The sequence below is a fragment of the Pseudomonas sp. p1(2021b) genome, from assembly GCF_020151015.1.
Lineage (GTDB): Bacteria > Pseudomonadota > Gammaproteobacteria > Pseudomonadales > Pseudomonadaceae > Aquipseudomonas > Aquipseudomonas putida_K.
Genome location: NZ_CP083746.1, coordinates 1,832,262 through 1,944,156 on the forward strand (window position 1 = coordinate 1,832,262; position 111,895 = coordinate 1,944,156).

General features: G+C 63.0%; 101 protein-coding genes, 1 tRNA gene and 8 pseudogenes (2 of these 110 only partly in view). 43 read left to right on the top strand and 67 right to left on the bottom strand.

Annotated features, from left to right (window positions below):
* The 4 genes and pseudogenes from K8374_RS08405 to K8374_RS08420 all read right to left on the bottom strand — a co-directional run.
* On the bottom strand, nt 1–109 hold the beginning of the coding sequence (locus K8374_RS08405; protein WP_224458638.1) for an NAD(P)-dependent alcohol dehydrogenase. The gene continues 941 nt to the left of window position 1, outside the view; only the first 109 of its 1,050 coding nucleotides appear in the window; the start codon lies at nt 107–109; its stop codon lies beyond the left edge, outside the window.
* Nucleotides 110–251: 142 nt separating this feature from the next.
* A pseudogene (locus K8374_RS26420) lies at nt 252–381 on the bottom strand (winged helix-turn-helix transcriptional regulator); the annotation flags it as partial.
* 230 nt (nt 382–611) lie between these two features.
* A complete protein-coding gene (locus tag K8374_RS08415) occupies nt 612–1,073 on the bottom strand; it encodes a GNAT family N-acetyltransferase (RefSeq protein WP_224458639.1) in 462 nt (153 codons plus the stop codon).
* Nucleotides 1,074–1,477: 404 nt separating this feature from the next.
* Complete coding sequence (locus K8374_RS08420; protein ID WP_224458640.1) at nt 1,478–2,692, bottom strand: aldose 1-epimerase family protein; 1,215 nt, start codon at nt 2,690–2,692, stop codon at nt 1,478–1,480.
* A 200-nt stretch (nt 2,693–2,892) separates the two neighbouring features.
* On the opposite strand from K8374_RS08420, the gene K8374_RS08425 reads away from it, so the two are divergent.
* Nucleotides 2,893–4,218, top strand: coding sequence for a hypothetical protein (locus tag K8374_RS08425; RefSeq protein ID WP_224458641.1), 1,326 nt, complete (start codon nt 2,893–2,895; stop codon nt 4,216–4,218).
* A 108-nt stretch (nt 4,219–4,326) separates the two neighbouring features.
* Here the strand turns inward: K8374_RS08425 and K8374_RS08430 are convergent.
* A pseudogene (locus tag K8374_RS08430) lies at nt 4,327–5,235 on the bottom strand (aldehyde dehydrogenase family protein); the annotation flags it as partial.
* Between the two features lie 291 nt (nt 5,236–5,526).
* On the opposite strand from K8374_RS08430, the gene K8374_RS08435 reads away from it, so the two are divergent.
* Nucleotides 5,527–7,110 carry a methyl-accepting chemotaxis protein gene (locus K8374_RS08435; protein WP_224458642.1) on the top strand — a complete coding sequence of 528 codons (1,584 nt, stop codon included), beginning with the start codon at nt 5,527–5,529 and terminating at the stop codon, nt 7,108–7,110.
* Nucleotides 7,111–7,183: 73 nt separating this feature from the next.
* Here the strand turns inward: K8374_RS08435 and K8374_RS08440 are convergent, their stop codons facing one another.
* From K8374_RS08440 to K8374_RS08485, 10 genes are all read right to left on the bottom strand, one after another.
* Nucleotides 7,184–8,356, bottom strand: coding sequence for an MFS transporter (locus K8374_RS08440; protein WP_224458643.1), 1,173 nt, complete (start codon nt 8,354–8,356; stop codon nt 7,184–7,186).
* Between the two features lie 232 nt (nt 8,357–8,588).
* Nucleotides 8,589–9,020: a glycine zipper domain-containing protein gene (locus tag K8374_RS08445; RefSeq protein WP_224458644.1), complete on the bottom strand. Its 432-nt coding sequence runs from the start codon at nt 9,018–9,020 to the stop codon at nt 8,589–8,591.
* A 6-nt stretch (nt 9,021–9,026) separates the two neighbouring features.
* Nucleotides 9,027–10,043 carry a ribonuclease Z gene (locus K8374_RS08450; RefSeq protein WP_224458645.1) on the bottom strand — a complete coding sequence of 339 codons (1,017 nt, stop codon included), beginning with the start codon at nt 10,041–10,043 and terminating at the stop codon, nt 9,027–9,029.
* A 163-nt stretch (nt 10,044–10,206) separates the two neighbouring features.
* Nucleotides 10,207–11,592: an aspartate aminotransferase family protein gene (locus K8374_RS08455; protein WP_224458646.1), complete on the bottom strand. Its 1,386-nt coding sequence runs from the start codon at nt 11,590–11,592 to the stop codon at nt 10,207–10,209.
* A gap of 12 nt (nt 11,593–11,604) precedes the next feature.
* Nucleotides 11,605–13,071: an NAD-dependent succinate-semialdehyde dehydrogenase gene (locus K8374_RS08460; RefSeq protein WP_224458647.1), complete on the bottom strand. Its 1,467-nt coding sequence runs from the start codon at nt 13,069–13,071 to the stop codon at nt 11,605–11,607.
* Nucleotides 13,072–13,115: 44 nt separating this feature from the next.
* The gene (doeB, locus tag K8374_RS08465) at nt 13,116–14,135 is read right to left on the bottom strand and encodes a N(2)-acetyl-L-2,4-diaminobutanoate deacetylase DoeB (protein ID WP_224458648.1); all 1,020 of its coding nucleotides are present in this window, start codon (nt 14,133–14,135) and stop codon (nt 13,116–13,118) included.
* Between the two features lie 4 nt (nt 14,136–14,139).
* Nucleotides 14,140–15,330 carry an ectoine hydrolase DoeA gene (gene doeA / locus K8374_RS08470; protein WP_224458649.1) on the bottom strand — a complete coding sequence of 397 codons (1,191 nt, stop codon included), beginning with the start codon at nt 15,328–15,330 and terminating at the stop codon, nt 14,140–14,142.
* 34 nt (nt 15,331–15,364) lie between these two features.
* Nucleotides 15,365–16,357, bottom strand: coding sequence for an ectoine utilization protein EutC (eutC, locus tag K8374_RS08475; protein WP_224458650.1), 993 nt, complete (start codon nt 16,355–16,357; stop codon nt 15,365–15,367).
* Nucleotides 16,358–16,390: 33 nt separating this feature from the next.
* Nucleotides 16,391–17,362 carry a hydroxyectoine utilization dehydratase EutB gene (gene eutB, locus K8374_RS08480; protein ID WP_224458651.1) on the bottom strand — a complete coding sequence of 324 codons (972 nt, stop codon included), beginning with the start codon at nt 17,360–17,362 and terminating at the stop codon, nt 16,391–16,393.
* A gap of 246 nt (nt 17,363–17,608) precedes the next feature.
* Complete coding sequence (locus K8374_RS08485) at nt 17,609–19,003, bottom strand: PLP-dependent aminotransferase family protein (RefSeq protein WP_084855741.1); 1,395 nt, start codon at nt 19,001–19,003, stop codon at nt 17,609–17,611.
* Nucleotides 19,004–19,275: 272 nt separating this feature from the next.
* Between K8374_RS08485 and ehuB the strand changes: the two genes are divergently transcribed.
* The 4 genes from ehuB (at nt 19,276) to ehuA (ending at nt 22,368) form a co-directional block, all read left to right on the top strand.
* A complete protein-coding gene (gene ehuB, locus K8374_RS08490) occupies nt 19,276–20,136 on the top strand; it encodes an ectoine/hydroxyectoine ABC transporter substrate-binding protein EhuB (RefSeq protein ID WP_084855740.1) in 861 nt (286 codons plus the stop codon).
* A gap of 62 nt (nt 20,137–20,198) precedes the next feature.
* Entirely contained in the window at nt 20,199–20,858 is a 660-nt protein-coding gene (ehuC, locus tag K8374_RS08495; RefSeq protein WP_224458652.1) for an ectoine/hydroxyectoine ABC transporter permease subunit EhuC, read from the top strand.
* Complete coding sequence (gene ehuD / locus K8374_RS08500; protein ID WP_084855738.1) at nt 20,855–21,511, top strand: ectoine/hydroxyectoine ABC transporter permease subunit EhuD; 657 nt, start codon at nt 20,855–20,857, stop codon at nt 21,509–21,511. Before ehuC ends, ehuD begins: the two co-directional genes overlap by 4 nt.
* Entirely contained in the window at nt 21,511–22,368 is an 858-nt protein-coding gene (gene ehuA / locus K8374_RS08505) for an ectoine/hydroxyectoine ABC transporter ATP-binding protein EhuA (RefSeq protein ID WP_084855737.1), read from the top strand. The genes ehuD and ehuA overlap by 1 nt, the downstream gene beginning before the upstream one ends.
* A 123-nt stretch (nt 22,369–22,491) precedes the next feature.
* Here the strand turns inward: ehuA and K8374_RS08510 are convergent, their stop codons facing one another.
* A complete protein-coding gene (locus tag K8374_RS08510) occupies nt 22,492–24,240 on the bottom strand; it encodes a BCCT family transporter (RefSeq protein WP_224458653.1) in 1,749 nt (582 codons plus the stop codon).
* A gap of 263 nt (nt 24,241–24,503) precedes the next feature.
* On the opposite strand from K8374_RS08510, the gene K8374_RS08515 reads away from it, so the two are divergent.
* On the top strand, nt 24,504–25,121 hold the full coding sequence (locus K8374_RS08515; protein WP_224458654.1) for a dihydrofolate reductase family protein: 618 nt from the start codon (nt 24,504–24,506) through the stop codon (nt 25,119–25,121).
* A gap of 284 nt (nt 25,122–25,405) precedes the next feature.
* On the opposite strand, the pseudogene K8374_RS26425 reads toward K8374_RS08515, so the two are convergent.
* The 8 genes and pseudogenes from K8374_RS26425 to K8374_RS08555 all read right to left on the bottom strand — a co-directional run.
* Nucleotides 25,406–25,567 (bottom strand): annotated as a pseudogene (locus tag K8374_RS26425) (hypothetical protein); the annotation flags it as partial.
* A 342-nt stretch (nt 25,568–25,909) separates the two neighbouring features.
* Nucleotides 25,910–27,094, bottom strand: coding sequence for a type III PLP-dependent enzyme (locus tag K8374_RS08525; protein ID WP_224458656.1), 1,185 nt, complete (start codon nt 27,092–27,094; stop codon nt 25,910–25,912).
* On the bottom strand, nt 27,091–28,845 hold the full coding sequence (locus tag K8374_RS08530; RefSeq protein ID WP_224458657.1) for an IucA/IucC family protein: 1,755 nt from the start codon (nt 28,843–28,845) through the stop codon (nt 27,091–27,093). The genes K8374_RS08525 and K8374_RS08530 overlap by 4 nt, the downstream gene beginning before the upstream one ends.
* Nucleotides 28,842–29,984, bottom strand: a complete 1,143-nt coding sequence (locus tag K8374_RS08535) for an MFS transporter (RefSeq protein WP_224458658.1) — start codon at nt 29,982–29,984, stop codon at nt 28,842–28,844. Before K8374_RS08535 ends, K8374_RS08530 begins: the two co-directional genes overlap by 4 nt.
* Nucleotides 29,969–31,744 (bottom strand): IucA/IucC family protein, encoded by a 1,776-nt coding sequence (locus K8374_RS08540; RefSeq protein ID WP_224458659.1) that lies wholly within the window; start codon nt 31,742–31,744, stop codon nt 29,969–29,971. The genes K8374_RS08535 and K8374_RS08540 overlap by 16 nt, the downstream gene beginning before the upstream one ends.
* The gene (locus K8374_RS08545) at nt 31,741–32,940 is read right to left on the bottom strand and encodes an acetyl-CoA carboxylase biotin carboxylase subunit family protein (RefSeq protein WP_224458660.1); all 1,200 of its coding nucleotides are present in this window, start codon (nt 32,938–32,940) and stop codon (nt 31,741–31,743) included. Before K8374_RS08545 ends, K8374_RS08540 begins: the two co-directional genes overlap by 4 nt.
* 77 nt (nt 32,941–33,017) lie before the next feature.
* Nucleotides 33,018–35,093 (bottom strand): TonB-dependent receptor family protein, encoded by a 2,076-nt coding sequence (locus K8374_RS08550; protein ID WP_224458661.1) that lies wholly within the window; start codon nt 35,091–35,093, stop codon nt 33,018–33,020.
* Between the two features lie 32 nt (nt 35,094–35,125).
* Nucleotides 35,126–35,803: an HpcH/HpaI aldolase family protein gene (locus tag K8374_RS08555; protein ID WP_263498525.1), complete on the bottom strand. Its 678-nt coding sequence runs from the start codon at nt 35,801–35,803 to the stop codon at nt 35,126–35,128.
* A gap of 302 nt (nt 35,804–36,105) precedes the next feature.
* Here K8374_RS08555 and K8374_RS08560 point away from each other — a divergent pair, with 302 nt between their 5' ends.
* The gene (locus K8374_RS08560; RefSeq protein WP_224458663.1) at nt 36,106–36,498 is read left to right on the top strand and encodes a GFA family protein; all 393 of its coding nucleotides are present in this window, start codon (nt 36,106–36,108) and stop codon (nt 36,496–36,498) included.
* A 188-nt stretch (nt 36,499–36,686) separates the two neighbouring features.
* Here the strand turns inward: K8374_RS08560 and nhaB are convergent, their stop codons facing one another.
* The gene (nhaB, locus tag K8374_RS08565) at nt 36,687–38,189 is read right to left on the bottom strand and encodes a sodium/proton antiporter NhaB (RefSeq protein ID WP_224458664.1); all 1,503 of its coding nucleotides are present in this window, start codon (nt 38,187–38,189) and stop codon (nt 36,687–36,689) included.
* 150 nt (nt 38,190–38,339) lie between these two features.
* Between nhaB and K8374_RS08570 the strand changes: the two genes are divergently transcribed.
* Together K8374_RS08570 and nudC are read left to right on the top strand one after the other, a co-directional pair.
* Nucleotides 38,340–39,152, top strand: coding sequence for a crotonase/enoyl-CoA hydratase family protein (locus K8374_RS08570; protein WP_224458665.1), 813 nt, complete (start codon nt 38,340–38,342; stop codon nt 39,150–39,152).
* Between the two features lie 36 nt (nt 39,153–39,188).
* Nucleotides 39,189–40,019: an NAD(+) diphosphatase gene (gene nudC / locus K8374_RS08575; protein ID WP_224458666.1), complete on the top strand. Its 831-nt coding sequence runs from the start codon at nt 39,189–39,191 to the stop codon at nt 40,017–40,019.
* Here the strand turns inward: nudC and K8374_RS08580 are convergent.
* The 4 genes from K8374_RS08580 to K8374_RS08595 all read right to left on the bottom strand — a co-directional run bounded on the left by K8374_RS08580 (nt 39,987) and on the right by K8374_RS08595 (nt 44,179).
* Nucleotides 39,987–40,766, bottom strand: a complete 780-nt coding sequence (locus K8374_RS08580; RefSeq protein ID WP_196143268.1) for a TSUP family transporter — start codon at nt 40,764–40,766, stop codon at nt 39,987–39,989. The two genes, nudC and K8374_RS08580, sit on opposite strands and share 33 nt — an antisense overlap.
* Before the next feature lie 187 nt (nt 40,767–40,953).
* A complete protein-coding gene (locus K8374_RS08585) occupies nt 40,954–42,309 on the bottom strand; it encodes a glutamine synthetase family protein (protein ID WP_224458667.1) in 1,356 nt (451 codons plus the stop codon).
* A 9-nt stretch (nt 42,310–42,318) separates the two neighbouring features.
* Nucleotides 42,319–42,897 carry a helix-turn-helix domain-containing protein gene (locus K8374_RS08590; RefSeq protein WP_224458668.1) on the bottom strand — a complete coding sequence of 193 codons (579 nt, stop codon included), beginning with the start codon at nt 42,895–42,897 and terminating at the stop codon, nt 42,319–42,321.
* Nucleotides 42,890–44,179: an NAD(P)/FAD-dependent oxidoreductase gene (locus K8374_RS08595; protein WP_224458669.1), complete on the bottom strand. Its 1,290-nt coding sequence runs from the start codon at nt 44,177–44,179 to the stop codon at nt 42,890–42,892. The genes K8374_RS08590 and K8374_RS08595 overlap by 8 nt, the downstream gene beginning before the upstream one ends.
* A 166-nt stretch (nt 44,180–44,345) precedes the next feature.
* On the opposite strand from K8374_RS08595, the gene K8374_RS08600 reads away from it, so the two are divergent.
* From K8374_RS08600 to K8374_RS08615, 4 genes are all read left to right on the top strand, one after another.
* The gene (locus K8374_RS08600) at nt 44,346–49,058 is read left to right on the top strand and encodes an NEL-type E3 ubiquitin ligase domain-containing protein (RefSeq protein ID WP_224458670.1); all 4,713 of its coding nucleotides are present in this window, start codon (nt 44,346–44,348) and stop codon (nt 49,056–49,058) included.
* Between the two features lie 84 nt (nt 49,059–49,142).
* Complete coding sequence (locus K8374_RS08605; protein WP_224458671.1) at nt 49,143–50,030, top strand: LysR substrate-binding domain-containing protein; 888 nt, start codon at nt 49,143–49,145, stop codon at nt 50,028–50,030.
* A 95-nt stretch (nt 50,031–50,125) separates the two neighbouring features.
* Nucleotides 50,126–51,238: an agmatine deiminase gene (gene aguA, locus K8374_RS08610; protein ID WP_224458672.1), complete on the top strand. Its 1,113-nt coding sequence runs from the start codon at nt 50,126–50,128 to the stop codon at nt 51,236–51,238.
* Nucleotides 51,235–52,332, top strand: coding sequence for an extracellular solute-binding protein (locus K8374_RS08615; RefSeq protein ID WP_224458673.1), 1,098 nt, complete (start codon nt 51,235–51,237; stop codon nt 52,330–52,332). The genes aguA and K8374_RS08615 overlap by 4 nt, the downstream gene beginning before the upstream one ends.
* Before the next feature lie 112 nt (nt 52,333–52,444).
* Here K8374_RS08615 and K8374_RS08620 read toward each other — a convergent pair whose 3' ends face one another.
* The 8 genes from K8374_RS08620 to K8374_RS08655 form a co-directional block, all read right to left on the bottom strand.
* The gene (locus tag K8374_RS08620) at nt 52,445–54,418 is read right to left on the bottom strand and encodes a DNA topoisomerase III (protein WP_224458674.1); all 1,974 of its coding nucleotides are present in this window, start codon (nt 54,416–54,418) and stop codon (nt 52,445–52,447) included.
* Between the two features lie 235 nt (nt 54,419–54,653).
* Nucleotides 54,654–55,088: a GNAT family N-acetyltransferase gene (locus K8374_RS08625; RefSeq protein WP_196164039.1), complete on the bottom strand. Its 435-nt coding sequence runs from the start codon at nt 55,086–55,088 to the stop codon at nt 54,654–54,656.
* The gene (locus K8374_RS08630) at nt 55,081–56,247 is read right to left on the bottom strand and encodes a cupin domain-containing protein (protein ID WP_224458675.1); all 1,167 of its coding nucleotides are present in this window, start codon (nt 56,245–56,247) and stop codon (nt 55,081–55,083) included. Before K8374_RS08630 ends, K8374_RS08625 begins: the two co-directional genes overlap by 8 nt.
* 81 nt (nt 56,248–56,328) lie before the next feature.
* The gene (gene purB / locus K8374_RS08635) at nt 56,329–57,699 is read right to left on the bottom strand and encodes an adenylosuccinate lyase (protein WP_224458676.1); all 1,371 of its coding nucleotides are present in this window, start codon (nt 57,697–57,699) and stop codon (nt 56,329–56,331) included.
* A gap of 244 nt (nt 57,700–57,943) precedes the next feature.
* Nucleotides 57,944–58,570, bottom strand: a complete 627-nt coding sequence (gene hflD / locus K8374_RS08640; RefSeq protein ID WP_224458677.1) for a high frequency lysogenization protein HflD — start codon at nt 58,568–58,570, stop codon at nt 57,944–57,946.
* A complete protein-coding gene (mnmA, locus tag K8374_RS08645; protein ID WP_224458678.1) occupies nt 58,567–59,691 on the bottom strand; it encodes a tRNA 2-thiouridine(34) synthase MnmA in 1,125 nt (374 codons plus the stop codon). The genes hflD and mnmA overlap by 4 nt, the downstream gene beginning before the upstream one ends.
* Before the next feature lie 58 nt (nt 59,692–59,749).
* A complete protein-coding gene (locus K8374_RS08650; RefSeq protein ID WP_224458679.1) occupies nt 59,750–60,190 on the bottom strand; it encodes an NUDIX hydrolase in 441 nt (146 codons plus the stop codon).
* Between the two features lie 190 nt (nt 60,191–60,380).
* Entirely contained in the window at nt 60,381–62,606 is a 2,226-nt protein-coding gene (locus tag K8374_RS08655; RefSeq protein WP_224458680.1) for an NADP-dependent isocitrate dehydrogenase, read from the bottom strand.
* Between the two features lie 429 nt (nt 62,607–63,035).
* On the opposite strand from K8374_RS08655, the gene icd reads away from it, so the two are divergent.
* Nucleotides 63,036–64,292: an NADP-dependent isocitrate dehydrogenase gene (gene icd, locus K8374_RS08660; protein ID WP_196143252.1), complete on the top strand. Its 1,257-nt coding sequence runs from the start codon at nt 63,036–63,038 to the stop codon at nt 64,290–64,292.
* 71 nt (nt 64,293–64,363) lie between these two features.
* Here the strand turns inward: icd and cspD are convergent, their stop codons facing one another.
* On the bottom strand, nt 64,364–64,621 hold the full coding sequence (gene cspD, locus K8374_RS08665) for a cold shock domain-containing protein CspD (protein ID WP_084855708.1): 258 nt from the start codon (nt 64,619–64,621) through the stop codon (nt 64,364–64,366).
* A 229-nt stretch (nt 64,622–64,850) separates the two neighbouring features.
* Between cspD and clpS the strand changes: the two genes are divergently transcribed.
* Nucleotides 64,851–65,213, top strand: coding sequence for an ATP-dependent Clp protease adapter ClpS (gene clpS / locus K8374_RS08670; RefSeq protein WP_043212233.1), 363 nt, complete (start codon nt 64,851–64,853; stop codon nt 65,211–65,213).
* 30 nt (nt 65,214–65,243) lie between these two features.
* Nucleotides 65,244–67,514, top strand: a complete 2,271-nt coding sequence (gene clpA / locus K8374_RS08675; protein WP_084855707.1) for an ATP-dependent Clp protease ATP-binding subunit ClpA — start codon at nt 65,244–65,246, stop codon at nt 67,512–67,514.
* Nucleotides 67,515–67,685: 171 nt separating this feature from the next.
* Here clpA and infA read toward each other — a convergent pair whose 3' ends face one another.
* The 3 genes from infA to aat all read right to left on the bottom strand — a co-directional run bounded on the left by infA (nt 67,686) and on the right by aat (nt 69,450).
* On the bottom strand, nt 67,686–67,904 hold the full coding sequence (gene infA / locus K8374_RS08680; protein ID WP_002553999.1) for a translation initiation factor IF-1: 219 nt from the start codon (nt 67,902–67,904) through the stop codon (nt 67,686–67,688).
* A gap of 102 nt (nt 67,905–68,006) precedes the next feature.
* Nucleotides 68,007–68,714: an arginyltransferase gene (locus K8374_RS08685; protein WP_224458681.1), complete on the bottom strand. Its 708-nt coding sequence runs from the start codon at nt 68,712–68,714 to the stop codon at nt 68,007–68,009.
* 55 nt (nt 68,715–68,769) lie between these two features.
* The gene (gene aat, locus K8374_RS08690; RefSeq protein ID WP_224458682.1) at nt 68,770–69,450 is read right to left on the bottom strand and encodes a leucyl/phenylalanyl-tRNA--protein transferase; all 681 of its coding nucleotides are present in this window, start codon (nt 69,448–69,450) and stop codon (nt 68,770–68,772) included.
* Nucleotides 69,451–70,119: 669 nt separating this feature from the next.
* Between aat and K8374_RS08695 the strand changes: the two genes are divergently transcribed.
* The 6 genes from K8374_RS08695 to cysG all read left to right on the top strand — a co-directional run bounded on the left by K8374_RS08695 (nt 70,120) and on the right by cysG (nt 77,654).
* Complete coding sequence (locus K8374_RS08695) at nt 70,120–72,558, top strand: DNA translocase FtsK (RefSeq protein ID WP_224458683.1); 2,439 nt, start codon at nt 70,120–70,122, stop codon at nt 72,556–72,558.
* A 62-nt stretch (nt 72,559–72,620) separates the two neighbouring features.
* On the top strand, nt 72,621–73,244 hold the full coding sequence (gene lolA / locus K8374_RS08700) for an outer membrane lipoprotein chaperone LolA (RefSeq protein ID WP_084855703.1): 624 nt from the start codon (nt 72,621–72,623) through the stop codon (nt 73,242–73,244).
* An 11-nt stretch (nt 73,245–73,255) separates the two neighbouring features.
* Nucleotides 73,256–74,581 carry a replication-associated recombination protein A gene (locus K8374_RS08705; RefSeq protein WP_224458684.1) on the top strand — a complete coding sequence of 442 codons (1,326 nt, stop codon included), beginning with the start codon at nt 73,256–73,258 and terminating at the stop codon, nt 74,579–74,581.
* The gene (gene crcB, locus K8374_RS08710; RefSeq protein WP_084855701.1) at nt 74,578–74,952 is read left to right on the top strand and encodes a fluoride efflux transporter CrcB; all 375 of its coding nucleotides are present in this window, start codon (nt 74,578–74,580) and stop codon (nt 74,950–74,952) included. The genes K8374_RS08705 and crcB overlap by 4 nt, the downstream gene beginning before the upstream one ends.
* 26 nt (nt 74,953–74,978) lie before the next feature.
* On the top strand, nt 74,979–76,259 hold the full coding sequence (serS, locus tag K8374_RS08715; protein WP_224458685.1) for a serine--tRNA ligase: 1,281 nt from the start codon (nt 74,979–74,981) through the stop codon (nt 76,257–76,259).
* A complete protein-coding gene (gene cysG, locus K8374_RS08720; protein WP_224458686.1) occupies nt 76,260–77,654 on the top strand; it encodes a siroheme synthase CysG in 1,395 nt (464 codons plus the stop codon).
* Nucleotides 77,655–77,757: 103 nt separating this feature from the next.
* On the opposite strand, the gene K8374_RS08725 is transcribed toward cysG, so the two are convergent.
* The 8 genes from K8374_RS08725 to K8374_RS08760 form a co-directional block, all read right to left on the bottom strand.
* Nucleotides 77,758–78,717 (bottom strand): glutathione S-transferase family protein, encoded by a 960-nt coding sequence (locus K8374_RS08725; RefSeq protein WP_224458687.1) that lies wholly within the window; start codon nt 78,715–78,717, stop codon nt 77,758–77,760.
* A gap of 96 nt (nt 78,718–78,813) precedes the next feature.
* A complete protein-coding gene (locus tag K8374_RS08730; protein ID WP_224458688.1) occupies nt 78,814–79,827 on the bottom strand; it encodes a glycosyl transferase family protein in 1,014 nt (337 codons plus the stop codon).
* Nucleotides 79,824–80,159: a TusE/DsrC/DsvC family sulfur relay protein gene (locus K8374_RS08735; protein WP_084855696.1), complete on the bottom strand. Its 336-nt coding sequence runs from the start codon at nt 80,157–80,159 to the stop codon at nt 79,824–79,826. Before K8374_RS08735 ends, K8374_RS08730 begins: the two co-directional genes overlap by 4 nt.
* On the bottom strand, nt 80,156–80,452 hold the full coding sequence (gene tusB, locus K8374_RS08740) for a sulfurtransferase complex subunit TusB (RefSeq protein WP_224458689.1): 297 nt from the start codon (nt 80,450–80,452) through the stop codon (nt 80,156–80,158). Before tusB ends, K8374_RS08735 begins: the two co-directional genes overlap by 4 nt.
* A complete protein-coding gene (tusC, locus tag K8374_RS08745) occupies nt 80,452–80,811 on the bottom strand; it encodes a sulfurtransferase complex subunit TusC (RefSeq protein ID WP_224458690.1) in 360 nt (119 codons plus the stop codon). Before tusC ends, tusB begins: the two co-directional genes overlap by 1 nt.
* Before the next feature lies 1 nt (nt 80,812).
* Nucleotides 80,813–81,205 carry a sulfurtransferase complex subunit TusD gene (tusD, locus tag K8374_RS08750; RefSeq protein ID WP_224458691.1) on the bottom strand — a complete coding sequence of 131 codons (393 nt, stop codon included), beginning with the start codon at nt 81,203–81,205 and terminating at the stop codon, nt 80,813–80,815.
* A gap of 87 nt (nt 81,206–81,292) precedes the next feature.
* Nucleotides 81,293–82,672 carry a nucleobase:cation symporter-2 family protein gene (locus K8374_RS08755; protein WP_084855692.1) on the bottom strand — a complete coding sequence of 460 codons (1,380 nt, stop codon included), beginning with the start codon at nt 82,670–82,672 and terminating at the stop codon, nt 81,293–81,295.
* Nucleotides 82,673–82,819: 147 nt separating this feature from the next.
* Complete coding sequence (locus K8374_RS08760) at nt 82,820–83,491, bottom strand: Bax inhibitor-1/YccA family protein (protein WP_084855691.1); 672 nt, start codon at nt 83,489–83,491, stop codon at nt 82,820–82,822.
* Nucleotides 83,492–83,626: 135 nt separating this feature from the next.
* Between K8374_RS08760 and K8374_RS08765 the strand changes: the two genes are divergently transcribed.
* Nucleotides 83,627–83,714, top strand: a tRNA-Ser gene (locus K8374_RS08765).
* Nucleotides 83,715–83,824: 110 nt separating this feature from the next.
* On the opposite strand, the gene K8374_RS08770 is transcribed toward K8374_RS08765, so the two are convergent.
* The 3 genes from K8374_RS08770 to K8374_RS08780 are packed head-to-tail and all read right to left on the bottom strand — an operon-like array spanning nt 83,825 to nt 85,466.
* On the bottom strand, nt 83,825–84,886 hold the full coding sequence (locus K8374_RS08770; protein WP_224458692.1) for a tyrosine-type recombinase/integrase: 1,062 nt from the start codon (nt 84,884–84,886) through the stop codon (nt 83,825–83,827).
* Nucleotide 84,887: 1 nt separating this feature from the next.
* Nucleotides 84,888–85,130 carry a DUF4224 domain-containing protein gene (locus K8374_RS08775; protein WP_070572529.1) on the bottom strand — a complete coding sequence of 81 codons (243 nt, stop codon included), beginning with the start codon at nt 85,128–85,130 and terminating at the stop codon, nt 84,888–84,890.
* Nucleotides 85,131–85,169: 39 nt separating this feature from the next.
* Entirely contained in the window at nt 85,170–85,466 is a 297-nt protein-coding gene (locus K8374_RS08780; protein ID WP_224458693.1) for a hypothetical protein, read from the bottom strand.
* Between the two features lie 152 nt (nt 85,467–85,618).
* Between K8374_RS08780 and K8374_RS08785 the strand changes: the two genes are divergently transcribed.
* Nucleotides 85,619–86,032 carry an Imm50 family immunity protein gene (locus K8374_RS08785; protein WP_224458694.1) on the top strand — a complete coding sequence of 138 codons (414 nt, stop codon included), beginning with the start codon at nt 85,619–85,621 and terminating at the stop codon, nt 86,030–86,032.
* Between the two features lie 7 nt (nt 86,033–86,039).
* On the opposite strand, the gene K8374_RS08790 is transcribed toward K8374_RS08785, so the two are convergent.
* The 3 genes from K8374_RS08790 to K8374_RS08800 are packed head-to-tail and all read right to left on the bottom strand — an operon-like array spanning nt 86,040 to nt 87,236.
* A complete protein-coding gene (locus K8374_RS08790) occupies nt 86,040–86,324 on the bottom strand; it encodes a hypothetical protein (RefSeq protein WP_224458695.1) in 285 nt (94 codons plus the stop codon).
* Entirely contained in the window at nt 86,314–86,580 is a 267-nt protein-coding gene (locus K8374_RS08795; protein ID WP_224458696.1) for a hypothetical protein, read from the bottom strand. The genes K8374_RS08790 and K8374_RS08795 overlap by 11 nt, the downstream gene beginning before the upstream one ends.
* Complete coding sequence (locus tag K8374_RS08800; protein ID WP_224458697.1) at nt 86,577–87,236, bottom strand: hypothetical protein; 660 nt, start codon at nt 87,234–87,236, stop codon at nt 86,577–86,579. Before K8374_RS08800 ends, K8374_RS08795 begins: the two co-directional genes overlap by 4 nt.
* Nucleotides 87,237–87,369: 133 nt before the next feature.
* Between K8374_RS08800 and K8374_RS08805 the strand changes: the two genes are divergently transcribed.
* On the top strand, nt 87,370–88,134 hold the full coding sequence (locus K8374_RS08805) for a hypothetical protein (RefSeq protein WP_224458698.1): 765 nt from the start codon (nt 87,370–87,372) through the stop codon (nt 88,132–88,134).
* A 6-nt stretch (nt 88,135–88,140) separates the two neighbouring features.
* On the opposite strand, the gene K8374_RS08810 is transcribed toward K8374_RS08805, so the two are convergent.
* Nucleotides 88,141–89,064, bottom strand: a complete 924-nt coding sequence (locus tag K8374_RS08810) for a DNA cytosine methyltransferase (RefSeq protein ID WP_224458699.1) — start codon at nt 89,062–89,064, stop codon at nt 88,141–88,143.
* A 258-nt stretch (nt 89,065–89,322) separates the two neighbouring features.
* The gene (locus K8374_RS08815; RefSeq protein ID WP_224458700.1) at nt 89,323–90,123 is read right to left on the bottom strand and encodes a hypothetical protein; all 801 of its coding nucleotides are present in this window, start codon (nt 90,121–90,123) and stop codon (nt 89,323–89,325) included.
* A gap of 27 nt (nt 90,124–90,150) precedes the next feature.
* Between K8374_RS08815 and K8374_RS08820 the strand changes: the two genes are divergently transcribed.
* Entirely contained in the window at nt 90,151–90,891 is a 741-nt protein-coding gene (locus K8374_RS08820) for a hypothetical protein (RefSeq protein WP_224458701.1), read from the top strand.
* 68 nt (nt 90,892–90,959) lie between these two features.
* On the opposite strand, the gene K8374_RS08825 is transcribed toward K8374_RS08820, so the two are convergent.
* The 5 genes and pseudogenes from K8374_RS08825 to K8374_RS08845 all read right to left on the bottom strand — a co-directional run.
* Complete coding sequence (locus tag K8374_RS08825) at nt 90,960–91,598, bottom strand: hypothetical protein (protein WP_224458702.1); 639 nt, start codon at nt 91,596–91,598, stop codon at nt 90,960–90,962.
* Between the two features lie 360 nt (nt 91,599–91,958).
* The gene (locus K8374_RS08830) at nt 91,959–92,528 is read right to left on the bottom strand and encodes a hypothetical protein (protein ID WP_224458703.1); all 570 of its coding nucleotides are present in this window, start codon (nt 92,526–92,528) and stop codon (nt 91,959–91,961) included.
* Nucleotides 92,503–92,868: a hypothetical protein gene (locus K8374_RS08835; RefSeq protein ID WP_224458704.1), complete on the bottom strand. Its 366-nt coding sequence runs from the start codon at nt 92,866–92,868 to the stop codon at nt 92,503–92,505. The genes K8374_RS08830 and K8374_RS08835 overlap by 26 nt, the downstream gene beginning before the upstream one ends.
* A 72-nt stretch (nt 92,869–92,940) precedes the next feature.
* Nucleotides 92,941–93,459 (bottom strand): hypothetical protein, encoded by a 519-nt coding sequence (locus tag K8374_RS08840; protein ID WP_224458705.1) that lies wholly within the window; start codon nt 93,457–93,459, stop codon nt 92,941–92,943.
* Between the two features lie 7 nt (nt 93,460–93,466).
* Nucleotides 93,467–93,733: pseudogene (locus K8374_RS08845) on the bottom strand (siphovirus Gp157 family protein); the annotation flags it as partial.
* Nucleotides 93,734–93,743: 10 nt separating this feature from the next.
* On the opposite strand from K8374_RS08845, the gene K8374_RS08850 reads away from it, so the two are divergent.
* From K8374_RS08850 to K8374_RS08895, 10 genes and pseudogenes are all read left to right on the top strand, one after another.
* Nucleotides 93,744–94,163, top strand: a complete 420-nt coding sequence (locus K8374_RS08850) for a hypothetical protein (protein WP_224458707.1) — start codon at nt 93,744–93,746, stop codon at nt 94,161–94,163.
* 1,108 nt (nt 94,164–95,271) lie between these two features.
* Nucleotides 95,272–95,598 (top strand): MFS transporter, encoded by a 327-nt coding sequence (locus K8374_RS08855; RefSeq protein WP_224459294.1) that lies wholly within the window; start codon nt 95,272–95,274, stop codon nt 95,596–95,598.
* Nucleotides 95,595–95,891, top strand: a complete 297-nt coding sequence (locus K8374_RS08860; RefSeq protein WP_224458708.1) for a hypothetical protein — start codon at nt 95,595–95,597, stop codon at nt 95,889–95,891. The genes K8374_RS08855 and K8374_RS08860 overlap by 4 nt, the downstream gene beginning before the upstream one ends.
* Nucleotides 95,892–96,651: 760 nt before the next feature.
* On the top strand, nt 96,652–97,092 hold the full coding sequence (locus tag K8374_RS08865; RefSeq protein ID WP_224458709.1) for an HK97 gp10 family phage protein: 441 nt from the start codon (nt 96,652–96,654) through the stop codon (nt 97,090–97,092).
* A complete protein-coding gene (locus K8374_RS08870) occupies nt 97,089–97,517 on the top strand; it encodes a phage tail terminator-like protein (protein ID WP_224458710.1) in 429 nt (142 codons plus the stop codon). Before K8374_RS08865 ends, K8374_RS08870 begins: the two co-directional genes overlap by 4 nt.
* A gap of 38 nt (nt 97,518–97,555) precedes the next feature.
* Entirely contained in the window at nt 97,556–98,209 is a 654-nt protein-coding gene (locus K8374_RS08875) for a phage tail protein (protein WP_224455876.1), read from the top strand.
* A 9-nt stretch (nt 98,210–98,218) separates the two neighbouring features.
* Nucleotides 98,219–98,602 carry a phage tail assembly chaperone gene (locus K8374_RS08880; protein WP_224455875.1) on the top strand — a complete coding sequence of 128 codons (384 nt, stop codon included), beginning with the start codon at nt 98,219–98,221 and terminating at the stop codon, nt 98,600–98,602.
* 62 nt (nt 98,603–98,664) lie between these two features.
* A complete protein-coding gene (locus K8374_RS08885) occupies nt 98,665–98,916 on the top strand; it encodes a DUF1799 domain-containing protein (protein ID WP_224459295.1) in 252 nt (83 codons plus the stop codon).
* Nucleotides 98,917–99,756: 840 nt separating this feature from the next.
* A pseudogene (locus K8374_RS26220) lies at nt 99,757–99,930 on the top strand (phage tail length tape measure family protein); the annotation flags it as partial.
* Nucleotides 99,931–100,147: 217 nt separating this feature from the next.
* Nucleotides 100,148–100,345, top strand: a pseudogene (locus K8374_RS08895) (hypothetical protein); the annotation flags it as partial.
* Nucleotides 100,346–100,622: 277 nt separating this feature from the next.
* On the opposite strand, the gene K8374_RS08900 reads toward K8374_RS08895, so the two are convergent.
* Nucleotides 100,623–101,909 (bottom strand): hypothetical protein, encoded by a 1,287-nt coding sequence (locus K8374_RS08900; RefSeq protein WP_224458711.1) that lies wholly within the window; start codon nt 101,907–101,909, stop codon nt 100,623–100,625.
* A 608-nt stretch (nt 101,910–102,517) separates the two neighbouring features.
* Between K8374_RS08900 and K8374_RS08905 the strand changes: the two are divergent.
* Nucleotides 102,518–103,085 (top strand): annotated as a pseudogene (locus tag K8374_RS08905) (IS5 family transposase); the annotation flags it as partial.
* A pseudogene (locus K8374_RS08910) lies at nt 103,084–103,425 on the top strand (inovirus-type Gp2 protein); the annotation flags it as partial. The pseudogenes K8374_RS08905 and K8374_RS08910, both read left to right, overlap by 2 nt.
* 135 nt (nt 103,426–103,560) lie before the next feature.
* On the opposite strand, the gene K8374_RS08915 reads toward K8374_RS08910, so the two are convergent.
* On the bottom strand, nt 103,561–104,391 hold the full coding sequence (locus K8374_RS08915) for an alpha/beta fold hydrolase (protein WP_224458713.1): 831 nt from the start codon (nt 104,389–104,391) through the stop codon (nt 103,561–103,563).
* Between the two features lie 606 nt (nt 104,392–104,997).
* Between K8374_RS08915 and K8374_RS08920 the strand changes: the two genes are divergently transcribed.
* A complete protein-coding gene (locus tag K8374_RS08920) occupies nt 104,998–106,101 on the top strand; it encodes a saccharopine dehydrogenase family protein (protein ID WP_224458714.1) in 1,104 nt (367 codons plus the stop codon).
* 38 nt (nt 106,102–106,139) lie between these two features.
* On the opposite strand, the gene K8374_RS08925 is transcribed toward K8374_RS08920, so the two are convergent.
* Nucleotides 106,140–107,072, bottom strand: a complete 933-nt coding sequence (locus K8374_RS08925) for an NAD-dependent epimerase/dehydratase family protein (RefSeq protein ID WP_224458715.1) — start codon at nt 107,070–107,072, stop codon at nt 106,140–106,142.
* Between the two features lie 326 nt (nt 107,073–107,398).
* Here K8374_RS08925 and K8374_RS08930 point away from each other — a divergent pair, with 326 nt between their 5' ends.
* Nucleotides 107,399–107,839, top strand: a complete 441-nt coding sequence (locus K8374_RS08930) for a MerR family transcriptional regulator (protein ID WP_224458716.1) — start codon at nt 107,399–107,401, stop codon at nt 107,837–107,839.
* 61 nt (nt 107,840–107,900) lie between these two features.
* Here K8374_RS08930 and K8374_RS08935 read toward each other — a convergent pair whose 3' ends face one another.
* Nucleotides 107,901–108,908: an acetoacetate decarboxylase (ADC) gene (locus tag K8374_RS08935; protein ID WP_411969614.1), complete on the bottom strand. Its 1,008-nt coding sequence runs from the start codon at nt 108,906–108,908 to the stop codon at nt 107,901–107,903.
* 161 nt (nt 108,909–109,069) lie between these two features.
* Nucleotides 109,070–110,506: a coniferyl aldehyde dehydrogenase gene (locus tag K8374_RS08940; protein ID WP_224458717.1), complete on the bottom strand. Its 1,437-nt coding sequence runs from the start codon at nt 110,504–110,506 to the stop codon at nt 109,070–109,072.
* A gap of 102 nt (nt 110,507–110,608) precedes the next feature.
* On the opposite strand from K8374_RS08940, the gene K8374_RS08945 reads away from it, so the two are divergent.
* Both K8374_RS08945 and K8374_RS08950 read left to right on the top strand, forming a co-directional pair.
* Nucleotides 110,609–111,229 carry a TetR/AcrR family transcriptional regulator gene (locus K8374_RS08945; protein WP_224458718.1) on the top strand — a complete coding sequence of 207 codons (621 nt, stop codon included), beginning with the start codon at nt 110,609–110,611 and terminating at the stop codon, nt 111,227–111,229.
* 94 nt (nt 111,230–111,323) lie between these two features.
* Nucleotides 111,324–111,895, top strand: partial view of a type 1 glutamine amidotransferase domain-containing protein gene (locus K8374_RS08950; protein ID WP_224458719.1) — the 5' portion only. Its footprint extends 127 nt past the window's final position; only the first 572 of its 699 coding nucleotides appear in the window; it begins with the start codon at nt 111,324–111,326; its stop codon lies off the right edge, out of view.

The following is a 111,895-nucleotide window of genomic DNA, read 5'->3' on the forward strand; positions in this document are numbered from 1 at the left end:
AGAAGGCGATCTGGATCTGGACATCGTGGGCACCGGGGGCGCGCCGGGTGATGCGCAGCGGCTCCAGGGGTTGGTTGCCGGCATGGGCGCCGTAGGCATTGACTTGCATGGTATGACCCTCGTGAAGTTCGTGAGGGGCATTGTCCAGGTGGCAAGGCGCTGACCAGTAGCGTGATCCGCTGGATTGCTTGCCTGATCCTGTTGAGCATGCCGGTGTTTGGCGCCATGGGAGCAATCGTTGAAATCAAGCCGAGTTCACTATCGCGAAGGCGACTGCCTATCCAACGCGCGCCCCAATGGCCCAGCGCCATTATTATCGGGCGTAGTTCCTCGCCTGCCTCGGTCAGGTTGTACTCCCAGTACTTTGCCCGTGGCTGTGCGAGTGTAGAGGAATAGCGTTCAGCAGGATAGCAGAGAGGAATTAGCATCATTAGCTTGGCTACTGATTGCTTCGGGTCCAGGCTGTGTGAAAACCTCCGGCGCGATTCGACTGGTTAAAAAACAACCCAGAATTCGCGCTTCTACATGAACTACAGCTTAGTTGACCATGGCATTCATATGGGTTTGCCTGGCCTGTGCGATCTAGGGCAAGAGCTGGGGGGCGTCAAATATTAATCATGATCTAACTGGATTTCGAGAATGTCGTCTTCGAATTCGTCCTTTTCCCCTGTCGGCCTCCATCCCAGGTGTCGATAGAAGCCATAGGAACGAACGCTCGGATCGCTGGAACAAGCTAAGAAGAGGCGATGAAACCCTTGATTCTTGAGTGTGTCGACCATCATCGCAAGAAGCATTTTGCCGACTCCCTGGCCTTCGTACGCAGGCAGAAGCGCCAGGACAACAATCTCGCCGGTATTCCGATCGCCAAAGCAATAGCCAATCATTTGACCCTTCACACAGGCGATGAAGCCAGGGCAACTGCCGTTTCGGATGCCCGTGTTCCAAGATTCGATAGTGATGCCAAGTGCACGCAGCTCTTCTTCTGAAAATGCATTTTCCCGAGTCATACCTCGGATCCTGATACACATGGCAGCGTCATCGGGCGTGGCAGGGCGATAGGTCAGGTCGGTCATGAGAGTTATCACTGGGTGGGGCTGGGCGATGATGATTCAAAAAAAGTAGGAAATATTCGTAATGGCAGGCATCCAAACCAATGTCCACACTCGTCAAATTTTTTCGCAATGTCAAACGAGCCAATGTTTTTAAGTGTAATTCGCTCGCTGCCTTGTCATGGGCGCTGGAAGCGAAAGCAGCCATTGAGTGGCGTATGGCTGCATTAAAAAGAAGCGCTGCGCGCGGTCACCGAGTGGGAGGGTGACGCCATGGATGATATGAATATCGCTATCTACCAATTTTCTCAGTTCGTCGAAGAACTGCCCGACATCCAACGATGGATCCCGAAGGGTCGCGAGTAGGCGCTGCCGCTCAGCTTCTGTTTGACATCCCCCGTAGAGGTTATTCCCGCTCCTGACAGGAATTACCCCTTGGTCAGATCAACCAACGGCGTCTGCCGCACCTGGGTTTCGCGCCCACCCTGTATCTCGCTCACCCGTTTCAAGGCCTGGTCCACAGCCGCCTTGTCCGCCAATAGGCTGTAGCTGATGTGGAACTGCCGGCGTTGCTTCGGTCCGATTGTCGGCACCAGGTTCAGTGGCCGCTGGTAACGGCGGTTATAGGAAAAACTCGTTCCTGGCTCCAATCCCGTGACATAGCCCTGGCCTTGGGTATCGGTATTCTTCCACAAGGAAAACACAGGCAGTGTCCGAGTGTTGAAACCGACCGAAACGCCCAGGGTGCCGGCCTTGTTATGCAACACGGTCACTGTATCGCCCTTGGCATCGGCATAGGGCACCACGTTGTAGACCGTTTCGTCATAGTCCTTGGTGGGAGCGCGGTAGGTTTGCCAATCGGGCAGGTCGCCCTTGGCCTTGTCGTTGAACGGCGACACCTGTTTCACCGGGGCGGCGAAACGAGCGCCCTGCTCCAGGAATGGGGTGCTGAAGTTACTGTGATACAGCGCCTGGTATTCCTTCGGATAGTCGCCGTTGTTGGTGAGGGTGTCGTTGAGCGTGAACGCCACGCTGCCGGGTTGAGTAACCAATTCGGTCGCGATGGAGAAGTCGACCTTCTTGAATGCCTGCTCTTTCAGTTCGCCACGCAAGGTAATGGCGTACGGTGGTTTCTCATCGATGTGCAGGGTGACATTGCTCGCAGGAATGTTGGCGGCCCGACCGTGCAGGGTCAGCAGCTCGCCGTTGTCGATGCCGGGGTGGCCGACCCATTCGTAACCGCAGCGGGTGACCAGCTCGTTGAAACCTTCCAGCCAGCCTAGGCCATTGCGCCCATTGAGTTCGATGAAGGAGGGGTTGACCACTTCCTTGACTGGCGAATCCCAGCCCATGCGCACATCACCGACCGAGGCCTGCAAGACGTTCATTCCGCGAGTCGGCACCACCGAAAGTTTCATCGTGCCGTTATCGATGTCGACGATGCTGACACCCTCCTGCCGACCGCCGTGCAAGGTACGCATCGTGACGCTGAAGGGCTTGTCGGTCTTTATGCCCAGCTCCTGGCTGGTGATCTGCCAGCTCTGGGCGGGTTTGTCGGTGTCGAGCAGGACATAGTCCCAAGCCATCGCCTGGGTGGTCGCGAACAGGGCGGTGAGTGCAAGGAAGTGTTTGGGGGAGCGCATGGCGGCAGCCTTTCTTGGAGTTGTGCCTTTTTATAGCCTTGGAGAAACGTTTCAGCAAGCTAGGTCAATGAGGCTTCCGGCGAATGTAAGAAAACATTTGATATCCGTGGGCGCCAACCCTTTAATTCGCTTGCTGGTTATTGGCCATGTGCCACTATTTTCCCAATCCGCCCTCGTCGCCACCGCCAAAGGATTGAGTCATGGATTCGTTTGCAAGATCCTGCCTGTATGCCGCACTTCTTGCCGGTACCGTTGTTCTCCACGGCTGTTCCAGCTGGCAGCCTGCCGGGGCCTACGGTATCGAATCCGCTGTCCGGGATTCCGAGGTCAGCGCCCTGCCCAAGTCCCAGGCACAAGCTGTGGTATTCATCGACCCCTCCCAGCTGGGCACTGCCATCGACAAGTCGGCTGAAGGATTTGCCGGAAGCGCCTGTGAAGTGTCCTTCCGCCTCTATCCAGAACTGTATGCGCAGTCATTCCAGAAGCTTTCCATGGTTTATCGGCGTGTAGATCTGAAGCCATTGGGCAGTTCTGCGGCTGGGTACGATCTGGCGGTATTGCCGCAACTCGATGATGTTCAATGGAGCGCTGACGGGCCCAGTGCCAATATGGCGGCCGTAAAAGTGCTGTTCACGTTGATGGCGGGCGGCGCATCGAAGAACAGCTTCGAAGCCTTCCAGATGGCCCGTGGCGACCTGGGGCGCTGGCACCAGGGCTGCCCGGACGCAACGAAGTCCTCCTCAAAGGCGGCGCAAGAGGCTGTCGGACTGGCGGTGAACCGGATCGTCCGAGAGATGGCGGCCCAGCCCATTCGTGCAGGCGGGGCCTCGATTCCCCTGCCCGGTGAGCAACAAAGCCTGCTGCTGATGCAGATCCAGGGCCTGCGAGGCAATGCTGGGGCGCTCAATCACGAAACGGACTATACCCCAGTCATTGCGGCCGGCCTGGACGTCACGGCGGCGGCCTACAACCTGAAGGGCAGAAGCGCCGAAGCAACGACGGCGCAGAGCCTGGCAAATCAGCTCAGAGCAGGAAGAGGGACCACCGATGCGGTGGGCGAGGGCGCTGCCATGGCTGCTGTCGCAGCAAGCGACGGCATCCCGGTGCCTGCCGCGGCTTCATCAGCCAGTTGCAGCGGCGACTACAGCTTCCTGGCGCCACAGCTGCGAGCCTATCAGGACCCTTCATTGTCCGTGGTTCGCTCCAACTACCTGACGCAGCCCATCTCCAACGACATCGCGTTCCTGCGCAGTAAAGGGCTCGACAAGCAGGGTGCGATCAACGCCATGCTGCAGAATGCCGCGTTATACGACCAGACCGCTCGTGAAGCCGCACAGCAGGCGCGCGACTCCGATGGGCATGGCGATGTCAGCATTCCACAGGCGCAAAGCGATCAACTGCGCCTGGATTTCCCGTGCGATCAGACCAGCATTCATGCGACGGGCGTTTGCACGTACATTCAGCATAGGTGGACCAGTCTCTATGAGCGCACTACAGCTGAGCTGATAGAACGGTGCTGGAACTAAGCCCTCACTGCCCCTTGGAGGCAGCCGGCTTTCCCCCTGCCCAGAAGCGGTTTATCCGCCAAGCGTGCGACGGGCAGGGGAAGCCGGCAGGGGCCTGAAAGGCGCCGGCTAGCGAGCCAAGGCTTCTCGGCTGTATTCCCCATCGACCAAGCGCAAGAGGCCTAGTGGGTTGGCATCTTGCAGCGCGGGTGGAAGGAGTTCGTCGGGGTAGTTCTGGAAGCACACCGGCCGCAGGAATCGGTCGATGGCCAAGGTGCCCACGGAGGTACCGCGGGCATCGGAAGTGGCCGGGTAGGGGCCGCCGTGTACCATGGCGTCGCAGACTTCCACACCGGTCGGGTAGCCGTTGAGCAGCAGACGACCGACCTTGTCCTGCAACAGGTCGCTCAACCAGCCGTGGGCCAGCAGTTCGGCGGGTTCGCCGATGAGGGTGGCGGTCAGTTGGCCGCGCAGGGCCTTGACCGCATCGGCCAGCTGGGCCTGGTCTTGGACCTCGACCACCAGGGTCGCGGGGCCGAAAACCTCTTCCTGCAACAGTTCATCGCCTTCGAGCAGCAGGCTGACGTCGGCTTGGAACAGCTGTGGCTCGGCGTGTTGCGCCCCCTGCGCCGCCCCTGCCAGGTGGCGGATGCCTGGGTGGGCATGCAGGTGCTCCAGCGCTTGGCGGTAACTGGCCAGGGTGCCGACATTGAGCATGGTCTGGGCCGGTTTGTCGGCCATCTGGGCTTCGAGCTGCTCGATGAAGGCGCTGAACGCAGGCGAGCGCAGGCCCAGGACCAAGCCTGGATTGGTGCAGAATTGCCCACAGCCGAGGGTGACCGAGGCGCTCAGTTCCCGGGCGATCGCTTCGCCGCGAACCTTCAGCGCATCTGGCAGGACGATCACCGGGTTGATACTGGACATCTCGGCGAACACCGGAATCGGCTGTGGGCGCTCGGCGGCCATGCGGCACAAGGCGTTGCCACCCTTGAGCGAGCCGGTGAAGCCGACCGCCTGGATCGCCGGATGCTTGACCAACTCGAGGGGAAACGTCGATGACATTCAGTCTCGACGTCGGAGCCCCTGCAGTCGAAAATTGTTCACATGCAGGGGCAAAAAATGGTCACAAAATAGCGGACAATCTATTGTTGCGAGTTTCTCCCAAAGGTATATTTCGCGCCGATTGATGGCTCAATGCCATATTGCGTATCCACAGCGAAATACCCTCCCAAGGGCACCGCCTAGGTGCATCGATTGTGCAGTGAGTCCGCTCTCTAATTTCGCCGTCCTGGACGGCATCACCGGTCATGGTTATTCGAGGCTCCGTAGATGTTCGACCCCGTTGTGAAGGTACTGGCTGATATGAGTGTGCGGTCGAAACTGGCCTTGGGCTTTGCACTGGTATTGCTGTTGACCTTGGTGATCGCCGGGATTGGCTGGGGAACGCTGAGTAGTCTGGGCGAGCGCAGTGCCAAGCTCAGCAGTGTCGCGAAAATCAATGAAGAGACGCGTGACGTACGCATCGCGCGGTTGAACTACACCGTCTCCCCTGGGGCTGGCCAGGCCGCGCTGATGGTCAAGGCGACAGATGAACTGAGCCTGCGGATTGGGGCGCTTTCCAAGCATTTCACCGACTCCAACGATTTGCGTTGGGTTGGGCAAGCAGAAAATGCGGTCAAGGCCTACCGTACACATTTCCAGGACTACGCCCGTGCTATCGAGGCGCATGACCAGGCCCAGGCCACGCAGGCCCTGGCGGTCCTGGAGGCAGATCTCGAACGCTTGCTCGAGGCCGCCGGGCAGTTGTCCGACAGCCAATCGCAAAAGCGCGATCGTGAGGTGCAGTCGTCGCAGCAGCGCTTGATCTTCGCTGCGTTGCTGGCGCTATCGTTCGGGGTCCTGGCCGCCTGGGGGATCACCCGTCTGATCGTGATGCCGTTGAAGCAAGCTCTGCAGGCTGCCGAACGCGTGGCCAGTGGCGACTTGAGTCAGGATGTCGTGGTGTCGCGGCGCGATGAGCTGGGCGAGCTGCAAGCCAGCATGCAACGCATGACACTGAATCTGCGGGATTTGATCGGTGGCTTGCGCGATGGCGTGGTGCAGATCGCGAGCGCCGCCGAAGAACTGTCTGCCGTCACCGAGCAAACCAGTGCAGGGGTGAGCAGCCAGAAGGTCGAGACGGACCAGGTCGCTACCGCAATGAACCAGATGGCCTCGACCGTGCAGGACGTGGCACGCAGTGCCGAACAGGCCTCGAGCGCGGCGGTCAACGCAGGACAAGAGGCGCGGGAAAGTGACACGGTCGTCACCCAGGCCATCGATCAGATCACGCACCTGGATATCGAGGTCGGGCACTCGACGCAAGCCATGGCCGAGCTCAAGCGCGAAAGCGACAAGATCGGCACGGTGCTGGATGTGATCAAGTCCGTCGCCCAGCAGACCAATCTACTGGCCTTGAACGCGGCCATCGAGGCGGCGCGAGCCGGTGAAGCCGGCCGTGGTTTTGCAGTGGTTGCCGATGAGGTTCGCAGCCTGGCGCAACGTACCCAGGTCTCCACCGAGGAGATCGAAGGGCTGATCAGCGGCTTGCACCGTGGTACGCAGCAGGTCGCCGATATCCTGGAGCGCAGCCGTGCGCTCACGAGCAACAGCGTCGAACTGACTCGTCGCGCTGGCACATCGCTGATGAATATCAGCCGGTCGGTGGCTACCATCGAGTCGATGAACCTGCAGATCGCCACGGCATCGGAGCAGCAGAGCGCGGTGGCGGAGGAAATCAATCGCAGCGTGCTCAATGTGCGCGAAGTGTCCGAGCAGACTGCGGCGGCCAGCGAGGAAACAGCCGCTTCGAGTGTCAAGCTGGCGCAGCTGGGGGCCGAGCTGCAGATGCTGATGGGCAAGTTCAAGCTTTGACGTGTCAGCTCGCTGCGCGGGCCGTGCCTGAAAACGCACGATGGCGAGCGAGTCTCGCCATCGTGCAGTCCTTTCAGAGCGTCTCGCCCACGGCGCCGGCCGCGATCTTGTTGCGCCCGCCAAGCCATACCAACAGCAGGCCACCGGCTGCCAGTAAACCGCCGGCGACCGGTACCGCGGCGTAGCCAAGGTTCAGGCTGATGACGCCGCCACCCAGTGCCGCGCCCACGGCGTTGCCGAGGTTGAAGGCACCCACGTTGATCGAGGAGGCCAGCCCCGGGGCTTCGGCAGCAGCGATCATCACGCGCATCTGCAGGGGCGGTACCACGGCGAAGGTGAATACGCCCCATACCAGCAGGGCCAGGGCGGCGCCGACGTGGGTGCCGAGCACCAGCGGCATCAGGACCATGATCAGGGCCAGCACGCCGAGGAAGATGCGCGCCGAGCCGTCCAGCGACCAGTCGGCCAGGCGCCCGCCCAGGCTGTTGCCCAGGGTGAAGCCGACGCCGATCAGCACCAGGCCCAGGGTGACGAAGCTGTCCGAAGCACCGGTCAGTTCGGCAAGCACCGGGGCCACGTAGGTATACAGGGTGAACATGGCGCCGGCACCGAGCACGGTGGTGGCCATGGCCAGCAGGACGTTCGGCCGGGCGATCACGGCCAGTTCCCGGCGTACATGGGGCACGCTGCCGCGTTCACCCTTGGGCAGGGCATACCACAGCGCGGCCATGGCCAGGATGCCGAGCACTGCGGTACCGGCGAAGGCCAGGCGCCAGCCGACTTGCTGGCCGATCCAGGTGGCGGCGGGCACGCCGCCGATATTGGCGATGGTCAGGCCCATGAACATGGTGGCGATGGCGCTGGCCTGTTTCTCGCGAGGCACCACGCTTGCGGCCACCACCGCACCCAGGCCGAAGAAGGCGCCGTGGTTGAGGCTGGTGATCAGGCGCGAGGCGAGCAGGGTGCCGTAGCCTGGCGAGAGGGCCGAGAGCAGGTTGCCCAGGGTGAAGATGGCCATCAGCGCGATCAACGCGCCGCGCTTGCCGAAGCGGCTGAACAGCAAGGTCATGATCGGTGCACCGACCATCACGCCGACGGCGTAGGCGGTGACCAGCATGCCGGCGCTGGGGATGCTGACATCCACCCCTTCGGCGATGACGGGCAGCAGGCCCATGGGGGTGAATTCGGTGGTGCCGATGCCGAAGGCGCCGATGGCCAAGGCTAGCAGGACGTGTCCGGGTTTCATTGCATAGGCTCCTTCGAGCGTTGCGAATCAGGTAGGTGCGCAGTATGGCTGGGGCAGGGGGTAGGATTAAGTCACGATTGCGCTAATGACCTTTGATCTGGAGTCATTAATAGAGAGAAGGGGGCGGAGGGGGACTGGAGCTTGTGTAGATCGGGGCTGCGTTGCAGCCCATCGCGGGACAAGCCCGCTCCTACAGAAGGGCGTGTTCAGCCTGCTGGAGCGGTTGGAGCGGTCAGTCGTGGTGCTTGTGCTTATGCTTGTGCTTGTGTTTCTTGCCGGAGTTGTGGCTGCCGTGGTGGTGGTCGTCATCGGCCATGCTATTGCCGATGGCGCTGCCTGCTGCACCGCCGAGGCCAGCACCGATGGCGCCGCCGGTGGAGCCACCGACCTGGTTGCCGATCACCTGGCCGCCGGCCGCGCCGAGGCCGCCACCAATCGCTGCCTCGGTCTTCTTGCCGTGCTTGGCCGACACCGCGCCGCCTGCCGCACCGCCCACACCGGCACCGATCGCGGCACCTGTGCTGCCGCCGATCGCCTGGCCGACCACGCTACCCAGGGCACCGCCGACACCGCCGCCGACAGCGGTATTGGTGGTTTCACCGGCGAGGGCGTAGGGGGCCGACATCAAGGTGAACAGTGCAATTACAGGAAAGGACTTACGCATTTTCTATCAATCTCTGGATGGAACGAAGGTGCGAAGTCTGCTGGGTGCTGGGGTTTCGGTCAATGCAGGGCTGGGTACGAGCCGCCCATCGCGCCCCATGTGGTAACGCTGCAGGTCCTTGGCCAGGATCAGGTTGCCGCTGTAGTGCGCCATCGCTTCGGCGCGCACATCCTCGATGGACGGGCTGCGCTGCGGGTTGGGCTGGTAGCGCGCACTGAAGTGCGTGAGCACCAGGTTGCCGATGCCGGCCGCCTCTGCGAACTGCGCCACGGCCGCAGCGGTGCTGTGGCCGAAGGTCACCTGGGTGCGTTCGACGATCGGCTGGGTGAAGGTCGCTTCGTGCACCAGCACATCCACGTCCTGGGCGACGTCTGCGAGCAATTGTGGGCTGTCGTTGTCGCCACAGACGATGATCCGCCGTGGCGGGCGCGACGGGCGCAGGTAGTCCAGGGCGTTCAGTACGCGGCCTTCATGCTGCACCGGGTTGCCGTGGGCCAGCTCGCCCCACAATGGGCCGCGGGGGATGCCGTCGGCCTCCAGGCGCGGGATGTCCAGGCGTGGTTCGGGGTTGATCTCGGTGAACACGAAACCATGGCTGGGCACCCGGTGCGACAGCGGTACGGTGCTGACCTGGATATCGTCGTTGCGCCAGGTGCCGAGGTCTTCGAGGGCCAGCAGGCGCAGTTCGAATGGCAGGTAGGTGTGGCTGACGGCCAGGCCCAGGCGCAGCCAGTCGTGCAGTGCGGCAGGCAGGATCAGGTCCAGTGGCTGGGTGCGCCCGGACATGCCGGCACTGGCCAGTAGCCCCGGCAGGCCGAAGCAATGGTCGCCATGCACGTGGGTAATGAACACGCCGCGCAGGTCGCGGATCGACAGGGAGGTATGCAGCAGCTGGTGCTGGGTGGCCTCGCCGCAATCCACCAGGTACCAGTGGCTGCCCGTGGCTTCGATGACGGCGGTGCCGGTGACATTGCGGGCCTTGGTGGGCATGCCGGCGGAAGTGCCCAGAAACTGCAGGTCCATTGGCTGGCTCCTTTGCGGGTCGCAGGTCGGGTTATTGTACGACCATGCGCACGGGCAGGAAGTCAGTCCAGTGGCGAACGTCTTCAGAGGGTGGTGTTTGGACGATCGCGCGCCGCGCGGGTGGCGCGCGATCTCAAAAACACCGAGGCGGCTGCGGCGAACCTCAACCCAACACTTTCCCCGCCACTTCATCCACCGCTGCCTTGGTGATGGCCACGATGCGCTCGGCATCCTGCTTGTCCAGCACCAGCGGTGGGGCAAAACCGAGGATGTCGCCGTGGGGCATGGCACGGGCGATCATGCCGCGTTCCAGGCACGCTGCCGACACCTGCGGGCCGACCTTCAGTGCCGGGTCGAACGCAGTGCGAGCCTCGCGGTCGGCCATGAATTCCACCGCGCAGAGCATGCCGTCGCCGCGCACCTCGCCCACCAACGGGTGGCCCTCGAAGGTTTCGCGCATGCGTTGGTTGAGGTAGGCACCGACCACCTCGGCGTTGCCGGTCAAGTCCTCGCGCTCGAGAATGTCCAGGTTGGCCAGGGCCGCCGCGGCGCAGATCGGGTGGCCCGAGTAGGTCCAGCCGTGGCCCATGGGGCCGGCCTTTTGCGAGCCTTCCTCGATCACGTTCCATACCTTCTCGCCGACGATCACTGCCGACAGCGGTGCATAGGCGCTGGTCAGCCCCTTGGCGGTGGTGATCAGGTCCGGGCGGATACCGTAGCGCTGGCTGCCCATCTTCGAGCCGAGGCGGCCGAAGGCGCACACCACTTCGTCGGCGATCAGCAGCACGTCATAGCGGTCCAGCACGGCCTGGATCGCCGCCCAGTAGCCCTTGGGCGGGACGATGATGCCACCGGTGCCCATCAACGGTTCACCGATGAAGGCGGCGACCGTGTCGGGGCCTTCGGCGAGGATGAGCTTTTCCAGCTCGTCGGCGCAGTAGCGCACGAAGGCCTGCTCGTCCATGCCGGCGGGGGCCTTGCGGTACCAGTGCGGGCAGACGGTGTGGGTGACGCCCGCCACCGGCAGGTCGAAGTGCTGGTGGAAGCTGGGCAGGCCGGTGAGGCTGCCGGTCATGATGCCCGAGCCATGGTAGCCACGGTCGCGGGAGATGATCTTCTTCTTGTTCGGGCGTCCGAGGATGTTGTTGTAGTAGCGCACCAGCTTGACCTGGGTCTCGTTGGCGTCGGAGCCGGAGAGGCCGTAGTAGACCTTCTTCATGCCCGCAGGCGCCCAGTCGATGATGCGCCTGGAGAGCTCGATGATCGCCTCGGTGGAGTGGCCCACGTAGGTGTGGTAGTACGCCAGCTCCTTGGCCTGGCGATGGATCGCGTCGGCCACTTCGGTGCGGCCGTAGCCGATGTTCACGCAGTACAGGCCGGCGAAGGCGTCGATCAGTTCGCGGCCTTCGTGGTCACGCAGGCGGATGCCCTCGGCACCGGTGATGATCCGCCCCTTGAGCGCGCCGCTGGCATGGTCGTGGGCGTGGGTGGACGGGTGCATGAAGTGGGCACGGTCTTGCTCGAACAGCTGGTTGTATTCGGGGTTCATGGCAAACACTCCTTAGAATTGACCTTGGTGGTGCACGCAGAAATATTTGGTCTCGACGAAGGGCTCGAAGCCCTCGATGCCGCCTTCGCGGCCCAGGCCCGAAGCCTTCATGCCGCCGAACGGGATGGGGTGGCCGGTGAACTTCACGCCGTTGACCGCGACCATGGCGTGGTCCAGGCGGCGGATCAGCGGGTGCACCACGTCCAGGCGGTTGGAGCAGATGTAGGCGGCCAGGCCGTACTCGGTGTCGTTGGCCATCTCGATGGCCTGCTCCAGGGTGTCGAAGGGCATCACCCCGGCGATGGGCGCGAAGTTTTCTTCCTGGTAGATGCGCATGGCCGGCGTCACGTCTGCCAGCACGGTGGGCTGGTAGAACCAGCCGCCCAGGGCATGGGCCTCGCCGCCCACCAGGCGGCGGGCGCCCTTGGCGATGGCGTCCTCGACCCGCGCCACCGTGGCGTCGAAGGCGCCCTGGTGCATCAGCGGGCCGACGTCGGCCGGGGTCTCCTGGCCGTCGACCATCGCCGGCCCCACGCGCAGGGCCCGAACTGCCTCGGCGAAGCGCACCAGGAAGGCCTCGTACAGTGGGCGCTGGACCATGATGCGGTTGGCCGCGCAACAGTCCTGGCCGGAGGTCTGGAACTTGGCGGCCACGGCGACCTTCACCGCCAGGTCCAGGTCGGCGTCGGCACAGACAATGAAGGGGGCATTGCCGCCCAGCTCCAGGGCGACCTTCTTCACATCATGGGCCGCTGCCTGCAGCACCAGCTTGCCGACCCGGGTGGAGCCGGTGAAGCTGACCGAGCGCACCCGCGGGTCGCGCACCAGGGTTTCCATGGCCATCTGCGGCTCGCCGATGACCACGTTGAACACGCCCGGCGGCAGGCCTGCGTCCTCGGCCAGCTGGGCCAGGGCCAGGGCCGAGTAGGGCGTCTCGTGGGCCGGCTTGACCACCACGGTGCAGCCGGCGGCCATGGCCGCGGCGGCTTTGCGGGTGATCATGGCGCTGGGGAAGTTCCAGGGCGTGAGCAGCGCGCACACACCTACCGGTTCCTTCACCGTGCCCAGGTCGGCGCCGGGGATATGGCTGGGGATGGTCTGGCCGTACAGGCGACGCGCCTGTTCGGCGAACCAGGGGATGAAGCTGGCGGCGTAGGCGATTTCGCCGCGTGCCTCGGCCAGGGGCTTGCCTTGCTCCTGGCTGAGGATGCGCGCCAGGGCCTCCTGGTGTTCGAGGATCAGTTCACCCCAGCGGCGCAGCGGCGTCACACGTTCCTCCAGGCGCAGGCTGCGCCAGGGTGTGAAGGCGCGCTGGGCGGCGTCCACCGCAGCGACGATCTGCTCGTGGTCGAGCAGCGGCACATGGCCAATGGTCTGGCGGTTGGCCGGGTCGAGGACGGCGATGCTGCTACCGCTGGTGCTGTGCAGCCATTGGCCGTCCACGTGGCACAGTTGCTTGAACGGGTATTCGTCTGACATGAGTTGTTCTCCCATACCTCTTGTTGTCGTTGCGTCCGCTGGGGCTAGGCCAACACGTCGGCAATCACCGCCAAGGTGTCGCCGCACTGCACCAGCCCGGGGAAATGCCGGGCGGCCAGCAGGCCGTCGCGGCGCGCGCGGTATTCCACCGGCGCGCTGCCGGTGCGGCGGATGTCATGGATACGGGCGATCACTTCGCCCTGGTGCACCTGCTCGCCCAGGTCGCGGCACATTTCCAGCAGGCCGTCGTGCTCGCTGGCGATGAAGCAGTCGCCGTCGGGCATGTCGAGCATGATCGACTCGGCGGGCGTCACTTCGCCCTGGAGGATGCCGGCGTGCACCAGCAGGTTGCGCACGCCGCGCTCAGCCAGGGCGATGCTGCGTGCGGTCGAGGTGCCGCCGCCGCCCAGTTCGGTGGTGACGAACACCTTGCCCTGGGCCTCGGCGGCAGTGTCGTACATGGCCTGGGCGTCGAGTTCGAGCATGCGCATGGCATAGGGCGCGGCGAATGCCCGCATGCCCGCTTCGCAGCGTGCCTGCTGGGCCTTGTCGGGCAGCACGTGGCAGGCGGCGAACGGCAGGAAGTCCAGGGTGCGGCCGCCGGAGTGGATGTCCAGCACCACGTCGGCCAGGGGCAGCAGGGTGCGCCGGAAGTAATCGGCGATCTTCTGCGTGACCGTGCCGTCGGGCTTGCCCGGGAAGCTGCGGTTGAGGTTGCCCTGGTCGATCGGCGACGTACGGGTGCCGGCATGGAACGCCGGGGTGTTCATGAACGGCACGATGATCACCCGGCCCGAAACCGCTTCGGCGCGCAGCTGCTGGGCCAGCTTGCACAACGCCACCGGGCCTTCGTACTCATCGCCATGGTTGCCGCCGGTGAGCAGGGCGGTAGGCCCTGCGCCGTGCTTGACCACGGTGATGGGGATCATCACCGCGCCCCAGGCCGAGTCGTCGCGCGAGTAGGGCAGCTTGAGGAAGCCGTGCTGTACGCCGTCGCGGGTGAAGTCCACGGTGCTGCTGATCGGGTTGGCCACCTCGGTGGCGGTGTCCGTGAATGCGTTCATGGCGTTAGTCCTTGACGAACAGCTGGCGCGGCACGTTGCACAGGGTTTCTACCCCGGTCTCGGTGATCAGGATGCTTTCGGTGATCTCCAGGCCCCAGTCGTCCATCCACAGCCCCGGCATGAAGTGGAAGGTCATGCCCGGTTGCAGCACGCTGGTGTCGCTGGGGCGCAGGCTCATGGTGCGCTCGCCCCAATCCGGCGGGTAACTGATGCCGATCGGGTAGCCGCAGCGGCTGTCCTTATGGATGCCGAACGTCTCCAGCACCTTGAAGAAGGCCCGGGCGATGTCGCCGGTGGTATTGCCGGGGCGGGCAGCTTCCAGGCCGGCGGCGATGCCCTCGACCACGGCCTTCTCGCCGTCGAGGAAGTGCTGCGGCGGCTTGCCCAGGTACACCGTGCGCGACAGCGGGCAGTGGTAGCGTTTGTAGCAGCCGGCGATCTCGAAGAAGGTGCCGGCGCCGAGGGTGAAGGGCGAATCGTCCCAGGTCAGGTGCGGGGCGCTGGCGTCGGCGCCGGTCGGCAGCAGGGGCACGATGGCAGGGTAGTCGCCGCCATGGCCGTCCACGCCGAGGATGCCGCTGCTGTAGATCTCTGCCACCAGTTCGTTCTTGCGCATGCCCGGTTCGATACGCTCGAGGATGCGCCCATGCATCTTCTCGACGATACGCGCGGCGATGCGCATGTATTCGATCTCCTGGGGCGACTTCACCGCCCGCTGCCAGTTGACCAGCCCGGCGGCGTCGTTGAAGGTCGCCTGGGGCAGCTGCCGGTTCAGGGCCTGGTAGGCCGCGGCGCTGAAATAGTAGTTGTCCATCTCCACGCCGATGTTGAGCGCGCCCCAGCCCTTGGCCAGGATCACTTCCTGGCACAGGTAGTCCATGGGGTGACGTTCGCGCGATTGCACGTAGATGTCCGGGTAGCCGACGATATTGTCGTGGCTCATGAACACCGTGCGCTTGGCGCCGTTGGCGTCCTGGCCGCGACCGAACCAGATCGGCTCGCCGTCCAGCGCCAGCAGCACGCACTGGTGCACGTAGAACGACCAGCCGTCATAGCCGGTGAGCCAGGCCATGTTCGACGGATCGGTGACCAGCAACAGCTCCAGGCCCTGTGCCTGCATGGCGGCGCGGGTCTTGGCCAGGCGCTGGGCGTACTCTTGCCGACTGAACGGCAGGTTGACCACTGACTGAGACATTGCAATGCCCTCTGATGAGTGGGGGTGGGGAGGTTCAACTGTTGAATGCCAGGCCCTTGCCTGCGGCGCGGGCACGCTCGAAGGCGAGGTTGGCGATGGCGGTGTCCTGGGCGCCGGTGCCGGTCAGGTCGCACAGGGTGATTTGGCTGGCATCGGTGCGGCCGGTTTGCTGGCCGGCGACCACCTGGCCGAGTTCGCACAGGGTGGCCTCGTCGGTGACCGTGCCGGCGCGCAAGGCGTGGTGCAGCTCACCCAGTACGCGGGTCTGGCCGAGGCGGTCGGCGACATAGCGGTCGACCTGGGCCAGCACCTGCGGGGCGATCTCGTTCTTGTGCTCGGCGTCCGACCCCATGGCGGTGATGTGCAGACCCGGTTGCAGGTGACGGGGCTGGATCAGCGGTTCGCGGCTGGGCGTGCAGGTGAGCGCGATGTCCACGCCCTGCATGGCCTGGTCGATGCTGTCGCACAGCGCCAGTTGCAACGTGCCGTCGCGGCCCAGCTCATCGGCCAGCGCCGCGGCCTTGGCCGGGTCGCGGGCCCACAACTGCACTCGCTCGATCGGCCGCACCAGGCGCAGCGCCTGCAGTTGCAGGCGGGCCTGCTCGCCACTGCCGATCAGGGCCACGCAGCGGCTGTCCTCGCGGGCCAGCCAGCGCGCCGCCACCGCACCCGCCGCGGCGGTGCGCACGGCGGTGAGGTAGCCGTTGTCCAGCAGCAGGGCATCGAGCAGGCCGGTGCGTGCCGAGAGCAGCATCATCATGCCGTTGAGGCTGGGCAGGCCAAGGCTGGGGTTGTCGAAGAAGCCCGGGCTGACTTTGATCGCGAAACGCTCGATGCCCGGCAAGTAGGCGGTCTTCACATCCACCTCGCCGTTGTGCTCGGGCACGTCCAGACGCAGGATCGGCGGCATGGCCACGTTGGCCGTGGCCAGCAGGGCGAAGGCCTGCTCGACGGTGTCGACCGCGGCGCGGTCGAGGGTGATGCAGTCTCGCAGGTCGGCTTCGTTGAGCAAGGTGATGGCCGGCATCGGTGAACCTCCAGTGAGCGAAAAGGGAAAACCTCAGGCGTTGTCGCCGTTCATCACCCGCAGGTGCTGGGCGGTGTCGACGTTGCGCCCGCTGACCACCACCACGATCGGCCCGCGCGCCGGCACCAGGCCGTCGAGCAGGGCGGCGATACCCACCGCGCCGGCCCCTTCGAGTACCTGGCGCTCCTGGTGGTAGGCATGGCGCAGGCCCGCTGCGATGGACGCTTCCTCGAGCAGGTGCAGCTGGTCGAGCAGGCGCTGGGTGAGGGCGAAGGTATGGCGGTTGTCCAGGCCAATGCCGCCGCCCAGGGAGTCGGCCAACGTCGGCAGCTCCTGCACCTCGACCGGATGCCCGGCCTGCAGGCTGGCGTGCATGGCGGCACCCCGGCGCATGCTGATGCCATGGGTGGTGATGGCCGGGTTGAGGCCCTTGAGGGCCAGGGCCACGCCGGCGAACAGGCCGCCGCCGGAGAGGGGCACCAGTACCTGGCTGACGTCGGGCAACTGTTCGATGATCTCCAGGCCCAGGGTGCCCTGGCCGGCAATGACGGCAGGATGGTCGAAGGGCGGCACCAGCGCGGCGCCCTGTTCCTCGGCATGACGCTGGGCGGCGTGCTGGGCGTCGTCCTGGGAGAGGCCGACGATGCACACCTCGGCGCCCAGGTCGCGAATCGCCTGGACCTTGTTGGCCGGCACCAGCTGTGACAGATAGATGGTCGCCTGCACGCCCAGTTGCGAGGCCGCGAAGGCCAGCGCCCGGCCATGGTTGCCGGTGGAGGCGGTGACCACGCCGCGTGCCCGTTGCTGTTCACCCAGGCAGGCCACGGCGTTGCTCGCGCCGCGCAGTTTGAAGCTGCCGGTGAGCTGCTGGGATTCGAGTTTCAGGTACACCGGCACGCCGACCAGGCGGCTCAGGCTCGGCGAATGTTCCAGCGGCGTGCGACGCACGAGCCCCTGGATGCGCTGGTGGGCAAGGTGGATATCGTGAAGCGAAAGCTCTGACATGACCGCATCCCAACGAGTGACCGGGTGTTGGGCGGAGTCTAAGAGCGGCAAATTGTCGTGATGAATGTACTAGGTCAATTTGCCGGACATTTTTTTGGACCGCCGTCGGCAGCGATCGCAGCAGCCTGTGGGAGCGGGCAGCATTGGTCGCTTGTTCTCTGCGCGACAGCGCAGCCCCGAAGGGCTGGGTATCTCCCACAGGCCTCTGCTAAATCAATGGGTTATATAGGCCGCAGCGGCCCCTGGTCACAGTTCATGGATCTGCGGGTATTGCCCGAACAGTTCATGCATGTCGGCCAGCGCCTGGCGCATCTTGGCATCCGAGCACTCGGCGCCTACGCACAGTCGCACCGCCCGTGGCCGCGGCGTGCCGCGCACCAGGAACGGCTCCGGCGGGGTCACCGCGATGTGCCGGCGGCGCAATGCCCGCACCAGGCTGTCCACCTCCCAGTGCGCGGGGATCCCCAGCCAGGCCCCCAGCGCCTGGGCCGGGTTGCCCAGCAGGTAGTCGCCCAGGTGCTCGCGCAGCATCGCCTGCCGCCCACTGATCAGCTTGCGCTGCAATTCGGCCAGCTGCGCCGCGCGCCCATCGTTGATCCAGCGTGTGGCGATCTCCGCCACCAGCGGTGTGGCCATCCAGCTGTTGACCCGCAGGATGCTCTCGGTGCGCAGCGCCAGGCGCTTGGGCATGGCCAGGTAACCGACCCGCAGCCCGGTGAGCACCGACTTGGTCATGCTGGTGCAATAGAACGACAGCTCCGGCGCATAGTGGCTGATCGGCCGGGCGCGGCGTTCGCCCAGCAGTGGCCCGTACACATCGTCCTCGATGATGTGCACGCCAAAGCGTCGGGCGATGGCGGCGATCTCCCGGCGGCGGGCGTCGGGCATCAGGCTGGTGGTGGGGTTGTTGAGGTTCGGCGTGCACACCAGTGCGGTGACCCGCTCGTTGCTGCAGATATCCTCGAAATGCTCCGGGTCGATGCCGTCGCGGTCCATCTCCAGGCCCTTTAGAGTGAACCCCAGCACCTGGGAGTTGCCGATCACGCCGTGGTCGGTCAGGCCTTCGCAGAGCACCACGTCATCGGGCCCGGCTAGCGAGGCCAGGGCCAGGAAGATGGCGTGGGCCGCGCCGTTGGTGACCAGCACGTCGTCGCGCTCCACCGTCATGCCCAGGCCCGCCAGCCAGCGCACCGCTGCCTCGCGATGGCTTTCGAAGCCGGCGATGGGGCGGTAGGCGTGGATCCACGGCTGCTCTTCCTCCACGCTGAGCTCGGCGCAGGTCTCGCGCCAGATCCGCTCGTGCACCTGGGTGTGCAGGATGCGCGTGATGGAGAAATCCACCAGGGTGCGCTCGGGCAGGTCGATGATGTCGTCGGCCACCCGGTCGCTCATGCGCCGGCTGACGAAACTGCCGCGGCCGATCTCGCAGCGCACCAGGCCCTGGCGCTCCAGTTCCTTGTAGGCATTGGTCACCGTCTGCACGCTGATCTCCAGGGCATCGGCGACATGCCGCTGGGGTGGCAGGCGCTGGTCGTGCACCAGTTCGCCGCGTTCGATCTCCCCGGTGATGGCCTGCACCAGCAGTTTGTACTTGGACTCGCCGATGCGTGCCGAATCGAGGACTTTCTTCCAGTTTTCCATGGGTAGCGCTTCGCTGGCCGGGACTGCGCACAGCATCGCCTGTGCAGGATCTTCAGGCAATTGTCCTAGTGCAATGCCATCGCTGTTGAGGCTTTTGTATGCTCCGGCCCAAGGTCGACACCCGTTACACGAACAAGAGCCTGTCGGCCCGCCGGAACGCTCGGGCTGTGCACCGATCGAACGACACATCCGGCCTTCGCTGTTTTGCTCCACTGCCTCCTAATACACACAGCCGTCACCGACGGTTTGATAACAAGACAGGAGATTCATTGATGAGCCAGCCTCCTTCCGCCAACGCGGTATCCCCCTTCAAGCGTCTGCTGGTGGCCTGTGCGGCCTTGGGCCTGGTCGCCAGCGCCCAGGCCACCACCCTGGAGACGATCAAGGAAAACAGCCGTATCCGCATCGGCTACGCCAACGAAACGCCGTTCGCCTTCACCGAGACCGACGGTCGGGTCACGGGCGAGTCGCCGGAGATCGCCAAGATCATCTTCCAGAAGATGGGCATCAAGCAGGTCGATGGCGTGCTCACCGAATGGGGGGCGTTGATCCCTGGGTTGCGCGCAGGCCGCTTCGATGTGATCGCCGCCGGCATGTACATCACGCCGGCGCGCTGCAAGCAGGTGATCTTCACCGACCCGCAATACGCCTTGCCCGACACCCTGCTGGTGGCCGCCGGCAACCCGAAGAACCTGCACAGCTACGCCGACATCGCCAAGAACCCCGAGGTGAAGCTGGCGATCATGGCCGGCACGGTCAACCTGGCCTATGCCCGCGATTCTGGCGTCAAGGACGAGCAGATCCTCCAGGTGCCGGACACCACTGCACAGTTGCAGGCCGTGCGCGCCGGGCGCGCCGATGCCGCGGTGGGCACTCAGCTGACCATGAAGGGCCTGGCGAAGAAAGGCGGCGAGAAGGTCGAGGCGATCGGCGACTTCAAGGACGACCCGGCCCATACCGGCTATGGCGCCTTGGCGTTCCGCCCCGAGGACAAGGACCTGCGCGATGCGGTCAATGCCGAGCTCAAGCGTTGGCTGGGCAGCGAGGAGCACCTCAAGGCCGTGGCCCCGTTCGGCTTCGACCGCTCCAACGTGACCGACAAGACCGCCGCCGAGCTCTGTGCCCAGCAATGAATCGAGGTGGCATGGCATCTGCCATGCCGTTCCCTGCGTAATCCGATTATTCAGGTCGAACCATGGGTGAATTGATACCGCTGTTATTGCAAGGGGCCTGGATCACCATCCAGGTCACATTCTTCGGCTCGTTGCTGGCTATCGTCGCCGCGATCCTCGCCGCCCTGGGTCGGCGCTCTTCGTGGCGGCCCTTGAGCTGGTTCTGCGTGGCCTACATCGAGCTGTTTCGCGGCACGTCGCTGCTGGTGCAGCTGTTCTGGCTGTTCTTCGTGTTGCCGTTGCCGCCGTTCAACCTGGAGCTGAGCGCCTACACCGTGGCCATCGTCGGCCTTGGGCTGCACATCGGGGCCTACGGTGCCGAGGTGATGCGCGGGGCCATAGGCGCGGTGGCCAAGGGCCAATACGAGGCCTGCGTGGCGCTGAACATGCCACCGGCCACGCGCTTTCGCCGCGTCATCCTGCCCCAGGCGCTGCTGGCGGCGATCGCACCGGGCACCAACTTGCTGATCGAGCTGCTCAAGAACACCTCCCTGGTGTCGTTGATCACCTTGTCGGACCTGAGCTTCCGCGCCCGCCAGCTGGACCAGGCGACCTTCCAGACCCTGGAGATCTTCAGCCTGACCCTGCTGCTGTACTTTGTCCTGGCGCAGGTCATCAACTTCGCCATGCGCGGCGTCGAACGACGCCTGGGCCGCGGTCGCCTGCGGGGGAGCCTGTCATGAACGTCTGGGACTGGAACTACGTCGCGCAGATCTTGCCCGACCTGCTGCAGGCCTCGCTCAAGACCCTGGGCATCACCCTGGTGGGCTTCATGATCGCCATCGTCCTGGGCTTGTTCCTGGCCATCGGGCGGCGCAGCCGGCAAGTGGTCATCGCCTGGCCGGTGACCCTGCTGATCGAGTTCATCCGCAGCACGCCGCTGCTGATCCAGGTGTACTTCCTGTACTACGTATTGCCCAACTATGGCGTGAACATGACCGCCATGCAGGCGGGCATCCTCGGTATCGGCCTGCACTACGCCTGCTACATCGCCGAGGTGTACCGCGGTGGGCTGGACGCCGTGCCGCGCAGCCAGTGGGAGGCCGTGGTAGCGCTGAACTTCGCTCCCTGGACCGCCTACCGCACGATCATCCTGCCCCAGGCCGTGCGGCCGATCCTGCCGCCGCTGGGCAACTACCTGATCGCCATGCTCAAGGACACCCCGGTGTTGTCCGCCATCACCGTGGTGGAAATCATGCAGCAGGCCAAGAACGTCGGCTCCGAGAGCTTCCGCTACCTGGAGCCGATCACCCTGGTCGGTCTGTTCTTCCTGGCCTTGAGCGTCGCTCTGGCCTACCTGGTTCGGCGCCTCGAAGTGCGCCTGGAGTTACGCTAATGATCGCGCCTGTCTCGAACCTCGCCACCCTTGCCACCAGCCCCCAGCAGCGGGACCACGCCATGCCGGAACCGACCATCGCCCAGCCGATCGTCGCCTTCCGCGACGTGACCAAGCGCTACGGCAACTTCACCGTGCTCGATGGCCTGAACCTGGAAGTCGCCCCGGGCGAAAAAGTGGCGATCATCGGCCCCAGCGGCTCGGGTAAGTCCACTCTGCTGCGTGTGCTCATGACCCTTGAAGGGATCGACCAGGGCATGATCGAGGTGGATGGCGAGTCGCTGACCCACATGCCCGGGCGCAACGGTGGCCTGGTCAGTGCCAACGAACGCCACGTTCGCCGCGTGCGTGCGAAGATCGGCATGGTGTTCCAGAGCTTCAACCTGTTCCCGCACATGAGTGCCCTGCAGAACGTCATCGAGGCACCGGTCCAGGTGCTCGGCGTCAAGCCTGCCGAGGCCCGTGAGCGTGCCGCCGAGCTGTTGGAGATGGTAGGGCTGGGCACCAAGTTCGATCACTACCCCTCGCAGCTTTCCGGTGGCCAGCAGCAGCGCGTGGCGATCGCCCGGGCCCTGGCCATGCGACCGAAGGTGATGTTGTTCGACGAGGTGACATCGGCGCTGGACCCCGAGCTATGCGGGGAGGTCCTGAATGTGATCCGCCGGCTGGGCAGCGAGCACAACCTGACCATGCTCATGGTCACCCACCAGATGGGCTTCGCCCGTGAGTTCGCCGACCGGGTGTGCTTCTTCTACAAGGGCCAGATCCATGAACAGGGCGCGCCGGCCCAGCTTTACGAGAACCCCCAGCAGGAGCGGACCCGGGCTTTCCTGAGCGCGGTCAGGGAGGCCAACTGACGGGGTAAAGCCATTCGCGGGTAATCCGCTCCTACAGGCTCAGCGCCACCTTGTGGGAGCGGGTTTACCCGCGAAGCAGGCGACGCGATAGCGGCAGGGCAGCCGCTACTGCGCCGTACGACTTCAGAGCTCCGTGGCCTGGGCCTCGGTGTGGGCGCGCTTGGTGGAGGATTTCTTCTCCTGCACGACGATGTAGAACTCCTCGCCATGCTTGACCGCACCGTAGAGCACGGCTTTCTCGATTAGCTCGGTGCCGCGCAGGTGGCGCAGCATCATCGGGTCCTTGCGCAGGTCGCGGTACAGCGCCAGGCACAGCAGCACCATCACGATGACGAAGGGCAGCGACACGACGATGGTCAGGTTCTGCAGGCCCGTCAGGGCCTCGCCCGGGTTGTTCGGGTCGCCGATGGCCAGCATGATCGCCGCCACCGTGCCGGTCAGGGCGCCCCAGAAGATCACCGTGGCACGAGACGGGTCGGTGGTGCCGCGCTCGGACAGCGTGCCCATCACCAGGGAGGCGGCGTCTGCGCCGGAGACGAAGAAAATACCCACCAGGACCATCACCAGTACCGAGGTCACCGAGGCCCACGGGTAGCTTTCCAGCAACTGGTACAGCGCATGGTTGCTGTTCACCGCGCCATTGACCAGCTGGTAGGTGCCTTCCTGCAGGGCGTCGATGCCGGCGCCGCCGAAGACGGTAAACCAGATCAGGCTCACCAGGCTCGGTACCAGCAGCACGCCGGTGACGAACTGGCGGATGGTGCGGCCGCGGCTGATGCGGGCGATGAACATGCCCACGAACGGTGTCCAGGAGATCCACCATGCCCAGTAGAACACGGTCCAGCCGGCCAGCCAGTTGTCCATCTGTTCGCCGCCGCTGGCACTGGTGCGGGCCATCATCTGCGGCAGCATTTCGATGTAGACGCCGATGGAGGTCGGCAGCAGGTTCAACATCAGCAGGGTCGGGCCGACGATGAAGGTGAACAGCGCCAGCGCCAGGGCCAGCACCATGTTGGTGTTGGACAGCCACTGGATGCCCTTGCCGATGCCCGAGACCGCCGAGGCGACGAAAGCCACGGTGAGCAGGGTGATGATCGAGATGTAGAAGATCTTGCCCGGGTGTTCGATCCAGCCGTTGTACTCCAGGCCGCCGGCGATCTGCAGGGCGCCCAGGCCCAGCGAGGCGGCCGAGCCGAACAGGGTGGCGAAGATCGCCATCATGTCGATCAGGCGGCCGATGGGGCCGTTGGCGTGGCGGCCGATCAACGGGCGGAATGCCGTGGAGATCAGTTGCGAACGCCCGCGGCGGAAGGTGCCGTAGGCGATCACCAGGCCGACGATCGCATACATGGCCCAGGGGTGCAGGGTCCAATGGAACAGCGTGGTGGCCATGGCCACCTGCATCGCCTCGCTGCTTTGCGCCGCGGCGGTGCCGGGCGGCGGGGACACATAGTGCGACAGCGGTTCGGCCACGCCGAAGAACATCAGGCCAATGCCCATGCCGGCGCTGAACATCATCGCCACCCACGACACGGTACGAAACTCGGGGCGTTCGCCATCACGCCCCAGCGGCACCTTGCCGTAGCGGCTCGCCGCCAGCCAGAGCACGAACACCACGAACAGCGTGGAAGTGAGGACGAAGAACCAACCGAAGTTGACGATGACCCAGGACTGGGCCGTGGAGGCGCTGGCCGCGAGGCTTGCCTGGCTGACGAAGCCCCATATGACGAATGCGATTGCGAGGATGCTGGTGATGCCGAAGACGATCCAGTCGATCTTGCCTTCCAAGTGACGATCCCGTTTGGCCTCTTCGGTCTGCGAAGGGTCCGTCACGCCAAGCGCGAGGGTTTCAACGTTCTCTTCCGTTGCCATAGTGTAATAACGCCCCTTTGGTGGGTGCCTTGCCGCTGCAGGTTGTAGTTTTTTTAAGCGTGCCGCTGTGCGTCGACAGCCGCCCCGGAACCAGGCCGTGCTGTCGAGGCGGGATTATCCTGCTGAAAAAAGGGGGCTTCCTGTCCCAAGACCGTCCTGACACGTCCTTGTAACGACGCCCTGGCCGGCTGTCGATTTGGCCGTGCGCCGTTCGACCATGAGCAGGGGCGGCCTATCGGCGGCCCAGAACTGGAGATCACACCATGCGCAAGCTCATCGTTGCCGCATTCGTTTCGCTCGATGGCGTCATGCAGGCCCCTGGCGGTCCGAGCGAAGACCTGAGCGGCGGGTTCCGTTTCGGCGGCTGGCTCGTGCCCTATGCCGACCAGGCCTTCGGCCAGGCCATCGATGCGTTGTTCGCCGAGCCGTTCGAGCTGCTGCTGGGGCGGCGCACCTACGACATCTTCGCTGGCTACTGGCCGCGTATCGGCGCCGAGTCGAGCGATCACATGATCGCCGAGGTGTTCAACCGTATCCCCAAGCATGTGGCCACCCACCACCCCGCAACCCTGGAATGGCACAACAGCCATGGGCTGCAGGGCGATGTCCGGGAGGCCATAGGCGCGCTCAAGCGGCAAGCGGGCGACCGTTTGCTGACCCAGGGCAGCAGTGAGCTGGTGCAGCAGCTGCTGGCGGCGGGGCTGGTGGATGAGTTGCTGCTGATGGTTCACCCGGTCCTGCTCGGGGCGGGCAAGCGGCTGTTTGGCGACGATGCCCAGCCGGCAGCCTTTAGCCTGGCGGACTCGACCGCGACGCCGAGCGGCGTGCTCATCAGCCGCTATGTGCGCAGCGGCGAGGTGCGCACTGGGTCGTTCGACTAGCGCCGGTGAGGAAGCAGGGCGGCTGCAGGACAGCCCATCGCAGGCTGTCGCCAGCTCTCATAGAACAACGTATAACTCATTGATTTGACAAGGCCTGTAGGAGCGGGCTTGTCCCGCGATCAAGGGCGAAGCCCTTGCCATACAGCCGCGGCGGCTGGGCCGGCCCAATCGCGGGACAAGTCGGACCGCCGCACCGCCACTCCGGCGATCGGGCCCGGTGGCCCAGTGCAAAAAAAAAAAGCCGCACCTTGTCAGATGCGGCTTTGTCGAGCAGGCCTCTGGCCTTAGCGGTCGTTCTTGGTGGAGGAGTCCACCGCGTTCGACAGCCCTTTGCTGTTGTGCGTACCCGGCGTGGTGCCGGAGATCGCAGTGGCTTTGGTCAGGCCGCGGGTGTCTTTCGACTGGGCGATGCCGGAGGTGGCAGTGCCGTGGCCTTTGCTGTCGTTACGGTCCTGACCATAATGGTTGCCGCTCAGGCCGTGGTCACGGGACGCCTTGCCGGCATGCCCGTCGGATTTGCCCAGGCCCAGGCCACCGTCACCATGCCCAGCCCCCAGGCCGCCGCCGTGTCCACCACCGCCGCCACCGCCTTTGGCATAAGCCGACGCGATCGGGGACATCTCAGCAGGCAGGAAGGCTGTGGTGCCCAATACCAGTGCAAAAGCAGCCACGGCAGCCAGGGTTTTCTTCATGATTTAAACGCCTCCAGGGGCGAGTGTTGTGATGTGCCCTATGGACAGGTCGCGGCGACTTTCGTTCAAAGCCGCCCGACGAAATAAGCAGCCTGGTCAATCCTCCAGGAAGACCATGCGCGGCGGTGCGTGCATGAGGAAATCGCGGTGGGAGATATTCCAGGCATAGGCACCGGCCAGGGTGAACACCAGCAGGTCGCCGACCGCCAGTGCCGGGATCGGCTGGCGACGGGCCAGCACGTCCTTGGGCGTGCACAACTGGCCGACCAGAGTGACGGTCTGTTCCTCTATTTCCGCGCGCTGCTCGCCCCGCACCACCACGAACGGGTGGTCGTGCCCCTGGGCTGCCGGGGTGCGGAAATGGTGGGTACCGCCGCGGGCGATGGCGAAGTACTCGCCGTGGTTGCGCTTGATGTCCAGCACTTCCATCGCGTAGTAGCCACAGGGCGCGGCGATGTAGCGGCCGATTTCGAAGCGCAGGCGCACATCCGCCATGCCTTCCTCGGCCACCAACTGGTGCAGGGCATCGCAGAAGCCTGGCCAGTCGAAGGCGCCGTGCGGGTCCCGGTAGTCGATGCCCATGCCGCCCCCGACGTTCAGCAGTGTGAGCGGCAACTGAGCGTCCTGGGCGATGCGGCGGAAGGTGCGGCAGTAGGCGCGGATCAACTGCAGGTGGGCCGCCACGTCGAGCTGGTGGGAGAGCAGGTGGAAGTGCAGGCCCTTGAGGGTGAGCAACGGTTCCTCGCGCAGCACGGCCAGGGCCTGGTCGAGCGCTTCTTCATCGAGCCCGAAGGGGGTCGGCTTGCCGCCCATCACCAGGCGGCTGTCAGGGGCTTCGTCGAGTTTCAGGTTCAGGCGCAGCAGCAACGGGATAGCTTGACCGGTTCGCCGGGCCAGGGCTGCCAGGCGGCGTAACTCATGCAGGCTTTCCACATGGAAGGCGTCGAGGTCGCCGGCCAGGGCGGCTTCCAGCTCGCTTTCCAGCTTGCCGGGGCCGCCGAAGATCAACGGGTGCCCGGGGCAGTGTTGGCGCAGCCAGGCCAGCTCGCCGCCGGACGCCGCCTCGAAGCCATCGACCAGTGGCGCCAAGGTGCGTAGCACCGCAGCCTCCGGGTTGGCCTTGGCGGCATAGAACAGTTCGCAGTTGGCTGGCAGCGCGGCGCGCATGTCGCGTACCCGCTCGCGTAGGGCCGGCAGGTCGTAGAGATAGGCGCAGACCGGTTCCTGCTGCTCGCGGCGCAGGTCGGCGAGGGCATGGCTGATACGCGGTGGCAGGGTCATGCGCGGGCTCCGTGGAACAGGGGGTTGGGCAGGGCGGTGTAACCGGCTTCGCGGTCGGCGCGCTGCAGCAGGCGGGTCATGAAGTTCTCCTTGCTGGGCAGGGTGGCGCCGGCACACAGTTCGCTGAGTTCGGCCGGGTTGCCCAAGTGTTCGCACTGCGCTTGCAGTTGCTGGCCGAGCTGGGTCCATAGGCGTTTCTCCAGCGCCGCGTCGCCGTCGGCGAGGTGGAACAGGGCCTCGCCCAGGTTGTTGACCAGCGAGCAGTAGGCAACACGTTTCCAGGCTTTTTCCGGGCTGTAGTACAGCGAGGCGCGGGTGCGCTCGTCGAGGTCGGCCAGGCGCTGCTCGGGCCAGTGCCCGGCCACCAGCTTGGTGCCTTCCAGGTCGCGTACCCACACCCGGCAGGGCAGGCCGTCCTCGTCGAAGCCCAGCAAGGTGTTCTGCAGGTGCGGCTCGAGCACCACGCCTTGGCGGTACAGGCAATGCAATACGCCGCCGAGCAACAGCCCGGCATAACGCTCCAGCCACAGGGCGGCGGCTTCCTCGCGGCTCAGGCCCAGGCGGGCGGCGCACTGGCGCAGGCGCGACGCGCACATGCCGTGGCCATCCAGGCCCCAGGTGAACAGGGCCATGGCCACTTGCGGCTGGAAGGCCTCGCGGCTGGCGGCATCGAAGTTGCTGCGATAGAGAATGCCGAAGCATTCGGTCACCTCGCGGGCCTCTTCGGCGCTGCCCAGGGCGCTCAGGTCAAGGGTGCTGGCCGCCGGTTCCGGCATCAGGGCGAAGCCGGGCTGGTGGACGGCCAGGTCGGCCATGGCCGGTTGCAGCAGGTGGGTCAGGGCGACGGCGCTGTCGAGCTCGTACCAGGCATTCTTGCGGATGCAGTTGGTCAGGCGCACATGCACCGAGAACTTGAGGAAGTAGGCCAGCTCCGGGTGGTAGAGGGTGCGCACCGAGGAGGTCGGGTACAGCGGTACGCCGCGCGCGCCCTTGTAGGTCATCAGGCCCTGGGCCATGGCCCGCTGCACCAGCGGGTTGGCCAGGATGCGCTCCACCTCCCACGGGTGGCAGGGGTAGAGGTTGTCCTCGCCGCAGAGCTGGCGCAGGGTCGGGCGTGGGTCTTCGCCCAGGTGGCGCACCAGGGAGGGGGCCACTTCGAACCAGTGCAGCGAGAACTGTGCGCCCACTTCCGGCGAGCAGGCCAGCAGGTCGTCCAGGCTTACGCCTTCGCGGCTCTTGGGGGTGGGGTGCAGGGCATGGCCCCATACCTGGTGCTGCTCGGAGCGCAGCAGGCTGTCGGCGGGTTGGTGGTGGGCCGGGACCGCGTGGCGCAAGAAGGTCTGGGTGATGCTCAGGCTGTTGTTGATCTGCTGCATCAGCTCGCCGTGACGCTCGGCGCAGGTCAAAGGCGCCAGCAGCAATTGGGCCAGCTCCAGGGCACCCAGGGGGCGCCAGCCATGGCCGTTGCCCTTGAAATAGGGCGCGCTGGTGAAGCGGCAGCGCCCCAGCACACTGGTGCGGTCGGCGGCCAGGGCCAGGCGCCCGCCAGGCAGGGTGATGCAGATGCGCTGGCCGGCGAGCTGGCGCAGGCTCATGGGCAGGTCGTGGCCCTGAGCGTCGAGGCAGGCCTCGCCACGGGGCAGGGCGTATTCGCGCAGGTAGCAGTTGAGCAGGCACTCGATGGCGTGCCGCTGGGCGTCACCGGCCAGGGCGTGTTCCTGCAGGGATGGGTAATCGATGGCCAGGGTCATGCGGTGATCTCCCGTTGAGCGACAAGTAGAGGGCGGGCCAGCAGCAGCGCGGCGAATGCGGCGAGGCTGGCGACCAGGAACGGTGAAGCGATGCCAAGGCGTTGGCTGACCAGCCCCGCCACCACGCCGGCGGCGGCGCCGGCCCATTTGCCGCTGGAGTCGAACCAGGCGAACAGGCGCCCGGCACTGCCCTGGTTGCGCCGCTGGCTGAGGCAGCGGTGCAGGCCGATGAAGGCGAGCAACATGCCCAGCCCGCCGAGCAGGCGCCAGGCGAACAGCAGCCACGGGTCGCTGGCGCCGAACTGCAGCATGTTGCCCAGGGCGAACAGCGCGAGCCCCGGCAGCAGCAGGTTGCTTTCATGGCGCTGGAACCACGGCAGGGCGACCAGGTAGACCAGGTGCGGCAGGGCGTAGAGCAGGCCGATCAGGGCATCGTTGCGCACCCCCAGGGCTTCGCCGTAGGGCACGAAGTAGGGGAAGGTGACGACCATGGCGAAGCAGAACAGGAACTGCACCAGCAGCAGGCGTGGCAGGTCCTGGGGCAGCTCGCTGCCTGTGTCGCCGGTTTTCTTGCGCGCCTTGGCCTGGCCGCGGTCGTCGGGCAGCGGCAGGATCAACACGAACGCCAGCAGCGGCAGCCAAGCCAATACGCGATACAGTTCCTGGCCCATGCCGCTGGCGGTGAGCAGGCCGAGCAGGATCGGCCCGCTGATCATCGCCAGGCGGGCCGAGTATTGGGTCCAGTTCAGGGCGCGCGACAGGTTGCCGTCGTTGAGCTGGGTGGCCAGGTAGGCATTGGAGGCCGCCATGGCACCGCCGAAGGTGCCCTGGATCACCAGGGCCAGGGCGAACAGCGCAAGGTTCGGGCTCAGGCCCGCGAGCAGGAAGCCTGCGGCCAAACCGGCATGGGCGCGCAGCAGCGACAGCCGGCAACCGTGGCGATCCGCCAAGCGGCCCCAGATCGGCGCCGCCAGGGCGGTGCACAGGGTGGGCAGGACGAACAGCACGCCGATGCTCCAGCCCGGTGCGTCCGGCGCCAGGTCGGCGAGGATGCGTGGCAGGTACAGGGGCACGCCCAGGGCGGTGAACGCCGACAGGTAGTGCCCCAGCAGCACGCTGAACATCAGGCGTCGGGACATGCCGGGCCCTCCAGCAGGAAGTTCCGGGCGCTGTAGCCATAGAACTTGTTGATGTCCTGGGCCCCGGACCAGGCCTTGCTGAACAGGCTGCCGGCACTGAGCAGGTACTTGACCGGCAGGTAGGGGCTGTCGAGCAGGAAGCGGCGTGCCTCGCCGCAGTCCAGGCCCTCGCCTTCGAGCTGTTCCAGGCAGGCGTGCAGGCGCTCGCGCAGGCGCTGGTACAGCGCCTGGCGCGGGGCCAGCCCGGCTTCGGCGATGGCCTCAAGGGGCGCGACGATGTTCAGTTGCAGGGTGATGGTGGTGAACATCTCCGCCAGCGGCTCGAAACGCTCCACACGGATGCGTTCGTCGCGCAGGCCCTGGCAGCGTTCGGCCAGGTCCGGGCAGGCGGCCAGGAAACGGTGCGGCCACAGGCGTGCGGCGTCGTTGTCCTTCATCAGCAGGCGCAGGGGCCGGCCCGCCTGGAACATCAGCACGGCGTTCTGCTGGTTGGCTTCCAGGGCGATGCCGTAGCGCAGCCACAGGCGCAGGTGCACCTGCAGCAGCAGGTCCAGGTACTGGTCCAGCCAGGCCAGCAGGTCGCCGCCATGGAAGCGCTCGGCCAGGGCCTGGACGAACAGCCGACCATCCTCCAGCGAGCTGGCCAGGGCCGCCACCGGCACCAGAGTGGTCTGCTCCAGCCCTTCTGGGTAGTGGCGCACGATATAGGCCAGGTGCTTGTGCTCGCCGACGTGGCCGCCATGCAGCTCGTCGACGTGCCGGTAGCGACCGGCCAGGGCCGGGTCGCGCTCGGCCAGGGCCTGCAGGATGCATTGGAAGGCATGGCCGTCATACAGGGTGCTGGGCTTGATCAAGCGCAGGTTGCGGGCCCCCAGGGTGCGGACCAGCAGCGGCAGCTTGATGTGCCAGCGCGGCTGGTCGACACAGGCGACGGTACGCACCGAGAGGGTCGGCTGCACCCACAGCGCAGGAGCTGGGGCGCGCACGGCGCCGGCCGGCAGGCCATGGCGCTCGAGCTCCGGCCAGGTCATCGGATGCACTGGCAGCAGCGCGTGGGTATGGGCCAGGGCCGGGTTCAGGCCCACCTCGGCGAAGCTTGGCCAATGCGCGGGCGGGGCGCAGGTCAACGCCAGGTCGCCCTGAGGCACGGCCAGCCAGTTCAATTGCAGGCGTGGGGCGAACTCGGGCGCGTAGCGTTGCAGGGCGTCCTGGTCGAAGCCGCTCTTGGCGCGGGCGGTGGGGTAGAAGGGGTGGTCGAGGTAGCTGGCCAGGCGGTCGATTTGCAGCAGGCGTGCGTCCCAGGTCGGGGCGTCGAGCAGGGCGGCCGGGTGGGTACCTTGCTCGACGCGGGCCTGCTGGCAGAGGACACGATGCGCCACGGCGCAGTCGGCTTCCTCGCCGTAGGCGCGGAACAGCGCCAGGCTCTCGTCGTCCAGCCCTTGGCTCATCAGCTCCAGCCAGGCTGCATGGCCACGCTCATGCAGAACCTGGCCCGCCTGGGTGCGCAACCAGGCATCGCCCAGGGCGCTCCAGGCTTGCAGCGGCGCCCCCTGGCGTACCGGCAGCCAGAGTTCGCCGATGTCCAGGTGGCTGACTTGTAACCAAGTACGGGAGGTGTGTGCCAGTTCATGGGCGGCGAGCGGCGTGGGCAGCGGGCCCAGGCGGCCCTGGCTGACCAGGCCGCGGATGTCCTCGCGCAGGAAGCAGTCGATGATGCGTTGGCCGATGGCTGCCTCGGCGCAGGCATGGGCGGCAGTCATGCGATCACCCAGCGCAGGTCGGCCAGGGTGGCCTGCAGGCGGGCCTGGAGGCGAGCGTCGTCGCGTTCGATCAGGCGCAGCACGCCGATGTAGTCCTTGTTGGAGTTGCTCAGGCGGATGTCATCGCCGGCCTGGTGCAGGGCGCGATATTCGTGCCAGTGGCCGTCACCTTCGTCCTGGAAGCTGCCGGGCGCCTCGCGCAGGTGCCCGGAGCGTTCAGCTACCAGGTAGTGCACCAGGGCATGGTTGTCGCCAGGTTGGGGTTCGGTGAGGGCCTCGCCCAGGTGCAGGGCCAGGATGCGGTCGAACCAGCCTTGCGGCAGCAGGCGCTCGAGCAGGAATTCGCGGCCGTCGCCAATGCTGCGGTAGTTGATCTCCACCAGCACCGGTCCTTCGGCGGTGAGGATGAATTCGCTGTGGCAGACCCCGAAATTGATGCCGAACGCGGCCACCTGGGCCAGTGCGGCGGCACGGTGGGCCTGGCCCAGCGGGCCGTTCCAGCGGGCGGCGAGCTCGACGAAGTACGGGGGCTCGGACAGGCTCACATCGAAGCCGCCGATCGTCCTCAGGCGCTGGCCATCACCGAGGGTTTCGAGGGTGAACAGCGGGCCCTCCAGGTAGGCTTCCAGCAGCAGGGCGCGGCCCGGGTTGAGCTGCCAGAACCGCGTGCAGTAGGCGCTGAGCTCGTCGGCGTTGCGGCACAACTGTACATCGAGGCTGGCAACGCCCTCCCGTGGTTTGGCCACCAGCGGGTAGCAGGCATCGGTGGGCAGCGCGGCACCTGGAGTCAGGACCTGGAACCACGGGCTGGGCAGCCCGAGCTGCTGCAGGCGTTGGCGCATGGCGGCCTTGTTCTTGGCGGCGTAGCACAGGTGCCAGTCCTTGCCGGGGCAGCCAAAAGCCTCGGCCACCAGGGCAGTGGCGGTCTGCAGGTGGTCGCTGTTGGAGAACACCGCCCGGGGCGCCCAGCCGTAGGCATTGATCAGCTCGATCACCGCGAGCGGGTTGAACACGTCGCACTCATGGATCTGCAGGCGCTCGGCCGGGTAGCCGACGTTGGCCAGCAGGCGGCGGTGCTGCTGGGCGTGGTCGGTGACCAGCACCACCGGCAGGTCCCGGGCCAGGGCCGCGGGCAGGAAACCTTCGGTGATGGCGGGGTGGGCGATGTGGGTGAGGATCACGAGCGGTCGTTGCATGTTGGCCTCCGAATGGGCGGCAGCCGTCCCTCCGCGGGGAGCGGACGGCTGTGGGGTGGTACGGGAAAGGGTGTGGGTTAGAAGCGGTAGTTCACGCCGAGCGTGACCGTGCGGCCTGGGGCCGGCTGGCGTCCCAAGGGACTGGTATCAATGCCACGGAAGTAATACTGACGATCGAACAAGTTACTAATGCCAGCGGAGGTAGTCAGCACGCTATGGTTGGCAAGTTTGAACGTACGCTCGATTGCAGTGTTCCATATCCAATAAGCAGGGAGCGGACCATGTTCACCGTCAGGATCTTCATCATGACTGTTGGCCGCATCACTGTAGCTTTTGCTGATATAGAGGCCATCCAAACTATAAGTCCAGAACTCGGCGAAGTGGTAGCGACCATCGAGGATTAATTGGTGCTTGGAAGCCTTCGGTACATCGTTGCCCTTATATTGACCGCTGCGCTGCTTGGCATCCAGGAATGCATACCCCGCATGCAGTTCGAGACCACGAATAGCTTCAGGTGACCAAAAAATTTCTGTCTCGAATCCTTGGTGACGGGTGCTACCCAAGTTTACAAAACGGTCGATGCTGCCGTCATATTCGATTTGATCGTCGAAATCGATGCGATACAAACCAAAGTCCACACGCAAGTTTTCCTGCGGAGTGTAGCGCACACCTGTTTCGTAGTTCCACGCAATTTCCGAGGCTACAGCACCCTCTTTTACGATTTGACTAACTTGTGGCGGTCTTAGGGAACGTTGGGCATTGGCATATACGAACCATTTATCAGATGCTTGGTAGCCAACGGTTAAGCCGGGCAGCCATTCTTTGGCTTTATTGGTGCGTTTGAAACCGCTCACCCCATCGGAGTAGTCCATAGTTGCGTTTTCGTACCGCACGCCCGGTGTGATAGTAAGGCGATGGTCTAATAAACTGATAGCGTTACTCAAGTATACGGCTTTGGCATCATTGTCGAACTTCCAATCGCGAATTACTCTAGTGTTTCCACTTGCCAGATCCTGTCGATAAACGTCGTAATCAATATCCTCACTGATATAGCGTGCGCCAACGAGCCACGTCTGCCCGACGGTGTCGCCATCAATGCTCATGCTCAAGCGCGGTTCGCTACCCCAAACCTTGAAATCGCGAGGGCTTTCTTGTTTTTCGTTTGCTGGTACATCTGGCGCAAATGGTTGACCGATGACGAAATTTCGATAGCTATCATGAGCAAAATTGGTCCAACTGAACTCCACCGAATCGAACGGCCCCATGGCGCCTAAGTATTGGGTATAAGTACCCCAAATGCGGTTGGTATCCCCTTCGAAGCGGTCCAGGGGCCGGGTGGACTGGCGTGGGTCGTCCTTGTAGTCCTTGACGCTGAGCGCACCAGCCAGGTCCATGTCGGCGACATAGCGCTGGATGCCGAAGCTGAACTCGCGGTCGTCATCAATGTTCCACTGCCCGCGCAGGCGGTAGTTCTGCACGTCGGTGTCGGAGTGTTCGCGGCCGTATTCACCGTTGAGGGTGTTCAGGTCCAGCTGCAGCCCGAAGTTATCGGTCAGGTAGCCGCCGGTGCCCAGGTAGCTGTCCCACAGCTGGCGCCCGCCGGGGGCGAAGGTGGTGCGCTCCTGCAGGGTGGTTTCCCATTTGCGCGGGATGGGCTTGCTGATGAAGTTGATCACCCCGCCGACGTTGTTGGGGCCGTACTGTACGGCCGCGCCGCCGCGCACGATGTCGATGCGGTCCACCGTGGCCAGGGTTGCCGGGAACAGCGACATGCCGGTCTGGCCGTAGGGGGCCAGCGCCAGCGGGATGCCGTCAGACAGCGCCTGGATACGGCCGCTGCGGCTCTCGTACAGACCGCGCACGGAAATCTGCGGCAGCGCGCCGGTACCGGTCTCGTCGAAGATCTTCACCCCTGGCACCCGCTGCAGGGCATCGTCCAGGCCGCGCACGCTGCCTTTCTTCAAGTCCTGCTCGTCGACGACGCTGCGGCTGCCGCTGTAGGTGAGCACCTCCGGTGCGCTGGCTTTGCCCAGGACATCGCCTTTGATGACCATCGGTTCGACGACGATCGGATCGTCTTGCTCCGCGGCATGAGCGATACCGACTGTGAGCAGGCTGAGGGGGAGAGCGAGTAGATGGCTTGTTGTTTTCATTCGTACTGGCAACTGCTTGTGGCTGGAAAGGATCAGGTGGTGGGTTGCAGCTCGGCCAGGCGCTTTTTCAAGGCGCCGTGCAGCAGGCCGCGGTCTTCGCCGGCCAGGTAGCTGCGGATGCCCAGGGCTTGCCAATGGCGATGCTGCTCCGGGGTACGCGGGTTGGCGCAGAACGGGACGCCAGCGTGCTGGCAGGCACTGGCCACCTCCTGCAAGGCCTGCCAGACCTGCGGATGCAGAGGGTCGGGGCCCAGCTGCAGGTCCAGGGCGAGGTCCAGTGCGCCTTCCAGGACCATGCCGATGCCGGGCAGTTGGAGGATGTCGGGCAATGCGCGCAGACCAGCGGCGCTTTCGATCATCGGCACGATGGGGCAGGCCTGGTTGGCCTGCTCGATGTAGTGGGGCAGGGGCAGGCGGCCGAAGCCGGTCACCCGGCCACCGGTAATGCCGCGACGCCCCAGGGGCGGGAAGAACGCAGCCTCGACGGCGCGGGCGACCTCGGCCGCGCTTTCTACCCGGGGCAGCACCACCGCCTCGACGCCGGCATCGAGGGCACGGCCGATCAGCTTGGCGTCGACCTCGGGAACGCGCAGCCAGGGCGATACCCCGGCAGACTCGCAGGCCCGCACGCAATGCATCAGTTCATCGCCGGCGCGCAGCAGGTGTTCCATGTCGAGGATGAGGAAGTGATAGCCGGCGAGGGCGATCATTTCGCACAGCCAGGGAGAGGGGACAGAATTGAGCAGGCCGTAGGCGTTTTCGCCATTCCTTAGCCTTGCCAGTACGGGTGAGGGTCGAATCATCCTGAACGAACTCCCTGACGAATTTTTAGCGAATGATAACGACTCGCAAATAAATGTAAATTACATTTTTGTTATTTTTCTCAAATGAGTGATGGCTAAAAGCCGCATGGTACGGGGGTTCCAGCGGATTTCGCGTGTCGCTGGCGGGGATGGCAGGTCGTAGGGCTATCCTTCCATTGACGTCAAGATCACGACGAAGGAGGTCGGATATGCACCTGTTCACAGGCGGTTGCCTTTGCGGCCAAGTCCGCTTCGAGGCTTCGGGGCAGCCATACAGGGTGGGGCTTTGTCACTGCCTCGATTGCCGCAAGCACCATGGGGCGTTGTTTCACGCGTCGGCGATTTTTCCCGAAGAAGCGGTGAAGGTCGAAGGCCAGACGGGCGATTATGCCGGGCGGTTTTTCTGCCCACGCTGCGGGTCGTCGGTGTTTTCGCGAAGCGGGGACGAAGTGGAGGTCCACCTGGGGGCGCTGGATGCGCCGGACCAGTTCACGCCGACCTATGAAAGCTGGACCGTTCGGCGTGAAGGCTGGTTGCCGGCGTTCTCGCTCGCTCGGCATTACGCGGGCGACCGGGAAGGGGCGGGGCGTAGCGAAAACTGATCGAATCGTCCGCACATGCCAAGGCACGCACGGGGCGATGTAGGAGCGGCCTTGTGCCGCGATCGGGCGCGCAGCGGCCGTAAAACCAGCCACCTCGGTAAATCAGTCATACCGAGGTTGCCCCTCTACGGCCGCTGCGCGCCCGATCGCGGCACAAGGCCGCTCCTGCAAGGGTGAAGGTGCGTTCTTCAGAGCCAGTAGGTCACCGCCCACCACCCCAGCCCGCCCATGACCACGGTATAGGGCAACGCCATCCACACCATCCGCCCATAGGACAACCGCACCAGCGGCGCGATCGCCGAGGTCAGCAGGAACAGGAACGCCGCCTGCCCGTTGGGCGTGGCCACGCTGGGCAGGTTGGTGCCGGTGTTGATCGCCACCGCCAGCGTCTCGAAATGCTCGCGGCTCATGGCGCCCTCGAGGAAGGCCTGCTTGACCTCGGTGATATAGATAGTGGCGACGAACACATTGTCGCTGATCGCCGACAGCAGGCCGTTGGCCAGGTACAGCATGCCTGGCTGCTGTTCGGCCGGCAGGGCCAGGACCCAGGCGATCAATGGGCTGAACAACTGCTGTTGGTGGATCACCGCCACCACGGCGAAGAACACCACCAGCAGCGCGGTGAACGGCATGGCGTCCTGGAAGGCGCGGCCCAGGCGGTGTTCATCGGTGATGCCGGTGAAGGCGGTGATCAGCACGATCACCAGTAGGCCGATCAGGCCCACTTCGGCGACGTGCAGGCCCAGGCAGACGATCAGGATCAGCGCGGCGATGCCTTGCACCAGCAGGGCCACGCGCTGGGCCTGGGTACGCGCGGCGTCGTCCTCGGCGGCGTAGCTGGCCAGCACCTGGCGCACGCGTTCGGGCATCAGCGTGCCGTAGCCGAACAGGCGCAGCTTTTCCAGCAGCACGCAGGTCACCAGGCCTGCGGCCAGCACCGGCATCGATACCGGGGCCACCCTGAAGAAGAACTCGCCGAAGTGCCAGCTCATTTCGTGGCCGATCAGCAGGTTCTGCGGCTCGCCCACCAAGGTGCAAACACCGCCCAGGGCCGTACCCACGGCGCCATGCATCAGTAGGCTGCGCAGGAACGCGCGGAACTGGTCCAGGTCGTCCCGGTGCAGTTGCGCCACCTGGCCATCGCTGTCCAGCGCCGACTCCTCCCGAGGGTTGGCCCCCGAGGCGACGCGATGATAGACGGCATAGAAGCCCACTGCGGCGCTGATGATCACCGCTGTCACCGTCAGCGCATCGAGGAACGCCGAGAGAAAGGCCGACAGCACGCAGAACAGCAACGACAGGATCGCCTTGGAGCGCACGCCCAGGAGGATCTTGGAGAACAGGAACAGCAGCAGTTCCTTCATGAAGTGGATGCCGGCCACCATGAACATCAGCAGCAGGATCACCGGGAAGTTGTGCAGCAATTCCTCATAGAGCGCTTCAGGCGTGGTCATCTTCAGCAACAGCGCTTCGATCAGCAGCAGGCCGCCCGGCATCAACGGGTAGCACTTGAGCGCCATCGCCAGGGTGAAGATGAATTCGATCACCAGCACCCAACCGGTGGCCACCGGGCCGAGGGCGGTCAGCAACAGAGGGTTGAGCACCAGGAACAGGCAGATGACCGCCTTGTACCAGAGCGGCGAGTGGCCCAGGAAACCGCGGGCGAAGGCGCCGGTCAGGGAACGGGACATGAATTTGTATCCTTATGATTCAGCAGTGGCGCAAGGTGCCCGATGCGCGCGTCGGGTGCAAGGCGTTCAGTCCCGCTTTTGGCACAAGCGCGGCCTTTGGGGTGCGTTATAGTCCACTGCGTGAATATTTTTATGTAAGGAGTGCCACCTGTGACCGAGTATCGCGCATTCAAGGTTGAACTGACCGATAACATCGCCCATGTGCAGATCAACCGCCCAGAAAAGCTCAATGCGATGAATGCCGACTTCTGGCAGGAGATCCTCGACATCTTCCAATGGGTCGACGATACCGACGCGGTGCGCGTGGTGGTGCTCAGCGCCGCCGGCAAGCATTTCTCCGCCGGTATCGACTTGGCCTTGCTGGCCCAGCTGGCCGGGCAGATGGGCAAGGATGTAGGCCGCAACGCACGCCTGCTGCGGCGTACCATTCTCGGCCTGCAGGCGTCGTTCAATGCCGTGGACAACTGCCGCAAGCCGGTGCTGGCGGCGATCCAGGGGTATTGCCTGGGCGGGGCGATCGACCTGGTCTCTGCCTGTGACATGCGCTATTGCAGCGCGGATGCGCAGTTTTCGATCAAGGAGATCGACATGGGCATGGCGGCCGATGTCGGCACCTTGCAACGTTTGCCGCGTATCATCGGCGATGGTGTGATGCGCGAGATGGCCTATACCGGGCGCAACGTAGCGGCGGCCGAGGCCCAGAGGATCGGGCTGGTCAACCAGGTGTTCGACGACCAGGCGGCGCTGCTCGACGGAGTCTTTGCCTTGGCGGCGCAAATTGCGCAAAAATCGCCGATTGCCGTGGGTGGCACCAAGCAGATGCTCAACTACATGCGCGACCATCGCATCGACGATGGTCTGGAGTACATCGCCACCTGGAACGCCGCCATGTTGCAGTCCGAAGACCTGCGGGTCGCCATCGCGGCCCACATGAGCAAACAGAAACCGACGTTCGCCGACTGACCGGGCCGGGGGACGCGCTTCAAGGAACCCCCGAACATGTCAGCACGCTGGACTACCGCAGTACTCGACCCGCAGATCACCGGCGGCCTGGCCGTCGCCCGCGGCCCGGAAGGGTTCCTGGTGGACGATAACGGCGCGCTGTTCCCCCGCCAGTGGCTCAAGAGCCAGGACCTGGACGTGCTGTGCGAGCACGGTATCGGCCACCTGGACGGCCAGCCGGTGTTCCTGCTCGAGCTGCGCGCCACTGCCCAGGTGCCGGGCTGCACCTGGCGCGGCCTGCGCCAGTTCATGCTCGAAGGCGACATGCAGACCTACACGGTGCTGGGCTATGCCGCACAGATCGGCACCTGGGCCCGCGAGCACCGTTTCTGCGGCAGCTGTGGCCAGCCCATGGCCCAGATCCGCTGGGAGCGGGCGATGTACTGCCAGCCGTGCGACCTGCGCAGCTACCCGCGCATCTCGCCGAGCATGATCGTATTGATCACCCGCGGCGACGAGGTATTGCTGGCGCGCTCGCCGCGCTTCGTCACCGGCGTGTACAGCACCCTGGCCGGCTTCGCCGAGCCTGGCGAGTCGGCCGAGGACTGCCTGGTGCGCGAGGTGCGTGAGGAAGTGGCGGTGGAGGTCAGGAACATCCAGTACATCGGCAGCCAGTGCTGGCCGTTCCCTCATTCGATGATGCTGGGCTTCCACGCCGAGTATGCCGGCGGCGAGATCGTCATGCAGCCGGACGAGATCGAGGACGCTCAGTGGTTCAATGTGCACGACCTGCCGCCGCTGCCGGCCGGGCGCTCCATCGCCCGCTACCTGATCGACCTCTACGTGGCCCGCCGCCTAGGCCTGCCCGAACCAGTGCTGCCACACTAGGCGCACGGTCAGGGCCAGCACCACGGCGATGAACACCGGGCGGATGAATTTGCTGCCGCCGCTGATCGCCGTGCGCGCGCCGAAGAAGGCGCCGACCATCACCGACAGGCCCATGGCCAAGCCGACGATGTAGTCCACCTGCCCGGAAACGATGAACACCGTCAGCGCAGCGATGTTGCTGACGAAGTTCATGCTGCGCGCCACACCGCTGGCACGGACCAGGTCGATGGGGTAGAGCAGCAACGTGCTCACCGTCCAGAACGCCCCGGTGCCCGGGCCTGCCACGCCGTCATAGAAGCCCAGGCCGAAACCCTGCGGGAACTGCCATCGCTTCTTGATCGGCACGTCGGCGTCCAGCGGTGCCTTGGGCGTGCCGCCGAACAGCAGGTAGACGCCGCAGGCGAAGACGATCACCGGCAACATCTTGTTCAGCCAGTCGGCGGGCATGAAGTGCGCCGCCACCGCGCCGAGCAATGCACCGACCAGGGTGCCCAGCAACGCCGGGCGCCACTGCGCCGGGTGGAACAGCTTGCGGCGGTAGTAGGTGAAGCCGGCGGTGGCCGAGCCGAAGGTGGAGCTGAGCTTGTTGGTGCCCAGCACCAGGTGCGGCGGCATGCCGGCGGTCAACAGTGCCGGCGTGGTCAGCAGCCCGCCGCCGCCGGCGATGGCGTCGATGAACCCGGCGACGAAGGCGACCAGGGCAAGGATCAGCAGGGTGAGCGGTTCTACGGTGAGTTCGAAGGGCATGGGGGCTTTGGCAGGCTGGGGAGGCGGCGAGGGCCGCACTAGAGGGTGTACATGGTAATCGGCACATGAAGCGGTTGCCAATCGCCCATTTGGGGCTGCCTTGCAGCCCTTTCGCGGCACAAGGCCGCTCCTACACGGTACTGCAGTGTGCCTGTAGGAGCTGCCCCGTACCCCAAGCCCACACTGGTCAGAGGAACCAGCGGTACTCCCGCGCACTGACCTCATGCATGAATGCCAGATGGTCCTGGCGCTTGTTCTCGCAATAGACCATCACGAACTCCTCGCCCAACCCCTCGTTCACCGCCCGGTCGCTGCGCATCGCCGCCACGGCGCTGAGCATGTCCTTGGGAAAATCGATGCCACTGTCGCGATCATCGTTGAGCGGTGCGATCGGCTCCTGGCCGGCATCGAGCCCATGCTCCATGCCGCACAGGATCGCCGCCAGCACCAGGTACGGGTTGGCATCGGCCCCAGCCAGGCGATGCTCGATGCGCAGGTTGCGGGCATCGGACTCAGGGATGCGAATGCACGCATCGCGGTCCTCGAAGCCCCAGCTGGCGCGGCTGGCAGCATTGACCATGGCGCCATAGCGGCGAAACGCATTGTGGTTGGCAGCGAAGATCGGCATGCAGTGCGGCAGCAGCGCCAGGCAGCCGGCCACAGCGTGGCGCAGCGGGCGCTGGCCGTCGGCCGCCAGCAGGTTGTTGCCGGCCTCGTCGTAGAGGCTCACATGCACATGCATGCCGCTGCCCGGCGCATGCAGGTAGGGCTTGCTCATGAATGAGGCGCGCAGGCCGTGCTTGAGGGCAACGCCTCGGGTGCTGCGGCAGAACATGGCCGCCCAGTCGGCCGCGCGCAGGCCATTGTCGCAGTGGCCGAAGTTGATCTCGAACTGACCAGGGCCGAGCTCGGCGGTGATGACGTTGGCGTCCACACCTTGGGCATTGGCCGTATCGACCATGTCCCGTAGCACGTCGGAGAACCGCGATAGGCGCTCGATGTGCATATTGGGCTGGTCGTCGGCATCGTCGCTGAACGGGTCGTGGGGGAACTGTGGCAGGCCTTCTTTGAGCGCACGGTCGAACAGGTAGAACTCCAACTCGAAGGCCACCACCGGGCGGATGCCCCGACGCTGCAGGCGCTGCAGCACGCGGGCGAGCACTTCGCGGGGCTCGAACTCGATGGGCGCGGCGGTGCCGTCGGAGGTGATGAGCATCTGCCCCAGCGGCTCGCGTTCCCAGCTCACCGGTTTGAGGGTGCCGGGCACCAGGCGGCGTGGCGCGTCCGGGTCGCCGTCGGCGAAACAGTAGTCGCCGATCGGGAACAACCCACCCTGTACGCCCAGCAGCACGCAGTTCTGGGGCAGTTTCAGGGGGCTGCCGGCGGCGACCTTCTCGAGCATGTCCACCGGGTAACGCTTGCCATAGAAATGCCCTGGGATGTCCAGGCTGATCAGGTCCACATAGCGCACCTCGGGGTGCTGGGTGCGGAATGCACGAACTTCACTGAGCAGGTCGGGAACGCTTTTTATTGTGGTTGTCATGTTGTGCTCTCAACGGAATACCCAGAGGACGCGGGTCGTCTGGTCGGTCAGGTTGGCGTAGCGGAACTGGCTGTGCGGCGGCAGCTGGAAACTGTCGTTGGGGCCAAGGGTCACCGGCTCGTCACGGCCTTCCAGCCAGACAGTCAGTTGCCCTTCGAGCACGAACCCGCCCTGTTCGGAGCTGTCGTTCAGGTGCCCCTCGCCACTACTGGCGCCGGGCGCCAGGTGGCTTTCGAGCATGGAGAAGCTGCCGGTGAGGGTGGGCGAGACCAACACATCGGTCACGCCCTCGGCGTAGTAGATCGTGCGCCGCTCGCCGGGGCGGGTGACCCAGCCCAGCGCCCGGGGCTGGCTGGCCTGGTAGAAATAGGTGGTCGGGACGTGCAGGGCTTCGCTGATGGCGGTGAGGTCCGCCACGGTCGGCCGCGACAGGCCGCGTTCGACCTGGGACACAAAGCCCAGCGAGCGGTTGACCCGGCTGGCCAGCTCGCCCAGGGTCAGGCCCCGGTGCTTGCGCAGGTCGCGGATCAGCAGGGCCAGGCCCTGGATGTCTTCGTCGGTGTGCCGTGCGGCGTTGGCTTCAGACATGGTCGCGCAACCTGTACCAGGCCTTGGCGGCGGCCTCCAAGGGCGCGGCCATCAGCTCCCCGCCGGGGAAGCGGCCGTTGTCGATGCCCTGGTACAGGCCCAGCAGGTCGTCATCGCCGAGGATCGCATCGCTGACCGCTCGGGCCCCGGCCAGGGTCGGCAGCACGCCGTGGCCGGAGAAGCCTTGCAGCCAGTAGCGCTGGCCCTGGCGGCCGATGTCTGGGGTGCGCTGGATGCTGCAATCGATATGCCCGCCCCAGGCGTAGTCCAGGGCCACACCGGTGAGCTGGGGGAACACGCGTTCCAGGTACGGGCGGGTGGCGCTGGCGACATCCTTGGGGATACCACCCAGGTAGGTGCAGCCGCCGCCGAACAACAGCCGGTGGTCGGGGGTCAGGCGGAAATAGTCGGGCACGAACTGGTTGTCGATCACGCAGCTGTTACGCGGCAGCAGCGACTGGGCGAAGTCCGGCTCCAAGGGCGCTGTGGCCACCTGGTAGGAGCCCACCGGTAGCAGGCGGCGCGAGAGGTTGCGGTCGAGGCGGTCGATATAGGCATTGCAGGCCAGCACCAGCACCTGGCTACGCACTTCGCCGTGGCGTGTGCGCGCGACGTAGCCTGTGGCGCTTTCGTGGTAGTCGAGCACCTGGCTCTGCTCGAAGATCCTGCCGCCGGCGGCCTCGATGGCCGCGGCCAGGCCCTGGGCCAGTTTGAGTGGGTTGAGGTGGGCGCCGTTGGGGTCGTACAGGGCAGCCTGGTAGCGCGGGCTGTCGATCCATTCGGGCAGCTCGTCGCGGTGGATCAGGCGCAGGCAGTCGTAGCCCCATTTCTGTTCGGCGTCGCGCTGGGCTTCTTCGAGTAGCTTCACCCGGCGAGGCATTACGGCGGTCCACAGGCTGCCGACCCGGTAATCGATGTCGAAACCGTGGCGACCGGGTAGGTCGCGTAGCTCTGCGGCGGCCCAGCACATGCTGTCCCAAAGCCGGCGTGCCCGCTCCACGCCCAGGGCCTTTTCCAGGGGCGGCATGTCGCAGGACCAGCCCAGCAGCGCCTGGCCGCCGTTGCGCCCGGAGGCCGCCCAGGCGACCCGGCTGGCTTCCAGCAGGACCACCCGCTTGCCGGCCAGCGCCAGGCGCAACGCGGTGTGCAGGCCGCTGAAGCCAGCCCCGATGATCAGCACGTCGGTGTCTTCGTTGCCTTGCAGCGTGGGGCGCAAGGGGATGGTGGCGGGGTAGGTCTGGGCGTAGTAACTGGCTACGTGTTGGGCGGATTGCTTGAACATGCCGGGCCTCGTGAAATTTATTGTTGTTTATTTCATGAAAAAATAGCAGATAAATTTCATGGTGCCAGCGGGGACGATCGAAAAAGGCCGGGTATTAGCTATCTATCCGCTGCCAGGCGCTTCCGGTGACTAGCCTGCGGCCTCCATTCATACCGAGAGAGCCCCCATGACCGCCACCGGACGCAGGAAGCCCACGGTCGATACGCTGGCAATCGCCCAGCGCTTTCAGGACCAGCGGATCGCCAAGCGATTGCCGCCCTGGATCAGCGACATCCACGACATGTTCTACCCGGTCTTCGTCGATGCGCTGGTGACCGGCCTGGAGTGCCGCCTGCGCCTGCAGGCGTTATGGTCGGGCGTGGAAAAAATCGACGTGTTCGCCAAGCGCAAGCTGCAGGAGCGGATGCGCGAACGCTATGGCGATGCAGTGGACATCGACCAGTTGTACTTTCGCCAGCAGTATCACTTCATTTCCCCTCGAAGCAGCGTCTGGGCGGGGCGTTTGCCGCTGCAGGACAGCGATGAGCTCGACATCCCCCTGATCACCGCTGCGCTGCACAATTTCCAGGAGAAAGAGGCGCGCCCTGGTGGCCAGCCACAACGCAACACGCTGGTCGATGCACAGGGCAAGGCAGTGGAGCGGCCCAGTGCGGTGGCGTTCGCCAAGCTGTGCCGCGAGCTCGACCACGGCCAACAGTACCAGAAACACCTGAGCGCCATCCTCGATGCCCCCGCTGGCACGGGAAACCAGGATTTCAAGAGCGCCTTGGCCGAACTGCAGCGCTCATCGATGATGGTCGATGCGTTCAAGGCCTACAGCGAAAAGGTATTGTCCTGGTCGGAATTGCAAATGCTGATCCGCCTGTATGAGAGCGGGGAGCCTGGGTCATTGGACGGATTGCCGGTGGTCGCCAAGCAATTGCGTGCATTCGGATGCGACCTGCAACAGATTGTCGTGCTCGATGCCATCAAGGGCGGCCTGGGGGGCTATTCCAGCAAACGGGTATTGGTCTACATCCCCGCAGACCCGGTCGGCCCATGGTGCGCAGCAGACAACCTCGATGCGTTCGCCCGCAAGATCCTGGGCAAGCGTCTGCGAAACACCGAGTACCGGCATTTCTTCAGCCGCTTCGTGCTCTGTCGCGACAGGCAGTCTTTCTTCAGCAGGGTTATCGAGCGCGTGGGTGACGTCGCGGATTGGGCCACCCGTGACCTGGACGAACACATGAAGGCCTACCCGAAGCCGTTGTTCGAACACCTGGCAAGGGCGCGCATCGCCCAGATCAAGGAAGACGCGGCGACGCTGGTGGCGCCTGTCGCCAGGATCGACCGTGCCGTGCAGGAGGCGCACCACGCTTGGCTCGAGACGGCAGGCTGGACGTTGTTGGGAGTGGCGGGGCTGTTCGTGCCCGCCATTGGCACCGCCCTGCTGGCCGTGATGGCCTGGGAGCTTCTGGACCAGGTGTTCCAGTCCACCGAGGACTGGTACGAGGGCGACACCAAGGCAGCCCTCGAACACCTGACCTATGTGATGGAGGAGGTCGCGATCTTTGGCCTGTTGGGCGCAGGCGAGATCGCCCTGCGCTCGTCCTGGCGCCGTGCAGCGGTTGTGGACAGGTTGGTGCCGACCGCCCTCGAAGACGGCGGCGAGAAGCTGTGGAACCAGGACCTTGCACCTTTTCGCAGCGAGCTGCCGCCCGCTCAGGCGCTCGCCGACGAGCGAGGCATCCTGGCATTGGACCAACGACAGTGGATCGAGATGGACGGGCATCACTACGAAGTCGTCCAGCGCAACGAAGACACTTGGCATTTGCGCGCCCAGGAACACGAGGCCCCAGCGGTGATGCGTAACGGTGCGGGCCAGTGGTACTTGCCAAGCGAGCAGGCGAACCTCGTTGCTTACCGCAGCGCGCCACCGCCCAGCGCGGCGACGGTGGACGAGCTGGGCATCCTGGGGCTGGGTGAGCTGCGCTGGATAAACATGGAAGGGCATTATTACCAGGTGCGGCAGGGCACGGCCGAGACCTGGCGCCTGCGTGCCCGTGACCGCCATGCGCCGGAGGTGGTGCACAACGGGGCCGGGGCCTGGCGCCTGTGGAGCGAGCAGCCCGGCGAGTGGAACGACCGCCACAGGATGTTCCGCCGCCTCGGCGGCCTGTTCCGGTTGCTTTCGGCTGAGCAGATCGAGCAAGTCATGGCCCTGCATGGCCTGGGCGCGGACGATTTGCGTGGGCTGCATGTCTATGGCCGAGCGCCGGACGGCGAGCTGGTGGACACGGTACAGCGCGTGGTGCTGGCCAACCGCGTCCGGGACTTGGTGAGCGGCTTGCGACAAGGGTGGCCGGATATCGACCAGGCCCTGCTGGCCCAGGCGCGTGACTATGTGGCGGCCGCACGGGAGGACGAGGGCTTGGCCGATGCGCTATGGGCGCAGCGGCGGGGGTTTCTCCAGCACCTGTACGACCAGCTCAACCCGCTTGACAGCCAAATGCAGGTCTTGCGCCGAAATTTTGCCAGCCTCGATCGCCGGGCAGCGGAGCAGGTGCTGGAGGCGGCGAGCGAAGAGGAGCGCGAAGGCTTGCTCGAAACCGGGCAGGTACCGCAGCGCCTGGCCGAGCTGGCCCGTGCGCGGTCTTTGCGCATCCGGGGGGCTCGGGCTTTCGAGGCGTTGTGTTTCGACACCCCGCAGACCCTGGACCTGGCCCAGGTCGTACTGAGGCTGCTGCCGAACCTGTCGGAGGTGGCGGGTGGACCGCGCTGGGCCCTGTTCGACGGCGATGGGCTGGGGCCGTTGCTGGTCACACCGGGGGACGGGCCGCTCTACCGACTGGTCTACCTGGATGGGCATTTCCTGCTGACCGATGCACAAGGGCACGCCATAGGGGAGGCGGGAGAGCTGTTCCAGACTTTGGCCGGTGCGTTCGACGAGGCCGAGCAGGCCGCCTTTGGCCGCGACCAGCCCTTTGCCCAGACGCTGCGAGCCTCGTTGGTGCACATGGCGGTTTCCAACCGCGAGCACGTGCTCAGCGTGCTGGGTGGTCGCCAGCCTGCCGGCGCCTTCCTGGCGCCCCTGCGGCTGGGCGATGGCCGTATCGGCTACCCGCTCAGTGGAGGCTGGTTCAGGATAGGCGCACGTCGGCCCAGGGGGATCGCCGCACGCGTGCGCCATCTGTATCCGAATTTCGACGATCAGCAGATCGAACGGTGGATCGTGCAGGTACAAGACCAAGGGCGGGACGTAGAAGCCGTATTGGATGAGCTGGACGAGCAGTATCGTGTTTTGCGTAGCACGCTCAGGCGATGGCGATGGGCAACCGTCAGCCCTGCAGAACTCAAGTGCCGAGGGAAGGTACGAAAAGGGTTGATCGACTGTTGGCGGCACCTTGTACCGGAGCAGGCCATTCTGGAGCGCGACAACACCTACATGCTTTGCTATGGCGGCGAAGGCATGAGTGCGTTGAAAAGCCTGCCCAGCCTGCCAGAGCAGATCAAGTTCCCACACGTCAACCACCTGTCGGTCCGTAGCGTGCGCCTGGAACACGTTCCGGATACCTTCCTGCAGGCCTTCTTCAACTTGCGAGGCCTGGAGATCACCAATTGCCGGCTGCGTGCGTTGCCGTTGCACCCGATATTCGCCAGCCAGCTGCAAGTTCTCGACCTTTCAGGCAATCGCATCGTGCTCAATACACTCCAGGCTGAGCGAATCTCCCGGTGCCGTTCATTGGTGTACCTGAATCTGTCGGGCAACCCGTTGTACACGGCGCCCTCCATCGCCGACATGTCCGACCTCAATACATTGCTGCTTCGCGATACCAAGTTGCTCAGTGTGCCGCAGGGGGTCGTGCAGCACCCACGCCTCAGTAACTTCGACATCCGGGACAACGACCTGAGCCGCGTTCCGGCCGACTTCACGCTTTCGCACGTGTGGCGCAACGGGCGGGTGCGTATCGAGCATGAACAGATCGACAACGCGGCCCAACAACGCCAATGGCATGAGCCGCGGGACAGCCTGGTGGTGCAGCGCCTGCGCTGGCAGGACTTCGTCGATCCGCTCGACCGCGACGACATGGCCATGGACTGGGTGCACCTGGAGTCGTTGCCCGAGGGGCGGGATTTCTTTCGCCTGGTCGCACAGTTGACGAGGTCAGAGGGGTTTGCCTGGGATGCCTCGGCCCGGGACCTGGCGAACCGGGTGAGCCAGATGCTCGAAGTGATGCGGGACAACCCCGACATCCGCCAGGAGCTGTTCTCCAATGCCTTGGCGCGGACCTGCCAGGACAATGCCACGCTGTGTTTCCATGACCTGGAAATACGGGTGCGCGTATGGGATGCGTTGTCCAGTAGCGGCGAGCGCGATGCCCAGGCGTTGCTGGCGCTCGCCGGGCAGCTCTGGCGCCTGGAGCGACTGGACCAGTTCGCTTACGAGCATGCGCAGCGACTGCCGAACCGGGGTGAAGAGTCCATCGAGGCACTTCTGGCGTTTCGCCTGGAACTCAATGGCCCGTTGGACTTGCACTTGAACCGCATGACCATGGCGTTCCGCAGAGTAGCGGGCGTGACGGCCGATGATGTGGAGCAGGCACGGTTGCATGTGCAAGCGCACCAGCTGGAAAGTGCCCTGGTTGTGTGGATCGTCGAGCAGCCCTTCTGGAAGAACTACCTGTCCGAGCACTATCCCTCGATGTTCGAAGTGCCGGATGCCTACCATACCGAGCTGGAGCGGCTGATCGACACGCAGGCGCCGCCGGAGACGATCAGTCGACTCCAGGAGCAAATCGACCAGCGTGAACAGCAGCTGCGCATGGACCTGACGCGTAAGGCCTTGCGAAAGCATGCACGTGACTGGCAAGTGCCCATAACGTTCGACCTGGAGCCGTGAGCGCGCATGGGCGGGGCACACGGTGACGGCTGGGGATCCTGCGCTATATGATCCTGCCCTGATCGCCCTCGTGGAAACCTGCCCATGCGTCGCCTGCCTTCCCTGACCGCGCTGCGTACGTTCGAATGTGCCGCGCGCCATGGCCATTTCGGCCGGGCCGCGGCCGAGCTGTGCGTGACCGACAGCGCCGTGAGCCACCAGATCCGCCAGTTGGAGGACCAGCTCGGCGTCGCGTTGTTCGAACGGGTAGGCCGGCAGGTGCGTCCCAGCGCCGAAGCCGAGCGCCTGTTGCGCCATCTGCAGCAGGCGTTCGAGTTGATCGGCAAGGCCTGTGACGAGCTGCGCGACCCCGCCTCCCAGGCGATGCTGAGGGTGGCGGTGACGGCGGAGCTTGCGCAGAAATGGCTGGTGGCAAGGCTCGCCGACTTCAGCAGCCGCTACCCGCACATCACCCTGCACCTGCTCGAACAACCCATCGATGCCGGCGCGCCGGCGCTGGATGTGGATATCGCCATCACCTATGGCACCAGTGCGCTGGATGCCAGCACGCATTTCGTGCGGCCTCTGCCACTGTTGCAGTTCTTTCCGGTGTGCAGCCCGAGCCTGTTCAACCAGGGCGGCCTGAAGCGACCTCGAGACCTGGTGCGCCATTGCCTGTTACATGACGACCAGGACGGGCGTACCTGGACCACGTGGTTGGCGACCCATGCCGAGGATGCCTTGCCCACCCGCCAGTTGTACTTCCCCCATGCGGCGTTAGCCCTGGAGGCGGCCGTGCTGGGGCAGGGCGTGGCCATGGGCGACAACCTGACCTGCCAGGCCGACCTGCAAAGTGGTCGCCTGGTGCGCCCGTTCACGGCCAGCGTGACCGCCCAGGGGCAATACGCGCTGGTGTGCGAACGCCTGCGCCTGGAGCGGAGCGCCGTGGCTGACTTCATCGAATGGTTCATCGAACAGATTACCGAACCCTGAATTGAATTCACCTATCGTGGAATTTTCATCGTTGGAAGGCCGCAGCGGGCCGGCGTAGCGTGCAGTCATCACTCACCGATGACGAGGTTTGCTCCATGGCGCGTACGCTGACCACTACCCCCAAGGCCGATGGTTTCCGCCTGCCTGGCGAGTTCGAACGCAAGACACGTTGCTGGCTCGGTTGGCCGGAGCGCCCGGATGTGTGGCGCAACGGTGGCAAGCCGGCGCAGAAGGTCTGGGTCGATATCGTCAGCGCCATCGCTTCCAGCGAGCCGGTGACCGTGTGTGCCTCTGCCGCGCAATACGCCAACGCCCGCCGTCTGCTACCGGCCCATGTGCGGGTGGTGGAAATGACCTGCAACGATACCTGGTTCCGCGACAGCGGCGCGTGCTTCGTGGTCAACGATGCCAGCGGCGAGGTGCGCGGTGTGGACTTCGAGTTCAACGCCTATGGCGGCCTGGATGGCGGCCTCTACTACCCATGGGACAAGGACGACCAGATTGCCCAGAAGATGCTCGAGATCGAAGGCCTGGACCGCTACCGCGCCCCATTGATCGCCGAACTCGGCGGTATCCAGAGCGATGGCCAGGGCAGCCTGCTGACCACCGAACAATGCTTGCTCAACCGCAACCGCAACGCGCACCTGGGCAAGGACGAAGTGACCCGACGCCTGCAGGATTACCTGGGCGCCGAGCAGGTGATCTGGTTGCCACGCGGGTGCAAGTTCGACGAAACCGACGGCCATGTGGACGATCTGGCGTGCTTCGTGCGCCCGGGCGAGGTCGTGCTGCAATGGACCGATGACCGCAGCGACCCGCAGTGGGAGATCTATCAGGAGGCCTACGACATCCTGCGCAGTACGCGCGACAGCCGGGGCCGTGAACTGAAGGTGCACAAGCTGCCGCAGCCGCAGGTGCTGGAGTGGACCGCCGAAGAAGCCGCAAGCCTCGACCAGATCGACGGTACCCACCTGCGCCAGGCGGGTACGCGCATCTGTGCTTCGTACATCAACTATTACGCGGGTAATTCGGCGATCGTCGTGCCGCTGTTCGGCGACCGCAACGACAGCGTGGCCCAGGCCACATTGGCCGAGCTGTTCCCGCAGCACCGAATCATCGGTATCGAGAATTCCCGTGAAATCCTGCTCGGTGGTGGCAACGTTGCCTGCATCACCATGCCCCAATACGCCGGAGGTAGCCGCGAATGAAACGTGCCCACTTGGCCCTGGCTCTCGCACTGGGTTGTGCCGTGTCGGCGGCCCAGGCAGCCGACGCACAACAGCCGACCGTCAACCTGTACATCTGGGGCGAGTATCTCGCGCCCGATACCTTGAGCAACTTCGAGAAGCAGACCGGCATCCATGTGGTGGCCGACCACTTCGATTCGCTGGAGACGGCCGAGACCAAGCTGCTCACCGGCGGCAGCGGCTACGATGTGGTACTCAGCGCCGGTCAGCACCTGAGCCGGGCGATTGCCAGCGGCGCCCTGCAGCCGCTGGACAAGAGCAAGCTGCCGCACCTGGCCGGCATTGGCGAGGAGTTTCGCCAGCACATGGCGGTGTTCGACCCTGGCAACCGCTATGCCGGTACCTATGCCTGGGGCACCACGGGGGTGGGCTTCCAGCAGCAGGCCGTGGCGGCGCGGCTGGCGGCCGCCCCCCAGGACAGCTGGGCGATGTTGTTCGACCCGCAGGTGGTGGCGAAATTCGCCGATTGCGGCGTGAGCCTGCTCAACGACCCCAACGAGGTATTCGCCGCGGCAATGCGCTACCTGGGGCTGGACATCAATCAACAGCGCATGGAGGACTTGAAGGCCGCCGAGGCGCACTTGCGCAAGATCCGCCCATACATTCGCTACTTCGACAATGACCGCAACATCAACGACCTGGCCAACGGCGAGACCTGCGTGGCGATGTCCTGGAACGGTAACGTGGCCATCGCCGCCGCGCAGGCCCAGGCGGCCGGCAAGGCATTCAACCTGGACTACCGCATTCCCAAGGAAGGCACGCTGATCTGGCTTGACGCGCTGGTGGTGCCCAAGGATGCGCCGCATCCCGAGGCCGCCTGGAAGCTGATGGACTACCTGATGCGGCCCGAGGTGATCGCGCCGATCACCGATACCATCCACTATGCCAATGCGATCACGGCTGCGGACAGCTTGGTGGACCCGCAGATCCGCCAGTCGCCGGGGACCTACCCACCTGCCGAGGTCAGGGCGCGGCTGTATAGCAAGAATGACAATGGCAAGCAGTTCAATCGCGAGCTGACCCGGGCGTTCAGTCGACTCAAGAGCGGGACCTGACAGGGGGAGTCGTTTCCCTGTACGGCCCTTTCGCGGGTAAACCCGCTCCCACAGGTTCTTCGGTGCTTGTGGGAGCGGGTTTACCCGCGAAAGGGCCGAAACTGGTGATACATCAACTCGAGGTTTTGCGCCGTGGTTGTCTCGGCGTGTTCCCCGTTGTTTTTGGGCCGCTACCAGAGGCCTTGCCTTTCCCGGAGCCGCGCCGCTTCTTCTTCCAAGGCGCCCCTTTGCCCCCGGCCGGCACCGGCGGCCCGCTGATGGTCAGGTGCATGCCACTGCAGCGCTCCACCAGCTTGCCCATCCACGCTGATTGCCGGGCGACGAACTCCTCCAGGCTCATTTCGCCGCTCTGCACCATGTCCAGCGCCTGTTCCCAGATGGCCGTGGTGCCCGGGTCGGCGATGGCCCGGGGCACCGCATCGATGAGGCTGAACGCCGCCGGCGTGGCGGACAGGGCCTTGCCGTTCTTGACCAGGTAGCCGCGGTCGAGCAGGCCCTGGATGATGCTGGCGCGCGTGGCTTCGGTGCCGATGCCGGTGGTCTCCTTGAGTTTCTGCTTGAGTCGCGGGTCGTCCACCAGCTTGGCGACGTTCTTCATCGCCTTGATCAGGTCGCCTTCGGTGAAGGGCTTGGGTGGCTGGGTCCACAGGTCCTTGAGCTGCAGGCCATGCACGGCGCAGGCCTGGCCGTGATGCAACGGCGGCAGCACTTGCGCGGGCGGTGCTTCGCGGCCCTTGGCGGGTGTCAGCGCCTCGGGCAGGGCGCGGCGCCAGCCAGGCTCGACGATCTGCTTGCCCACCGCGCGCAAGGCGTGGCCGACGCAGTCGAACTCGGCCTGGGTACGGTCGTATTCATGGTTGGGCAGGAACTGCGCCAGGTAGCGGGCGCGAACGAGGGTATACACCGCCTTGTACTTGGGCGGCAGACGCGAGGGGTCGCTGGCGGCGGCGGTGGGGATGATGCCGTGGTGGGCACTGACCTTGGCGTCGTTCCAGGCCCGGGAGCGGCGTTGCGGTTCCAGGTGCGGCTGCAGTGGCGCGAGGCTGGCGTCGGCGCGTTGCAAGGCCGCCAGGATCGCGGGGGCATCGGCATGCTGGCTGAGCGGCAGGTAGCCGCAATCACTGCGCGGGTAGGTGATCAGCTTGTGGGTTTCGTACAGGGCCTGGGCGATGTCCAGGGTTTCCTGGGCACCAAGGCCGAGCTTCTTCGAGCAGACCTCCTGCAGGGTGCCCAGGTCGAAGGGCAGGGGCGCGGCTTCGCGTACGCGCTCGGTGGCGACTTGGGTCACCTGGGCGCTGCCGGCGGTGCCGATGGCGGCTGCGGCCTGCTGGGCCAGGGCCTGGTTCAGGCAGCGGCCCTGGTCGTCGCAGGCGTCTTCAGGCGCGCGCCACTGGGCAGTGAAGACGCTCCCGGCGCTTTCCAGCTGCACCTCGATGGCCCAGTAGGGCACGGGCACGAAGTCGGCGATGCTGCGGTCGCGGTCCACCACCAGGCGCAGGGTCGGGGTTTGTACCCGGCCCACGGGCAATACGCCTTGGTAGCCAGACTGACGGCCGAGCAGGGTGAACAGGCGGCTCATGTTCATGCCGATCAGCCAGTCGGCGCGGGAGCGGCCCAGGGCCGAATGGTACAGGCTGAAGGTCTCCTGCCCTGGCAGCAGGCGCGCCAGGGCCTTGCGGATCGAGGCGTCGTCCAGGGCCGAAAGCCACAGGCGCTGGATCGGCCCGCGGTAGCGGCAATGTTCCACCAGCTCGCGGGCGATCATTTCGCCTTCGCGGTCGGCATCGGTGGCGATCACCAGCTCCCGGGCCTCGCCCAGCAGCCGCTTGACTGCCTTGAACTGGCTGGCGGTCTTGGGCTTGACCAGCATCTTCCATTTTTCCGGGATGATCGGCAGGTCGGCCAGGTTCCAGCGCTTGTAGCGTTCGTCGTAGCTGTCGGGCGGGGCGGTTTCGAGCAGGTGGCCGATGCACCAGGTCACGCAGACGTCGGGGCCTTGCCAGCAGCCATCGACCTTGCGGTTGGCGCCGAGGACTTTGGCGATATCTTTTGCCTGGGAGGGTTTTTCGCAGAGGAACAGGCGCATGGCCGGGAGTGCTTCATCGGGAAATGATGGGCACTAGGATGCGCAAGCCAAGGCGTCTAGGCAAGCTTTATCTGGATGGATATACAGTTTTCGGTGGCGCAGGCCTGAGCGGCCTTGTGCCGCGAAAGGGCCGCAAGGCGGCCCCTGGTTCGAGCGTCGTCGCACAAGGCGACGGGGCTGCGATGCAGCCCTTTCGCGGCGCAAGGCCGCTACAACGGGTGCTGGGGGCGCAATCTCAGGCCAGCTCGCGAGAGTCGCGCACCATGTCCACATGCGGGATGCCGGCCTCGAGGAATTCCTCGCTGACCACCCGGAAGCCCAGGCGCTCGTAGAACGGCGTGGCATGTACCTGGGCGCTTAGCATCTGCTGCTTGAGGTCGCGGTTCTGCGCTTCGACGATCACCGCGCGCACCAGCGTGTCGCCGACCTTCAGGCCGCGCCAGTCCTTGAGTACCGAGATGCGGCCGATGGTGCCGTCGGGCAGCAGGCGCGCGGTGCCGATCGGGTAGTCACCCTCCAGGGCCAGGAAGTGCAGGGCGTCCTGGTCCTCCGCGTCGAACTCCAGCTCTGGCGGGATGTGCTGCTCGGCAACGAACACCGCTTCGCGGATGCGGCGGATATCGGCGTTGTCTTTGTGCCAGTCGGCGAGGCGAACGCTGATCTTATTCATTGGCAAACCCCAGGCTTCCTTGTTTGACCAGTTGGCAGAGCAGTGTCAGGCCTTCTTCGTCTTCCAGCCACTGTACAAGGTTTTCGATGTGCAGGGCGTCGGCGGCGCACACCAGCTTCAGCAGCTCGCGCAGGTGGCCCGAGAGCAGGCGGCTCTGGCCGCTGGCGAACAGCAGCAGGTTGTCGTCGACCTCCGACCAGGCCAGGCGCGCGCTGGGGTTGCGGATCAGGATGGCGCCCTGTTCCAGGCTGTCGATCAGGTCGTCTTCACTCAGCTCCTCGCCGGACACCAGCTCCGGGTAGCGCGGCTCGGTCATGAACTGGCCGAACCAGGTCAGCAGCAGGCGCTCGTCACCCATGTGCTCGGCCAGCAGGGCCTTGAGGCGGTCCAGGGCGTCATGCTGGATCTGGTGCGGGTCGCTGGCCGGCTGGGCGTCGGCGTCGCTGTAGCGCTCTTCCTCGGGCAGGAACTGGCTGAGGAAGTCGGTGAAATGGGTCAGCACCTCGGCGGCGCTCGGGGCACGGAAGCCGACCGAGTAGGTCAGGCAGTCGTCCTCGGCCACGCCGTAGTGGGCCAGGCGAGGCGGCAGGTAGAGCATGTCGCCGGGCTCCAGGGTCCACTCATTGCTCTGCTCGAAGTCGGCGAGGATGCGCAGGTCGGCGTGCTCGATCAGTGGGCTGTCGCTGTCGCACATCTGGCCGATCTTCCAGTTGCGCTTGCCATGGCCCTGGAGCAGGAACACGTCGTAGTTGTCGAAGTGCGGGCCGACACTGCCGCCGGGCGCGGCGAAGCTGACCATCACGTCGTCGATGCGCCAACTGGGCAGGAAGCGGAAGTGCTCCAGCAATTCGGCCACTTCCGGCACGAACTGGTCCACTGCCTGGACCAGCAGGGTCCAGTCACGCGCCGGCAGGTCGGCGAAGCTGTCCTCGGCGAACGGGCCGCGGCGCAGTTCCCAGGGGCGCTCGCCGTGCTCGAGCACCAGGCGCGACTCGACTTCCTCTTCCAGGGCCAGGCCGGCCAGCTCGTCGGGATCGAGGGGGCTTTCGAAGTCCGGGAAGGCCTGGCGCACCAGCAGGGGCTTCTTCTGCCAGTAGTCACGCAGGAATTCACGGGCTGTCAGGCCGCCGAGCAGCTGCAGTGGAGTATCAGGATTCATGTTCAACCTATTGAAAAAACGTAGTTTTTATCCGGGAATAAAAACGCCCGGCCAAGCCGGGCGTTGAACGCGAGGATCAGCTTAGATGCGCTTGGCCTGCGCTGCGGCGTTACCGATGTAGGTCGCCGGGGTGAGCAGCTTGAGCTCGGCCTTGGCTTCGGCCGGCATGTCCAGGCCGTCGATGAAGGTCAGCAGCGCGTCAGGGGTGATGCCCTTGCCACGGGTCAGCTCCTTGAGCTTCTCGTAGGGGTTCTCGATGTTGAAGCGGCGCATGACGGTCTGGATCGGCTCGGCGAGCACTTCCCAGCAGGCGTCCAGGTCGGCGGCGATGCGCTGGGTGTTGATTTCCAGCTTGCCGATACCCTTGAGGCTGGCTTCGTAGGCGATGACGCTGTGGGCGAAGCCCACGCCCAGGTTGCGCAGCACGGTGGAGTCGGTCAGGTCGCGCTGCCAGCGGGAGATCGGCAGCTTGCTGGCCAGGTGCTGGAACAGCGCGTTGGCGATACCCAGGTTGCCTTCGGAGTTCTCGAAGTCGATCGGGTTGACCTTGTGCGGCATGGTCGAGGAGCCGATTTCGCCGGCGACGGTCTTCTGCTTGAAGTAGCCCAGGGAGATGTAGCCCCACACGTCGCGGTCGAAGTCGATCAGGATGGTGTTGAAGCGGGCGATGGCGTCGAACAGCTCGGCGATGTAGTCGTGCGGCTCGATCTGGGTGGTGTAGGGGTTGAACTGAAGGCCCAGCTCGTCCTCGATGAAGGCGCGGGCGTTGGCTTCCCAGTCGACCTGCGAGTAGGCCGACAGGTGGGCGTTGTAGTTGCCCACGGCACCGTTGATCTTGCCCAGCAGCGGCACGGCGGCGACTTGGGCGATCTGGCGCTCCAGGCGGTAGACCACGTTGGCCAGCTCCTTGCCCAGGGTGGTCGGCGATGCCGGCTGGCCGTGGGTGCGCGACAGCATCGGCACGTCGGCGTACTGGTGGGCCAGGGCGCGGATGGCATCGGCGATCTGACGCATCAGCGGCAGCAGCACGTCATCACGGCCAGCGCGCAGCATCAGGGCGTGGGACAGGTTGTTGATGTCCTCGCTGGTGCACGCGAAGTGGATGAACTCGCTGACCTTGGCCAGCTCCGGCAGGGCGGCGGCCTGCTCCTTGAGCAGGTATTCGATGGCCTTGACGTCGTGGTTGGTGGTGCGCTCGATTTCCTTGACGCGTTCGGCGTGCTCGAGCTTGAAATCGGTGGCCAGGCTGTCCAGCAGGGCGTTGGCTTCGGCGGAGAACGCCGGCACTTCGCCGATCTGCGGGTGGGCGGCCAGGCGCTGGAGCCAGCGCACCTCGACCAGGGCGCGGAAACGGATCAGGCCGAATTCGCTGAAGATGGGGCGCAGGGCCTGGGTTTTGCCGGCGTAGCGGCCGTCTACAGGGGAAACCGCAGTGAGCGAGGAGAGCTGCATGGGGTGTTCTCGGACAGTCAGGCTTTTGGAAGGGCGCATATCATACATGAAAATTGCGCCTCAGTTGGGGGGCTGACCAAAGGTCAGCTCTATGAATCATGTTGCAGTGCCCCTGTAGGAGCGGCCTTGCGCCGCGAAAGGGGCGCGCAGCGGACCCCGGGTCTTGGATCTGGCTTGATCGCCGGGGCCGCTTGGCGGCCCTTTCGCGGCGCAAGGCCGCTCCTACAGGGCTTGCGTCGGTCCTTCAGGAAGGCGCGCGCATCATGTCGTACAGCTGGTTGAGCAACTTGCGCCGGCTGAACACCAGCTGCCAGCGGTGCCCGCCCAGCTGGCGCCACAGGCGCGCGGCGCGGATGCCGGCCAGCAGCAGGGCGCGGATCTTCGAGGCGTTGCCGGCTTGCTGCAGGAAGCGCATGTCGCCGTGCACCTGGATCCGCTGGCGCAAGGTGCTCAGGGTGTCCTGGTACAAGGCTCCACTGGAAGCGATGACGTTATCGTGAACCAGGCCGAAGTGGTCGGCCTGGGCCTGGATCTGCGGCAGGCGCTTGCCGATGGTGTCGAGCATGTCGTCGCGCTTGGCCAGCTGACGCTCCAGGCCCAGCATCGACAGTGCATAGCGCAGGGGCTCGCGCTGCAGGCTGCTGGGGTCGCGTTCCAGGGCGCCGACCAGTGCACGGTAGCCGTCACGCAGGTTCAGGTCGTCGCCGCCGAACACCTCCAGGGTGTCTTTGGGGTCGCGGACCAGCAGGCTGCCGAGCATGCAGCCGATGTTGGCCTCGCTGGCCTGGCCGGTGCGGGCGATGCGGTCGACCAGCACCGCGGCCTGGAACACGCCACCCAGGGCGACCAGTTGTTCCTGGATGTTGTTCATTGACGCGGGCTCCAGGGTTCGGCCGTCTCGATCACGCCGCCGCCCAGGCACACCTCGCCGTCGTAGAACACCACCGATTGGCCTGGCGTGACGGCCCGCTGTGGTTCATCGAACACCGCGCGGTAGCCGCCCTCGGTGCGTTCCAGGGTGCACGCCTGGTCGCCCTGGCGGTAGCGCACCTTGGCGGTGAGCCGGCGCGGGCTGCCCAGGTCGATGGGGTTGACCCAGAAGATCTCCGAGGCCAGCAGGGCGCGGGAGAACAGCCAGGGGTGTTCGTTGCCCTGGCCGACCACCAGCACGTTGCGGGCGAGGTCCTTGTGTAGCACGTACCACGGCTCGTCGCCGGCGTCCTTCAGGCCACCGATGCCCAGGCCCTGGCGTTGGCCGATGGTGTGGTACATCAGGCCATGGTGGCGGCCGATCACTTCGCCGTCGGTGGTCTCGATGTCACCAGGCTGGGCGGGCAGGTACTGCTTGAGGAAGTCGCTGAAGCGACGCTCGCCGATGAAGCAGATGCCGGTGGAGTCCTTCTTCTTGGCCGTGGCCAGGCCGTGCTTCTCGGCGATGGCGCGCACCTCGGGCTTTTCCAGCTCACCCACCGGGAACAGGGTGCGGGCGATCTCCTTGCCGCCGACAGCGTGCAGGAAGTAGCTCTGGTCCTTGTTCGGGTCCAGGCCCTTGAGCAGCTCGGTGAGCTCGCCGGTGTCGCGCCGGCGCACGTAGTGGCCGGTGGCGATCAGGTCGGCGCCCAGGGACAGGGCGTAGTCGAGGAACGCCTTGAACTTGATCTCGCGGTTGCAGAGGATGTCCGGGTTCGGCGTGCGGCCTGCCTTGTATTCCTCGAGGAAGTGCTCGAACACGTTGTCCCAGTACTCGGCGGCGAAGTTGGCGGTGTGCAGCTTGATGCCGATGCGGTCGCACACGGCCTGGGCGTCGGCCAGGTCTTCGCGGGCGGTGCAGTATTCGGTGCCGTCGTCTTCTTCCCAGTTCTTCATGAACAGACCTTCCACCTGGTAGCCCTGCTCCATGAGCAGAAGGGCGGAGACGGAAGAGTCCACGCCGCCGGACATGCCGACGATGACGCGGGTCTTGGCGGGGTCTTTGAGTGCTGGGCTGGTCATGGCTACCGGTGTGTATCTGGGGGAAAAATTCCGATTCTATCAGGCCAAGGCCTTCGCGTCAGTCGCGTAGCAGCGCCAGGCTGTGCAGCGGGCCGGCAAGGTAGTCGTCCAGGCAGCGCGGCACCAGCTCGCTGCGCCAGTGCGCAGGGTCGGCCAGCAGCTCTTCGCGGCTCAGCCAGACGGCGCGCACGATGTCGCTGTCCAGGGCGCGGTCGGGGTGGTGGCGCACGGGGCGGGCGGCGAAGCAGACGCGCTGGTAGGTCACGCCGTTGCTGGGGGCTGTATAGAGGTAGATGCCGACCACGCCGGTGAGTTCGACCTCCCAGGCGGTTTCCTCGAGAGTTTCGCGCAGGGCAGCCTGGGGCAGGGTCTCGTTGGGCTCCAGGTGGCCGGCGGGCTGGTTGAACACGTGCTGGTTGGCCTTGAATTCCTCGACGAATAGGAACTTGCCGTCGTGCTCGACGACGGTGGCGACGGTGATGTGGGGTTGCCAGGTCATGAACAGCTCCTTGGAGGCTTGCGCAGCCCTTGTGGGAGCGGGTTTACCCGCGAATGCGTCAGTGATTCGCCATCGCATTCGCGGGTAAACCCGCTCCCACAGAGTCCGCGCTGGCGGCCAGAAATCGTTTATCCAGAAAGCACAAACCCCGGTGCGTGGCCGGGGTTTGTGGTGTTACTTCAAGCGAACCTTACAGGGCGGCGATGGCGCTGTTGAGGGTCTGGCTTGGGCGCATCACCTTGGCGGTCAGCTCGGCATCCGGGGCGTAGTAGCCACCGATGTCGGCTGGCTTGCCCTGGACAGCGGCCAGTTCGGCGACGATGGTCGCTTCGTTCTCGGCCAGGGTCTTGGCCAGCGGCGCGAAGCGTGCCTGCAGGGCTGCATCGTCGTTCTGAGCGGCCAGGGCCTCGGCCCAGTACAGGGTCAGGTAGAAGTGGCTGCCGCGGTTGTCGATACCGCCGACCTTGCGCGAAGGCGACTTGTTGGTGTCGAGGAACTTGCCGGTGGCCTGGTCCAGGGTGTTGGCCAGGACCTTGGCGCGCGGGTTGTCGTAGGTGTTGCCCAGGTGCTCCAGGGAAGCGGCCAGGGCCAGGAATTCACCCAGCGAGTCCCAACGCAGGAAGTTCTCTTCGACCAGCTGCTGCACGTGCTTGGGTGCCGAACCGCCGGCGCCGGTCTCGAACAGGCCGCCGCCATTCATCAGCGGCACGATCGACAGCATCTTGGCGCTGGTGCCCAGCTCCATGATCGGGAACAGGTCGGTCAGGTAGTCACGCAGTACGTTGCCGGTCACCGAGATGGTGTCCTTGCCTTCGCGGATGCGGGCCAGGGAGAACTTGATCGCCTCTACCGGGGCCAGGATACGGATGTCCAGGCCGCTGGTGTCGTGATCCTTCAGGTACTTCTGCACCTTCTCGATCATGACGCCGTCGTGGGCGCGGGCAGGGTCCAGCCAGAACACCGCCGGGGTATTGCTCAGGCGGGCACGGTTGACGGCCAGCTTGACCCAGTCCTGGATCGGCGCGTCCTTGGTCTGGCACATGCGGAAGATGTCGCCGGCCTCGACGTTCTGCTCCAGCAGCACCTGGCCCTTGCTGTCGACCACGCGCACGACGCCGTCGGCCTTGATCTGGAAGGTCTTGTCGTGGGAGCCGTATTCCTCGGCCTTCTGCGCCATCAGGCCGACGTTCGGCACGCTGCCCATGGTGGTCGGGTCGAAGGCGCCGTTGGCCTTGCAGTCTTCGATGACGGCCTGGTAGATGCCGGCGTAGCAGCGGTCAGGAATGACAGCCTTGGCATCTTGCAGTTCACCGGCGGTGTTCCACATCTTGCCCGAGTCGCGGATCATCGCAGGCATCGAGGCGTCGACGATGACGTCGCTCGGTACGTGCAGGTTGGTGATGCCCTTGTCGGAGTTGACCATGGCCAGCGCCGGGCGAACGGCGTACAGGGCCTGGATGTCGGCTTCGATCTCGGCCTGCTTGTCGGCTGGCAGGTCCTTGATGCGAGCGTACAGGTCGCCGATGCCGTTGTTGGCGTTGAAGCCGACCTGGGCGAGCTCGGCGGCGTGCTTGGCCAGCACGTCGTTGTAGAATTCTTCGACGATGACGCCGAACATGATCGGGTCGGAGACCTTCATCATGGTGGCTTTGAGGTGCACCGACAGCAGCACGCCGGAGGCCTTGGCATCGGCGATCTGCTCGGCGATGAAGGCTTTCAGGGCCTTGCGACTCATGACGGCGCAGTCGATGACTTCAGCGGCCTTGACGGCGGTCTTTTCCTTGAGGACGGTGGTGGAACCGTCCTTGGCGACCAGCTCGATACGCAGGCTGTCATCGCCTACGATCAATGCAGCTTTCTCGCTGCCGTAGAAGTCGCCCTGGGTCATGTGGGCAACGTGCGACTTGGAGTCGGCGGCCCAGGCGCCCATCTTGTGCGGGTGCTTGCGGGCGTAGTTCTTGACCGACAGCGGGGCGCGGCGGTCGGAGTTGCCTTCGCGCAGTACCGGGTTCACGGCGCTGCCTTTGATGCGGTCGTAGCGGGCGCGGGATTCCTTCTCTTGCGCGGTGGCCGGCTCATCGGCGTAGTCCGGGATGTTGAAGCCCTTGGCTTGCAGTTCCTTGATCGCGGCCTTGAGCTGCGGTACCGAGGCGCTGATGTTCGGCAGCTTGATGATGTTGGCTTCAGGGGTGGTAGCCAGCTGGCCCAGTTCCGCCAGGTGATCGCCTACTTGCTTCTCTGCGCCCAGTTGCTCCGGGAAGGCGGCGAGGATGCGGCCAGCCAGGGAGATGTCGCGGGTTTCGACGGCGATGTCAGCCGAAGCGGTGAAGGCTTCGATGATCGGCAGCAGCGAGTAGGTGGCGAGGGCGGGGGCTTCGTCGGTGAAGGTATAGATGATCTTGGAACGGGTGGGCATGCGGGTTAACTCTCTGTGTGCTGAGCGTGCTCGAGTCTCGTGGTGCGCAGGGTAGGCGCATCGCCCTGGCAGCGCCATGAGCGGAAAGTCGAGAGGCTGCGAGCGGTGATGGTGGATGCATCAGTCGAGCGTCAAGTGCTGGGCTGCGGTAACAGCACAGGCTTAGTGGCCAGGCTTGGTATCCATTCACGGCCAAGGGCGGTCCGCATTTTGCCTAGGGATCGCCCCGATGACCCTTCGGTCGCGGCGCAGTATACCAAACCATTCGGGCTAATCAGCAAGGCCAAGTGATATCGGCCCATTTATAAGACCAAAGACGTATCGGCAATGTGGTCGGTTGTCGCATGCCTTGCAGGTCGGCGGATGTGGTTTAGGCTCATTGGATCGCAGGATGTCCAATCACACCTGGAAAACGCGGAGTAGTGCAGCATGGGATACCAGAAAATCAAGGTTCCGGCGGACGGTGCCAAGATCACCGTCAATGCAGACCATTCGCTCAACGTTCCCGACAACCCCATCATCCCGTACATCGAGGGCGACGGTATCGGTGTCGATGTTTCGCCGGTGATGATCAAGGTGGTGGATGCCGCCGTGCAGAAGGCCTACGGCGGCAAGCGCAAGATCGCCTGGATGGAGGTGTATGCCGGCGAGAAGGCCACCCAGGTGTATGACCAGGACACCTGGCTGCCCCAGGAAACCCTCGACGCGGTGCGCGACTATGTGGTGTCGATCAAGGGCCCGTTGACCACGCCGGTCGGTGGCGGCATCCGTTCGCTGAACGTGGCCCTGCGCCAGCAGTTGGACCTGTATGTCTGCCTGCGCCCGGTACTGTGGTTCCAGGGCGTGCCGAGCCCGGTCAAGAAGCCGGGGGACGTCGACATGGTGATCTTCCGCGAGAACTCCGAGGACATCTATGCCGGCATCGAATGGAAGGCCGGCTCCCCGGAGGCGAACAAGGTGATCAAGTTCCTCAAGGAGGAAATGGGCGTCACCAAGATCCGTTTCGACCAGGATTGCGGCATCGGCGTCAAGCCGGTTTCCCGCGAGGGCACCAAGCGCCTGGTGCGCAAGGCCTTGCAATATGTAGTGGATAACGACCGCGAATCGCTGACTTTGGTGCACAAGGGCAACATCATGAAGTTCACCGAGGGGGCCTTCAAGGACTGGGGCTACGAGGTGGCACGGGATGAGTTCGGCGCCGAGCTGCTCGACGGTGGCCCGTGGATGAAGTTCAAGAACCCCAAGAGCGGTCGTGAAGTGATCGTCAAGGATGCCATCGCCGATGCCATGCTCCAGCAGATCCTGCTGCGCCCGGCTGAATACGACGTGATCGCCACCCTCAACCTCAACGGTGACTACCTCTCCGATGCCCTGGCGGCCGAGGTCGGCGGTATCGGCATCGCGCCAGGGGCCAACCTCTCCGACACTGTGGCCATGTTCGAGGCCACCCATGGCACCGCGCCCAAGTATGCCGGGCAGGACAAGGTCAACCCAGGCTCGGTGATCCTCTCGGCCGAGATGATGCTGCGCCACATGGGCTGGACCGAGGCGGCTGATTTGATCATCAAGGGGACCAACGGCGCGATCGCCGCCAAGACCGTCACCTATGACTTCGAGCGCCTGATGGAAGGGGCCACGCTGGTCAGCAGCTCGGGCTTTGGCGACGAGATGATCAAGCACATGTGAGGTCAATGAAAACCGGCCAGCCCTTGTGGGGGCTGGCCGGCTGCCAATGTGCCTGCAGAAGGTGGAGCCGGTCAGGCCTGTACGGTGATGCCTGCCGGCTGGGCCTCGACCTTGGCCTGGGTGGCGCCGGCGTTGGAGATGTTCACGGCGTGTAGCCCCTTCGGGCCCTGGACGATGTCGAAGGTCACGGCCTGGCCAGCCTTGAGCGTCTTGTAGCCGTCCATCTGGATATGCGAATAGTGGGCGAACAGGTCTTCGCTTTTACCCTCCTCGTTGACGAAACCATAGCCCTTGGCATTGTTGAACCACTTGACTTTACCGCTCGCCATCCTCATGTCCCTCTGCAAAGGACTCCATCACTGGAGTATCATCCGGTCATCCGCATACGAACCATGCGAAAAAATCTGGTTGACTGCGCGGATCTTTATCGACCACGGTGGGTTCTTATTGGTTGTAACACCGTTTTGCCGATAGTCAAGGTCAGACGGCGCCCGCGCCGGAAGCGGCCTGCGCGGTCAACCCACTACCTTAACCTGTCGATATGATGAAATTCTTTCCATGCAACCACTCAGCCAGATTCGACTAACATTCAATCAGGATCGCCCGCAATCGAACGAGGACGACGGCTCCGGTCTGGCGGTACAGGAAGCCAAGCCGATCCTGCAGGCGCCACCGATGTACAAGGTGGTTTTGTTCAACGATGACTACACGCCAATGGATTTCGTCGTCGAAGTGCTCGAGACGTTCTTCAATCTGAACCGCGAGCTGGCGACCAAGATCATGCTGACCGTCCACACCGAAGGGCGGGCAGTGTGCGGATTGTTTACCCGTGACATCGCCGAGACAAAGGCCATGCAGGTCAACCAATACGCCAGGGAAAGCCAGCATCCGCTACTCTGTGAAATCGAGAAGGACGGTTAATCGCCGACCACTTGGGTATGAGGTGAAGCTATGTTAAACCGCGAGCTCGAAGTCACCCTCAATCTGGCCTTCAAGGAGGCTCGTTCGAAGCGTCATGAGTTCATGACCGTCGAGCACCTGCTGCTTGCACTCCTTGACAACGAGGCCGCCGCGACCGTTCTTCGCGCCTGTGGTGCCAATCTCGACAAGCTCAAGCACGACCTGCAAGAGTTCATCGATTCCACCACACCGCTGATTCCCGTTCATGACGAGGACCGCGAAACCCAGCCGACCCTGGGCTTCCAGCGTGTCCTGCAGCGTGCCGTGTTCCATGTGCAGAGCTCCGGCAAGCGCGAGGTCACCGGCGCCAACGTGCTGGTGGCGATCTTCAGCGAACAGGAAAGCCAGGCCGTGTTCCTGCTCAAGCAGCAGAGCGTGGCGCGCATCGACGTGGTCAACTACATCGCCCATGGCATCTCCAAGGTGCCGGGCCACGGTTCGCACAGCGAGAGCGACCAGGACATGCAGGACGAGGAGGGTGGCGAGGCCGCATCCTCGAGCAACCCCCTGGACGCCTATGCCAGCAACCTGAACGAACTGGCCCGTCTGGGCCGCATCGACCCGCTGGTGGGGCGCGAGCAGGAAGTCGAGCGGGTCGCTCAAATCCTTGCCCGCCGGCGCAAGAACAACCCGCTGCTGGTCGGCGAGGCCGGCGTGGGCAAGACCGCCATCGCCGAAGGCCTGGCCAAGCGCATCGTCGACGGCCAGGTGCCTGACCTGCTGGCCCAGAGTGTCGTCTACTCCCTCGACCTCGGCGCCCTGCTGGCCGGTACCAAGTACCGTGGTGATTTCGAGAAACGCTTCAAGGCGCTGCTCGGCGAGCTGCGCAAGCGCCCGCAGGCGATCCTGTTCATCGACGAGATCCACACCATCATCGGTGCCGGTGCCGCATCGGGCGGGGTGATGGATGCGTCCAACCTGCTCAAGCCGCTGCTGTCCTCCGGGGACATCCGTTGCATTGGCTCGACCACGTTCCAGGAGTTTCGTGGCATCTTCGAGAAGGACCGGGCCCTGGCGCGACGCTTCCAGAAGGTCGATGTCACCGAGCCGTCGGTGGAAGATACCGTGGGCATCCTGCGTGGCCTGAAGGGCCGCTTCGAGACCCACCACAACATCGAGTACAGCGACGAGGCCCTGCGCGCCGCCGCAGAACTGGCAGCACGCTACATCAATGACCGGCACATGCCGGACAAGGCCATCGACGTGATCGACGAGGCCGGCGCCTATCAGCGCCTGCAGCCGGAAGGTAGCCGGGTCAAGCGGATCGACGTGTCGCAGGTCGAAGACATCGTCGCCAAGATCGCGCGGATCCCGCCCAAGCATGTCACCAGTTCCGACAAGGAGCTGCTGCGCAACCTGGAGCGTGACCTCAAGCTCACCGTGTTCGGCCAGGATGCCGCCATCGACTCGCTGGCGACCGCGATCAAGCTCTCCCGTGCCGGGCTCAAGGCACCGGATAAGCCAGTCGGCTCGTTCCTGTTCGCTGGCCCCACCGGCGTGGGCAAGACCGAGGCCGCACGCCAGCTGGCCAAGGCCCTGGGTGTCGAGCTGGTGCGCTTCGACATGTCCGAGTACATGGAGCGGCACACCGTGTCGCGCCTGATCGGTGCGCCGCCAGGCTATGTCGGGTTCGACCAGGGTGGCCTGTTGACCGAGGCGATCACCAAGCAGCCGCATTGTGTGCTGCTGCTCGACGAAATCGAGAAGGCCCACCCGGAAGTCTTCAACCTGCTGCTGCAGGTGATGGACCACGGGACCCTGACCGACAACAATGGGCGCAAGGCGGACTTCCGCAACGTGATCCTGATCATGACCACCAATGCCGGCGCCGAAACCGCCGCGCGGGCCTCGATCGGCTTCACCCAGCAGGACCACACCTCCGATGCCATGGAAGTGATCCGCAAGAGCTTCACGCCGGAGTTCCGCAACCGCCTGGATACCATCATCCAGTTCGGCCGCCTGAGCCATGAAACCATCAAGAGCATCGTCGACAAGTTCCTCATCGAACTGCAGGCGCAGCTCGAGGACAAGCGTGTGCTGCTGGAAGTCAGTGATGACGCACGCGGCTGGCTGGCTGCCTCCGGCTACGATGTGCAGATGGGGGCACGGCCCATGGCGCGGCTCATCCAGGACAAGATCAAGCGGCCGTTGGCCGAGGAGATCCTGTTCGGCGAGCTGTCCGAGCATGGCGGGGTGGTGCACGTCGACTTGCGCGATGGCGAGCTGGTGTTCGACTTCGAGACCACGGCTGAGGTGGCGTAACAGCGGGGGCCGCGTTGCGGCCCTTTCGCGGCACAAGGCCGCTCCTACAGAGCCTGCACGATCCTTGTAGGAGCGGCCTTGTGCCGCGAAAGGGCTGCAAGGCAGCCCCTGCTGCTAAAAAACACGCACAAAAAAGCCCGGCACATAGCCGGGCTTTTTCATGGCTGGAGCTTAGCGCGCACGGTAGGTGATGCGGCCCTTGCTCAGGTCGTACGGCGTCAGTTCGACGCGGACCTTGTCGCCAGTGAGAATACGAATGTAGTTCTTGCGCATCTTTCCAGAGATGTGCGCGGTTACGACGTGCCCGTTTTCCAACTCCACGCGGAACATGGTGTTGGGCAGGGTGTCGACGACAGTACCTTCCATTTCGAAGCTGTCTTCTTTCGACATGCAGTAAAGCCCTCGGTATCCAGTGATGGCCCGACGCACAACCGCACCGGGCAAAAAAGTGGCGTGGATTATGCCCGAAAACTGTGTTTCAAGCCAATGCTTTCAATTGAGGGTAACCCACCGTTGGTTGATCAGCAGTTCGATAGGCCGGTACTGGGTCTTGTAGTTCATTTTCTTGCAGTTCTTGATCCAGTAGCCCAGGTAGACTGCGTCCAGGTCCTGACGCAAGGCTTCGGTGATCTGCCAGAGGATGGCGTAGCGCCCCAGGCTGCGGCGTTCTTCTTCCGGTTCGTAGAAGGTGTAGACCGCCGACAGGCCGTTGGGCAGCAGGTCGCACACGGCCACGGCCATCAGCCGGCCTTCGAGGCGGAACTCATAGAACCAGCAGAACGGCAGGTCGCGCACCAGGAAGGTGGAGAACTGGTCACGGCTCGGCGGATACATGTCGCCGTCGGCGTGGCGCTGCTCGATGTAGCGCCGGTAGAGGTCGAAATATTCTTCGCGAAAGGCCGGGCGGGCAGCGGTGACGGTCAAGTCGGCGTTGCGCTTGAGGATGCGCCGTTGCTGGCGGTTGGGAATGAAGCGCGCGGCCGGGATGCGTGCAGGCACGCAGGCATTGCAGTGCTGGCAATGGGGGCGGTACAGGTGGTCGCCACTGCGGCGGAAACCCATTTCCGAGAGGTCGGCGTACACATGCACGTCCATCGGTTGGCTGGGGTCCAGGAACAGCGTAGTCGCCTGCTCGTCTGGCAGGTAGCTGCAGGCGTGGGGCTGAGTGGCATAGAACTTCAACCGCGCCAGCTCTGTCATGATCAACCCCTCGGCAATACTTTGATTTAAGTGTAAGCCAGCTGGCAGAACTCGCCTAGCGCGCCCAAGTGGCCGTGTTGAGCTGGTCGAGGTGGCGCGCCAGGTACTCGGCGAAGCTGGCGCGGCTGATGGCGCGGGCGCCAAGGCTGTGCAGGTGATTGGTCGGCATCTGGCAGTCGATCAGCACGAAACCGGCGGCCTTCAGGTGCTCGACCAGGGCGACGAAGCCTACCTTGGAGGCATTGTCGGCGCGGCTGAACATCGATTCGCCGAAGAACAGCTGGCCCATGGCCAGGCCATACAGGCCGCCGACCAGCTCGCTACCCTGGCGTACCTCTACCGAATGGGCGATGCCGCGCCGGTGCAGCTCGCAATAGGCCGCTTGCATGGTGTCAGTGATCCAGGTGCCGTCGGCATAGTCGCGCGGGGCGGCACAGGCGGCGATGACCGCGGCGAAGTCAGTGTCGAAGCTGACCTGGTAGTGGCCCTGGCGGATGAACTTGGCCAGCGAGCGAGATACGTGCAGCTCGTCCGGGAACAGGACGGTGCGAGGGTCGGGTGACCACCAGAGGATCGGCTGGCCGTTTTGGTACCAGGGGAAGCAGCCATGGCGATAGGCCTGCACCAGGCGCTCCGGGGTCAGGTCGCCGCCCGCGGCGAGCAGGCCGTTGGGGTCGTGCAGGGCCTTGTCCAGGGGCGGGAAAGTCAGGGAGTCGCGGGTCAGCCAGGTAAGCATGGTCTTTCGGTGGTGGGGGAGGGGAGAGGGCAGCATGGCGCGCAGGGTCGAAGAGGTCAATCTCTGGCCTTGTGCCGCTGGGCGAGTCGGGCTCCGCTTGCTTCGTAGGAGCCTGCGATGGGCCGCTTGGGGCTGCTTTGCAGCCCATCGCAGGCTGTCGCCAGCTCTCATAGAACAACGCATAACTCATTGATTTGACAAGGCCTGTAGGAGCGGGCTTGTCCCGCGATCAAGGGCGAAGCCCTTGCCATACAGCCGCGGCGGCTGGGCCGGCCCAATCGCGGGACAAGCCCGCTCCTACAGAAGAAGGCGGCGCTAGCCACTTGTTCTCTGCGCGACAGCGCAGCCCAAAGGGCTGGATGATTTCCCACCGAGATTGTGCCGCTCTCAAGACTTGCGAAATCCCTGTGGAGCGGCGCAGGCCGCATGGGACAGTTTCATGCGACCGCCGGCACCATCCGGCGCATTTGCTGTCATACCTGTGCAAAAACACAGCATAAGCCTTTGTCACGAAAGTAAATGCGTGCTCAAATTGCACCCATAGGGAATCCGCCCCGTTCATGCCCGTGGCGTGCTGCCATGGCGACTGGCGGGCAGTAATGTTAAAAGTAGTGGTTCGTTGACCGGACACACTACTGGACGCGCAGCAAGCGCAGGAATAGACGCGTTTTGAAGAAATCCACCGCAACCCCGACCCCCTTGCCCGTGCCCCTGTGGCGCCAGCAGCTGCATTACCGCCTCAAGGAAGGCGCGCTGATCGCTGTCGGCGCCCTGTGCCTGTACCTGTGGATGGCACTGCTGACCTACGACACGGCGGACCCGGGCTTCAGCCACACCAGCAACGTCGACCAGGTGCAGAACGCCGCCGGCCGGGCCGGTGCCTATTTCGCCGATATCCTGTTCATGGTGCTGGGTTACTTCGCCTATATCTTCCCGTTGCTGCTGGCGATCAAGACCTGGCAGATCTTCCGTGAGCGTCACCAGCCCTGGGAATGGAGCGGCTGGCTGTTCTCCTGGCGGCTCATCGGCCTGGTATTCCTGGTGCTGTCGGGCGCGGCCCTGGCCCATATCCATTTCCATCCGCCGGCGAGCATGCCGTTCTCCGCGGGCGGCGCCCTGGGCGAGAGCCTGGGCGACCTGGCGCGCAACCTGCTGAACGTGCAGGGCAGCACCTTGATGTTCATCGCCCTGTTCCTGTTCGGCCTGACGGTGTTCACCGACCTGTCGTGGTTCAAGGTGATGGACATCACCGGCAAGATCACGCTCGATTTGTTCGAGCTGGTGCAGGGCGCGGCCAACCGTTGGTGGGAGGCCCGCAACGAGCGCAAACGCCTGGTGGCGCAGCTGCGCGAGGTGGATGAGCCCGCCTTCGACGTGGCCCCGATGGCCGCCGGGAAGCGCGAGCCAATCAAGCCGCAGCCGCGCGAGCGTATCAACGAGCGTGAGGAAGTGTCCGCCCGCCCGGTGGTACAGCGCGAGCCGGTGGTGCCGCGCGAGCAACCGACGGCACCGGTGATCATGCCGCCCGCCCCGGTCAAGGCGCCGGAGCCGAGCAAACGGGTCATGAAGGAAAAACAAGCGCCGCTGTTCGTCGACAGCGCCGTGGAAGGCACCTTGCCGTCGATTTCCATCCTCGACCCTGCCGAGCAGAAGAAGATCGAGTACTCGCCGGAGTCCCTGGCCGGCGTGGGCAATCTGCTGGAAATCAAGCTCAAGGAGTTTGGTGTCGAAGTTTCGGTGGACTCGATCCACCCGGGCCCGGTGATCACCCGCTACGAGATCCAGCCGGCCGCCGGGGTCAAGGTCAGCCGCATCGCCAACCTGGCCAAGGACCTGGCGCGTTCCCTGGCGGTGACCAGCGTGCGCGTGGTCGAGGTCATCCCTGGCAAGACCACCGTGGGTATCGAGATCCCCAACGAGAACCGGCAGATGGTGCGCTTCTCCGAAGTGCTCTCCACGCCGCAGTACGACGAGCAGAAGTCGCCGGTCACCCTGGCCCTGGGCCATGACATCGGTGGCAAGCCGGTCATCACCGACCTGGCCAAGATGCCGCACCTGTTGGTGGCCGGTACCACCGGTTCCGGTAAGTCGGTGGGTGTGAACGCGATGATCCTGTCGATCCTGTTCAAGTCCAGCCCGGAAGATGCGCGGCTGATCATGATCGACCCGAAGATGCTCGAACTGTCGATCTACGAAGGCATCCCGCACCTGCTGTGTCCGGTGGTCACCGACATGAAGGACGCCGCCAATGCCCTGCGCTGGAGCGTGGCCGAGATGGAGCGGCGCTACAAGCTGATGGCGGCGATGGGCGTGCGTAACCTGGCCGGGTTCAACCGCAAGATCAAGGACGCCCAGGAGGCCGGAGAAGTCATCCACGACCCGCTGTATCGTCGCGAGAGCATGGATGACGAGCCGCCAGCGCTGAAGACGCTGCCGACCATCGTGGTGATCGTCGACGAATTCGCCGACATGATGATGATCGTCGGCAAGAAGGTCGAGGAGCTGATCGCCCGTATCGCCCAGAAGGCCCGTGCCGCCGGTATCCACTTGATCCTCGCCACCCAGCGCCCCTCGGTGGATGTGATCACCGGCCTGATCAAGGCCAACATCCCCACGCGCATGGCGTTCCAGGTGTCGAGCAAGATCGACTCGCGGACCATCATCGACCAGGGCGGTGCCGAGCAACTGCTCGGCCATGGCGACATGCTCTACATGCCGCCGGGCACCAGCCTGCCGATCCGCGTACATGGCGCGTTCGTCTCCGACGACGAGGTCCACCGCGTGGTAGAGGCCTGGAAGATGCGTGGCGCGCCGGACTACAACGACGACATCCTCAATGGCGTCGAGGAGGCCGGCAGCGGCTTCGAGGGCGGCGGTGGCGGTGGTGGCGACGGCGATGACCCGGAGGCCGACGCCCTGTACGACGAAGCCGTGCAGTTCGTGCTGGAAAGCCGCCGGGCGTCGATTTCCGCCGTGCAGCGCAAGCTCAAGATCGGCTACAACCGCGCTGCGCGGATGATCGAGGCGATGGAGATGGCCGGCGTGGTCACCCCCATGAACAGCAACGGCTCGCGGGAAGTGATTGCCCCGGGTGGCCCACGCGATTGATGATCACCTTGCCAGGCGCCAATGGCGGTGCCTGGCCTACCCACTGTTCGACGAGGATTCCCATGCGCGCGATTCGCATGCTGTTGGTTTCTGCCCTGGCCCTAGGCGCAGTGTCGGCCCATGCCGACGAGAAGGATGTTGCGCGCCTGACCCAGTTGCTGGAAAAGTCCCAGACCATTTCCGCCCGTTTCTCCCAGCTGACCCTCGATGCCAGCGGCACCAGCCTGCAGGAGACCAGCGGGCAGATGTCGGTCAAGCGCCCAGGCCTGTTCTACTGGCATACCGATGCGCCCCAGGAGCAGGTGGTGGTGTCCGATGGCCAGAAGGTCACCCTGTGGGACCCGGACCTGGAACAGGCCACGGTCAAGAAGCTCGACGTGCGCCTGAACCAGACCCCGGCGCTGCTGCTGTCCGGCGATGTGTCGAAGATCAGCCAGAGCTTCGACATCACCTCCAAGGAGCAGGGCGAAGTCATGGACTTCACCTTGAAGCCCAAGACCAAGGACACCCTGTTCGACTCGTTGCGCGTGTCGTTCCGCCGTGGGCTGATCAACGACATGCAACTGGTCGACAGCGTGGGCCAGCGCACCAATATCCTGTTCAACGGGGTCAAGGCCAACGAGCCTATCCCGGCGAGCACGTTCCAGTTCAAGATTCCGGAAGGCGCTGACGTCATCCAGGAATAACGAGAGCCATCATGGACCTGTTTCGAAGCGAACCCGTCGCCCAGCCCCTGGCCGCCCGGCTGCGTCCGTCCAACCTGGACGAATACGTCGGCCAGGAGCACCTGTTGGCGCGCGGCAAGCCGCTGCGTGAGGCGCTGGAGCAGGGTGCGCTGCATTCGATGATCTTCTGGGGGCCGCCGGGAGTGGGCAAGACCACCTTGGCGCGGCTTCTGGCGCAGTTCTGCGATGCACACTTCGAAACGGTGTCGGCGGTGTTGGCGGGGGTCAAGGAGATCCGCCAGGCCGTCGAGGTGGCCAAGCAGCAGGCCGGTCAGTATGGTCGCCGGACCATCCTGTTCGTCGACGAAGTGCACCGTTTCAACAAATCCCAGCAGGATGCCTTCCTGCCTTATGTGGAAGACGGCACGCTGATCTTCATCGGCGCCACCACTGAAAACCCGTCCTTCGAGCTGAACAACGCCTTGCTCTCGCGGGCACGGGTGTACGTGCTCAAGAGCCTGGACGAAGCGGCCCTGCGCAAGCTGGTCAACCGCGCCCTGACCGAGGAGCGTGGCCTGGGCGCACGCCAGTTGCGGGTGGGCGACGAAGCCTTCCAGATGCTCATGGCCGCCGCCGACGGCGACGGCCGGCGCATGCTCAACCTGCTGGAGAACGCCTCGGACCTGGCCGACGATGGCGACGAGATCGGCGTCGAGCTGTTGCAAAGCCTGCTGGGCGACAGCCGCCGGCGCTTCGACAAGGGCGGCGAGGCCTTCTACGACCAGATCTCGGCGCTGCACAAGTCGGTGCGTGGCTCCAACCCCGACGCAGCCCTGTACTGGTATGCGCGCATGCTCGACGGTGGCTGTGACCCTTTGTACATCGCCCGCCGCGTGGTACGCATGGCCAGCGAGGACATCGGCAATGCCGACCCGCGGGCCCTGAGCCTTTGCCTGTCGGCCTGGGACGTGCAGGAGCGTCTGGGTAGCCCCGAGGGCGAGCTGGCGGTGGCCCAGGCCATCACCTACATCGCCTGCGCACCCAAGAGCAATGCGGTGTACATGGGCTTCAAGGCGGCCATGCGCGAGGCGGCCGAGCACGGCTCGCTGGAGGTGCCGCTGCACCTGCGCAACGCGCCGACCAAACTGATGAAACAATTGGGCTATGGCGAGGAGTATCGCTATGCCCACGACGAGCCGGACGCCTACGCTGCGGGCGAGGACTACTTCCCCGAGCAGCTCGAGCCGCGCCAGTACTACCAGCCGGTGCCGCGAGGCCTGGAGTTGAAGATCGGCGAGAAGCTGCGCCACCTGGCCGAACTCGACCGCACCAGCCCCCGTCAACGGAGAAAACCATGATTGCCCTGGTCGCCGCGGTCAGTGCTGGCGGTATCGCCGGCACGCTGCTGCGCTTCGCTACCTCCAATTGGGTCGCTGCCCACTGGCCACGCCACTTCTATCTCGGTACGCTGGCGGTCAACCTGGTCGGCTGCCTGCTGATCGGCCTGCTGTACGGCCTGTTCCTGCACAAGCCGCTGGCACCGGTCGAGCTGCGCGCGGGCCTGATCGTGGGCTTTCTGGGCGGCCTGACGACATTTTCCTCTTTTTCGCTGGATACCGTGCGCCTGATGGAAAGCGGGCAAGTACCGCTGGCCTTGGGCTACAGCGCGATCAGCGTAGTGGGCGGGTTGTTGGCCACCTGGGCCGGCCTGTCCTTGACCAAATTCTGAACCAACACACACAACGAGAGAACGATATGCTCGATTCCAAACTGTTACGCGGCCAACTTCAGGAAGTGGCGGATCGCCTGGCCTCCCGTGGCTTCAGCCTGGATGTCGCGCGCATCGAATCACTGGAAGAACGCCGCAAGGCGGTGCAGACCCGCACCGAGCAACTGCAGGCCGAGCGTAACGCCCGTTCCAAGTCCATCGGCCAGGCCAAGGCCAAGGGCGAGGACATCGCACCGCTGATGGCGGATGTCGAGCGCATGGCCAACGAGCTGGCCGCCGGCAAGGCCGAGCTGGACGGCATCCAGGCCGAGCTGGACGCGATCCTGCTGACCATCCCCAACCTGCCGGACGCCAGCGTGCCGGTCGGTGCCAGTGAAGACGACAACGTCGAAGTGCGTCGCTGGGGCACCCCGAGAGCTTTCGATTTCGAGATCAAGGACCATGTGGCCCTGGGCGAGATCAGCGGTGGCCTGGACTTCGAAGCCGCGGCCAAGCTGTCCGGCGCCCGCTTCGCCGTGCTGCGCGGCCCGATCGCCCGCCTGCACCGCGCCCTGGCGCAGTTCATGATCAACCTGCACACCGGCGAGCACGGCTACGAAGAGGCTTACACCCCGTACATGGTGCAGGCACCGGCCCTGCAGGGCACCGGCCAGTTGCCGAAGTTCGAGGAAGACCTGTTCAAGATCAGCCGCGAAGGCGAGGCCGACTTCTACCTGATCCCGACCGCCGAGGTGTCGCTGACCAACCTGGTCGCCGACCAGATCCTCGACGCCAAGCAGCTGCCGATCAAGTACGTTGCCCACACCCCTTGCTTCCGCAGCGAGGCCGGTGCCTCGGGCCGCGATACCCGCGGCATGATCCGCCAGCACCAGTTCGACAAGGTCGAGATGGTCCAGGTGGTCGAGCCGTCCAAGTCCATGGAAGCCCTGGAAGGTCTGACCGCCAACGCCGAGCGCGTGCTCCAGCTGCTGGAGCTGCCATACCGCGTGCTGGCGCTGTGCACCGGCGATATGGGCTTCGGCGCGGTGAAGACCTACGACCTGGAAGTCTGGGTGCCGAGCCAGGACAAATACCGCGAGATCAGCTCCTGCTCCAACTGCGGCGACTTCCAGGCCCGCCGCATGCAGGCCCGCTGGCGCAACCCGGAAACCGGCAAGCCGGAACTGGTGCACACCCTGAACGGTTCCGGCCTGGCCGTGGGCCGTACCCTGGTGGCGGTGCTGGAGAACTACCAGCAGGCCGACGGCTCGATCCGTGTGCCGGACGTACTCAAGCCCTACATGGGCGGTGTCGAGGTCATCCGCTAAATGGACTACCTGCCGCTGTTCCACAAGCTGCAGGGCGGCCGGGTGCTGGTCGTTGGCGGCGGCGAGATCGCCTTGCGCAAGGCGCGCCTGCTGGCCGATGCCGGCGCCGCGCTGCGGGTGGTCGCGCCGGACGTCGACGGCCAGCTGGCCGCGCTGGCCCGAGAGGGCGGCGGTGAAGTCCTGGTGCGCGGTTACCAGGCCGGCGACCTGGACGGTTGCCGCCTGGTGATCGCAGCCACTGATGATTCCGGGCTCAACGCCCAGGTCTCGGCCGATGCCCAGGCGCGCAGCCTGCCGGTGAATGTGGTGGATGCACCGGCCTTGTGCACGGTGATCTTCCCGGCCATCGTCGACCGCTCGCCCCTGGTGGTGGCAGTGTCCAGTGGCGGCGACGCGCCGGTGCTGGCACGGCTGATCCGTGCGCGCCTGGAGGCCTGGATTCCAGCCGCCTACGGCGAGCTGGCCGGGCTGGCGGCGCGGTTTCGCGACAAGGTCAAGGCGTTGTACCCGGACGTCAACCAGCGTCGCGGCTTCTGGGAGGATGTGTTCCAGGGGCCGATCGCCGAACGCCAGCTGGCCGGGCAGGGCAGCGAGGCCGAGCGCCTGCTGCAGGCCAAGGTCGATGGCGCGGCGGTGCAGCAAGGGGGTGAGGTGTATCTGGTCGGTGCGGGCCCGGGTGACCCGGACCTGCTGACCTTCCGTGCCCTGCGCCTGATGCAGCAGGCCGACGTGGTGCTGTACGACCGCCTGGTGGCGCCCGCCATCATCGAGATGTGCCGGCGCGATGCCGAGCGGATCTACGTGGGCAAGCGCCGTGCCGACCATGCAGTGCCCCAGGAGCAGATCAACCGCCTGCTGGTGGACCTGGCGCGCCAGGGCAAACGCGTGCTGCGGCTCAAGGGCGGCGACCCGTTCATCTTCGGCCGTGGTGGCGAGGAGATCGAGGAGCTGGCCGAGGAAGGCATCCCGTTCCAGGTGGTGCCGGGTATCACCGCAGCCAGCGGTTGCTCCGCCTATGGTGGCATTCCGCTGACCCATCGTGACTATGCCCAGTCGGTGCGCTTCATCACCGGCCACCTCAAGGACGGCACCAGCAACCTGCCCTGGCAGGACCTGGTGGCGCCGGCCCAGACGTTGGTGTTCTACATGGGCCTGGTGGGGTTGCCGACCATCTGTGCCGAGCTGATCCGCCATGGGCGCGCGGCCAGTACGCCGGCGGCGCTGGTGCAACAGGGGACCACCCGGCATCAACGGGTGTTCACCGGTACCCTGGCGGACTTGCCCGAGTTGGTGGCGCGGCATGAAGTGCATGCACCGACACTGATCATCGTTGGCGAAGTAGTGCAGTTGCGCGACAAGCTGGCATGGTTCGAAGGGGCGCAGCAAGGCAGTTGAATCGATGGGGCCGCTGTGCGGCCCTTTCGCGGCCCAAGGCCGCTCCTACGACCCCCTGAGCGGCCTTGTGCCGCGAAAGGGCTGCAAAGCAGCCCCGTTTTGATCACCCCTGCCAGATCCCTTTTCCCACCAACCGCTCCCGATCATGGGGCGGGTTGAAGTCCTGCAGCGGCCCCTTGGGCACGATCCCGTTCGGGTTGATGGTCTTGTGGCTCATGTAGTAGTGCTTCTGGATATGCTCCATGTTCACCGTGCCTGCCACGCCCGGCCACTGGTACAGCTCGCGCAGCCAGTTGGACAGGTTGGGGGAGTCGGCCAGGCGACGCAGGTTGCATTTGAAGTGGCCGTGGTATACCGCATCGAAGCGCACCAAGGTGGTGAACAGGCGTACATCGGCCTCGGTCAGGTACTCGCCAGCCAGGTAACGCTGGCGGCCCAGCAGGGCCTCCAGGTGGTCCAGTTCGGCGAATACCTCGTCGAAGGCCGCCTCGTAGGCATCCTGGGTGGTGGCGAAGCCTGCGCGGTATACGCCGTTGTTCACGGCCGGGTAGATGCGCTCGTTCAGCGCATCGATGGTCGCCCGCAGCGGCTCGGGGTAGAGGTCCAGGCGGTTGCCGGTCAGTTCGTCGAAGGCGCTGTTGAAGATGCGGATGATCTCGGCCGACTCGTTGTTGACGATGCGCTGTTCCTGCTTGTCCCACAGTACCGGCACGGTCACGCGCCCAGTGTAGTGCGGGTCGTCCTGGGTGTAGCGCTGGTGCAGGTACTGCAGGGCGTCCAGGTGGTCTCCGGTCGAGCCCGTCTGCTGGTCGAAGGTCCAGCCATGTTCGCCCATCAACCAGCTCACCACCGAGACCTCGATCAGCGGCTCGAGGCCTTTGAGGGCGCGGAAGATCAGGGTGCGGTGGGCCCAAGGGCAGGCCAGCGAGACGTACAGGTGGTAGCGTCCGGCTTCGGCAGCAGGCAACGGATTGCGGCGTTGGGCGTTCTCGCGTCGAAACGCGCCGTCCTTGCTGTTCTGGTACCACTGGTCATGCCAGCGGCCGTCGATCAAAAGGCCCATGGTGAGCTCCTCGGAACAAAGTCGTTTGTCATTGGAGCTCAGTCTAGGCAAAAGCGTTCGAATAAATAGCGCAAAGACCGCGCCATTCAGATCGATTTATTCGATGTGTTTGCGGTTCGCCCAATAGCTGCGCGCCGTCTCGAACGCCGCTTCCCGGGGTTGACCAAGGCCGCGCAGGGCCAGGGACAGGGTGGCGACCACGGCCAGTTCGCCATAGCTGTCCTCGGCTTCGCCACGCCACACCGCGAGCAGGTGCTCCGGTTGCAGGCTGGCCGGCTTGACGTGGCGTTGGGCGCTCAATGCCGGCCACTCTTCGTCCCAGGCTACGCCGGCAGTGGTGCCGTAGAGGTGGCTGATGGCATCGGGATTGACCTCGATCTCGCCGCCGTCACCCTTGATCACCACGGCAGGGTCGCCCAGCAGGCGGCTGGCTTCGCGGTGTACGGCCTGATAGCCGGGGTGGAAGATGCTCTGCAGGCCGCAGCGGGCCCCCAAGGGGTTGAGCACGCGGGCCAGGGAATGGATGGGTGAGCGCAGGCCGAGGGTGTTGCGCAGGTCGATCATCCGCTGCAGCTGGGGCGCCCAGTCCTGCAGGGGCGCGAAGGCCAGGCCGTGGGTGCCCAGGGCCTTGTCCACCGACGGCCAGTCGCGGCACAGGGGGATATCCAGCAGGCCCAGCAGTTGCTCGGTGTACAGGCGCCCGGCGGTATGCGCGCCACCGCCATGCATGAGGATACGCGTGCCGTTGGCGGCCAGGCATTTGGCCGCCAGCAGGTACCACGGCAGGTGGCGCTTCTTGCCGGCGTAGGTGGGCCAGTCCAGGTCCACGGCGATGCTGGGTGCCTGCAGGTGCGCACGCAGGGCTTCGGTGAAGCCGGCCAGCTCCTCGGCGCTTTCCTCCTTGTGCCGCAGCAGCATCAGGAAGGCGCCCAGCTGGGTGTCCTCGACCTTGCCTTCGAGCAACAAGGTCATGGCCGCGCGGGCCTCTTCGCGGGTCAGGCCGCGGGCGCCGCGCTTGCCTTTGCCGAGAATACGCACGAATTCGGCGAAGGGGTGTTCGGCCGGGGTTTGCAGGGTGAGTGGGCGCAGCTCCGAGGGGCGTTGGGTCATATGCAATTGGTCGGCTTGGGCAGGCCCGCGAGCTTCGCGGCAAGTTTGGCGGGAGTGCCGTTGAACAGGCGGTTCAGGTGCGGGCTGTTGCCCTTTTCCGGGCCCAGCTTGAGTGCGGTGTACTTGATCAGTGGGCGCGTCGCCGGCGAGAGCTGGTATTCGGCGTAGAACTGGCGCAGCAGTTCAAGGACTTCCCAGTGGTCGCCGGTCAGCGGGATACCTTCGCGCTCGGCCAGGGCTTCGGCGACGGGGTGGGACCAGTCTTGCAGGTCGACCAGGAAGCCGTCCTTGTCCAGGGCGATCTGCCGATCACCGACAGTCAGAATGCTCATAGCCAGCTGTTGACCTTGTCGTGATGCAGGGAAAGCTCGACGAACGCGGGATAGTCCACCGTCTGGGCCAGCGGGCTGTCGATGGCGCGGGCCTGCAGGTCTTCGGCAAGGGCGAACAGGCGACCCTGCACGCCGGCGGACTGCAGTTTGCGCAGCGGCTCGCTGCCTGGGCGTAGGGCATAGACCGCATCGCCGCACAGCAGCAGGGCGTCATCGACACCCAGCAGGCGCAGGCAGCTGTCCAGGCGGTTGTCGCCGAAGGGCGAGTGGCTGATTACATGCAGGGTCGTCATCAGAGTGTCACCACCTGGTCGAAACGGGCAATCAGGGCGGCCAGGGCTGCATCGTCCAGCACCTGTACCGGCAACTCCAGGGCGTCACCGGCCAGGCCGCGTTCGGCCAGGCTGTGGCCACAGGCGAACAGCTCATCGACGCCGAACATCGGCAGCGCCTGGAGGTTGGCGGCCAGGTTCTTCTGCTGCAGCGCTGCAGGCTGCTGCCCTGGGGCGAGCTGGAACACACCGTCATCGAGGAACAGCATGCCCAGCGGAAGATCGAAGGCACCGCCGGCCAGGGCGATGTCCAGTGCCTCGCGGGCGGACGGGCCGTTCCAGGGCGCCTGGCGGCTGATGATCAACAAGGATTTGGCCATCTCAGTCGCCTCCGAAGCAGACCAGACGGTCTGCGGTTTGCGCGGCTTCATGCAACTGTCCAAGGCCCGACAGCTCCCAAGGCTTGGGCAGGTTCACCGCCGGGCGCTGGTAGCGGTTGGCTTCGGCTTCGTCGAGTACGCCCCGGCGCAGGGCTGCGGCGATGCACACCACGGCATCGAGCTGGTGTGCCTCGATGAAGGTACGCCACTGGGCGGCGATGTCCTGTTCGTCCTGGGGCGCGACCACGTTGGCCGAGGCGCTGTGTACCCCATCCTGATAGAAAAACAGCCGGGCAATCTCATGCCCGCCTGCCAGCGCGGCCTCGGCAAAGCGCAGAGCACGGCGCGAAGAGGGCGCATGGGCTGGTGAAAACACCGCGATAGCGAATTTCATGGACAACTCGTGCAAAGTAATGCGGCCATGATAAAGCAAAAAGCCCGCGCAGGCAGGCGCGGGCTTTGTCGACTGGCCAGGTGCCTGTCAGGCGTTTTCCTTGCTCTCCGGCAGGAACCAGTTCAGCACCAGGGCACAGATGCCACCGGTGGCTACCCCTGACTCCAGCACATTGCGCAGGGCCGACGGCATGTGCGCCAGGAACTCTGGCACCTGGGCCACACCCAGGCCCAAGGCCAGGGACACGGAGATGATCAGCAGCGCCCGGCGGTCCAGGCGAGTGCTGGCCAGGATGTTGATCCCCGAGGCCGCCACCGCCCCGAACATCACCATGGCCGCGCCACCGAGCACCGGTTCCGGCACTGCCTGGATCACCCCGGCGACGCTTGGGAACAGGCCCAGCAGCACCAGCATGATGGCGATCCATACGCCGATATGGCGGCTGGCGATGCCGGTGAGCTGGATGACGCCATTGTTCTGGGCAAAGATCGAGCTGGGGAAGGTGTTGAACACACCGGCCAGCAGCGAGTTGGCGCCGTTGACCAGCACGCCACCCTTGATGCGTTGCATCCACAACGGGCCTTCGACCGGCTGGCGCGAGACCTTGCTGGTGGCGGTGACGTCACCGATGGCTTCCAGGGCGGTCACCAGGTAGATCACCAGCATCGGGATGAACAGCGCCCAGGAGAAGCTCAGGCCGAAATGCAGGGGCATCGGTACCTGGAACAGCGCCGCCTCGTGCATGCCAGTGAAGTCCAGGCGGCCGAGGTAGCCTGCCAGGGCATAGCCCACGGCCAGGGCGATGACGATGGCGCAGCTGCGCATCCACACCACCGGAATGCGGTTAAGCACCACGATGATCGCCAGCACCACGCCCGACAACAGCAGGTTCTCGCCGTTGGCGAAGGTGCCATTGCCCATGGCGGTGAAGCCACCGCCCATGCTGATCAGGCCGACCTTGATCAGGGTCAGGCCAATCATCAGCACCACGATACCGGTCACCAGCGGCGTGATCAGGCGTTTGACGAAGGGCAGGATACGCGACACGCCCATCTCCACGAAGGAGCCAGCGATCACCACGCCGAAGATCGCTGCCATCACGCCTTCCACCGGCGTGCCTTGCTTGACCATCAGCGCGCCGCCTGCGATCAGGGGCCCGACGAAGTTGAAGCTGGTGCCCTGCACGATCAGCAACCCGGCACCGAACGGCCCGAAGCGCTTGCACTGGACGAAGGTGGCGATACCGGAAATCACCAGCGACATGGACACGATCAGGTTGGTATCGCGCGGCGACACGCCCAGCGCCTGGCAGATCAGCAGGCCTGGGGTGACGATCGGGACGATGATCGCCAGCAGATGCTGAAGCGCAGCCAGCAGGCCGATCAACGGCCGTGGCTTGTCCTCGAGGCCGAGGACCAGTTCATTGACAGGCGCCGCCGCGCCCGGCCCGTGTTCGATGGAACTCATGGGAAAGCTGCCCCGGTAGAAAAAAGGAGCGCATTCTACGGGGCGAGGCGGGTTTGGGGTAGGGGGAGAGCGGGCTTGTCCCGCGATAGGGTGCGCATCACCCACAAAAAAGCCCGCCGAAGCGGGCTCTTGTGGCATCGAGGCCGATCAGTCGTCGCGGCCCATGAGGCCGAACAGCTGCAGCAGGCTGACGAACAGGTTGTAGATCGATACATACAGGCTGATGGTCGCCATGATGTAGTTGCGCTCGCCGCCGTGGATGATCGCGCTGGTCTGGAACAGGATGCACACCGACGAGAACAGCACGAAGCCCGCGCTGATCGCCAATTGCAGGCCGCTGATCTGGAAGAAGAAGCTGGCCACCACGGCGCCCAGCAGGACGAAGAAGCCTGCGGTGATGAAGCCGCTGAGGAAGCTCATGTCCTTGCGGGTGATCAGCACGTAGGCCGACAGGCCACCGAACACCAGGGCGGTCATGGCGAAGGCCGAGCTGACCACTTCGGCGCCACCGCTCATGCCCAGGTAACGGTTGAGGATAGGGCCGAGGATGAAGCCCATGAAGCCGGTGAGGGCGAAGGTGGACACCAGGCCCCAGACCGAATCACGCAGCTTGGCGGTGAGGAAGAACAGCCCGTAGAAACCGATCAGCACCACGAACACGTTCGGGTAGCCGACGCGCATCTGCTGGGCCACGAAGGCCATGACGCCACTGAAGGCGAGGGTAAGCGCCAGCAGGCTGTAGGTGTTGCGCAGGACACGGCTGACCTCCTGCTGCTCGGCCTGCTGGCCGTGTTGTACGGCATAATCCTGTTCGCGCATGGCGACACTCCTTGATGAAACCTGTGGGGTTGAAACGTATGGTTGCACTGAGGATATCAGAGCTGCCGCAACCCGCGACACAGAGAGTTTGACAGCTTGTTTCATTACGGTATGATTGCCGCCGCAAAGCAAGCTGGAAGCGTGGCCGAGTGGTTTAAGGCAACGGTCTTGAAAACCGTCGATGGGCAACTATCCTAGAGTTCGAATCTCTACGCTTCCGCCACATTCAAAGCCCTGATTATTCAGGGCTTTTTGCGTTTTTGGGGTGACAAAAAACTACCCATGGGAACACCCTTGGGAATGGTTTATTTCGGAAGCGCTTCCGATACTTTCTTACTTGGTCGGTTTCGCCAAGGCTCCAACTCGGCGATAAACCCGCTCGGTAATGTCGCCCTTGGTATGGCCCAGCAGCAGGCTGGCGTGGTCGACATCGGTGATCTCTGAAGCAGCTTTGGGGCGGATGTCGCGGAACTGGAACTGGCTGATTCGGCCGGCCAGCACCTGGTCGCCGGCGGCGACTGCTTCCTTCACCGCTTCCTCTCTGGCATCGTCCCAGCGATGGCGCAGCATTGGCGCTGTCACCCGCTTGCCGCTGTCGGTCAGCAGCAGGTATGGCGACCCATGCGGAGCGTTGCGCTCCAGAATCTTCCTGATCAGGGCGCCCAGGCTGCTCTCTACCCCATCCACTTCCAGCATGATCCGCAGCTTCTTGTGGGTCTTCTTCTGCTTAACGCCAAGGGCCTTGCCCTCGATGTCGTCCTTCCTCATCACCAGCACGTCCGCCGGACGCTGGCCTGTCAGATACGCCAAGTCCATGGCGTCCTTCAGTTCAACCACCGCCTTCGCGTAGACAGCGTTCCAGATTGCGTCGTTGGCGTAGAAGTCTCGCGGCACCTCTTTGTTCTTGCGCACGCCCTGGCATGGGTTCTCGTTGGTGGTAAGCCCCCACTCCCGGGCGATGTTGAAGATGTGCGACAGGGTGGCGATCTCGCGGTTCGCCCTGACCGGCGCTGTCCTGGCATCTCGGTATTTCGCCACATGTGCAGGCGTAATGCCGTCGATTGGCGCCTTTTCGAAGTAGTTGCGCAGCTGGCGAATCTCGGCCAGGTTGTCCTTCTGGGTGCGCGGTGCCTTCTTCGGGATGATGTCGCGCTCGTACCGATCGAAGATTGCACCCATGGTGACCAGGTCCTTCGGTTTTTCCTTCGCCTCCAGCTCGGCCCACTTCAGTCTCGCCAGGCTCAGGTCGGTGCCTAGCGGGATTTCCTTCCCTTCCTTGTCGCGGTAGTAGTAGCTGATCCACGTCTTTCCCGGGTTCTTCTTGCTCTTGCTGGTGCGCTTGCGTCGGTACATGCCGGGCGGCAGGTCCCTGTTCTCGGTCTTCCTTGGGCGCATTTCACCTTACCTTCGAGATGTCTGGTGTCCACGCGGGGATAGTTGGAGGGGGCGGCGCCAATGGCACCACCTCGAGGGTTACGCCAAGCTTCATGCGGGCGTACTGGCGGCCCACCAGAGGGCGTCCGCCACGGCTCTCGACAAAGTGCCAGCCGCGTTCATTGAGCCAGCGGCGCTGCCAGCCCCTGGCCTTGTAACCGGTCAGGTCGGCCAGCTCTTCATCCGAAAGGATCTCGGTTTCCATGGGATGGTCTCCACGCCGCCGGTGGCGGCAGGTTGGTGGTTAGTCGCAGCTGCTGGAGCTGGATCCGCTGTCGCTGGAACTGCTGCTCTCGCTCGACGAGTAGCTGCTGTAGTCCCGGTTGGAGCAGGTACTGCTCGAGCGTGTCGGCTCGTAGCTGTCCGCCAGGTGGATGGGATGCATGGGGCTGATCGGGCTCATCGGGTTGAGTGGGTCAAGCATCGGGTCTTGCCGCCCGGCTGCCGGGCTGTAGCCGCGGGAATAACCGGTAGGGCCGATGACTGGGCGCTGCACTGGCTTCTTCTTGCGCTTGAACAGGCCAGCTAAGAAATTGAGCATGAGTCTCTCCATACCCGCGCATGTTGGCGGGCTTGAGTTGTAGGGGGCAGGTTGTTTGAATGCTTCGCAGCTGTGTCGATCGTCACCGGGAAGCTTTGAAGCGTATGCTCAGCGATGAGTAGAATGCAGGATGTTAATTTGGAGTGCTTTTCATGGAATGGCCAAGCTGCGTGCAAAACAGCGGGAAAGTAGTCAAAGCGCTAGGATTCTGGCCTGGGTTTCATGATGCTGAAGTTATATCGGTGTCGGCGTCCAGAAGCGGGGTTGGGAATCCGACTTCCTCGTCGGCTCGATTGTGCGTTAACGTCCGCTATTACAAGGAGATTGGCCAAGGGACAGCAGACTATGAAGTAGTTTGTTTCCAAAACCTCCTGATTGAGTTTTTGTTCGACGATTTGCGCTTCTTTTCTGTTGAAGACTTCAACCACCAGAATGTCATTGACGCTATAGAATTTTTGCGGGTGGATGACCAATTGATTGAAGTAAACATAAGATCCATCTTTGGCTTTGGCGGAGTGATCAGGTGTGCGCGGGTTGAGGTAGGGGAGGTTACGACCCTGATTTGAATGTTTCCTAGCCCTTAGCCAGCGCCTCAGCCTTCAGTGATGAGTACGCCACGCCATCCAGCGCGCTGTCCTCGTGGAACTTGTCTGGGTTCTGCCATTGGCGCACGTCCTTCAGCACCTGGAGCAGGAGCCATCCTTCGGCCTCGCTGAGGTCTCGGCCGGTGATGGTGTTGAATGCCTGGACGGTGCGGCCCATGCTGCGCTCGCCGCCCGGCGCGTCGTACTGCTTGCCGCGCTCGGCCTGCACGTCGATGGCGGCCTGCAGGAAGTCGTGGATTTCTTCACAGCTCATACCTCTCATCAATCCAGCGCCCAGGCGCCAGTGCGGGTGTAGGTTCTGGTTGGGTTTCGTGCGGGGAGAGCTGGCGCTCGTTTCCGGCTTGCAACTGGCTGTCGGGGATGCAGCTGATGCCGCCGCGCACGCCTTGTTCGTAGAGCCAGCAGGTCGCGCCGCGTTCGTCGTCATGGAACACCCGGACTCCATGCGGCAAAGGGTCAGCGCTGGCGCCGGTGGAAAGCAGCAGGAGGCAGATGGCGAGGCGAGTCATGGCTGCACCGCCGGGCTGTCTTTGTCGAGTCGGCAGCCGTTGGTACAGCCACCGCAGGCGCCGCATTCCTTGGATTCCTGCTGAGCGCCAGGCGCCGGAAACTCAATCAACGTCGTGCTTCCTTCCTCCGGGTATTCATCGGTCGCGATGTGCAGCCCGTGGACTTTGTTCCCGTCGTCGTCCAGCACGTAGCCGACCCACAGCCGGCCATCGGTGTACTGCCCGAACTGGCCACCTTCTTCCTGGTCGGTGTCGCCGCAGTGGAAATTGATGGCACCGATCACTTCTTTGCTGAGCAGCATGCTTCTCGGCACCAGGGCGTAGCCTTGAGTGGCACCGACTTGCTGCTCCAGCTGCTGGCGCAGTCTTCGGATCTCTTCAATCATGGCAAGCACCACGGCAGGTCGGGCAGCGCGGTAGTGAGCTTCTGCGTGGACGTGCGGCTCGCCGATCCCGTAGAACTGCACGCCCAATGCAACGCCGTCGTAGTTCAGGTAGCCGGCCGTCAGCTCGACGGAGCCTTCGCCGCCGCAACCAGGGCATTCCATCCAGCCTTCTTCGGCCCCGGCGACCTGGGCGCTGACAAAGTCTTGCGGCGTTGCAGCCTTGGCCGCTGCCTCGATTGCATCGAGATCCAACTCAATTTTTTTGGACACAGGAATTCCTTGGCCGCCATATCGCGGCAGTGAATAGAGGGGAGAGGGGTTACAGCGGGTGAGTGGTCGTGGTATCAGTGCAAAGCAGCCAATGCAAAACAAGTATTGAACTAGTAGCCAGAGGGGGCGCGAGTTGGATCAACGAGAAAAGGAGCTTGCTGCCGTCGCGGAGGCGCTTGGTAAGCCTGCTGGGTTTGATATATCTGATCCAGCCGTAAAGGTGCGCAAAAGCCTCATGGCGGCGTCAGTCGCACTGCTGTGTTTGGTGATAGCCAAGATTGAACCAAGTGACACCTTCACTATTTTTGGAGTGGCGTTCAAAGGTGTTACTGCCGATAAGATAGTGATAGGCGCGATGATTGTTCTAACGTATTCGCTGGCGCACTTTCTCTTTTATGTCGTGGAGCTTTTAGGTGAATATCGGGTGCGTATGACTGGCGCCAGGGTTGCGTTTCAAACTGGTGCACGGGCCGGCAGCGCGCATGTCGATTATCCGGACGATCCGAAGCAGTCTAGCTTAGCAAATTGGTGGAAGTCTTACGCACGCAGACTTCACTCTGTAGGCGAGCTGACAGACAGACTTAGCAGCGACTTAGACGAGATTAAACATAGACTAGGTAGCCCAGATGAAATCAAGGGTTCGCCGGACGATATCGCCACATCTCAATTAATGGGGCAGGTAAATGCTAATTTAATGAATCTTCGCAATGAAATTCAGACTAGCAGGGAAGTTGTCTTGAGCCCAAGAATTGAAGTTTCTTTAGAGCGCTTCGAGTCTTGGTACAAAGGTTTGATGAGTTTACAAGGTTTCAGGGTGTTGGTAGTCGAGGTAGCATTGCCCATTCTGCTTGGTCTAATTTCGCTGACAGTTGCAACTCGATACCTTCTGGCCCTCTGAGGAATTTCAAGCGGCCTCGATGAGGGCCTCGATAACTCGTTGGCCGGCCAGCGGTGGAACCGCATTGCCTGCCATATGCATGGTCAGCCTGTGGTTCTCCGGGCGCAGGGTGTCAGCAGGGAACGACATCGCGGCCAAGGCCTCGTCGGCGCTGAGCATCCGCATGCGGTCACCATCAACCAGCGCCCAGCGGTCCAGGGTGGTGATGGTGCCGATCGGCCGGTTGATGTCACGGCCTGTGGTGCCGGAGCCCTTGCCGTAGTAGGGCATGATGAACCGGTCGCCGAAGCGCTGGCGGCCGTTGCTCACCCGGTTAAGCGTGGCCTGGGCACGGCCTGGCTTCTCGATGGGCGACCATCGCCCGCAGTCGAAGTCGAGGAAGCTGACCGCCGGCACATGCCGCTCCTGAGGTAACTGCAGCATCAGCGGCGCCTTGCTGCGGGTCAGCACCATGAACAGACGCACTCTGTGCTGCGGCACGCCGAGGTCGGCGCAGTCCACGATGTGCGGTGCTGCCTGATACCCCAGCGCTTGGATCGCTTGCAGCCAGGCCGGGTAGAGCACCCAGTCGGTGAACTCCGGCACGTTCTCGATCACCGCCGCTTGAGGCCTGTGGAACTCAAGGGCCGATACAGGCGCCCAGGCCGTCGAGCGCGAGGTGTCATGCTCGGGGTTGCCCGACTTCTTGCCGCGAGCCTTGGCGTGCCCCTGGCAGCAGGGCGAAGCCAGCAGGATGTCGTGCGCCGGCACCTGCTCCCAGCGCGCCTGGTGCAAATCCTGGCAGACGTGCAGGGTATTGGGGTGATTAGCCGCATGCCATTTCACGGCTTCTGGCCAGTGGTTTGCCGCCCAGAGAACTTGGACGCCTGCGGCGCGCGCGCCGGCGCTCCATCCGCCGAGGCCGGCGAACAGGTCGATTGCTGTGGTCATGGGGATGCCTAGCCTTTTGGCCTATGGAAGTTTTCGCATGCGAAAGTTTTCGGTTGGAGGCCTCCCCGCGGTGCGGCCGCGAGGAGGTGGAAGAAGTTACCCGCTGCAGCTGCCGATCAGGCCGGCAACAGTGAACAGGACCGCGATAATCAAATAGTTAAATGGCATGGTTATCTCCAAAAATTGATGTGTGTGAGTCGGGAATGCCTTCTCAATATCAATAGTGGGTACCAACTGCCCCAAAAATGGATTTCCGTGTCAGGCGCGGGCGATGATGTCGGCCTCGGCCAGTTCGCAGAAGAAGGAGCAAGCCGGCAGCTTCTCGTTGCGGCGCACTGGGCCGTCGCCCAGCTCGCGTAGCGAAAAGCGCACGTTGGTTATGCGGTTGCGGAACAGGTAGGAGCCTTCGCCTAGGTCATCCTGAATGGCGCATAGCGCCTCGAACTGCTCTGGGAAGTCCTGCCGGATAGCCCGAAAGTAGCCTTCGCCACCCTTTATACAGCCGATGCAGTTGGCGTTGTCGTAGCCCATCCGGTACATCAGTGGGAGATCGATGCCGGCGCGTAGCAGGATGGCCTTGCAGTCGTCCTTGCCCAGGCCGCGATCAATTAGCGGGGCGATCACTGGGCGGTCTGGATTCCGCTCCCGAAAATCATCCAGGCGATCTGCCTCCTCGGCGGTGTAACCGAACACCATCACGTCGCCAGGCTGCTTCCATGTGTCCAGCAGGCGACGCTTGAGGATTTTTGTGCAGGGCGCGCCGGTACGGCCTTTCATGTAGCGCTCGCGACGGAAGACCTCATGAGCGTCGGCGCCGTACTTCTCGTCACGCAGGACTATTATTGGCTGGCCGAACCAGGCTTCGCAGTCTTGGGCGAATCGGCGGTTGTCCTCATGCTCGTTGGCCAGGAAGGCGTTGATGATCTGCACGTCGTGCGTGCTGCCGTACTCGGCCAGGGCAAGCTTGGTGGCCACCGCTGAAGCGGCGCCGCAACTGAACTGGCAGACGATGCGTGGATTTCCAGCAAAGGGGATGTCTTTTGCCTTAACTATGGACATAATTTAATTTTCTTAAGGGACTTAGAAATGGCTGAAGATAAACCCCTTGCACACCGGCCGGAGCTACAGGGGCTACAGCATTTAGAGCGTGCTGGGCTGAATGTTAATACTGCTGACGAGGCTATAAATTTTGCCGCGGATGAATTAAAGGCATGGACTAGAATTTACGAGCTGTGTTTAGAGCTAAGAAACTTCGAAATAACACAGCTTGTACAGCGAAATAATTTTTTTATGATATTTCAAGGGGTGCTATTTGCTGGCGTGTGCCAGTCCGGCGGACAAATTCCAATAGTTAGCTTTGTGGTGTGTGCGGTAGGTTTAGTGGTTTCTCTACTGCAGGCGGGAATGGCTTGTGGAGCGAAATATTGGCAAGCTCATTGGGAGGTAAACACTAGGCACGCTGAGCTTGAATTGGTCAACATGCTTAAGGCGCACGGAAAGCTGAGCAATAAAATAGCTGAGTCTGAGTTAAGTGTTGATCCGGTTGTTCAATCAAGATTGAAGAGGCGAGAGTGGCTAATTCATCTTTTCAAGGAAGAATATAATAAGGATGAGATCAGAAGAAGTCTTGGAACTCATCGGTTTAAGAGGAAGCTGATAAATAAAATGATAATGCGTCAGTATTCCGCAAGCAGGATACCAATATATGTAGGTTTGTTTTTGGCGTTTTTTTGGTTTGTGTTGCTCGTGTGTACATTGCGCTTTGATGCTTTAGATTTCAAAGTTCTTGATGTTATTGTAGGTTTTCAAGCCAAAAAGCCTGTCTAGCACCCGAAGTGGCTTGCGTCGCTTGATTGCGTAGGAAGGTCTAGGCGCGTGCGGGCAGTGCCGGAGGGTCAGGGGCAGTTGTTCGCGCCGCAGTTCTGGCAGTTGTGCAGGAATCGGCCGTCCCAGCTGATGAAGCGACCGCAGCCGCAGCAATTGAGCATCGGTTGGCGGCGCTTGGCGACCTTGGGCGGCCTGGGCATCTTTACCCCGGCCACGCGCAGGGCCAGCTTATGGTCGACGTTCTGGCGATGCACCAGGCGCCGGCGGATCTCCTCGATGTAGGCTGCCGGCCAGAATACTCGCGTGCCTTGGCCGGCATGATTGGCATACGTGAATTGGGCGTTTTCCAGATCCATGCAGATCGCTTGCTGCAGGTTCTCGGTGACCTTGCCACGTTGTTCGCTTACCCAGTAGACATCGTTCCCGTTCCAGTCGCCTGGCACGTGCACGTAGACGCGGGCGCCGGGCTGTAGCCCAGCTATACGCCTGTCATCTTCCATCAGCTGACAGTCGACGCCGTAGTGCGCCATGGCGTCGATGTACTCCTTCGGCGAGGGGATATCGGTGTCACGGTGGCGACATGCCTCTTCGAAGGTGAACAGCTCGGCTTGGTCCAGGTTAGTCACGTAGCCGCGGCCTTCCTTGGCCCAGAACATCATTCCGTCGCCGACATGACTGCGGCTGTCCTGTAGGTAGAACTGGCTCATGGCTCTCTCCATGCATGCGCCGCCCTCCGTGGCTGGATGCGGCATGGTGGCAATTTGGTTTGGGATGGGGTATTACGAGAGGCTCTAGGAAGCCAACTGCTGAGGAAAAAGGAATGCGGGAATCCACCGTATCGGAAGACGCTCTAACCGCTCACGGCATTGAGATCTGTACGAGACACGGCAAAGCATATGAGCTTGCTGAAATGCTGAACTTCTGCGTTGCGATAGCCAAAAAAGGGCTTCAATCGCGCGTCATTCGACTGTTTTATGATTCCAACAGTTGCTGCTGTACCTTTGAGCTATGCCCAAGCGTCGAGCAGCACGACGAAGTTGGCCGCGAAATCCTCGCGACAGCACTTGCTACGATTGGCCAATTCGATTGGTTCGGTTACATAGAGCACGGGGCGCCTCTGGAAGCCGACTTGGAGGAATGACTTCGTCGCCTGGGTCTTGCTGAATCATCAGCATGCTCTTCCTATCGAAGGCCAGGGCCAGGCTTGGCGAGATTCTGATCTCGTGCCGCGGTGGAGTGAGAAACTTCGCCGCGTGCAGCCTACCTAGGGCGTAGATGCCGTGGATCAGAGCCTCGATCATCTGGCTGCAGGTGGCGTCTGCCCAGCCGCAGATCGCCCGCAGGTGCTGCCCGGTTCGCTTCCTGGCTGACAACCGCAGCGGCTCAGTCCGCGCCACAGATCGGTGAGCTTCGATTTCGTGGCGCGCGATCCTGAACAGCGCGTGATGCCCCAGCGCTTCAACGTGATGAATCATCAGCGTCATCGCCTCGCCCTGTTCCTCGATCCCGGCCCACTCCATCAGTTCCAGCAGGGCCTGCTTAGTCCCTGGTCGAACCTTCAAGCGCAGGTCTTCTTCCTGCAGGCGCTCGGCCTTGGCGCGGCGTTTCTCGTCACGCTGCTTCTGCGTCAGAGCCATCATCGCCTCCATTGCGCACAAAGCTGGTGCCCGGCCCGATATTGAGCAAGTCGCACACCCGGTTGATGATCTTGAGCGCGGCGTCGAACACCTTGGCCTCGTCCGGCTCACGGGCCAGGCGCTTCATGTTCGGCTGGTGCTCCAGGCAGACCTTGTCGACCAGGCGCCTGGCAAGCCTACGCAGGTGGTCGGCGCTGTCGTGCATGCGCAGGCTCAGCGCAAAGGCCAGGGCCACGTCATCAGGCCGGTACTGGCCGCCGCTGCGGGTGATGTACAGCTTCTTGACCGGTCGATTCATCCAGGCCGGAAGAGTGACGACTCCAGAGGGTGCTTTCTGCATTTCTGTGCTCCGTGAGGCCGCTGGGTGGGAGGTGGAACTGTTCTTGCCGCCGGCGCTGGCGAACCTGGAACTTCAGATTGGTCCGTCGCATCGTCTCCCCTGGGCTTTGGGGTAATCGACCCCGAACAAGTGAATGACTCGGCAGAATTTCCGGTCCGAAATGCCAAGTTTCTTCTTGGCTTCGTGCCGGTTCAGGCCGGCATCGCGAAGTTCGGCGATCTGTGCGGCGAGTTCTTTGTCGGCAGCAGGATCGGCGTAGACCCTGTTCTTTTCGCCACGGCCGCGGCGCGGATCGGGCTGGAATGCGAAGCCGCCATCCTGCGCAGCTCGATACAGCGTCATCTTGGAAAGTCCTGTATGTGCAGCGGCTTGGGCATAGGTCATTGTCTTGGCCAGTTCACGAAGCTCCGCAAGCTGTTTCTCGCGCTTCACAGCCTTCATGTTTACTGGCTTCGGCGGAGCCGCCCTGATCACTACGTTGTCGCGGTGCGGTCGGTGCGGCACATATTGATAGCCGTCGAGCTCGATGGCGATTCCTCCAGATGCGAAGAAGGCAGCCTTCGCTGCCTCCAGGTCGATTGATTGGTTCATGCTCACCTCACTTGATGCGGATCGAACTCTCGCCGCGCTCCAAATGCGCCCAGCTTGGCTCAGGTATCAGTTCGTGCTCGCAGTCCTCGCCGGCAGCCATGCGCTTGCGGACGGCCTCGTTATGCTCTCGGTCGGCCTTGAGTTTGGCGGCGATGGCGTTCTTGTCCGGTGCGATCTTGGTCACCACTGACGTCAGTTCATCCGGTACCGCCTGCTCGTTGTCGACGATCACTTTTTCCTTGCCCATGACCAAGGGTCGCAAGATCGATTCCATTGGCCGACTCGTGGCAATCGTGCCAACCCCGGCGCCGAAGCGCTTCACTCAGCAGGCTGTGCTGGTCTGGGCGGTTCCGCAGCAAACGAAGGGCATTCAGCGCAAGGTGTCTCAAGTAAAAGCGCCTGAGCCGCGCGAGAACGAACGGGAAGGGCAATGGGACTGGCGCAACAAGGCTGCTGCCACCGCCGTTGAGCGCGCCAACAAGCATGCCCGTGCCATCGCCGAGGCGAAGCCGGGGGAGATGATCGTCCTGGCTGAGTCTAACTACGACATGACCAACTGGGACTCCCAAGGCCTGACCGAGCGCACTTACCAGCGCTGGAACCGGGCAATCAAGGCATCTCTGGAGTCGCTGGTGAATGAGGCGCTGGTCGAGGCGCAGCACATGCTCGAAGCGATTGGCGTGCTATTCGACGAGGCGGCATGAAAAGGGCCTAAAAAGGGCTTGCAATATCATGTCGCCATGTCGTAAATTTGTCCCATCCTGTCATTCCTGCGCGTGTTGAGGAGTGACACACAAACCCGGCCCTTGAGTCGGGTTTTTTGTGTCCGCTCGTCGATGCCGAGGCACTCTGCGCTAGCTCTCCATTCCCAACTTTAAGCACAGCCGTACTGTGTCGGAAATGGGAGATTTGCTATGGCAATCGAAAACAGTGGTCCAGGTGAACCGCGTCCAGAACATCAGCCAACGAGTCCCGATACGGGAGAGGGGCATGGATCTGGGCTTGAGAAAGCCACGTCCGAACCCAAGCAGGGTGTAGGCGAAGCATGGTCCGATAATCGACCTGAAGACTGGAATCCCCCACCGGGAGATCCTGGGTCTGGCCAGGGCGTCCAAACGTTCCAAGGTGTCGGTACTTCTCGGGCTGATGAAAAGCAGCGCGACGCCACGCAGAGCAAAGACGATACGCTGCCGTTGGATTCGAACGATGATGCCCCGGTAGAGCAGGAAATGAGGGACGTAGACGCCAACAATTCGGTGTCGAGCGAACATCCTAAGCCGCAATAGGCTAGTCGCCTGCATGAGGCTATCATGGCTCCGATTGTGATCGACCGGTGGCGCTCAGATAGATCGAACAAGTCTTCGAGGCCTTGTTTCGAATTAGATGCGGTATCCAGCAAATCTTTTCGAGGTATGCAGCGATGAGCATCGATTTCAGAGCCCAAGGCGGCGCCAACCCAGACATGCCTATGTCACCTGACCCAGCTGTAGATCCAGATCGACCTACCGTCCCTGACCCTGATGACGACCCTCTTATGAACGAAGAAGAGGGCGGGGACAGAGGAAGCGACGAACAAAACCCGCCCTTGGAAGAGGATCAGCCAAGGGAATGAGTTGACGTAGGGCAACCGGTTATTTCGCCGACCCAAGCCCAGCGCAGTGCTGGGCTTTTTCTTGAGCAGCCCAGTGTACTGCTCCCTTCGGTTGCCCGATCCCTACCCTGATTAGGGCCTCAATCCGGCCTTTTCTTCCAATCCAGTGACCTGGCCAAGCGTCGGGATACTTTCTCATGCCCAGCTACGGAGTCGAGCGCATGGAGTATTTTCACCGCCTGCTCGAAAAACTCGACTGGGCTATTGCGGGTCTGATAGGGGCCATAGTCGCGAGCTGGTGGCACCGTGACGACCTGACAGACCGAAAGGCCTGGCTATTATTCCTGACCACGGGCGCCGCCTGCGCGCATTACCTGACCGGCATGGTCAGCGCTTACTTCGGAATCGTAGAGCCTCGGAGTGTAGCCGGTGTTGGCTTCCTCCTTGGAACCTTTGGCGGCTCTCTCATCGCTGCCATTCACCGTGCAATCAAAGCCGCCGACCTTTGGTCCCTGATCAAATCTAGGTTCGGGGGAGGTGCGGGATGATCCTTGAGTACATCAACGCGGCCTCGTCCGGAATGATCGCTATCTGGGCGACTTGGTGCGTACTGAGCGGGAAGGTTCGGGACGGGGTAATCGGCAAGGTGATCTACGCCGTCATCGCAATGAGCGGCTATGCCGTACTGGCCCGTAGTGATCGGATTTTCTTCGCGTCCTCGGTCGCAGGAACGAACCTGCTGGCCTTCCTGGCCCTGGCCGGAGCCCGGCACATCTTCAATGTCATGTACTGGCAGCGGGTCAAGTCCTGGCTGTGTCGGGTATTGGATTGCAATCGCTGATTGCCAGAGTTGGACAGCCCCGACGAGCGACGCGGCACACGTTGAATGAACTTGGTCTCGTGAGTAGTGCTACTATTTGGCTATCTCACGGCGCGAATCGCAAATCATGGCCACTGGCATACTGATACGGAATTGTAAAGACGTTAGTTTTGAGAATGTAACAATGGAAGGTCTCGATACAGCTTTCGAGATTTATGATTCTGATGATATTCGAATGACGGATGTTGAAGTCTTATCGACAAGAACGGCAGTGGTGGGAGAGCGTATTCGCGGACTCGATGTGAAGCGCATGAGCCACAGCGAGGCGGGGTGGCTGCCAAGGGTTACACGTCTCGCTTTAGCTATTCGGAGAATTAGCTATGGCAATGTTTAACCTGAAAGACTCTGAAGACATCAAAATACAAGAATGTCACACCGATTCATCAGAGCTGGTTCAGGGCGAGAGGCTTCGTCGTATCGGGGTTGCAGACTCAACTGCCTTTTCTACACCAGCTAGTCCTAACAAAGCAAAAAAGCGCGGGTTGGGCATGTTTCTGGCAGAAAATATCTTCATTTCGAGCCTAAGCCTAGTAGTTACGCTAATCGCCGCGTACCTTGCTTGGCGGTTTGGATGGGTCTAAGCAAGTCGCTAAGGATCACGAATGAGCAGGCCTACGCCTGCCGCTCCCGCTGTCGGAGACATCATCAATGGATACCGCGTGGTGAACGTTGGCCAAGATGCGGCCAAGGCGACCTGGACTATCCAACTGAGGAAGTGATCATGCCGCGCGGCCAGCACATGAAAGACCGCTATGGCGGGCTGAATGGGAGCTTTTCTGCCCAGCTGCAGCAGTTCGCAGAGGCAACTCAGGAAGCTTTGGATCTCACCTTCCGCGATGTTGTTTTTCTCGTGGGGCAAAGGCTTGTGACCATGTCCCCGGTAGATACTGGTCGGTTCCGCAGTAACTGGCAGTTCAGCACAGGAACCCCCGCCGCAGGCGAAAACGCGGACATTGAGGGAGCTGGCGAGACGCTGGACAGGCTTCTCCTGGCTGTAGGAGATCTATCTACTGGAGAGGTCGCCTATATCGTCAACAACCTCCCGTATGCCATCCCCTTAGAGTACGGCCACAGCACTCAGGCGCCAGCAGGCATGGTCAGGGTGACCATTGCCGACTTCCAAAACATCGTGAACAGAGTGATCGAGGCGAGAAAGATATGAGCCACGCACGCGCTCGCCAAGCGATTGAGATCAAGCTGGCAGCCTGGGCTTCGGCCAGACCAATCAGGGTGGCGAACTTCGAGCAGGATTTCGAGCCAGGGCCTGACGAAACCTACCTGCGCGCCTTCCTGCTCCCGGCCAGCACCAGCTGCCGCTATCTGAGCGGTGAGGCATGCGAGTACACGGGCGTTTACCAAGTCAGCATCGTTTCTCCGGCCGGCCAGGCGCTGGCGACAGCTGAGGCCTTGATCGACGAGCTCAGCACTGTGTTCCGCATCGACAGCGAGCTGAGTCGCAACGGCTTCGAGGGCATGGTCCTCGAGCCGTTAGAACAAGGCCCCACCATCACCGAGCCGGTGACCTACACCGTTCCGGCCAGCTTCACCTACCGCGGCATCGCGGACCAACCGCCCGCTGGGGCATAACCAACCGCCGCCCGGCGGGCTACCAAGAGGAAATACACATGGCCGCACGCATCCCGCTGCCAAACGGTTCTGTGCTGGAGATCGCCAGCACTCTGGGCACTGCCGTGCCTGTCACTGCCCTGACCAATGCAAAGCCACCAGTGGCGAGCTCGGTGGGTCATGGCCTCGATGCCGACGATATTCTGCTGATCAGCTCCGGCTGGGCCCTCATCAATGACCGCGCCGCGAAGGCTACCAACGTCACCACGGATGCGTTCTCGCTCGCCGGCCTGGATACCACCAATACCGACCGTTACACCGCTGGCGCCGGTGCCGGTTCCGTGATCCCTGTGTCGGGCTGGACCCAGATCTCGAAGGTGACCGGCTTCACCGTTTCCGGTGGTGAGCAGCAGTTCCTCACCGTCGGCTACCTCGAGAACGACGACGACCTGCAGTTCCCAACCAACCGCAACCCAATCAGCGTATCGGTGACGGTCGAGGACCAACCATCGGCCCTCTACGTACCGGTCGTTGAAGGCTATGACGACTCCAAGGAGCTGACCGTGATTCGGCTGAAACTGCCCGGTGGCGGCCAGATCCTGATGCCTGGCTATGTCAGCATCACCAGCACACCGACGATGGAGCGCAACCAGTTGATGACCCGCACCATCAGCGTTGGCCTGTCCGGTCGTCCAACCCGTTACAGCGCGTAAGGAGCCCTCATGGCGAAGATCAAGATCGCGCAGAACCCCACTTTCGCTGCTGTGGTGCAGGTTCCGCGTATTGGTGCCGAGCCGGTGCCGGTGGAATTTCAGTTCCGCTATATGGACCGCGTGGCCCTGTCCGCAATGTTCGACCGCTGGAACAAGGCGCGCGACGCCTGGGCGGAAAAGGCCCAGAAGGACGGCGCGACTTGGGAGGAGGTCACTACCGGTGAAATCGCCCTGCAGGCCGAGCAACTGGGCGAGATCGTCACAGGCTGGGACTTGGAGGACGAGTTCAGCACCGAGGCCATCGTAGACCTGGTGCGCACCTGTACCGGCGCGCCGAAGGCAGTAATCGACGCCTACCAAGCCGCCTACAGCCCGGCCCGCTTGGGAAACTGAAGGCGGCGGCCCGGGCCTGCTATGAACGAGGCCCATCCGCCGAGCAACTGGCGGCGCTGGGGCTGACCCTTGATGACATCGAGGAGGAGGTAGTGGAGGTCTGGCCAGATTCATGGCCTGCCTTCCGCCTGTTCGATGCGCTGGGCACGCAGTGGCGGGTGGCTTCGGGCGGCCCGTCAGGCCTGGACTACACCGCCATCCCTGCAACCGCCTCAATGCTCGGCATCAAGCGCCGCGACCTCACCGACATTTTCCCCGATCTCCGCGTTATGGAGGTTGAGGCCTTGGCCGTCATGGCCGAATCCATGGAGTAGACCATGACCACTATTGCCTCTCTCGGTCTTCAGATCGACTCCGGTGATGCCGTCGAGGCTAAGGATAACCTCGATCAGCTGACGGACGCCGGCAAGCGTAGCGAGGAGTCGGCTGGGCGAACCGGGCGCGCCTGGGAGACTGCCTTGGGCAGCCTGCAGGGTGACACCCGGCAGATCGTGCAGGAGCTGCAGGCGCTCAACGCCAAGCAGACCGAGTTGGCTCAGCAGATGGCCACCGTTGGGCGCGCCGTTACCAGCGCTTCCACGGCGTTCAGCAGTGCCGCGGCGAACATGGGAGCTTTCCGGGCCGAGGCCGCGCAGGCGGGCAAGGTGCAGGAGAGGCTCACCAGCGCCGCCGATGCCGGTGCACAAGCCGGCCGACGCGCTGCGGAGTCTGCTGACGAGCAGCAGGCCAGGATTCTGGCCGTGGCTAAGGCCTCGCTGGAGGCCAGTCAGTATGTGCAGTCGCTGAACCGGGCGATTGAGCAGAGCGCCGAGGTCACCGCTCAAGCCAACGCCGTGCTATCGGACAGTGCCAGCCGTCAGGCATCCATCAACAGCCGGGCCCAGGCCCTCATCGCTACGGAAGAGCGCCAGGCGGAGGCAGCGAAGAAGGCCGCGGGCGCGCATCGGGAAGAAGGCCAGGCGCTTGATGAGCTGCTTGGCAAGATCGACCCGACCGTCGCAGCAATGAGCCGCTTGGACCAGATGGAGCAGAAGCTGAAGGGCTTCCGCGCAAGTGGCGCGCTCGATGCGGAAACGTTCGGCGAGTACCAAGCAAAGATCGACCAGGCCCGCACAGCTCTTGGCAGCGCCGATACCGCGCTGAGCCGCACTGGCATGACTGCAAAGGCTACCGCTGCAGCGTTGCGAGGTGTGCCGGCTCAGTTCACTGATATCTTCACGTCGATCGCCGCTGGCCAGCCAATCATGATGGTTGCCTTGCAGCAAGGCGGACAGCTCAAGGATATGTTCGGTGGGATCATCCCTGCCGCTAAGGCCTTGGGCGGCTACATCCTTGGGCTGGTCAATCCCCTTACCGTGTCGGCTGTCGCCGCAGCAGCACTTGGATATATGTTCACTCCGCTGCCGAGTGGTGAAGTTATACCGAGGCTCCACGACGCCTGCGTCAACGGCATGGCCCAGCTTGGGATGAACATAACCGGTGTCGAGGAGGTTGATGGTGTGCTCTACGCGCAATCCTGGTGGTGCCGTGCAGCGGGAAATTACGATGACTGACCTACCGCGCGCCTGGCTCGACGAGCTGCACGATCAGTTCGCCCTGGTCTCAGACCCGGACGGGCGAGCCGCCGTCCTGTCGGAGATGGCCAAGGCCGCACATCGGCGGCGGGAAGTAGGCGAGGGCGAGCTGGTCGACATGCTGGAGCTCGCCGAAGCGGCCCGGTTGTGGGCGCTGGTCGAGCATGAAAACGAAGGGGAAGGGTGACGCCTTTCAGGGCTGGAGGCGGGTCGGCAGAACGCCGAAAGGAGGGGATTGCCCTGTCTAATACTGCATGATTGCTTCCCGCTTTTACTGGCCGAAAGTCGCGGAAACCCGGCGAAAAGTATTAGATGCGTCAAGCGCGAAGGCCGCTTGCTGCGCGGCCTGTTGGCTTATCTAAACGCTACTGCTGCAGTACAGGATTGTGCTGGATGTACAGTTGGCTCGTACTGTTTAAAGTTATCATGTCAAGAACAGTTCTTGATTAGTTTCCTTGGAATGCCTCTTCCTTTTCGCCAATTTCTGCGATGATTTCCTCCCATGGCCACCTCACGGTGGCATAGCGGCGGTAAAGCAACAGCTGTCGGTCAACAACGCTTACGAGTTCATTCTGAGAGTCATACGCAAGTACTAGGCCACGCCCATCAGCATCGACTTGAAGCTCGGGAAACTTGACAAGAGCTGATTTGAGATTAGGGAGTTGGATTCGGTTTTGCCGGGCATGCGCGGCGGTGTGGATTCTCTTAGCGCTGAGCCCTTCGGTCAGGGATTGGTCGTCCGCGTCCATGATCGCCGCCATGGCATGAGCGTAAATGCCGGTGGCATTGGCGCGTCTTCGGATGCCTTCACTGACCTGCCGGGCAAAACTCTGGTAAAGCTGATTTAGCTGATCTGCCACATGCATCGCAGCGTCTTGGACTTTGCCCTCATCTTCAAGGAGTATTTCACTCCCCGCTGGACCTCCGTCGGTTATATCAAGCTCGTCATCAATGTAGCGCAGGGTGAGTTTTTGGAGGAGGCCAACACTACCGTACGAAATTTCCGCTAGCAGGCTACTTACCGACACCTTCATGCGCATATTCAGAACGTTGCAGCCTTTATTAAGGACCTGGCAGAGCTCAGGAATCGACCAAGTTACAGACAGCTCTTCCATTCGATCTGATAAATCGGGGTTGAGTGTGATCAGCATGTTGGAACTGATCCATACCCCAACAACGACGACAAAGGTCTGGTAATCCCAAAGGGTTTTAAGATCGAATGCGAATTTTCGCTGTTCGGCTTCTGGAAGGTAATGAAAGTCTTCAATAACCAGGGTTTTCCCGGATTCACGAATCAGAGCCGCAATGAACTCAAGGTCAGAGGTGTCTTTGCCAACGATCTTAGTCTTTTCGGAAGTTTCGTGAACGTAATTGATTTCCCCTGCGCCTTGCACTTTGGCTATCAGCTTAAGGCCTGCTTCGCCCGACGCGGTGATTTTTCCTCCCAGCTTATTTGCGCTGGATTGCTCTACCTCTAGTCGAATACCAAGGCGAGCGAGGGCATCACGATAGATGTCGAGCGTGGTGTATTGGAAACGGCATTGCACCACAATTGGGTCCTTGAGAACCCGTTGGCGGAGCCATGACTTTCCAGATTTCGAGGCGCCGCGTATTGCAATGTGGGTCTGCCGCCGCTCTAGCAGCTTCGCCAAAGCCTTGTCGAGGTTTCCTCGGTCGACGTAGGAATGCTCGGAGAGAGCGGGTTGAATACCAAAGACTTCATGAACCTTCATGGCAGCTCCAGGGCGCGAGATGCGAAATGAGGTAATTGTGCCATCAATGGGCTGACGGAAGTCAACGGATCCTATGACGTGATTTCCAGATCTGCATGCCCGGTAGGAATGGATGGTAACTGCTGAGAATTGTGCGCCGCGTCCGAGGTCTGGACCTTGGTCCAGCGCTACATTCAGGTATGCAGTCGTACCATGCCAATGGCAGTCAAATCGATTCCAAAACCGAAGCGGCGACCCTTGAAATGTGAGGCCTGTAGCCGAGCCGTTTCGCCCTTGTTTTGGAATCGATTTCGTCGCTGACGCCGCACGGATCGGGCGCTTGTACCACGGTCTTGAAAACCGTCGATGGGCAACTATCCTAGAGTTCGAATCTCTACGCTTCCGCCATATTCTTCATCAAAGCCCCTGAAAATGGGGCTTTTTTGTGGGTGGTGGTTTTTCTACCCATGTTTATACCCACTTAGAGATCGCTAGGCTCTGTACGAAATCCCGAGACCCAATCGCCGCCCCTCGAACGCTGAGTTTTTGTAGAGTCCCACGCCATCGACGGAAAGGAATTCTGTGATGGCAAAGCGTTACGAACTCTCGGACGAGGCCTGGGATGTGCCTGGATGATCGACTCAACCGCTGTACGCGCAACCCGAGCGTCTTCTGGTGCCGGGAAAAAAGGGGGCCTGACGAGCCAGCCGATCACGCTTTAGGCCGCAGTCGTGGCGGACTGACAACCAAAATCCATATGCTCTGCGACGCCAACGGACACCGTTGCGCTTCCTCCTCTCTGGCGGTCAAGCCAGTGATATCAGCTATGCCCAGCCATTGCTGGGCGAGGTCAGCATTCCATCGAGCCAACGTGGCCGCCCGCGCAAGCGCTGTAAATGGTTGCTTGCCGACAAGGGCTACGACGCTGAGGCACTTCGCCGCTATTGCGACCAATACCGAATGCAACCCGTCATCCCGCTGCGCTCGATGAAGCGCAAGCCCAAGCCAGGCTTACCCAGACTGTTTGATCGGCCCAAATACCGACAGCGCAATATCATCGAGCGCATGTTTGGCTGGCTGAAAGAGAACCGTCGCATCGTGACACGCTTCGACAAGCTGGCGAAAAGCTATGCCGCCATGGTCTCACTGGCTTGTTCCATGCGGTGTTTGCGACATCTCTTTTCGTACAGAGCCTAGAGAGGTTCCGCAGGGCGGTAGGCCCCATTACCACGTGCTGATTCTGTTGAACCGTGATGCTTATTACACGGTAGGGCGTCTGGGTTCCGAGAGGGTGAACATGATCAGCCGTATGGAAGAGTCCTGGGCTAGTGCGTTGGGGGTATCGATCGAGCAAGTGAGAGGGCAGATGCACATCCCGGACAATGCTGAGTATCGAGTTGACCGCGAGATCCGTTGTGGCAAGGTCGATGAGCTGCCAGCGCTATTCTACAGAGCCAGCTACCTGTGCAAGAAGGCAACGAAGTCCTACGGGGATCGCCAGCGAGTATTTGACACCAGTAGGGGCTCTGGCTCATAGCAACTTGAATGGCGACATTCCTATGGCGTCCAAAGTTCGGGTTTGCGGATTGCACTAGCTTGAAGCGCGCGAGCGGGCCTGAGCGGCCGAAAAAACGGAAAAGGAGCCAGGTACCAACCTGGCTCCTGGGCTTGATCAGCCTCGAATAAAGGCAAGGAGATCGGCGTTGATCGTATCGGTTTCAGTGGTTGGCATCCCATGTGGGTACCCTGGGTAAATTTTCAGCGTGCTGTTCTGAAGCAGCTTTGCAGAAAGAACGCCAGCATCCTCATATGGAACAATCTGATCGTCGTCACCATGCATCACCAATACCGGGATGGTAATTTTTTTCAGATCTTCGGTGAAGTCCGTTTGCGAGAATGCGACGATTCCGTCGTAATGAGCTTGGGCACATCCCATCATGCCTTGGCGCCACCAGTTCCAGATGACACCTTCTGAGGGCTTAGCACCTGGACGGTTGTAGCCATAGAATGGTCCCGCCGGCACGTCATAGTAAAACTGAGCGCGATTAGCCTTGAGCTGGGCTTGGAGGTCGTCGAAAACCTGCTTGGGCAAACCACCCGGATTGCTATCAGTTTTCACCATTAGTGGTGGTACAGCGCTGATGATGGCAGCCTTGAGAACGCGGTCTTCACCATGACGGGCAATGTAATGCACCACTTCTCCGCCACCGGTGGAGTGACCGACATGAATGGCTCCTTGAGTACCGAGATGATTGACCACCGCAGCCACATCGTCGGCGTAATGGTCCATGTCGTGACCGTCCCACACTTGGCTTGAGCGTCCATGACCCCGTCGATCGTGGGCCACGACCCTGAAGCCTTTGGCGAGGAAGAACAGCATCTGGGCGTCCCAGTCATCAGCGCTGAGCGGCCAGCCATGATGGAAATGGATTACCTGGGCATCCTTGGGCCCCCAGTCTTTGTAGAAGATTTCAACTCCGTCCTTTGTCGTGACGTATCCCATGTTTGCGTCTCCTGGATTCGGTGGTGTTCGGTGAGTGCCGCATAGCAGCCGACACCGCTTGTTAGGCGAGTATTGCTCCCTCTTGTTCGGCGATCTGAGGCTCATGCTGCTTGCTAAGCCATCTGGCGCGTGACCACCTTTTCTTTCCATGCCCCTGAACGGTGCGAATCTTCAGGGAACCTTCCTTGGTCAATCAGCATATTCGTCCTTTGGTCACTGTAAGGTTGAAGTGCACTTTAAGATCAAGCCTTAAAGGCCAGAGTGAGAATAGGACAGCTCGAAACGCTCGCCCTTCGGTACAGATAAATGGATGGCTGCGGCAGATAGTCGGTGCAGAGAAAGATCAAACCTGATTTGAGCACCATCACTGACTCTGGTGGAAAACTTCGATTGACATTAAAGTTTGCTTGAACGTTACGCTCCCGGGACCGCTGGCACCTGCAATCCGTCGCTATGCGAAGTGCTTCATCGCTTGCCTCTGACCGATAGAGCGGCCATCCGCAGGATGGTCACCGTTCAGGTTTTGGCGAGTAGACCGAGACCGAGACGGAGACCGAGATGTAAGAGCAAATTTCTTGGTGGGGGTCAGCTACTAAGCTCTTGGTCATGAACGAATCAGGAAACGATGGCATGGGATCAAAAATCAATACGGCAGCTGAGATGCGCTGGATGATTTACGGCGCTAACGGTTATACGGGGGAGCTCATTGCTCGCGAGGCCGTACGCCGAGGCTTTAGGCCCATTGTGGCCGGACGTAACCGGGAAAGCATTCAAGCGCTTGCCCATGAATTGGGGTTGGAGTTTTGTGCATTCGGACTTAGTGATGCTTCAGTGCTGGCTGATCAGCTCCAAGGCCAGTCGCTAGTTCTGAACTGTGCCGGCCCATTCTCGGCCACTGCGGCACCAATGATGGACGCCTGCTTGCGGTCTGGCACCCACTATCTCGACATAACAGGAGAGATTGCCGTATTCGAGTTGGCACAATCGTTGAGTAAGCGAGCCGAGCAAGCCGGTGTCGTGCTTTGTCCTGGCGTGGGCTTCGACGTCATCCCGACCGACTGTGTCGCAGCCGCGTTGAAAGCTGCGCTTCCCGACGCCACGCACCTATCGCTAGGCTTTGACTCTCGATCGGGATTTTCTCCAGGAACTGCGAAGACCTCGGTCGAAGGCTTGGCGCAAGGCGGTAAAGTGCGCCGCGACGGCAGAATCGTAGGTGTGCCACTAGCCTACAGGGTGCGCAGGATAGACTTCGGCGACGGCGAGAAAGATGCCATGACTATTCCCTGGGGCGATGTATCCACCGCTTACCACACCACCGGAATTCCTAACATTGAAGTATTCATTCCGGGCTCACCAAGCATGATCACCAACGCCAAACGCGCTAACTATTTCCGGCCGCTGCTTGGATTAGCCTGGGTGCAAAGGTTGATCAAGGCGCGTATCGCCAGAACGGTGAAAGGGCCTAGCGAGGAAAAGCGTGCCCTTCAGCCTACTTTCGTCTGGGGTGAGGTTGTGAATGCGCGCGGAGAAAAGAAGACCGCCAAAATCCGCACTGCAAATGGCTACAGTTTGACGATTACAGGCTCACTGGCGGTCGTGGAGTATCTGATGAAGTCTGAACCCGTGCCTGGCACCTACACACCTGCCAAATTAGTTGGCTCAAGGTTGGTAAGCCAGCTGCCGGAATCGAGTCCTCTCCAGATCAGCTAGGTCAGAATGCCACAGCCAAGGCGGACTAGAAGTCCGTCTCAGCTGCTACCAAGCTCATTCAAGATTTGAGTGAGCCCTTGACGGTAGGTCGTGACTTTGAAATCGGGAAAACGCTGCTTGTACTTCGAGGAGTCGAACAGGTTGTCGTGCTCGTACCGTGGCAGCAGCTCTCGCAGCTCACGAACTTGCTTGGATATCAGGCCTACAGCTGTCAGGGTCAATTTGCCTAGAACTTTATAAGTAGCGTCCTTACCAAAAATCTGAGAAGCGAGCGTGACAAATTGTTTGTAGGTGAGCCGTTCGTCGTCACAAGGAAGGTGCCAGGTTTGCCCGTATGCGTCTGTTGCGTTCCCCAGAGCTGCCAGTGCCCGACTTGCATCCGGGGTCCAGATGAGTGTTCGCTGAGTATCGTCCCGCACGGGGACCCGGGGTGTCTTGCCGGCCTTTAGATTGTCGATAACCAAGGTGTTAGTGATGCTCTGCGTCTTGCCTGGCCCATAAAATTCCGGAGCTCGCCCTATGACGACAGGAATGTCGCCTCGCTCCATCTCCTGCAACACCATCGATGCCATTTGCGCGCGAACCCGCCCTTTACGACCGACCGGTTCGAAGGGCGTATTCTCCGTCAGTAGACGATCATCCTGCGGATACATATACGTGTTGTCGAAATAGACAAAGCTGGCATCGGATGCGCGAGCCGCATCAAGAGCGTTTCGCAGCATCACTGGAAACTGCGTTTCCCAGAGCTGTGTATCTGGCGGAAGTCCGGCTGTGAAATAAACGATGCTGCTACCCTTGACGGCCTTGGCCGCCTGGCTAGCGTCGAGCAAGTCAGCTGCAACCAGCGTGTCAGAGTCGCTGACTTTGCGCGGATTACGGCTAACCAGCCTGATATCTTCGGTAAATGTCCGGTTCAGTTCCCGTGCCAGCTCTATGGCTATCTGGCCAGTTGCGCCTAAAACGGTTTGCATTTGGTCTCCTGGAAACCTCAGTAGAAGGTTTCTCTCTACTAACTGCGATGATGATGGACCGTTTACTTGTGCCGGCCCCGATGCTGTCGCTGCCGCTCTTGAGCGCGATAGAGCAAGGTCCTCGTAGGCCAGACACCTACCTTAAGCTTGAAGTAAACCTTAAGGTCAAGTCCTTATCGTACGTTTACCCGGCCAGAGTAGGCGTGGGATGGTAGGTTGGGCCGATTTGATTAGCCCTACGATCGCAGATCCGTAAACAAGTGGGCTCTTTAGTGATTACGGGGTTAAAGTGAGCTTTAAGGTCAGAACTTCCGTGAAGGTGTGGTATGAGAATTGGTGAGCTTGCGAAAATCACGGGCCTTGCCCCTTCGCGCATCCGTTTTTACGAGGCAAGCGGACTGATTCAATCAGTTGAGCGCAAGGCCAACGGCTACCGCGACTATTCAGATGATGCAGTCTGGATACTGGAGATGATTACCAGCGCCCAGGCAGCAGGGTTTACCTTGGATGAAATCCGGCACCTGTTGCCGGTGAGTTCGCAAGGTTGGCGTCATGACGAACTACTTTCCGGATTGAAGCGCAAGGTCGACGAGATCGAGGTGTTACAGCAGCGCTTGGCTCGCAACAAGGAGCAGTTGCTGATGGTGATCGACGGCATTGAAAGCAAGCCAGACGGCATGCCGTGCGTAGATAACACCCAACGTGTGCTTGGCCGTCTGCGCGAGGAGATCGCTTTGAACAGGGTGAGCGCTTCACCAACCAAATGAAGCATGCCTACGTCTGTTGGGAAGTAGAGCGCCGGCTCAATGGCCGGCGCGGATGTAGCGTTCAGTCACCGCTATTCAATGCTGCCAGCGGCTTCGGAGCATAGAGGGCGCTCTGGAACTCTGGCACATATTCGTATTTCACCATCTTGCCCAGCTTCAAGGTACGGATGTAGGTCGACAGGCTGCCCTCGCCGAGAACCAGGTGCGCCGAGTCAGCGCTCAAGCTCGACCCATGACGGGTCTGCCGGGACGTCGCATAGCCGTAGCTCAGCTGGCCAGCATGGTCGAGGTTGGTGAAGCTGTTGGTCACCAGGCCGGCTTCGCTGGATACGTCGTCGAGTTTCTTCGCCTTAAAGACGACATCGATGTTGCCGGTCTGCGCGTCGACGATGTCGTAGGACACGGTCGCGGCGTCCTCTCTGCGGTCGATAGCCGTCAGCCACTTCGGCAGGTTGTAGCCCACCACGCCCCGCACACGGGCTAGCTCGGTATTCACCGGTAATTTGAGCACGTAACCCCAGAAGTCCTTGGACATCGATTGTCCGATCAAGCTCAATGGTCCGAGGTTGGCCTTGCCTGGCGTGTTGGTGATGATCGATAAGGCAATTTCGTTGTAGCTGTCGTTGTCGCAATAATCGTAGGTGTAAGCCGTGAACGCTACCAGGCCGCGGCCCGGCCATACCTGCAGGGGTTGCACCTGCTTGAGGACTTCGGCGGGCATCAGCTCGCGCAGGCGATCGAGGTCTGCGGTGTAAACGGCCGTAACCCGGCTGTTCTTGTAGTAGAAGTTAGGCGAGTACGACTCGAAGCCCATGTCGACCTTAGTCTTTTCCAGGCCTTTGAACCAACTGAGGTCCATGCCTGGCGCTTCGGCCTGGATCACCGACAGTGGAGGGTTGGAGCGGAATCGGTCATACAAGCCGCCTTTTACGACGGGTACCTGGTGGCCAGCGATATCTATCATCGTGGTTTCGGCATGCTTTGGGATGCCGGTAGTGTCCGCCATGGTGGAGTTGGCAATGGGCGTCAGGAGTGCACCTGCCACTGCGGCGACGGTTCCGAGTTTCACTTTTCAGTCTCTCCGGTGAATTGCATCACGCATTGATGAATGCGACCAGACATCTCGCTTGGCGCCGAACTAGGTGGAACTTACGCATTCACCTTAACTTTAAACTTAACTTTAATGTCAAGGCGCCATGGGGCCGGCTTTTCCAGCCCTTGGACCTGCTGTTAAGGCCTGGGCCGCAGGGTGAAAGCGAGGGCGAACTCGGCCAATTTTCCGAAAGGGGCCCGAAGCAGCCTTGGCAGGTTCCAGCGACCTTGGACGAATACACCCTTGGCATGGCTCATCGCGCGAAAACCCTCGATGCCGTGGTAGGCGCCCATGCCACTGGGGCCCACCCCGCCGAACGGCAGGTCGTCCACAGCGACGTGCATCAGAGTGTTGTTGATGCCGACATTTCCGGAGGTGGTGCACCTGAGCAGCGCTTCGCTGTCGGCGCCCACATTGCCGAAATAGTAGAGCGCCAGCGGACGCGGCCTGGCGTTGATGTAGCCGATCGCTTCGTCGAGGGAGCGGTAGGTACGCACGGGCAGCAAAGGGCCGAAGATTTCTTCGCGCATGACCCGTGCATCGTCATCTGCCCCTATGATCAGTGCTGGCGCCAGTGTCCGCGGGCGCTCTGCCGCGCGCTCCGGCGTCACGCCAGCCTCAATCACCTTGGCGCCCCGGGTGCGGGCGTCTTCGACCAGCGCCTGCAACCGCATGTAGTGCCGGTCATTGACGATGGACGTGTAGTCCGGGCTGGTGGGGCCTTGCGGATAACCACGGGCGACAGCCTCGTGGTATTTGGCGATGAATTCGTCCAGGTCATCCTCATGGACCAGGGCATAGTCCGGTGCTACGCAGGTCTGGCCGGCGTTGGCCAGTTTTCCGAAGACGATGCTGTCGAGGGCGCTGCGCCCGGCGTGCCCGGGGGCCACGACCACAGGGCTTTTGCCGCCCAGTTCAAGGGTCAGCGGCACCAGGTTGTCACTGGCCGCCCGCATCACCATTCGGCCTACCTGGGTACTGCCGGTGAACAGTAGGTGGTCGAAGGGGAGGGCGCTGAAACGTGCGCCTATCTCGGGCCCGCCGAGTATCACCGCCACCTCATCGAGGGTAAAGCTACCCGCCAGGATGCGCTGGATCAGCGCACTGGTGCGTGGCGTCAGTTCGGAGGGTTTGATCATTACCCGATTGCCCGCTGCCAGCGCCGTGGCCAAGGGGATGAAGGTCAACGCTATCGGGTAGTTCCACGGCGCCATGACGCCGATCACGCCTTTGGGCTGGTACTCCACATAGGCGCGACCAGCACGGTGAAACGCCGCGACATGACGACGCTCGGGCTTCATGAAGCGGCGCAGACGCCGTAACAAGTAATCGATGGACTGGACCACGCCAAGCAGTTCCATGATGTCTGTTTCATGCTTTGAACGGTTGCCGAAATCGGCGCTGATCGCTTCCTCAACATCGCAACGGTGGGCAAGCACCGCCGTGCGCAACTTGATCAGGTTGGCCTTGCGTCGCTCGACGGTGGGTGGTCCGTCATTGATAAACGCATGACGCTGCTGTTGCAGCGTGGTTACGGCGTCGACAGCAGGGATGGATGTTGCGGCGATGGTCATCTTGCACCTCTCAAGGTCATTGCAATGTAGACGCTGTAAACTTGATTTGTGCGGATCATAGGAAGACAATGTGTTCACTGTCAACATGAGTGGAGCAGCTGTATGTCATCCGATGAAATTTGCGAAGCAAAGCCCTACCACCATGGCGATTTGCGTCGCACCATCATCGATACTGCTTTGGCGACCCTGAAGGAACAGCGAGGCTGGCAATTCACCCTGCGCGAAATAGCCCGGCGAGCCCAAGTGAGTCACTCGGCTCCGTATCGTCATTTTCCAGACAAGGGGGCGCTGCTGTATGAGTTGGCGCTACTAGGCTTCGAGCGATTGAACGCGGCGATGCAAGACTCGATGGGAGAAACGATGTCTGCACCGGAGCGGTTGCAGGCAATGGCCTATGCCTACTTGGCGTTTGGTGAGGAAAATCCGGATCTGTACCGGCTGATGTTCTCGACACAGGCGGGAGACCCCGCGCAAATACATGTCGATCCCCGCGCCCAGGCACCTTTCTACCTGGTGATCGAGGTGCTGGAGCGAGGTCAGGAGGAAGGTACTATCCGGGCCCGCTCTGCCTTGGGGCAGGCAACCGCAAGCTGGGCGCACCTCCATGGGTTGACCCTGCTTTCGATCGATAGCCGGTTGGTGCCGGCGAAGGTCGGCGACCACGCCATTGAAGATGCCTTAACGACCTTGCTTGATGGTTTGGTACGTGATCAGGCGGCCTAATTGCCTGCCGCTGGATTCAGCGCTCATGACAAAGTACTTCTCGCCCGCATGAAGGCGATGCTTGGCCCATCCACCTAAGATCAGGTATTCAGGTATGACCAAACGCATCTTGCACGTCGTTACCAACGTTGCTCATTACAGCGACCCAAGTCATCCCACAGGGCTGTGGTTGAGTGAGTTGACGCATGCCTGGCATGTGTTCGCTGACAGAGGATATGAACAGCACCTGGTGAGCCCGCTGGGTGGGAAATCCCCCCTCGAACCTCGCTCGCTCAAGTGGCCATTGCTCGATAGGACCGGCAAAGCCTGGTTGAACAACCCGGCGGCAATGGCACGTCTTGCCAACACCTCAAGTCCGCAAGCATTAGAGTCATCTGACTTCGACGCTATCTATTTTACCGGCGGCCATGCGGTGATGTGGGACTTCCCTGAGGACGAGGGTTTGCAGCGACTGACTCGCGAGATCTACGAGCAAGGGGGCGTGGTTTCTTCGGTTTGCCATGGGTACTGCGGGCTGCTCAATACTCGGCTGTCTGATGGTCGTCTTCTGGTAGAGGGGCGTCGTCTGACTGGCTATGCCTGGATCGAAGAAGTGCTGGCGGGGGTTGCGAGCAAGGTCCCCTATAACGCTGAACAAGAAATGAAACGTCGTGGGGCGCGCTACGA

What these genes read in the sequence shown, in the direction of transcription:
- K8374_RS08415 (WP_224458639.1), bottom strand. Translation starts at nt 1,073, where the DNA reads ATGACCGACCTGACCTATCGCCCTGCCACGCCCGATGACGCTGCCATG.
- K8374_RS08420 (WP_224458640.1), bottom strand. Translation starts at nt 2,692, where the DNA reads ATGCGCTCCCCCAAACACTTCCTTGCACTCACCGCCCTGTTCGCGACC.
- K8374_RS08425 (WP_224458641.1), top strand. Translation starts at nt 2,893, where the DNA reads ATGGATTCGTTTGCAAGATCCTGCCTGTATGCCGCACTTCTTGCCGGT.
- K8374_RS08435 (WP_224458642.1), top strand. Translation starts at nt 5,527, where the DNA reads ATGTTCGACCCCGTTGTGAAGGTACTGGCTGATATGAGTGTGCGGTCG.
- K8374_RS08440 (WP_224458643.1), bottom strand. Translation starts at nt 8,356, where the DNA reads ATGAAACCCGGACACGTCCTGCTAGCCTTGGCCATCGGCGCCTTCGGC.
- K8374_RS08445 (WP_224458644.1), bottom strand. Translation starts at nt 9,020, where the DNA reads ATGCGTAAGTCCTTTCCTGTAATTGCACTGTTCACCTTGATGTCGGCC.
- K8374_RS08450 (WP_224458645.1), bottom strand. Translation starts at nt 10,043, where the DNA reads ATGGACCTGCAGTTTCTGGGCACTTCCGCCGGCATGCCCACCAAGGCC.
- K8374_RS08455 (WP_224458646.1), bottom strand. Translation starts at nt 11,592, where the DNA reads ATGAACCCCGAATACAACCAGCTGTTCGAGCAAGACCGTGCCCACTTC.
- K8374_RS08460 (WP_224458647.1), bottom strand. Translation starts at nt 13,071, where the DNA reads ATGTCAGACGAATACCCGTTCAAGCAACTGTGCCACGTGGACGGCCAA.
- doeB (WP_224458648.1), bottom strand. Translation starts at nt 14,135, where the DNA reads ATGAACGCATTCACGGACACCGCCACCGAGGTGGCCAACCCGATCAGC.
- doeA (WP_224458649.1), bottom strand. Translation starts at nt 15,330, where the DNA reads ATGTCTCAGTCAGTGGTCAACCTGCCGTTCAGTCGGCAAGAGTACGCC.
- eutC (WP_224458650.1), bottom strand. Translation starts at nt 16,357, where the DNA reads ATGCCGGCCATCACCTTGCTCAACGAAGCCGACCTGCGAGACTGCATC.
- eutB (WP_224458651.1), bottom strand. Translation starts at nt 17,362, where the DNA reads ATGTCAGAGCTTTCGCTTCACGATATCCACCTTGCCCACCAGCGCATC.
- K8374_RS08485 (WP_084855741.1), bottom strand. Translation starts at nt 19,003, where the DNA reads ATGGAAAACTGGAAGAAAGTCCTCGATTCGGCACGCATCGGCGAGTCC.
- ehuB (WP_084855740.1), top strand. Translation starts at nt 19,276, where the DNA reads ATGAGCCAGCCTCCTTCCGCCAACGCGGTATCCCCCTTCAAGCGTCTG.
- ehuC (WP_224458652.1), top strand. Translation starts at nt 20,199, where the DNA reads ATGGGTGAATTGATACCGCTGTTATTGCAAGGGGCCTGGATCACCATC.
- ehuD (WP_084855738.1), top strand. Translation starts at nt 20,855, where the DNA reads ATGAACGTCTGGGACTGGAACTACGTCGCGCAGATCTTGCCCGACCTG.
- ehuA (WP_084855737.1), top strand. Translation starts at nt 21,511, where the DNA reads ATGATCGCGCCTGTCTCGAACCTCGCCACCCTTGCCACCAGCCCCCAG.
- K8374_RS08510 (WP_224458653.1), bottom strand. Translation starts at nt 24,240, where the DNA reads ATGGCAACGGAAGAGAACGTTGAAACCCTCGCGCTTGGCGTGACGGAC.
- K8374_RS08515 (WP_224458654.1), top strand. Translation starts at nt 24,504, where the DNA reads ATGCGCAAGCTCATCGTTGCCGCATTCGTTTCGCTCGATGGCGTCATG.
- K8374_RS08525 (WP_224458656.1), bottom strand. Translation starts at nt 27,094, where the DNA reads ATGACCCTGCCACCGCGTATCAGCCATGCCCTCGCCGACCTGCGCCGC.
- K8374_RS08530 (WP_224458657.1), bottom strand. Translation starts at nt 28,845, where the DNA reads ATGACCCTGGCCATCGATTACCCATCCCTGCAGGAACACGCCCTGGCC.
- K8374_RS08535 (WP_224458658.1), bottom strand. Translation starts at nt 29,984, where the DNA reads ATGTCCCGACGCCTGATGTTCAGCGTGCTGCTGGGGCACTACCTGTCG.
- K8374_RS08540 (WP_224458659.1), bottom strand. Translation starts at nt 31,744, where the DNA reads ATGACTGCCGCCCATGCCTGCGCCGAGGCAGCCATCGGCCAACGCATC.
- K8374_RS08545 (WP_224458660.1), bottom strand. Translation starts at nt 32,940, where the DNA reads ATGCAACGACCGCTCGTGATCCTCACCCACATCGCCCACCCCGCCATC.
- K8374_RS08550 (WP_224458661.1), bottom strand. Translation starts at nt 35,093, where the DNA reads ATGAAAACAACAAGCCATCTACTCGCTCTCCCCCTCAGCCTGCTCACA.
- K8374_RS08555 (WP_263498525.1), bottom strand. Translation starts at nt 35,803, where the DNA reads ATGATCGCCCTCGCCGGCTATCACTTCCTCATCCTCGACATGGAACAC.
- K8374_RS08560 (WP_224458663.1), top strand. Translation starts at nt 36,106, where the DNA reads ATGCACCTGTTCACAGGCGGTTGCCTTTGCGGCCAAGTCCGCTTCGAG.
- nhaB (WP_224458664.1), bottom strand. Translation starts at nt 38,189, where the DNA reads ATGTCCCGTTCCCTGACCGGCGCCTTCGCCCGCGGTTTCCTGGGCCAC.
- nudC (WP_224458666.1), top strand. Translation starts at nt 39,189, where the DNA reads ATGTCAGCACGCTGGACTACCGCAGTACTCGACCCGCAGATCACCGGC.
- K8374_RS08580 (WP_196143268.1), bottom strand. Translation starts at nt 40,766, where the DNA reads ATGCCCTTCGAACTCACCGTAGAACCGCTCACCCTGCTGATCCTTGCC.
- K8374_RS08585 (WP_224458667.1), bottom strand. Translation starts at nt 42,309, where the DNA reads ATGACAACCACAATAAAAAGCGTTCCCGACCTGCTCAGTGAAGTTCGT.
- K8374_RS08590 (WP_224458668.1), bottom strand. Translation starts at nt 42,897, where the DNA reads ATGTCTGAAGCCAACGCCGCACGGCACACCGACGAAGACATCCAGGGC.
- K8374_RS08595 (WP_224458669.1), bottom strand. Translation starts at nt 44,179, where the DNA reads ATGTTCAAGCAATCCGCCCAACACGTAGCCAGTTACTACGCCCAGACC.
- K8374_RS08600 (WP_224458670.1), top strand. Translation starts at nt 44,346, where the DNA reads ATGACCGCCACCGGACGCAGGAAGCCCACGGTCGATACGCTGGCAATC.
- K8374_RS08605 (WP_224458671.1), top strand. Translation starts at nt 49,143, where the DNA reads ATGCGTCGCCTGCCTTCCCTGACCGCGCTGCGTACGTTCGAATGTGCC.
- aguA (WP_224458672.1), top strand. Translation starts at nt 50,126, where the DNA reads ATGGCGCGTACGCTGACCACTACCCCCAAGGCCGATGGTTTCCGCCTG.
- K8374_RS08615 (WP_224458673.1), top strand. Translation starts at nt 51,235, where the DNA reads ATGAAACGTGCCCACTTGGCCCTGGCTCTCGCACTGGGTTGTGCCGTG.
- K8374_RS08620 (WP_224458674.1), bottom strand. Translation starts at nt 54,418, where the DNA reads ATGCGCCTGTTCCTCTGCGAAAAACCCTCCCAGGCAAAAGATATCGCC.
- K8374_RS08625 (WP_196164039.1), bottom strand. Translation starts at nt 55,088, where the DNA reads ATGAATAAGATCAGCGTTCGCCTCGCCGACTGGCACAAAGACAACGCC.
- K8374_RS08630 (WP_224458675.1), bottom strand. Translation starts at nt 56,247, where the DNA reads ATGAATCCTGATACTCCACTGCAGCTGCTCGGCGGCCTGACAGCCCGT.
- purB (WP_224458676.1), bottom strand. Translation starts at nt 57,699, where the DNA reads ATGCAGCTCTCCTCGCTCACTGCGGTTTCCCCTGTAGACGGCCGCTAC.
- hflD (WP_224458677.1), bottom strand. Translation starts at nt 58,570, where the DNA reads ATGAACAACATCCAGGAACAACTGGTCGCCCTGGGTGGCGTGTTCCAG.
- mnmA (WP_224458678.1), bottom strand. Translation starts at nt 59,691, where the DNA reads ATGACCAGCCCAGCACTCAAAGACCCCGCCAAGACCCGCGTCATCGTC.
- K8374_RS08650 (WP_224458679.1), bottom strand. Translation starts at nt 60,190, where the DNA reads ATGACCTGGCAACCCCACATCACCGTCGCCACCGTCGTCGAGCACGAC.
- K8374_RS08655 (WP_224458680.1), bottom strand. Translation starts at nt 62,606, where the DNA reads ATGCCCACCCGTTCCAAGATCATCTATACCTTCACCGACGAAGCCCCC.
- icd (WP_196143252.1), top strand. Translation starts at nt 63,036, where the DNA reads ATGGGATACCAGAAAATCAAGGTTCCGGCGGACGGTGCCAAGATCACC.
- cspD (WP_084855708.1), bottom strand. Translation starts at nt 64,621, where the DNA reads ATGGCGAGCGGTAAAGTCAAGTGGTTCAACAATGCCAAGGGCTATGGT.
- clpS (WP_043212233.1), top strand. Translation starts at nt 64,851, where the DNA reads ATGCAACCACTCAGCCAGATTCGACTAACATTCAATCAGGATCGCCCG.
- clpA (WP_084855707.1), top strand. Translation starts at nt 65,244, where the DNA reads ATGTTAAACCGCGAGCTCGAAGTCACCCTCAATCTGGCCTTCAAGGAG.
- infA (WP_002553999.1), bottom strand. Translation starts at nt 67,904, where the DNA reads ATGTCGAAAGAAGACAGCTTCGAAATGGAAGGTACTGTCGTCGACACC.
- K8374_RS08685 (WP_224458681.1), bottom strand. Translation starts at nt 68,714, where the DNA reads ATGACAGAGCTGGCGCGGTTGAAGTTCTATGCCACTCAGCCCCACGCC.
- aat (WP_224458682.1), bottom strand. Translation starts at nt 69,450, where the DNA reads ATGCTTACCTGGCTGACCCGCGACTCCCTGACTTTCCCGCCCCTGGAC.
- lolA (WP_084855703.1), top strand. Translation starts at nt 72,621, where the DNA reads ATGCGCGCGATTCGCATGCTGTTGGTTTCTGCCCTGGCCCTAGGCGCA.
- K8374_RS08705 (WP_224458684.1), top strand. Translation starts at nt 73,256, where the DNA reads ATGGACCTGTTTCGAAGCGAACCCGTCGCCCAGCCCCTGGCCGCCCGG.
- crcB (WP_084855701.1), top strand. Translation starts at nt 74,578, where the DNA reads ATGATTGCCCTGGTCGCCGCGGTCAGTGCTGGCGGTATCGCCGGCACG.
- serS (WP_224458685.1), top strand. Translation starts at nt 74,979, where the DNA reads ATGCTCGATTCCAAACTGTTACGCGGCCAACTTCAGGAAGTGGCGGAT.
- cysG (WP_224458686.1), top strand. Translation starts at nt 76,260, where the DNA reads ATGGACTACCTGCCGCTGTTCCACAAGCTGCAGGGCGGCCGGGTGCTG.
- K8374_RS08725 (WP_224458687.1), bottom strand. Translation starts at nt 78,717, where the DNA reads ATGGGCCTTTTGATCGACGGCCGCTGGCATGACCAGTGGTACCAGAAC.
- K8374_RS08730 (WP_224458688.1), bottom strand. Translation starts at nt 79,827, where the DNA reads ATGACCCAACGCCCCTCGGAGCTGCGCCCACTCACCCTGCAAACCCCG.
- K8374_RS08735 (WP_084855696.1), bottom strand. Translation starts at nt 80,159, where the DNA reads ATGAGCATTCTGACTGTCGGTGATCGGCAGATCGCCCTGGACAAGGAC.
- tusB (WP_224458689.1), bottom strand. Translation starts at nt 80,452, where the DNA reads ATGACGACCCTGCATGTAATCAGCCACTCGCCCTTCGGCGACAACCGC.
- tusC (WP_224458690.1), bottom strand. Translation starts at nt 80,811, where the DNA reads ATGGCCAAATCCTTGTTGATCATCAGCCGCCAGGCGCCCTGGAACGGC.
- tusD (WP_224458691.1), bottom strand. Translation starts at nt 81,205, where the DNA reads ATGAAATTCGCTATCGCGGTGTTTTCACCAGCCCATGCGCCCTCTTCG.
- K8374_RS08755 (WP_084855692.1), bottom strand. Translation starts at nt 82,672, where the DNA reads ATGAGTTCCATCGAACACGGGCCGGGCGCGGCGGCGCCTGTCAATGAA.
- K8374_RS08760 (WP_084855691.1), bottom strand. Translation starts at nt 83,491, where the DNA reads ATGCGCGAACAGGATTATGCCGTACAACACGGCCAGCAGGCCGAGCAG.
- K8374_RS08770 (WP_224458692.1), bottom strand. Translation starts at nt 84,886, where the DNA reads ATGCGCCCAAGGAAGACCGAGAACAGGGACCTGCCGCCCGGCATGTAC.
- K8374_RS08775 (WP_070572529.1), bottom strand. Translation starts at nt 85,130, where the DNA reads ATGGAAACCGAGATCCTTTCGGATGAAGAGCTGGCCGACCTGACCGGT.
- K8374_RS08780 (WP_224458693.1), bottom strand. Translation starts at nt 85,466, where the DNA reads ATGCTCAATTTCTTAGCTGGCCTGTTCAAGCGCAAGAAGAAGCCAGTG.
- K8374_RS08785 (WP_224458694.1), top strand. Translation starts at nt 85,619, where the DNA reads ATGGAATGGCCAAGCTGCGTGCAAAACAGCGGGAAAGTAGTCAAAGCG.
- K8374_RS08790 (WP_224458695.1), bottom strand. Translation starts at nt 86,324, where the DNA reads ATGAGCTGTGAAGAAATCCACGACTTCCTGCAGGCCGCCATCGACGTG.
- K8374_RS08795 (WP_224458696.1), bottom strand. Translation starts at nt 86,580, where the DNA reads ATGACTCGCCTCGCCATCTGCCTCCTGCTGCTTTCCACCGGCGCCAGC.
- K8374_RS08810 (WP_224458699.1), bottom strand. Translation starts at nt 89,064, where the DNA reads ATGACCACAGCAATCGACCTGTTCGCCGGCCTCGGCGGATGGAGCGCC.
- K8374_RS08815 (WP_224458700.1), bottom strand. Translation starts at nt 90,123, where the DNA reads ATGTCCATAGTTAAGGCAAAAGACATCCCCTTTGCTGGAAATCCACGC.
- K8374_RS08820 (WP_224458701.1), top strand. Translation starts at nt 90,151, where the DNA reads ATGGCTGAAGATAAACCCCTTGCACACCGGCCGGAGCTACAGGGGCTA.
- K8374_RS08825 (WP_224458702.1), bottom strand. Translation starts at nt 91,598, where the DNA reads ATGAGCCAGTTCTACCTACAGGACAGCCGCAGTCATGTCGGCGACGGA.
- K8374_RS08830 (WP_224458703.1), bottom strand. Translation starts at nt 92,528, where the DNA reads ATGGCTCTGACGCAGAAGCAGCGTGACGAGAAACGCCGCGCCAAGGCC.
- K8374_RS08835 (WP_224458704.1), bottom strand. Translation starts at nt 92,868, where the DNA reads ATGCAGAAAGCACCCTCTGGAGTCGTCACTCTTCCGGCCTGGATGAAT.
- K8374_RS08840 (WP_224458705.1), bottom strand. Translation starts at nt 93,459, where the DNA reads ATGAACCAATCAATCGACCTGGAGGCAGCGAAGGCTGCCTTCTTCGCA.
- K8374_RS08855 (WP_224459294.1), top strand. Translation starts at nt 95,272, where the DNA reads ATGGAGTATTTTCACCGCCTGCTCGAAAAACTCGACTGGGCTATTGCG.
- K8374_RS08860 (WP_224458708.1), top strand. Translation starts at nt 95,595, where the DNA reads ATGATCCTTGAGTACATCAACGCGGCCTCGTCCGGAATGATCGCTATC.
- K8374_RS08865 (WP_224458709.1), top strand. Translation starts at nt 96,652, where the DNA reads ATGCCGCGCGGCCAGCACATGAAAGACCGCTATGGCGGGCTGAATGGG.
- K8374_RS08870 (WP_224458710.1), top strand. Translation starts at nt 97,089, where the DNA reads ATGAGCCACGCACGCGCTCGCCAAGCGATTGAGATCAAGCTGGCAGCC.
- K8374_RS08875 (WP_224455876.1), top strand. Translation starts at nt 97,556, where the DNA reads ATGGCCGCACGCATCCCGCTGCCAAACGGTTCTGTGCTGGAGATCGCC.
- K8374_RS08880 (WP_224455875.1), top strand. Translation starts at nt 98,219, where the DNA reads ATGGCGAAGATCAAGATCGCGCAGAACCCCACTTTCGCTGCTGTGGTG.
- K8374_RS08900 (WP_224458711.1), bottom strand. Translation starts at nt 101,909, where the DNA reads ATGAAGGTTCATGAAGTCTTTGGTATTCAACCCGCTCTCTCCGAGCAT.
- K8374_RS08915 (WP_224458713.1), bottom strand. Translation starts at nt 104,391, where the DNA reads ATGGGATACGTCACGACAAAGGACGGAGTTGAAATCTTCTACAAAGAC.
- K8374_RS08920 (WP_224458714.1), top strand. Translation starts at nt 104,998, where the DNA reads ATGAACGAATCAGGAAACGATGGCATGGGATCAAAAATCAATACGGCA.
- K8374_RS08925 (WP_224458715.1), bottom strand. Translation starts at nt 107,072, where the DNA reads ATGCAAACCGTTTTAGGCGCAACTGGCCAGATAGCCATAGAGCTGGCA.
- K8374_RS08930 (WP_224458716.1), top strand. Translation starts at nt 107,399, where the DNA reads ATGAGAATTGGTGAGCTTGCGAAAATCACGGGCCTTGCCCCTTCGCGC.
- K8374_RS08940 (WP_224458717.1), bottom strand. Translation starts at nt 110,506, where the DNA reads ATGACCATCGCCGCAACATCCATCCCTGCTGTCGACGCCGTAACCACG.
- K8374_RS08945 (WP_224458718.1), top strand. Translation starts at nt 110,609, where the DNA reads ATGTCATCCGATGAAATTTGCGAAGCAAAGCCCTACCACCATGGCGAT.